The organism is Pseudomonas sp. PICF141, from assembly GCF_002286815.1.
Taxonomy (GTDB): domain Bacteria; phylum Pseudomonadota; class Gammaproteobacteria; order Pseudomonadales; family Pseudomonadaceae; genus Aquipseudomonas.
The window spans coordinates 57,064-147,226 of record NZ_MUNM01000034.1 but is presented as its reverse complement, the minus strand read 5'-3'; the positions used below and the strand labels follow the sequence as shown (position 1 = coordinate 147,226).

Here is a 90,163-nt window from a genome sequence, read left to right as displayed (position 1 = left end):
TCTGTACGGAGATCGATTTATCAGGCCGACCTGGTAAAAGCATGGCCTGCCTAACGGCAGGCCGTTACCGGCCCGCACACAAAATATCTGACAGTCCCGACTCAGAGGATGTCTTTCAGATAATCCTTAAGCGTGATGAGCGGAGCATCAAGCTCTTCCATCGCCTGAATCCCGGCAAACTCCCCCGCCAACCTCCCCAACTCCCGCCCCAACGGCTTATCCACACCCCCAACCGCCTCCAACGCCAACCCCACACACTTACTCACCTTCACCTGAATCCCCTCAACATCCCCCCGCCGCACCAGCAACTCAAACACGTCCCGCTGGTAGTCACCCATGACCAGATCGTCACGCAAAATCGGGCTTGAATCTTCCGATTCGTAAGCCAGTTTGAGGGAGAAGAGGGCGACGGTTTCCAGGTGCAATTCCATGGGGGGAATCCTTGTGAAATGTTCTTCCGGCGAGAGGGGCAGAAGAGAGCAAGATCAAAAGATCGCAGCCTTCGGCAGCTCCTACAGGTCAGCGTGTTGTCAGGGCGTTGTCGATGGGGGCGAGGTCACTTTTCTATAGGCGAAAAAAAAGGCCTTGCAAAGCAAGACCTTTCTTAATTTTGGTGCCCCGAGGGAGACTCGAACTCCCACTCCTTTCGAAAACGGATTTTGAATCCGCCGCGTCTACCAATTCCGCCATCAGGGCTCAATGGCGGCGAAGTATAGAGATGAGATAACCGTTGGTCAATCAGGTACATGGAGAATTTTTGATATTTCCGCTAGACTTCCCGGCCCTGCTAGACGAACCCCATCATGCGCGTTGCTGACTTTACCTTTGAGCTCCCTGATTCGCTGATTGCTCGCCATCCTTTGGCCGAGCGTCGCGGTAGTCGCCTGTTGACCCTGGATGGGGTCAGCGGCGCCCTGGCACACCGTCAATTCACTGATTTGCTTGAGCATTTGCGGCCGGGCGATTTGATGGTGTTCAACAATACCCGGGTGATTCCGGCGCGGCTGTTTGGCCAGAAGGCTTCCGGCGGCAAGCTGGAAATCCTGGTGGAGCGGGTGCTCGACAGTCACCGCGTGCTGGCCCATGTGCGTTCCAGCAAGTCGCCCAAGCCGGGTTCGAAGATCCTGATCGACGGTGGTGGCGAAGCCGAGATGCTGGCGCGTCACGATGCGTTGTTCGAGTTGGGGTTTGCCGAAGAAGTGTTGCCGCTGCTCGACCGTGTCGGGCACATGCCGTTGCCTCCTTATATAGACCGCCCGGATGAAGGCTCGGACCGCGAGCGTTATCAGACGGTGTACGCTGAGCGTTTGGGCGCGGTGGCGGCGCCGACGGCGGGGCTGCATTTCGACCAGCCGCTGATGGAGGCGATTGCCGCCAAGGGCATCGAGACTGCGTTCGTGACCTTGCACGTTGGCGCCGGCACCTTTCAGCCGGTGCGCGTCGAAAAGATTGAAGATCACCACATGCACAGCGAATGGCTGGAAGTCGGCCAGGACGTGGTCGATGCCGTTGCGGCCTGCCGCGCTCGCGGTGGTCGCGTGGTGGCTGTGGGGACCACTAGCGTGCGTTCTCTGGAAAGTGCCGCGCGCGATGGCGTACTCAAGCCGTTCAGTGGCGATACCGACATCTTTATCTACCCGGGGCGGCCGTTTCATGTGGTCGATGCCCTGGTTACCAACTTCCATTTGCCCGAGTCCACGCTGTTGATGCTGGTTTCGGCGTTCGCCGGTTATCCCGAGACCATGGCCGCCTATAAAGCCGCCGTCGACAACGAATACCGCTTTTTCAGCTACGGTGATGCGATGTTTATCACCCGTAATCCCGCACCACGTGGCCCAGAGGAAACAGAATGAGTCGCACCAGTCGCATGTCTTTTGAGCTCCTTGCCACAGACGGCAAGGCGCGTCGCGGTCGTTTGACCTTCCCGCGCGGTACCGTCGAGACCCCGGCCTTCATGCCGGTGGGCACGTATGGCACGGTCAAGGGCATGCTGCCACGGGATATCGAGGCGATCGGCGCTGAGATCATTCTGGGCAACACCTTCCACCTGTGGCTGCGTCCTGGCACCGAAGTGATCAAGAAGCACGGCGACCTGCATGATTTCATGCAGTGGAAAGGCCCGATTCTTACAGACTCCGGCGGTTTTCAAGTGTTCAGCCTGGGTGCGATGCGCAAGATCAAGGAGGAGGGCGTGACCTTCGCTTCTCCGGTTGACGGCGCCAAAGTATTCATGGGCCCGGAAGAGTCGATGCAGGTCCAGCGCGACCTGGGCTCGGACATCGTGATGATCTTTGACGAATGCACCCCGTACCCGGCCGATGAAGACGTCGCTCGCGTATCGATGGAGCTGTCGTTGCGCTGGGCCCAGCGTTCGAAAAACGCCCATGGTGATAACACCGCGGCATTGTTCGGCATCGTTCAGGGCGGCATGCACCAGGATTTGCGCATGCGCTCGCTGGAAGGCCTCGACAAGATCGGCTTCGACGGCCTGGCCATCGGCGGTCTGTCGGTGGGCGAGCCCAAGCACGAAATGATCAAAGTGCTGGATTACCTGCCGGGCCAAATGCCGGCTGACAAACCTCGTTACCTTATGGGCGTTGGCAAACCGGAAGATCTGGTTGAGGGTGTGCGCCGCGGTGTGGACATGTTCGATTGCGTGATGCCAACCCGTAATGCCCGCAATGGGCATCTGTTCATTGATACAGGCGTGCTGAAGATCCGTAACGCGTTCCATCGCCATGATGATTCGCCGCTGGATCCAACCTGCGATTGCTACACCTGCCAGAACTTCTCCCGCGCTTATCTGCATCACCTGGACAAATGCGGCGAAATGCTGGGTAGCATGTTGAATACCATCCACAATTTGCGCCATTACCAGGTGCTTATGGCTGGTTTGCGCGAGGCTATTCAACAGGGTACATTGGCCGCCTTTGTCGATGCCTTCTACGCCAAACGCGGTTTACCTGTTCCGCCTTTGGACTGAGTTTCCTGACCCCAAGATTCAACATTTGCAACTGGAGTGCTAAATGAGCTTTTTTATCTCTAATGCCATGGCTGACGCTGCTGCACCTGCGGCAGCCCCGATGGGTGGCGGTTTCGAGTGGATTTTCCTGGTCGGCTTCCTGGTCATCTTCTACCTGATGATCTGGCGTCCACAGGCCAAGCGCGCCAAAGAGCAGAAAACCCTGCTGAGCAGCCTGCAAAAAGGTGACGAAGTTGTGACCACCGGTGGTATCGCCGGCAAGATCACCAAAGTGTCCGACGACTTCGTTGTCCTGGAAGTCTCCGACACCGTCGAAATGAAATTCCAGAAAGGCGCCATCGCCGCCACGCTGCCAAAAGGCACGCTCAAAGCGATCTAAGTTCCAACTTCTACTCAATCGACGGGGCGCGCAAGGCGCCCCGCGTCATAAGCGGGCGGCGTGATGCTGAACAAATACCCTCTGTGGAAATACATTCTGATCCTGGCGGTGCTAGCGATCGGTCTGATTTATTCCGCTCCCAATCTATACCCTGATGACCCGGCCATTCAGGTCAGCGGTGCAAGCACTGCACTGCAGGTTACTCAGGCTGATCTGGATCGTGTGAGCACCGCGCTCAAGGATTCCGGGATCAACGTCAAGGCGGCCACCCTGGCTGAAGGCGGCAAGGGCGGTCTGATCCGTCTGACCAAGGCTGAAGATCAGCTGCCAGCCAAAGACGTCGTGCGCAAGGCATTGGGTGATGACTACGTTGTTGCCCTGAACCTGGCGCAAACCACCCCGCAATGGCTGCGCAGCCTTGGCGCGCACCCGATGAAGCTGGGTCTGGACTTGTCCGGTGGTGTGCACTTCCTGCTGGAAGTGGACATGGACAAAGCCCTCGATGCACGCCTGAAAGTCTACGAAGGCGACGTCAAGAGCCTGTTGCGCAAAGAGCGTCTGCGCTATCGCAGCCTGCCGCAACTGGGCGGTGCCATTCAGCTGGGCTTCACTGATGAAGCAGCCCGTGAAGAGGCGCGTGCGCTGATTCGCAAGAACTTCAACGATTTCGATATTGTTCCGGCCGACCTCAATGGCCAACCGGTACTGCGTCTGGCGATGACCCCGGCCAAGCTGGCGGAAATCCGCGAATACTCCATCAAGCAGAACTTGACCACGGTACGTAACCGCGTCAACGAGCTGGGTGTTGCCGAACCTATCGTTCAGCGCCAAGGCGCCAACCGCATCGTGGTTGAGCTGCCGGGCGTGCAAGACACTGCAGAAGCCAAGCGTATCCTCGGCAAGACGGCCAACCTTGAGTTCCGTCTGGCGGCTGAGCCTGGTGCTTCGAAAGCCACTTCCGAATCGTTCGAGTTCCGCGAAGGCAATCGTCCTCCGGCGCTGATCGAGCGTGGCCTGATCATCACCGGTGACCAGGTGACTGACGCCAAGGCTGGCTTCGGCGAGCAAGGCACGCCAGAAGTGAACATCCGTCTGGATGGCCATGGCGGCGAGCTGATGAATCGTGCGACCCGTAACAACGTCGGTCGCAGCATGGCGGTGATCTTCATCGAGCAACGTCCTGTCACTACTTACGTCAAGCAAGTGGTCAACGGTGTCGAGAAAGACGTACCGGTTCAGACGTTCAAAGAAGAGAAGAAGATCATCAGCCTGGCGACCATTCAGTCGCCGCTGGGTGCCCAGTTCCGCATCACCGGCCTGACCGGCCAGGGCGAGTCGTCCGAGCTGGCATTGCTGCTGCGTGCCGGTGGTCTGGCGGCACCGATGTACTTCGCTGAAGAACGTACCATCGGTCCAAGCCTGGGTGCCGACAACATCACCAAAGGTATCGATGCATCGCTGTGGGGCATGCTGTTTGTCTCGCTGTTCATCATGGCCATCTATCGCTTCTTCGGCCTCATCGCCACCGTTGCGCTGACAGTGAACATGGTGATGCTGCTGGCCCTGATGTCGCTGCTGGGTGCAACGCTGACCCTGCCGGGCATCGCCGGTATCGTGTTGACCATGGGTATGGCGGTCGACGCCAACGTACTGATCTTCTCGCGGATACGTGAAGAGATCGCGGCCGGCATGACCGTGCAGCGGGCAATCAACGAAGGCTTCGGCCGGGCATTCACCGCGATTCTCGACGCCAACCTGACAACCTTGTTGGTCGGCGGGATTCTCTTTGCCATGGGCACAGGCCCGGTCAAGGGCTTTGCAGTGACTATGTCCCTGGGGATCTTTACCTCGATGTTCACGGCCATCATGGTGACCCGCGCGATGGTCAACCTGATCTTCGGCGGTCGTGACTTCAAGAAGTTGTGGATTTAAGGGGCTGCCATGTTACGTACAATCAACTTCATGGGCGTTCGCAACATTGCGTTCGGCGTCACATTGTTCCTTACGGTTCTGGCACTGTTCAGCGTCGCCACCAAGGGCATGAACTGGGGGCTGGACTTCACCGGCGGTACGCTCATCGAGCTGACCTACGAGCGTCCGGCTGACGTCACCAAGGTGCGTGAGCAACTGGTAACGTCGGGTTATCAGGAGGCAGTCGTACAGAGCTTCGGTGCAACTACCGATTTGCTGGTGCGTATGCCGGGTGATGACCCGCAACTGGGTCACCAGGTGGCCGAGGCTTTGCAGAAGCTCGGTGGCGATAACCCTGCGGTGGTCAAGCGCGTCGAATTCGTCGGCCCTCAGGTCGGTGAAGAACTGCGCGACCAGGGCGGCCTCGGCATGCTGATGGCGCTGGGCGGCATTTTGATCTACCTGGCTTTCCGCTTTCAGTGGAAGTTTGCAGTCGGTGCGATCGTTTCGCTGATCCACGACGTGATCGTGACCATCGGTATCCTGTCGTTTTTCCAGATCACCTTCGACCTGACGGTACTGGCGGCGGTGCTGGCGATCATCGGCTACTCGCTCAACGACACCATCGTGGTATTCGACCGGGTTCGTGAGAACTTCCGGGTACTGCGCAAGGCCAGCCTGATCGAGAACATCAACATTTCGACCACGCAAACCCTGCTGCGGACCATGGCGACATCGATCTCCACGTTGCTGGCGATCGCGGCCTTGCTGTTCTTTGGTGGCGATAACCTGTTCGGCTTCTCCATCGCCCTGTTCATCGGCGTTCTGGCGGGTACTTACTCGTCGATTTACATCGCGAACGTGGTGCTGATCTGGCTGAACCTGAGCAGCGAGGACCTGATTCCTGCTGCAGTGGCCGAGACGGAAGTCGACGACCGTCCATAACGGTTATCGCTTTTCCAGCTGAAGCCCGAGAAGGCGCGAGTATTGAACTCGCGCCTTTTTTTATGCTCCAAGGCTGGGAGAAGCGCGGGTTTGTCCCGTCTGTGATGGTCAGGAGGTTCATGTGAACAAGTCGTTGCTGGTTGGTGCGGTATTGGGTGCTGTCGGTGTCACTGCCGGGGGTGCTGTTGCCACCTACAACCTGGTTAAAAGCGGCCCTGAGTATGCGCAAGTGTTGGCCGTTGAGCCGGTCAAGACACAAATCAAGACTCCACGTGAAGTGTGCAAGGACGTTACGGTTACCCGGCAAGCGCCGGTAAAAGATCAACACCAGATCACCGGTACGGTGGTCGGCGCGCTGGCCGGTGGCCTGTTGGGCAACCAGATCGGCGGCGGTACAGGCAAGAAAATCGCCACAGTGGCCGGTGCGGTCGGCGGCGGTTATGCGGGCAACAAGGTGCAGGAAGGCATGCAGGAGCGTGACACCTACACCACCACTCAAACCCGCTGTAACACCGTGAATGACATCAGCGACAAGGTTGTAGGCTACGACGTTCGTTATTCGCTGGATGGCAAGGAAGGCAAAGTGCGGATGGATCGCGATCCGGGCAACCAGATTCCGGTCGACAAGGAAGGCAAGTTGATCCTGAGCCAGAACGAACCGGCTCAACAATAAGCTGAGCGCCTCAAGCAAAAAGAAGCATCTCGAGAGGGATGCTTTTTTTGTGCCTGAATTCTATGTTCGCCGCCAACGTGCTATGAAAGACTGTTCATTTTCACGCTCTTACGCTTGCCCTGTCCGAGACCCCATGCCTGCCATCGATCATCCCCTGATAGACCAGTTCCTTGACGCCCTGTGGCTGGAAAAAGGCCTGTCCGATAACACCCGCGATGCCTATCGCAGCGATTTGGCTCTATTCAACGGTTGGTTGCAGGAAAAGGGCCTGGAGTTGATCAACGCCGGTCGCGAGTTGATCCTCGATCACCTGGCCTGGCGCCTGGAGCAAAACTACAAGCCCCGTTCCACGGCGCGATTTCTTTCCGGTGTGCGTGGCTTCTATCGCTATTTATTGCGGGAAAAGCTGATTGCGGTCGATCCGACATTGCGCGTCGATATGCCCCAGCTAGGCCGGCCGTTGCCTAAGTCCTTGTCGGAAGCCGATGTGGAATCGCTGCTGGCTGCGCCAGACCTGAGCGAGGCTATCGGCCAGCGAGACCGCGCCATGCTGGAAGTGCTTTACGCCTGTGGCTTGCGGGTCACGGAGCTGATCAGCCTGACGCTGGAACAGGTCAACCTGCGCCAAGGCGTGTTGCGGGTGATGGGCAAGGGCAGCAAGGAACGACTGGTGCCCATGGGTGAGGAGGCGATTGTCTGGGTCGAGCGCTACATGCGCGATGCCCGTGGCGAGTTGCTGGGCGGGCGTCCCAGCGATGTACTGTTCCCCAGCCTGCGCGGCGAGCAGATGACTCGCCAGACTTTCTGGCATCGCATCAAACACCAGGCCAAGGTCGCCGGGATCGGCAAGTCGCTGTCGCCGCACACGCTACGCCATGCTTTCGCCACCCACTTGCTTAATCACGGCGCCGATTTGCGCGTGGTGCAAATGTTGCTCGGCCACAGCGATCTGTCGACAACCCAGATCTATACTCACGTCGCTCGTGCACGCTTGCAGGACCTGCATGCCAGGCATCACCCGCGCGGCTGACGCAGTTCCTGAAATGGAAATACCCCTGTGGCGAGGGGGCTTGCCCCCGTTGGGTTGCGAAGCAGCCCCTTTGTGGCGATCTCTGATATATGGACCCAGACGTGAGGATTGACGACTGCTGCGCAGCCGAACGGGGGCAAGCCCCCTCGCCACGGGGGCCTTATGTGGTAGGCTTTCCCGGTTTGCACGATGGGCGTTATGACCCGGTGTTCCGGCACGGGTGTTCGATCGTCCCATTTGTCCGCCTTCAGGAGTTCTCATGCGTCTGACCCAGATTTTCGCCGCCGCAGCCATTGCGGTGGTCAGTACCTTTGCCGCCGCCGATGACACGGCCGACAAAGCCATTCGTAAAAGCCTGCAAACCCTTGAGCTGGATGTGCCGATCGAAACCATCTCCGCCAGCCCGTTGCCAGGCCTGTATGAAGTTAAACTCAAGGGCAGCCGTGTGCTTTACGCCAGCGCTGATGGCCAATACGTCGTTCAGGGCTACCTGTTCCAGCTCAAGGATGGCAAACCGGTCAACCTGACCGAGAAGACCGAGCGCCTGGGCATTTCCAAACTGATCAATAACATTCCAGTGGCTGAAACCGTGGTTTACCCGGCCATCGGCGAAACCAAGTCGCACATCACTGTCTTCACCGACACCACTTGCCCTTACTGCCACAAGCTGCACGCCGAAGTGCCGGCGCTGAACAAACTGGGTATCGAAGTGCGTTATGTTGCGTTCCCTCGCCAGGGCCTGGGCTCGGCGGGTGACGAGCAACTGCAAGCCGTGTGGTGCTCCAAGGACAAGAAAGCGGCCATGGACAAAATGGTCGATGGCAAGGAAATCAAGGCCGCCAAGTGCGAGAACCCGGTAGCCAAGCAGTTCGCCCTCGGCCAGTCGATCGGCGTGAACGGTACACCGGCCATCGTTTTGGCCGACGGACAGGTCATTCCGGGCTACCAGCCTGCGCCACAAGTCGCCAAACTGGCATTGGGCGCGAAATAGTTTCGCATCGTCATGGTCAACCTTTGACGATCATGGTTCGGCGGCAATATTGTCGGGCCATTAATCGAGAGCCGCGAGTATGCGGTTGTTTTCACGGCCGGCCTTGAGTCGGCCGTTTTATGGGGAGTTCACAGTGAAACCGGTCAAAGTAGGCATCTGTGGGTTAGGGACCGTCGGTGGCGGTACCTTCAACGTACTTCAGCGCAACGCCGAGGAAATTGCTCGTCGTGCCGGGCGTGGAATCGAAGTGGCACAAATTGCCATGCGCACGCCAAAGCCTCAGTTCCAGACGACCGGTATTGCGATTACCAACGATGTGTTCGAAGTGGCCACGAACCCTGAGATCGACATCGTTATAGAGCTGATGGGCGGCTACACCGTTGCCCGCGAGCTGGTACTCAAGGCCATCGAGAATGGCAAGCATGTGGTCACCGCGAACAAGGCACTGATCGCCGTTCACGGTAATGAAATTTTCGCCAAGGCTCGCGAGAAAGGCGTGATCGTGGCATTCGAAGCGGCTGTGGCCGGCGGCATTCCCGTGATCAAAGCGATCCGTGAAGGTCTGTCCGCCAACCGCATCAACTGGGTGGCCGGGATCATCAACGGTACTGGCAACTTCATCCTCACCGAAATGCGGGAGAAGGGTCGCACCTTCGAAGACGTACTCGCCGAAGCGCAAGCCCTGGGTTATGCCGAAGCTGACCCGACTTTCGACGTCGAAGGCATCGACGCAGCCCACAAGCTGACGATCCTGGCGTCCATTGCGTTCGGCATTCCGTTGCAATTCGACAAGGCTTACACAGAAGGCATCACCAAGTTGACCACCGCTGACGTGAATTACGCCGAAGCGCTGGGCTATCGCATCAAGCACCTGGGCGTGGCGCGCAGCACCGCGGCCGGTATCGAGCTGCGAGTGCACCCGACGCTGATCCCGGCCGATCGCTTGATCGCCAACGTCAACGGCGTGATGAACGCGGTGATGGTCAACGGCGATGCTGCCGGTTCGACCTTGTACTACGGTGCCGGCGCCGGCATGGAGCCGACCGCTTCGTCGGTGATCGCTGATCTGGTGGACGTGGTTCGCGCCATGACTTCCGATCCGGAAAACCGCGTGCCGCACCTGGCTTTCCAGCCGGATTCTCTGTCGGCCCATCCGATCCTGCCGATCGAAGCCTGCGAAAGCGCCTACTACCTGCGCATTCAGGCCAAGGACCATCCGGGCGTACTGGCTCAGGTGGCGAGCATCCTGTCGGAGCGCGGTATCAACATCGAATCGATCATGCAGAAAGAAGTCGAAGAGCATGACGGTCTGGTGCCAATGATCCTGCTGACCCATCGTGTGCAAGAACAGCACATGAACGACGCGATCAGCGCCCTGGAGGCCTTGGAAGGCGTGGTCGGTCCGGTCGTACGAATCCGCGTCGAGCACTTGAACTAACAACAGCAGCGGCAAGCTGCAAGCCTCAAGCGGCAAGTCAAAGGCAGTTCGGCTTTTACTTGCAGCTTGTAGCTCGTAGCTTGCAGCTCAAACCAAAGGTTTGCCCCTATGCGTTATATCAGTACCCGCGGCCAGGCACCGGCCCTGAATTTCGAAGATGTCCTGCTGGCCGGTCTCGCCACCGACGGCGGTCTGTACGTCCCGGAAAACCTGCCACGTTTTACTCAGGAAGAAATCGCTTCCTGGGCCGGCCTGCCATATCACGAGCTGGCCTTCCGGGTAATGCGCCCGTTCGTGACCGGCAGCATCCCCGATGCCGATTTCAAAAAGATTCTTGAACAAACGTACGGCGTGTTTTCCCACAACGCCGTGGCGCCGTTGCGTCAGCTCAATGGCAACGAATGGGTGCTGGAGCTGTTCCACGGCCCGACCCTGGCTTTCAAGGACTTCGCCCTGCAATTGCTCGGTCGCTTGCTCGACTACGTGCTGGAAAAACGCGGCGAACGCGTGGTGATTGTTGGCGCCACCTCCGGCGACACCGGTTCGGCCGCCATCGAAGGCTGCAAGCACTGCGAAAACGTCGACATCTTCATCCTGCACCCGCACAACCGTGTGTCCGAAGTGCAGCGTCGCCAGATGACCACCATCTTCGGCGAAAACATCCATAACATTGCCATCGAAGGCAACTTCGATGACTGCCAGGAAATGGTCAAGGCCAGCTTCGCCGACCAGAGCTTCCTCAAGGGTACGCGCCTGGTCGCGGTGAACTCGATCAACTGGGCGCGGATCATGGCCCAGATCGTTTACTACTTCCACGCAGCCCTGCAGCTGGGTGGTCCGGCGCGTTCGGTGTCGTTCTCGGTGCCGACCGGCAACTTCGGCGATATCTTCGCCGGTTACCTGGCGCGCAACATGGGCCTGCCGATCAATCAGTTGATCGTCGCTACCAACCGCAACGACATCCTGCACCGCTTCATGAGCGGCAATCAGTACGTCAAGGAAACCCTGCACGCCACACTGTCTCCTTCCATGGACATCATGGTGTCGTCGAACTTCGAACGCCTGCTATTCGACCTGCACGGTCGTAACGGTGCGGCAATAGCCGGCTTGATGGACACCTTCAAGCAGGGCGGCGGTTTCAGTGTCGAAGAGGAGCGCTGGACCGAGGCACGTAAACTGTTCGATTCGCTGGCCGTGGACGACGCCCAAACGTGCGAAACCATTGCCGAAGTGTTTGCGCAAACCGGCGAACTGCTGGACCCGCACACTGCCATCGGCGTGAAGGCCGCGCGCGAATGCCGTCGCAGCCTGGATATCCCGATGGTGATCCTCGGTACTGCCCATCCGGTCAAATTCCCGGACGCAGTGGAAAAAGCCGGTGTAGGAAAAGCACTCGAACTACCTGCACATCTTTCTGATTTGTTTGAGCGAGATGAACGTTGCACCGTATTGCCGAACGACCTGAAAGCCGTGCAGGCCTTTGTCAGTCAGCATGGCAACCGCGGCAAGCCGCTGTAACCGGTAAAAGCTGTCACATTTTGAAGCCCGTCTCCTGACGGGCTTTCTCATTTCTGCATGCCACACTTGCCGGGTTTCTTAAAAGAAGAGCCGCCCATGAAGGACGGGCGAGACGATTACCAAGGAAGTGGCATGCTGTTTTTCAGAGGGTTTAAACCAGCCGTGTGCTGGATGTTTTTGCTGGGCGCCCTGGGCTTTGGGTCATGGGTGAAGGGCGCACAATTGGCGACACATGAGTCCCGGGAGCCAACCACCGTCGAACGCGTTGAGCTGGATGCTCAGGAGCGGCAATGGATTGCTGAACATCCGACGGTTATCGTGGCGTCGGCGCAATACCCGCTGTATCTGTTCAAGGATGAGCATGGTCACTGGAGCGGTCTGAACAACGATATGCTCAACCGCATCAGCGCCATGACAGGGTTGCGGTTCGTTCATGAAGAGTCGTTTTCCACCGACCAATTACTGGAGCGTCTGGAAAGCGGTGCGGCGGACATGAGTACGACGCTGGCAATGAATGACGAACGCAAGGTGTTTCTGGATTTCAGTCATGCATTTGGCGGGGCGGGCTGGGTGCTCGTAGGACTGGCCAGCACCGCGGCGATACAGTCGCTGGACCAGCTTTCGACAAGAGTCCTGGTTTTGCCGACCCGTCACGCCCTGGAGGGCACGATTCGTCGAGACTACCCGGCGATTGAGCTGCGCTCGGTCAAAACCTACGCCGAAGCACGGGCACTGGTAGAAAGCGGCGAGGCCTATGCCACGATTGAGAACGAAATCGGCGCGCAGCTCTATCCCTCGGGCCGACTCAAGGTCGGGCCTGCGGTGGAGGGTAAATGGGAGGCTGATCATTTGGCCGTCCGCAAAGCGCAGCCACAGTTATTGAGCATCCTCAACAAAGCGCTCGAAGCATTTCCACCCGACGAATTACGCGCCATGCGGTTGAAATGGCTTAACGGAACTGCGTCGCTACACGCGCCCTCGACCTGGCAGCGGATAACCCGGTGGGGGTGCTGGAGCATGTTCATCGTCAGCCTGTTCGGCTTGCTCTCATTGCTTTGGAATCGCAGGCTTGCGGCACTGATCAAGCAACGTCGGGACGCCGAAAAAGACCTCAATGACCAGCTCGCATTCCAGCATGCATTGATCGACGCCATGCCCGATCCGATGTTCGTGCGTGATCTGCAAGGGCGTTTGATCATGTGCAACAAAAGCTATGAAGAGCGCTTGTCGACCCGTTTCGACCAGGTTCAGGGGCGACAGCTGATCGAACTTGATGTCTTGCCCAAAGAGACTGCCGAGCAGTTGCACGCCGAGTTTATGGCCCAGCTCGGTACGCGCAAGACCCGTTTCAGCGAACGTCAGTTGATATTCAAGGATGGCGTCAGGGACATCTACCAGTGGACGGTGCCGTTTTACAGCGCGGACGGCCAATTGCGAGGACTGCTGGGCGGGTGGAGCGACATTGGTAAGCGTACACGCCAGGTGTGAATTGCAATACGATCTGTAGCAGCTGCCGAGCCCTGGCGAGGCTGCGTTCGGCTGCGAAGCAGTCGTGAATCCAGGCAGCGCGGTACTTCAGCCAGACCTTGCAAGCAGGTTTTACGACTGCTGCGCAGCCGAACGCAGCCTCGCCAAGGCTCGACAGCTGCTACAAGTAAACATGAATCGCTGTTTTTTTACTGTCATCTTGACCGTGCATGCTCTATCTACCAGAGGCGCCGGTGCGCCTGCCGTTGGAATCCAGAACTTTCTTCTCGGGCCTGTGGTCATTTACTGTGGACTCGCCCCAGGCACTTTGTTTTCGGACTATTGAGTGGTGATCGAGATGGAAAGTATCAGTCTATTGCTCGGTGAGGCTCTGAGCCCGTATCAGGTCACGTTGACCCCGTCGGGTGCCCAGGGCGAATGTTTGGTGACACTGAAAAGTACGAGCGGCGCAACCGTGGTTGAACGGACGTTCAATCACGATCAGTTAACCGATAAACGTCTGCTGACGGATGTCGTCGACGGCCTGCACCGTGACGTGCTGATTGCTGAAGGACGCCTGGAGCCCTGTGTCATCGCAGCCTTGCGCAATGCGGCTCAGGACAAGATTCTGGCCAGCCGAAATTGAATGATTTTTTGTGGGAACCTTCCTGCGCCACGTTCAGTCAGACTTTGTAACAGCAGGATCAAGCATTGTGCTCCGGTGCTTGTAGCTTGTTGTCACTGGCCTGGTTCAGGCCACGTTTAACCCCGAGATGTCTCCCCACTTCTCGGGGTTTCTTTTTGCCTGCGATTTGTCATTGCGCGGCCTGACGCTCGAAAAAGGCTCTGGTTTCTTCCAGGTAGTCCTTGCGTCTTTGTGGGTCGAGCCAGTCGGCGTACAGCGGGGCCAGGCGCTCGCGGGGCAAGGCACGCAATAGCTGGTTGATTTCACTGATCGCCTGTCGCCCCAGGGGCGTGTTCGAGCAGCCGATGTATCCGGACAAATATTTACCCGTGCCTTTGACCGGATAAAACTCCAACTGATCATCGACAATCTGTTCCTGGTGAGCCTGATAGCGGATTTCCGGCCAGTAACCCAAGACCACTTGCAAGCGACCAAGGCGCTGCATCTGCAACAGACTGCCGAGGGCGTTGTTACCGTAGTGGGGCATCAGCGCGCCGGGCGGCGCCTGTTGCAGCAGTGTGTCGAGGAACTGACCGTAACGACGCTCGGCGACGACACCGACTTTCTCTCGACCGCTGGCCAACAGTGCTGCCAGATCGACTTCATCGCCAAAGAGAAAGGGCTCCAACACCGACCGATCTTCACGTCGAATCACCAGCCCATTGCTGACCGCCCGGAAGGCCGGAATGGAAAATGCGATCGATTGTTCACGCTCCTCGCTCCAGATCAGCGAAGGGTCGCAGGTGAAAGACTTCTCATGGAGCATTTGCATGCCACGGGCGCGATTGACCCGCATCAGGGTGTGTTCGTACTGCGGCATCCCGGCGATCAACAGCGGCATCAGCTGATCGATGACGCCTTGGCCTTTTTTCGGGCCTTCGAAGACCGTCAGTGGCGGCAGGTCGCGCAGCAGCCAGAACAAATGTTCCTTAGGTTGCGCAAGGGCCGGGGATATCAACCCCGCCAACAGCCCGAGCACCGCCAGCACACGCCCGATACCGGCGTCATCGATTGCGGATGAAAGCAGGCGCTTCAGCTTAGATGGCCCCGTCTTCACGCAACCGTGCGATCTGTGCCGGGTCATAGCCGAGGTCGTGAAGTACTTGCGCATTGTGTTCACCCAGCTGCGGCCCGACCCATTCGGAGCTGCCGGGCGTCTCAGAGAGTTTCGGCACGATGCCAGGCATCTTGAAGTCTTTGCCGTCGGGCAGCTTGGCTTGCAAGAACATTTCACGGGCCAGGTACTGCGGATCGCTGAACATGTCTTCGGCACTGAAAATCCGGCTGGCGGGAACGTCGGCCTGGTTCAGTTGCTCGATCACTGCGTCCAGCGGCAGCGAGTTGACCCAGCGATCGATCACCCCGTAAATCTCGTCGCGACGGCTGTCACGTCCGTCGTTGCTGGCCAGTACAGGATCATTGGCCAGGTCTTCACGACCGATGAGCAGCATGAAACGCTTGAAGATCGCATCGCCATTGGCCCCAATCTGCACGTGTTTGCCATCAGCGCTGGTATGGATAGAGGAGGGCGTGATGCCCGGCATGATGTTGCCGGTGCGCTCACGGATGAAGCCGAACACATCGAACTCCGGGACCATGCTTTCCATCATGGCAAAGATCGCTTCGTACAGCGCCACATCCACCACTTGGCCCAAGCCGCCGTTGACCTCGCGATGCCGCAAGGCCATCAGTGCGCCGATCACGCCCCAGAGCGCGGCAATCGAATCGCCGATGGAGATCCCGGTGCGCACCGGCGGCCGGTCCTCGAACCCGGTGATGTAGCGCAGGCCGCCCATGGATTCACCGACCGCGCCGAAGCCTGGCTGATCTTTCATCGGCCCGGTCTGGCCAAAGCCCGAAAGCCGCACCATCACCAGTTTGGGGTTCAGTGCATGCAAGACTTCCCAACCCAGGCCAAGCTTTTCCAGCACGCCGGGGCGGAAATTCTCGATCAGGATGTCTGCTTCGCTGAGCAGCTGTTTAAGAATCGCCAGGCCATCCGGGTGTTTCAGGTTCAGGGTCAAAGACTTCTTGTTACGCGCCTGAACGAACCACCACAGCGAAGTACCTTCATACAACTTGCGCCATTTGCGCAACGGATCACCGCCGTCCGGGGACTCGATCTTGATCACTTCGGCGCCGAACTCGCCGCAAATACGCGAGGCAAACGGCCCGGCAATCAACGTACCCAATTCGATGACTTTCAGACCTGAGAGCGGTTTGCTGGAGAACGGCATACTGAATCCTGTAGGACAAAGGCTGAGCGGATGCAGAGTTTTAACATAGGCCGAGGTCCATCGCCCAAAGTTGATGCCTTCAATTCGTTGATTACCTGTTGCATCGGTTAGACTTGCCGCCTTTCCTCGTATCAAGAAGCCCGTTCATGGCCCAGCCGTCCACAACCTACAAGTTTGAACTGAACCTCACCGACCTCGACCGCAGCGTCTACGAGAATGTGAAGCAGACCATTGCCCGTCACCCTTCGGAAACCGAAGAGCGCATGACCGTGCGGCTGCTGGCCTACGCCTTCTGGTACAACGAGCAGTTGTCCTTCGGTCGCGGTCTGTCAGACGTGGATGAACCGGCGTTGTGGGAAAAGAGCCTGGATGACCGTGTTCTGCACTGGATCGAAGTCGGCCAGCCAGACGCCGATCGCCTGACCTGGTGCTCGCGCCGCACCGAGCGTACCAGCCTGCTGGCCTACGGCAGCCTGCGGGTCTGGGAAACCAAAGTGATCCCGGCGATCAAAAACCTGAAGAACGTTCACATCGCCGCCGTGCCTCAGGACGTGCTGGAAACCCTGGCCAAGGACATGCCGCGCGTTATCAAGTGGGATGTGATGATCAGCGAAGGAACGATTTTCGTCACCGACGACCGTGGTCAGCACGAAGTCCAGTTGCAGTGGCTGAGCGGTGAACGCGGCTGATTATTCGCCGCTGAACTGTGTTCCCCGGTTTTATCCTACGTATTCAAGAGAAGCACCCGTCACCCCATGCGCATCGAACCTCGCCTGTTGCCCGACACCCTGCCATTTCTCGGTGATATTCCACCGCTGTTGACCCGCCTTTACGCAGCTCGCGGCGTGCAATCGGAGGCTGAACTGGACAAGAGCCTGGCGCGGTTGATTCCATATCAGCAGCTCAAAGGCATCGATGCGGCGGTGGATTTACTGGTGACGGCCCTGGAACAGCGTCAGCGGATCCTGATCGTCGGCGACTTCGACGCAGACGGTGCGACGGCCAGTACCGTGGGCATGCTGGGGTTGCGCCTGCTGGGCGCGGCGCATGTCGACTATCTGGTGCCGAACCGGTTCGAGTACGGCTACGGCCTGACGCCGGAGATCGTCGAGGTGGCGCTGACCCGCGAGCCGCACCTGCTGATCACCGTGGACAACGGCATCTCCAGCGTCGAAGGCGTGGCGGCGGCGAAAAAGGCCGGGCTCAAGGTGCTGGTCACCGATCACCACTTGCCTGGCGATGAGCTGCCGTTGGCCGATGCCATCGTTAATCCGAATCAGCCGGGTTGCGCGTTTCCGAGCAAAGCCCTGGCCGGTGTCGGGGTGATCTTCTATGTGCTGATGGCCCTGCGCGCGCGCTTGCGCAGCCTGGGTTGGTACCAGAGCAAGCCGCAGCCGAACATTGGCGAATTGCTGGACCTGGTGGCACTGGGCAGCGTCGCCGACGTGGTGCCGCTGGATGCCAACAACCGGATTCTGGTGCATCAGGGCCTGGAGCGGATTCGCGCCGGGCGTGCGCGGCCGGGCATCAAGGCGATCCTTGAAGTGGCCAAGCGCGACCATTCGCGCATTACCTCCACTGATCTTGGCTTCATCCTCGGCCCGCGTCTGAACGCGGCGGGGCGTCTGGACGACATGAGCCTGGGCATCGAATGCCTGCTCACTGAAGACGCGGCGGCTGCCCGTGAAATGGCCGCTCAGCTGGATGGCATGAACCAGGACCGCAAATCCATCGAGCAGGGCATGCAGCGTGAGGCGCTGGCCCAACTCAAGGATTTGCCGGTGGAATCGATGCCGTTCGGCCTGTGCCTGTTCGATCCCGAGTGGCACCAGGGTGTCATCGGAATCCTCGCCTCGCGTATGAAAGAGCGCTATTTCCGTCCGACCATTGCCTTTGCCGATGCCGGCGATGGCCTGCTCAAGGGCTCGGGGCGTTCGGTTCAGGGCTTTCATATTCGCGACGCCTTGAGCGTGGTCGCGGCGCAACACCCGAACCTGATCAGCAAATACGGCGGCCACGCCATGGCGGCGGGCCTGACCTTGCCGGAAGCGAATTTTCCGTTATTCGCCGAGGCCTTTGACGCTGAAGTACGTAGGCAAATGCGCGAAGAAGACCTGACCGGGCGCCTGTTGTCGGACGGTACGTTGGCGGTCGAAGAGTTTCACCTGGAACTGGCCCGCGCCCTGCGCCACGCCGGGCCTTGGGGGCAACACTTCCCGGAGCCGCTGTTTCATGGGGTGTTTCAGTTGGTCGAGCAACGCGTTGTGGGGGAGCGGCACCTCAAAGTGGTGCTGAGAAGTGAATGCGGTTCGGTGAAGCTGGACGGCATTGCCTTCGGTATCGACCGCGATATCTGGCCGAATCCGACCATCAAGTGGGTCGAACTGGCTTACAAGCTCGACCTTAACGAGTTTCGTGGGAACGAGACCGTTCAGTTGATGATTGCCCACATCGAACCGCGTTGACCCCATCGCGGGCAAGCCCACTCCCAAAGGATCTATATCGTCCTTGTGGGAGCGGGCTTGCCCGCGATAGCGATCTCCCTGACGCCAATTATCCCCGGAACCCTCCCTCATCTTCCCGATGTCGACTAGTCTCTAAGCACTGCTTGATTATCCTTGTGACGTTTTGTCGAATTTTTTGCCCGCGGGGGCGGGTGCTGCACCCTTTTTCCTGTCACTCGTCGACTATTCAAACAGAACCCTGGAGCCTGCCCACTGATTCGAGAGGTGCCCCATGAGTCTGCTGCTTGAACCCTATACCCTTCGTCAATTGACCCTGCTTAACCGCATCGCGGTGTCACCGATGTGCCAATACTCCAGCGTCGATGGGCTGGCCAATGACTGGCATTTGGTCCACCTCGGCAGCCGCGCTATCGGCGGCGCTGGTCTGGTATTCACCGAAGCCACGGCGGTCACCGCTGAGGGGCGCATTACCGCCCAGGACCTCGGTCTCTGGAATGATCGACAGATTGAACCCCTGCAGCGTATTACGCGCTTCATCACCGCGCAGGGCGCTGTTGCCGGCATTCAGTTGGCGCACGCCGGGCGCAAGGCCAGCACGCATCGGCCGTGGCTCGGCAAACATGGCAGCATTAAGACGGAGGACGGTGGCTGGATCCCCGTCGGCCCTTCGCCAATCGCTTTCGACCCTCAGCACACACCCCCCAAGCAACTCGATGAAGGCGAGATCGCGGACATCATTCAAGCGTTCGTCGATTCCGCCAAACGGGCGCTGACCGCCGGTTTCAAAGTGGTCGAGGTGCACGCCGCCCACGGTTACCTGTTGCACCAGTTTCTTTCGCCCCTGAGCAATCAGCGGCGCGATCAGTACGGCGGTTCGTTCGAAAACCGGATTCGGCTGGTGCTGCAAGTGACCGAAGCGGTGCGTGCGGTGTGGCCTGAAGAGTTACCGGTGTTTGTGCGGGTATCGGCCACCGATTGGGTGGAAGATGGCTGGAACCCCGATGAAACTGTGGAGCTGGCGCGCCGCCTCAAAGATCTGGGCGTGGACCTGATCGATGTTTCATCGGGCGGTACGGCGGTAAACGCCGAGATTCCTACAGGCCCCGGTTATCAGACCCGCTTCGCCGAGCGCGTACGCAAGGAGTCAGGCATTGCCACTGGCACGGTAGGAATGATCACCGAACCGGCCCAGGCCGAGCACATTCTGCGTACCTGCCAGGCCGACATCATCTTCCTCGCCCGGGAATTGTTGCGTGACCCGTACTGGCCGCTGCATGCCGATGACGATCTGGGTGGGCACAAAGCTATCTGGCCGGCGCAATATCATCGGGCGACCCACCGCGACCAACCAATTCATGAATCGGATTTGCGTGAGTGAATACTGCTGCAAAACCAAAAAGCCCCGGTCGAGTTGACCGGGGCTTTTTTGCGTTTCTGTGCTGAGATGTTTGTTGTCTGTCAGGCCGTCTTCGCGGGCAAGCCTCGCTCCTGCAAGGCGGAGCATTCATCACCGATCCCGTAGGAGCGGGGCTTGCCCGCGAAGGGGCCATTTCAGACCCCCGACTAACTCTCAGGTGTACTTACGCTTATCAGGCGCCGGCGGGAAATACTGATACAACCAGGTTTCACTCAACGTCCGGTCATTGGTGCGAATGAACAACCGCAGCTCCACCGGGGCAACGCTGTCGTTGGTCGGGTACCAGTCGAAGGTAATGCGATAACCCTTGATGTCATCGAGCACCAACACGTTGAAGTCCTTCACTTGGCCATTCGAGCAAGTCACCACCGGCTCGATCCCCGTGCCTTCAGGCAAGCGGTCCAGACCGCCGCCGGTAAAGTCCACGGCGAAGCGTCGTGCCCAGACCTCTGGGTAATGCTCACCCGGCGCCCAACCTTCAATGAAACCGCCCATGCCCGAACGGGTCGCATTGACCCGTGCCAGTGGCGTACTCACTGGCGGCAGAGCACTCCAGTAAAGCTTGTAGCCGTAGTTGAGGGAATCCCCGGCCGCGACCGGTTTTTTCGGCGTCCAGAACGCAACGATGTTATCCAGGGTTTCGCCGGTTGTAGGAATTTCCAGCAAATCGATAGAGCCTTCGCCCCATGCGGTTGTAGGTTCTACCCACAGACTCGGGCGCTTGCTGTACCAATCGACGGTGTCTTGATAATTGGCGAACTCGTGATCGGTCTGCACCAGGCCGAACCCTTTGGGATTGGTGTCGGCAAAGGCATTGAATTGCAGGGTGGCCGGGTTATTCAGCGGGCGGCAGATCCATTCGCCGTTGCCGCGCCACATCGCCAGGCGATCAGAATCGTGGATTTGCGGGTGAATGGTGTCGCACATACGCCGTTCGTGGGTGCCGCAGCTGAACATGCTGGTCATCGGCGCGATGCCCAGTTGCTCGATAGCGGTGCGGGCATTGACGTGAGCGTCGACTTCCATCACCACACGCTCGGCCTGGCAATCGATGTCAAAACGGTAGGCGCCGGTGGCGCTCGGCGAATCGAGCAGGGCATAAACCACGAAACGGGTGCTGTCTTTATCCGGGGTTTCGAACCAGAACTTGGTGAAGTCCGGGAATTCTTCGCGCTTCTTGGCGTACGTATCGATCGCCAGGCCGCGGGCCGACAAACCGTACTGCCCGGTGGCGTCCACCGCGCGGAAATAGCTGGCCCCCAGGAAAGACAACACGTCGTGCTTATCCAGCTCTGGAGCTTTGAACAGCTTGAACCCGGCAAAACCCAGATCGCCTTTGAGCTGTTTAGTGTCGACAGTGGTTTTTTCGTAGTTGAACAGCGACGGGCGGAAATGCACCTCGCGCGCCAGTCGAGTCTTGGGATCGACGCTGTACATGCGCACCGGTTGCTTGAAACCCATGCCGACGTGGAAAAACTGCACGTCCAGCTGACCTTTCAGGTCCTTCCACAGCGAGTGATTGGCGTCATAGCGGATTGCGTTGAAGTTCTGCGGCGTCATGGTCGCCAGCGTCGGCGGCAACACCTGTTTGGTGTCCTGATAAGGCTTGCCGGCGAGCTGTCTGGCCTGGCTCTTCAGCGCTTCGAAGTCGAACGCCACAGCGTCGCCATCAGCCGTGCTGCTGTCAGCCCAGGCGCGTGCGGCCAATAGACCGGTGGCCGAAAGACCGGTGTAAGCCGCGATGGCCATGGAGGCTTTGAGCAAATTCCTGCGGTGCATAAGTACAACCTGTCGTGAACAATCCCGCGCCGTTCCTGGCACGTGCTGGATCAGAAATAACGGTTCGGACATGCCTTGGCCAAACGCAACGGACTTTAGAGCAGATGCCAATAAGCTTAAACCGTTCAGTTGCAGAGCAAAATTGATTGATGGCACAGCGACAGCGCAGCAATGAAACAAGACATTTCAGGTAACGTTTCTCACAGCACTTTCTGATTTATAGGGCATATCTGCTTTTTTCGACTAATTACTCTAAAAACTGCTTTTCAGCGCCGATTAAATTTCTATTCTATGGGCATGACCGGTTTCGGCCCTTCAGGCCGGTGGGTTCAGCGTGCACAAGACAGCCGCTGAAAGTGATAGGGCGATGCGGTTTGCAGTTTTCTCTGACGTATAGAAGGACATCGTCCATGTCGAAAGTACAAGGCATCACTGAAATGTTAGGACTCTTTCCCTGCCTGACCACTGGTCGGCGAAGGCGTCGGCTGAGTTTGGAAGAGATGAAATTGGTGGAGCGGTATCGCGAGCTGTCGGAAAGCGACCGGATTGCGATGCGGTATCTGGTGGATGCGATGCGCAGTGTTTCGCGGTTTTGAGCGCAGGTGGTTACCGTGAGAGCCATTTCGGCTTTTATGGAGTTAAGCCACCGATGTCTGCCATGGTTGTGCGGTGAGGCATTCGCGGGCAAGCCTCGCTCCTGCAGGAGCGAGGCTTGCCCGCGAAGCTTTCAATGCTTGAACATCACATGCCGAACAACGGTGTAATCCTCCAGCCCATACATCGACATGTCTTTCCCGTAACCGGACAGTTTCTGACCGCCATGGGGCATTTCGCTGACCAGCATGAAGTGGGTGTTCACCCACGTGCAGCCGTATTGCAAGCGGGCAGACAGGCGATGGGCGCGGCCGACGTCCGTGGTCCAGACCGATGACGCCAGGCCGTAGTCTGAATCGTTGGCCCAGGCCAGCGCCTGTGCTTCATCGGTGAACCTGGTGACCGACACTACGGGGCCGAACACTTCGCGGCGCACGATTTCGTCATCCTGTTGCACGTCGGCCAGCACCGTTGGCTCAAAGAAGAAGCCATTGCCTTCCACCGCTTTGCCACCCGTGATCAAGCGAATGTGCGGTTGCGCCATGGCACGCTCAACCAAACCGGTCACGCGGTCGCGATGCTGGGCGCTGATCAACGGGCCAAGCTCCGTCGATGGATCGTCCTGCGAGCCGTACTTGATACTGCTGACGGCCGCACCGAGTTTCTCCACGAACTGGTCATAGATGCCTGCTTGCGCGTAAATGCGGCAGGCCGCGGTGCAATCCTGACCCGCGTTGTAAAAACCGAAAGTGCGAATGCCCTCCACGGCGGCATCGATGTCGGCATCGTCGAAGACGATCACCGGTGCCTTGCCGCCCAGTTCCATGTGCAGGCGTTTGACGTTGCCGGCGGTGCTGGAAATGATGTTCGAGCCGGTAGCGATGGAACCGGTCAGCGACACCATGCGCACTTTCGGGTGATTGACCAGTGCGGTACCGACCGCGGAACCACGGCCGTATACCAGATTAAGGACACCGGCCGGGAAGATGTCCAACGCCAGTTCTGCCAGGCGCAGGGCGGTCAGCGGGGTTTGCTCCGACGGCTTGAGCACCACGGTATTACCGGCGGCCAGGGCCGGGGCGATTTTCCAGGCGAGCATCATCAGCGGGTAGTTCCACGGCGCGATGGAGGCAATCACGCCCACCGGGTCGCGGCGGATCATCGAGGTGTGGCCGGGCAAATATTCACCCCCCAGCGCGCCGCTCATGCAACGACTGGCGCCAGCGAAGAAACGGAACACGTCGGCAATCGCCGGGATCTCATCGTTCAGCGCAGCGCTGTAAGGTTTGCCGCAGTTGTCCGACTCCAGTCTGGCCAACTCGTCGCCGTGGGTTTCGATGATGTCGGCGAGTTTGAGCAGCAGCAACGAACGTTCTTTCGGCGTGGTTTGCGACCAGGCCTGGAAGGCGTTGTCGGCGGCCCGCACCGCCGCATCGATCTGGGCTTCGCTGGCTTCATTGACTTCTACCAGTACACGGCCGAGGACCGGATTGAACACGGCTTGGGCAGGGCCGTCGCCGTTGACGAGTTGGCCGTTGATCAAGAGTTTGGTTTGCATGGCTATGCCCTCATCGAAGCGATTGTATTTCTGTCGGAACCGAACCCTGTAGGAGCGAGGCTTGCCCGCGAAGGCGATTTTACATTCAACATTAATGTCGACTGACACACCGCCTTCGCGGGCAAGCCTCGCTCCTACAGGGTTTGGCTTCCACCTTGGGAATGAGTTCTCTCTTATTTACCGCCACTGCCCGCAACGCTTTCCCCGCCTCGGGTCAGGTAATAAGCGCCGAGGATCGGCAACATGGTCACGATCATCACCAGCATCGCGACGACGTTGGTGACCGGCACATCCCGTGGGCGGCTGAGCTGGTTGAGCAGCCACAGCGGCAAGGTGCGTTCATGGCCGGCGGTGAAAGTGGTGACAATGATTTCATCGAACGACAACGCAAACGCCAGCATGCCACCGGCCAGCATCGCCGAGCCAAGATTCGGCAGGACGATGTAGCGGAAGGTCTGCCAGCCGTCGGCGCCGAGGTCCATCGACGCTTCGATCAAACTGTATGAAGTGCGGCGCAAACGAGCGATGACATTGTTGTAGACGATCACTACGCAGAAAGTCGCGTGCCCGACGATAATGGTGAACATTCCCGGCTCGATCCCCACCGTCTTGAACGTCGCCAGCAGTGCGATCCCGGTGATGATCCCGGGCAGGGCAATCGGCAGGATCAGCATCAGCGAGATGCTTTGCTTGCCGAAGAAATCCCGCCGGTACAACGCCGCTGACGCAAGAGTGCCCAGGACCAGCGCAATCAATGTGGCGACGGCGGCGATTTGTAATGACAACTTGATCGCTTCGAGCACGTCGGGCCGGGAGAACGCCACGCCGATCCATTTCAGGGTAAAGCCCTTGGGCGGAAAACTGAACGCCGCGTCTTCGGTGTTGAAGGCGTAGAGGAAGATGATCAGGATCGGGAAGTGCAAAAACACCAAGCCGCCCCAAGCGGCAATGCGCAGGCCCAGTGATGCCCGGTCTTGAGATGAAGCATCAGAGCGCATCGAAAGCCCCCAGGCGTTTGACGATGGACAGATAAATGGCGATCAGCACGATCGGCACCAAGGTGAAGGCCGCTGCCATCGGCATATTGCCGATCGCTCCTTGCTGGGCGTAGACCATGCTGCCGATGAAGTAACCCGGCGGGCCCACCAGTTGCGGCACGATGAAGTCGCCCAGGGTCAATGAAAACGTGAAGATCGAACCGGCGGCGATCCCCGGAATCGACAGCGGCAGAATCACTTGCATGAACGTCTGACGCGGCTTGGCACCAAGGTCCGCCGAGGCTTGCAGCAAGGACGGCGGCAGGCGTTCCAGTGAGGCCTGGATCGGCAGGATCATGAACGGCAGCCAGATGTAGACGAACACCATGAACCGCCCCAGATGCGAGGTCGACAAGGTGCTGCCGCCCACGCCCGGAATCCCCAGCACCCATTGCAAGACCGGTTCCAGTCCCAGGTGCTGAACGAACCACTGGGCCACACCGCCCTTGGCCAGCAACAAGGTCCAGGCGTAAGCCTTGACGATGTAACTGGCCCACATTGGCATCATCACCGCGATGTAAAAAAACGCCTTGGTCTTGCCGCTGGTGTAACGCGCCATGTAGTAGGCAATCGGGAATGCCACGATTGCACTGGCGATCGACACGACAATGGCCATGCTCAGGGTGCGCAGGATGATGTCGAAGTTCGACGGCTGGAACAGTGCGGTGAAATTCGCCAGGGTCAGGTCGGGGGTGACCGTCATGGTGAAGTCATCGAAGGTGTAAAAGCCTTGCCACAACAACGTCAACAGCGAACCAAGATAGATTGCGCCGAACCACAGCAACGGCGGCACCAGCAGCAGTGACAGATACAGATTCGGCCGGCGGTACAACACGTTCGAAAACCGGCGCAATGGTGAGCCGCTGGCGGTGGTTTGAGGTGCGGCCACGCTGTTCATCTCACCCCCCGCCCACAATATGGTCGTGCAGCGGGATCATCGCCTCGCGTGCCCAACGAGCGCTGATGCGTTGCCCGGTCTGATGGTGCGTGCTGACATCCAGCCACTGAACGTTGGCCTGGCTGATGTTCAACGTCTGGCCGTTTTCCAGTTTCAGTTCATAGCGGGTGGCGCTGCCCTGGTACTGGATGTCGTGCAGCAGGCCACTGACTTCGATTTCATGGCTGGCCAGCGGGCCTTCGGCAAAACGCACGTGTTCGGGGCGGATCGAAAACGGCTGTGGATTGCCGCTCAACTGCCGGGCCAGATCGCCGCGAATCACATTGGAAGTGCCAACGAATTCGGCGACAAAGGTAGTCGCCGGCTTCATGTAGAGATGGCGCGGCGTGTCGACCTGTTCGATGCGGCCCTTGTTGAACACCGCCACGCGGTCGGACATCGACAGCGCTTCGGTCTGGTCGTGGGTAACGAAGATGAAGGTGATACCGAGCTGGCGTTGCAGCTTCTTCAGCTCGCCTTGCATTTGCTCGCGCAGTTTCAGGTCGAGGGCGCCCAAGGGCTCGTCGAGCAACAACACCCGTGGGCGATTGACCAACGCACGGGCCAGGGCCACTCGCTGGCGCTGACCGCCAGAGAGTTGCACCGGTTTGCGCTCGCCGTAGCCGCCGAGGGCGACCATGTCGAGGGCTTCTTCGGCACGTTTCTGACGTTCGGACTTGCCGACACCTTTGACTTTCAAACCGTAGGCGACGTTGTCGAGCACGTTCATGTGCGGGAACAGTGCGTAGTCCTGGAACACAGTGTTCACGTCACGCTGATACGGCGGTAAGCCCGCAGCTTCGGCACCGTGAATACGGATGGAGCCCGTGCTCGGCTGCTCGAAACCGGCGATCAGGCGCAGGCAAGTGGTTTTGCCCGAGCCGGAGGGGCCCAGCATGGAAAAGAACTCGCCGTCCTGGATATCGATAGACACCCGGTCAACGGCCTTCACCTCGCCGAACAGCCGGGAAACGTTGGTGAACTGGACTGCAAGCGTCATGGTGCGGTGCTCCGAGAAGGCGCGCTTTGCGTTAAAAGATGATGATCATTCCCACGCTCCGCATGGGGATGCAGCCCGTGACGCTCTGCGTCAGCTCTGCGCGAATGGACGCGGAGCGTCCATTGATGCATTCCCACGCAGAGCGTGGGAATGATCAGTTGGTGTTAGCGACCCCCCATAATCGCAATGTAATCCTGGGTCCAGCGGCTATAAGGCACGTACTTGCCACCTTCAGCCTGCGGAGTTTTCCAGAAGGCGATTTTGTCGAACTGGTCAAAACCGTTGGTCTTGCAACCCTCGGCGCCCAGCAGTTCACTGGCCTTGCACGCCGCCGGAACCGCCGGCAATGAGCCGAACCAGGCAGACACATCGCCCTGGACCTTCGGCGTGAGCGACCAGTCCATCCACTTGTACGCGCAGTTCGGGTGCTTGGCCTCGGCATGCAGCATGGTGGTGTCGGCCCACCCGGTGGCGCCTTCTTTCGGGACGGTCGATGCGACGGGCTGCTTCTCGTTCATCAGGCCATTGACCTGATAGGGCCAGGAACTGGAGGCCACCACGCCTTCGTTCTTGAAGTCACTCATCTGCACGGTGGTGTCGTGCCAGTAGCGATGGATCAACTTTTGCTGGGCGCGCAGCAGGTCGAGAACGGCCTTGTACTGTTTTTCGTCAAGCAGGTATGGATCCGTGATGCCCAATTCCGGCTTGGCGGTTTTCAGGTACAGCGCCGCGTCGGCGATGTAGATCGGGCCGTCATACGCTTGCACGCGGCCCTTGTTGGTTTTGCCATCGGGCAGCGTCTGCTCTTCGAACAGTACCCCCCAACTGCCAGGTGGCTGCGTGAACACCTTGGTGTTGTACATCAGCACGTTCGGGCCCCATTGATAGGGAGCGCCGTAAGTCTGGTTGTCGACCACATACCACGGCGCATCCTTGAGGCGCGGATCGAGATTTTTCCAGTTGGGAATCAACGCGGTGTTGATCGGCTGCACACGTTTGCCGGCGATCAGGCGCAAGGACGCGTCGCCGGATGCCGTCACCAGGTCGTAACCGCCCTTGGCCATCAGGCTGACCATCTCATCGGACGTGCCGGCCGTCTTGACGTTGACCTTACAGCCGGTTTCTTTCTCGAAACCGGTCACCCAGTCGTAGGCCTTGTCGGTTTCGCCCCGTTCGATATAGCCAGGCCAGGCGATGATATCCAACTGACCTTCGCCGGCACCGACCGCTTTCAGCGGTTCGGCGGCCTGCAGGCTGGCGCTGGCCAGCAGTGCTGTGGTGATTGCACTGAGCAGTGCGGTCTTGTGCACAAGCATGGTGGACCCTCTTCTTTAAATTATGGTCGGGGCAGTGTTGAACGGGGTGATGGGCCGGCAGTGGCCTGTTATTAGCTTAGTGCGCTTTGTGAGAGGCAGATTGGCCAGGCCCTCTTATGGATTTATCCAGCCTAGTGCGCGGTTCCACGGTCGACAAATCTCAACGGCTGCATTCGATGAAATAGTCTGCGTGAGGGGCGCTCCAGCCGGTTCACCTAAATGTGAGCAACATCTGGAAGCACTCTCATGGAGGGATGTCGGGCACTTTCGATCTAGGCTGAGGGCCTTAAGATCCGGTTAACCCGAATTCGTGGAGGCAGCAAAATGAACACTCGTGGATTGCTCGATCAACTACTCAAATCCGGTCAGGATCTGTTGCAGAACAAGGCCGGTGGTACCCGGAACAAAGCGTCCAGCGGTGGTTTGGGCGATTTGCTGGGAGGCTCCAGTGGTTCGAGTGGCCTCGGCAGTGTGCTCTCCGGCGCCGGCGGCGGTGCGCTGGCGGCTGGCGCCATGGGCCTGTTGCTCGGCAACAAGAAGGTGCGCAAGGTCGGCGGCAAAGTGGCTATTTACGGCGGTCTTGCGGCATTGGGCGTGATTGCCTACAAGGCTTATGGCAACTGGCAGGCCCAGCAGGGCGCCGCAGCCACAACGGAGCCGCAAACGATCGACCGCTTGCCCGCGACCCAGGTCGAGCAACACAGTCAGGCGATCCTCAAGGCACTGGTGGCCGCAGCCAAGGCCGATGGTCATGTCGATGAACGTGAACGTGAATTGATCGAAGGCGAGTTCCGCAAACTCGACAACGATCAGGAACTGCAACACTGGCTGCACGCTGAACTCAACAAGCCGCTGGACCCGACCGACGTCGCCCGTGCAGCGAGTACGCCGGAAATGGCGGCTGAGATGTACATCGCCAGTGTGATGCTGGTGGACGAAGAAAACTTCATGGAGAAGTCCTACCTCGATGAACTGGCGCGGCAATTGAAGCTGGAGCCGGGGTTGAAGGCCGAGCTGGAAAAGCAGGTGCGGCAGGCTTCGGTGTAAGTCTTCAGACCGTCTTCGCGGGCAAGCCTCGCTCCTACAGTGAATGGTCGAATATGCAATTGTCATTCGACGCGGTCTCTGTAGGAGCGAGGCTTGCCCGCGAAGGCATTTTCAGCCACACCGCATCTCCCAATGACCCAACCCACAGTCCATATCTGCCGAACCCCGGCTTTTTGTCGGCGGCATGAAAAGCTGCGCTCAGCGTTTGATAAATGAAACACCAGCCTCGGCTATACTCCCCCGCAATTCGAACCGCACCGAGGACTGACTGTGAAGAACTGGACGTTGCGCCAACGCATTTTGGCGAGCTTTGCGGTGATTATCGCGATCATGCTGTTGATGGTTGTGGTGTCCTTTTCTCGGCTGATGAAGATCGACGCCAGTGCAGAAAAGGTCCGTACCGATGCGGTTCCCGGGGTGTATTTCAGTTCGATGATGCGCGGTGCCTGGGTCGACAGTTATAACCTGACCCAGCAAATTGTCGGTCTCTCCGGACGTCGCGAAATAACACCCGCCGACCACGCCATGTTCAAGAGCTTTGAAGAGCGCTTGAGCGAGCAGATGGTCAATTACCGCAAGACCATTTTCACTCCCCAGGATCAGGCCGCGTTCGATGAATTCGAAGCGCGTCATCAGCTGTTCAATCAAGAGATGACCAACGTCCTCGACCTTTATCAGCGTAAAGAGTACGAGCCCGCGCGTCTTGCCCTTGAACAGAAGCTCACGCCGGCCTGGGTCAATGGGCGCAAGCAGTTGAACACCCTTATCGAGGTGAATCACGACGCGGCTGACAGAGCCACGCTGGCCATCGGCGACGCGGTGACCGCCGCCAAAATCACCATGGGCGTCTCCCTGCTGGTGGCTGTCATCGTCGCCGGCCTCTGCGGTCTATTGCTGATGCGCGCGATCATGGCGCCGATGAGTCGCATCGTGAATATCCTCGACATCATGCGCAGCGGCGATCTCAGCAGCCGTTTGAGTCTTGATCGCAAGGACGAGTTCGGCGCGGTGGAGACCGGCTTCAACGATATGATGACCGAGCTCACTTCGCTGGTGTCCCAGGCACAACGCTCATCGGTGCAGGTCACCACGTCGGTCACGGAAATCGCCGCGACGTCCAAGCAGCAACAGGCCACCGCCACCGAAACGGCGGCCACCACCACGGAAATCGGCGCGACATCGCGGGAAATTGCCGCCACTTCGCGGGACCTGGTGCGCACCATGACCGAAGTCTCCACCGCGGCCGATCAGGCATCAGTGCTGGCCGGTTCCGGTCAGCAAGGCCTGGCCCGCATGGAGGAAACCATGCACTCGGTAATGGGCGCGGCCGATCTGGTCAACGCCAAACTGGCGATCCTCAATGAGAAGGCCGGCAACATCAATCAGGTGGTAGTGACCATCGTCAAAGTCGCCGACCAGACCAACCTGTTGTCCCTGAATGCCGCGATCGAAGCCGAGAAGGCCGGTGAATATGGTCGCGGGTTTGCCGTGGTCGCCACCGAAGTTCGGCGCCTGGCGGACCAGACCGCTGTGGCCACCTACGACATCGAGCAGATGGTGCGCGAAATTCAGTCGGCGGTGTCGGCCGGGGTCATGGGCATGGACAAGTTTTCCGAAGAAGTGCGCCGTGGCATGTCCGAGGTGCAGCAGGTGGGCGAGCAACTGTCGCAGATCATCCATCAGGTTCAGGCACTGGCGCCACGGGTGTTGATGGTCAACGAAGGCATGCAGGCCCAGGCCACCGGCGCCGAGCAGATCAACCATGCGTTGGTGCAGTTGGGCGATGCCAGCAGCCAGACGGTCGAATCGCTGCGTCAGGCCAGTTTTGCCATCGATGAACTGAGTCAGGTGGCCGTCGGGCTGCGTGGCGGCGTTTCGCGATTCAAAGTCTGATGAGCGAGCTCGCGGTCAAGCGCGGCGCGGTGCTACCGGCGAAACAATCGTTGTTTCTGGTGTTCTGCATCGGCAACGAGCGTTACGCGTTGCAGGCCATCGAGGTGGCCGAAGTGCTGCCGCAGCTGCCATTGAAAGCGATTCCCCAGGCACCGCACTGGGTGGCGGGAGTGTTTGCCTATCGCAGCGCGGTGGTGCCGGTGATCGATCTCAGCGCCCTGACGTTCGGCCAACCGGCGCAGGCGCGCACCAGCACGCGGCTGGTGCTGGTGCACTATCGTCCGGATGAGGCGATGCCTGCGCAATTGCTCGGGCTGATTCTGGAGCAGGTCACCGACACGTTGCGCTGCAACCCGGCGGATTTTCAGCCTTATGGCCTGGATAATCGCCAGGCGCCGTACCTGGGGCCGGTGCGCGAAGATGCCCAGGGTTTATTGCAATGGGTGCGGGTTGCCGATTTGCTGGACGAACAGGTCCGCGCCTTGTTGTTTCCCTCGCCGCCGCTGGAGCTGGCGCAGTTTGAGGAGCAGGGATGAGCAGCGATCAAAGGTTTTTCGATTTCCTCAAAGAACGTATCGGCCTCGATGTGGGCTCGGTCGGCCCGGCGATCATCGAACGCGCGGTGCGCCAGCGCATCACGGCGGCTCGGGCGCGGACGGCCGATGAGTATTGGCACACCTTGCTCGGCTCGCGTGACGAACAACAGGCACTGATCGAAGCGGTAATCGTCCCCGAGACCTGGTTTTTCCGTTACCCGGAATCCTTCGCCACGCTGGCGAAACTGGCGACCAAGCGACTGGCGGCGATCAACAATATGCGCGCATTGCGCATTCTCAGCCTGCCGTGTTCCACCGGCGAAGAACCGTATTCCATCGCCATGGCATTGCTCGATGCCGGGCTGGCGCCGCACCAGTTCAAGGTCGACGGCATGGACGTCAGCCCGCTGTCGGTGGAAAAGGCCAGGCTCGCGCTGTACGGCAGGAATTCTTTTCGCGGCCAGGACATCGACTTCCGCGAGCGGCACTTCATTGCCGAAAACGACAACTATCGCCTCAGCGGGCGCGTGCTTGAACAGGTGCGCTTGCAGGTCGGCAATCTGCTGGATCCGGCCTTGCTGGTCTATGAGCCACCTTATGACTTCGTGTTCTGCCGCAATTTGCTGATCTATTTCGATCAGCCAACCCAGCAGCAAGTGTTCGAAGTGCTCAAGCGCCTGACTCACATCGACGGCGTGCTGTTTATCGGCCCGGCGGAGGGCAGTCTGCTGGGCCGTTTCGGCATGCGCTCGATTGGTATCCCGCAGTCGTTTGCCTTCAGCCGTCAAAGTGCGCCCGAACCGCTCGCGACCTTCATGCCGACGCCGCTGCCGGTGCAACAACCGGTGCGTAACGTGACACCGCCGCCCGTGCGCAGTCGGCCTTTCGTGGTGCCGACGCCTCAGTTCGCCGCCAACCCTTCGAAAACCTTCCCTTCGCAAACCCCTTCGGACGCTGCCACGCTGCTGGCGAACATCGCCGCGCTGGCCAACGAGGGGAAAAGTGCCGAGGCCCGCGCCGCGTGCGACAGTTTTTTGCGCAGTCACGAGCCGGTGGCCCAAGTGTTCTATTGGTTGGGGCTGCTCAGCGATGTTGCCGGCAGCACCCTCGAGGCTCAGGGTTTTTATCGCAAGGCGTTGTACCTCGAGCCGCAACACCCCGACGCACTGATGCACCTGGCCGCTTTGCTGCAGTCCCAGGGCGATACGGCCGGTGCCAGACGATTACAGGCCCGCGCCGCCCGCAGCGAGCGCGCCGCTGACAGTGAGCGTAAACGATGAACGTCGTCGACACCTTGAGCGTCACCCATGAAGATGCCCAGGCCATCGACGACTGCTGGAACCGCATCGGTATCCACGGCGACAAGTCCTGCCCGTTGCTGAGCGAGCACATTCATTGCCGCAATTGCTCGGTGTATTCGGCTGCCGCCACAGGTTTGCTCGACCGCTATGCGTTGCAGCAGGACGATCGCGAGCAAGTCTGCACAGTGGCCGGGATCGATGTGAAAACCCGCTCGCTGCTGATGTTTCGCCTCGGCGAAGAATGGTTGGGCCTGGCCACTCGCAGCCTGGTCGAAGTGGCGCCGCTGCAAGCGATTCACTCGTTGCCGCACCAGCGCTCCGGGGCGTTGCTCGGCGTGGCGAATGTGCGCGGGGCCTTGGTGGCGTGCCTGTCGCTGGTGGAGTTGCTGGGGCTTGATGCCACCAGTGGCGTGGCGTCGGGCGCGCGGGTGATGCCGCGGATGCTGATCATCGCTGCTCACGGCGGGCCGGTGGTAGTGCCGGTGGATGAGGTGGACGGGATTCACGCCATCGACGAGCGCATTCTCGATGCGGCATCCAGGTCCGGCGCTCAGGCCAGCGCCAGATACACCCGTGGCGTCTTGCAATTCAAAGGTCGCAGCCTGCGTTGGCTGGATGAAGAACAGCTGCTGTCCGCCGTGACCCGGAGCCTCACATGACCCCCGAGCAAATGCGTGATGCCTCTTTGCTGGAACTGTTCAGCCTCGAAGCCGAGGCCCAGACCCTGGTGCTGAGCGCAGGTCTTTTGGCGCTTGAGCGCGATCCGACCCAAGCCGATTACCTGGAGTCGTGCATGCGCGCGGCCCATTCGCTCAAGGGCGCAGCGCGGATCGTCGGTGTCGATGCCGGAGTCAGCGTTGCCCATGTGATGGAAGATTACCTGGTCAGCGCCCAGGAAGGGCGCCTGTACCTGCGGCCTGAACACATTGATGCGCTGTTGCAAGGCACCGATCTGCTGATGCGGATTGCGACGCCGGGCAACGCTCCGGCACCTGCGGATATCGACGCTTACGTCCTCTTGATGGGACGTTTGCTTGATCACATGGCGGCCACTGCGTCTATCGCGCCGCCGATGGCAGAGCTGCAGATGGAGCCGCCGACGCCCAAGGTTGAGGCACCCATGCTGGCTGCCGCCCAAGCCTCGCCGGCAGCGCCCGCCGAGCCAGCGCCCACGACTAAACGCACCACCGAAAGTGGCGAGCGCGTATTGCGCGTCACGGCCGAGCGCTTGAACAGCCTGCTTGACCTGTCGAGTAAATCCCTGGTGGAAACCCAGCGGCTCAAGCCGCACCTGGCCACCATGCAGCGCCTCAAACGCATGCAGAGCAACGGCCTGCGGGCGCTGGAAAACCTCAACGTCCATCTCAAGGACCATGCCTTGAGTCTCGAAGCCCAGGAAGCCTTGGGCGATGCCCGCCGATTGTTGGCCGAGTGTCAGCAATTGCTGGTGGAAAAAAACGCCGAGCTGGACGAGTTCGCCTGGCACGCCAGCCAGCGCGCGCAGGTGTTGTACGACACCGCGCTGGCCTGTCGCATGCGGCCCTTCGCCGACGTGCTGAGCGGGCAAGTGCGCATGGTCCGCGACCTCGGCCGTAGCCTGGGCAAACAGGTGCGACTGGAGATCGAGGGCGATAAGACCCAGGTCGACCGCGACGTACTGGAAAAACTTGAAGCGCCGCTGACGCACCTGCTGCGCAATGCGGTCGATCACGGCATCGAAACCCGGGAACAACGACTATTGGCCGGTAAACCGGAGGAAGGCCTGATCCGGTTGCGAGCGTCCCATCAGGCCGGTCTGCTGGTATTGGAACTGAGCGATGATGGCAACGGCGTCGACCTGGAAAAGCTTCGGCGCAACATCGTCGAACGGCAGTTATCCCCAGCCGAGACCGCGGCTCAGTTGAGCGAAGAGGAGCTGCTGACGTTCCTGTTTCTGCCGGGGTTCAGCCTGCGCGACTCTGTCACTGAAGTTTCCGGGCGCGGCGTCGGGCTGGATGCGGTTCAGCACATGGTTCGCCAGTTGCGCGGTGCCGTGGTGCTGGAGCAGACGGCAGGCGTGGGCAGTCGTTTTCATCTGGAAGTGCCGCTGACGCTGTCGGTGGTGCGCAGCCTGGTGGTGGAAGTCGGTGACGAGGCGTATGCCTTCCCGCTGGTGCACATCGAGCGCATGTGCGACCTGGCGCCGGAAGATATCGTGCAGGTCGAAGGCCGGCAGCACTTCTGGTACGAAGGCCGGCATGTCGGGCTGGTCGCCGCCAGCCAGCTGTTGCATCGCCCGGCGAGCCAGAACAACGCACAAACCCTCAAAGTCGTGGTCATCCGCGAGCGCGAAGCGATCTACGGTGTGGCCGTCGAGCGCTTTATCGGCGAGCGCACATTGGTGGTGCTGCCGCTGGACGAGCGCCTGGGCAAGGTGCAGGACATTTCCGCCGGGGCCTTGCTCGACGACGGCTCGGTAGTGCTGATCGTCGACGTCGAGGACATGCTGCGTTCGGTGGACAAACTGCTCAATACCGGGCGTCTGGAACGCATTGCCCGGCAAGCCAATCAGGCCGTCGAAGCGGCGCGTAAACGGATTCTGGTGGTGGACGATTCGCTGACCGTTCGTGAATTGCAGCGCAAATTGCTGCTCAATCGCGGCTATGACGTCGCGGTGGCGGTGGACGGCATGGATGGCTGGAATGCCCTGCGTTCAGAGGACTTCGATCTGCTGATCACCGACATCGACATGCCGCGCATGGACGGCATCGAACTGGTGTCCTTGGTGCGTCGCGACAACCGTCTGCAATCCCTGCCAGTGATGGTGGTGTCCTACAAGGACCGCGAAGAAGACCGTCGCCGTGGACTGGACGCCGGAGCCGACTATTATCTGGCCAAAGCCAGTTTTCATGATGACGCGTTGCTGGATGCAGTGGTTGAACTTATTGGAGGTGCGCGGGCATGAAAATCGCCATCGTCAACGACATGCCTATGGCGGTGGAGGCCTTGCGCCGCGCGTTGGCGTTCGATCCGGCGCACGAGGTGGTCTGGGTCGCCGGCAATGGAGGCGAGGCGGTGCAACGTTGCGCCGAATACACCCCGGATCTGATCCTGATGGATTTGATCATGCCGTTGATGGACGGGGTGGAAGCGACCCGGCGAATCATGGCCCAGACCCCATGCGCGATTGTCATTGTTACCGTCGACCGCGAGCAAAACGTGCACCGGGTGTTCGAAGCCATGGGCTACGGCGCGCTGGATGTGGTCGATACCCCGGCTATCGGCGGCGACAATCCTCAGGAAGCCGCCGCACCGTTGCTGCGCAAGATCATGAACATTGGCTGGCTGATCGGCGACAAGAGCAATCAGGTACGATCGGCACCGAGTTCGCACCGCCACTCCTCTTCACGCCAGCATTTGGTGGCCATCGGTTCTTCCGCCGGCGGGCCGGCGGCGCTGGAAGTACTGCTCAAAGGCCTGCCGCGAGATTTTTCTGCGGCCATCGTGCTGGTCCAGCATGTGGATCAGGTATTCGCCGCCGGCATGGCCGAATGGCTTGCCAGCGCCAGTGGCCTGGACGTGCGCCTGGCCCGGGAAGGCGAACGGCCGCAAAGCGGCGTGGTCCTGCTGGCCGGCACCAATCATCACATTCGATTGTTGAAAAACGGCACGCTCGCCTATACCGCCGAACCGGTCAACGAGATCTATCGGCCGTCGATCGATGTTTTTTTCGAGAGTGTGGCCAGTTACTGGAGCGGTGACGCGGTGGGCGTTCTGCTGACCGGTATGGGACGCGACGGCGCGCAAGGACTTAAACTCATGCGCCAGCAGGGCTACCTGACCATCGCTCAGGACCAGCAAAGCAGCGCGGTGTACGGCATGCCGAAGGCGGCCGCGAACATTGAGGCGGCAGTGGAAGTTCGCTCGCTGGACAAGATAGCGCCACGATTGCTGGAAATCTTCTCAAAATGACTATCATTAGCAGCAATCGTGGCCAAAGCAGTACTCAGGTGACCGCACATGAATGATTTACAGCTCGACGACTTCAAAACCGATGAAAACGCCGCCATGGTGTTGTTGGTGGACGATCAGGCGATGATCGGCGAGGCGGTGCGGCGTGGTTTGTCGAACGAAGAAAACATCGACTTCCATTTCTGTGCCGACCCGCACCAGGCCATTGCTCAGGCGATCCGTATCAAGCCGACCGTGATCCTTCAGGATCTGGTGATGCCTGGCCTCGACGGCCTGAGCCTGGTGCGCGAATACCGTAATCACCCGGCGACCAGGGACATTCCGATCATTGTTCTGTCGACCAAGGAAGACCCACTGATCAAGAGCGCTGCGTTTGCCGCCGGCGCCAATGATTACCTGGTCAAACTGCCGGACAACATCGAGCTGGTGGCGCGCATCCGTTATCACTCGCGTTCCTACATGACTTTGCTGCAACGTGATGCGGCGTACCGCGCGCTGCGGGTCAGCCAGCAGCAATTGCTCGACACCAACCTGGTGCTGCAACGCCTGATGAACTCCGACGGCCTGACCGGACTGTCGAACCGCCGGCATTTCGACGAATACCTGGAGCTGGAATGGCGGCGCTCGCTGCGGGACCAGACTCAATTGTCGCTGCTGATGATCGACGTCGACTACTTCAAGTCCTACAACGACAGCTTTGGCCACCTCGAAGGCGATGAAGCCTTGCGCAAAGTGGCTACGGCGATTCGCGACGCCAGCTCCAGACCTTCGGACTTGCCGGCCCGTTACGGCGGCGAAGAGTTCGTGCTCGTTTTACCCAACACCTCGCCGGGCGGTGCGCGAATGGTGGCGGAAAAACTGCGCCAGACCGTGGCCGGGTTGAAGATCCCGCACATTTTCCCGACCGAGGGCTCGAGCCTGACCATCAGCATCGGCCTGTCGACCATGATTCCGCAGCCGGGCAGCGATTGCCGGCAATTGATCTCGGCGGCAGACAAGGGGCTGTACCTGGCGAAGAACAATGGGCGCAATCAGGTGGGAATCGAGTAAAGCGTTGGACACGACGCCCCGTAGGAGCTGCCGAAGGCTGCGATCTTTTGATGTTGCTTTAAAGGCGAAGATCAAAAGATCGCAGCCTTCGGCAGCTCCTACAGTTCGCAGCGCAGCGTCTGCATGGTGTTCAGCCCCAAACCATTCGCCGCTAAAGCCGCCGGGCGGGCTGCCGTGACAGCTTGATTACGTTATACTCGCCGGCTTTCAAAAGTTCGCCAACGAGTGCTGCCCGCCATGGAAATCAACCCGATCCTTAACAGTATCAAGGACCTGTCCGAGCGCTCCGAAACTATTCGGGGGTATCTTTGACTACGATCAAAAGCATGAGCGTCTGACTGAAGTCAATCGCGAGCTTGAAGATCCGAGTGTCTGGAATAACCCGTCGTACGCTCAGGAGCTGGGCCGCGAGCGGTCGCAGCTGGCTCAGATCGTCGAAACCCTCGACGAAATGCACAGCGGTCTGGCCGATGCCAAAGACCTGCTGCTGATGTCCGCCGAAGAAGAAGACCAGGCCGCCGTCGATGACGTCGCTGCCGAAGTCGAGCGCCTGCGCGAATCCCTGGAAAAACTTGAATTCCGTCGCATGTTCAGCGGTGAGATGGACGCCAACAATGCCTACCTGGACATCCAGGCCGGCTCCGGCGGTACCGAGGCTCAGGACTGGGCCAACATCCTGCTGCGCATGTACCTGCGTTGGGCGGATAAACGCGGTTTCGACGCGACCATCATGGAACTGTCGGCCGGTGAAGTCGCCGGTATCAAAGGCGCAACCGTACACATCAAGGGCGAATACGCCTTTGGCTGGTTGCGTACCGAAATCGGCGTGCACCGTCTGGTGCGCAAGAGCCCGTTCGACTCCGGTAACCGTCGTCACACCTCGTTCTCGGCCGTGTTCGTGTCGCCGGAAATCGATGACAACATCGAAATCGACATCAACCCCGCGGACCTGCGCATCGACACCTACCGCTCCTCCGGTGCCGGTGGTCAGCACGTTAACACCACCGACTCGGCCGTACGGATTACTCACGTACCGACCAACACCGTGGTCAGCTGCCAGAACGAACGCTCCCAGCATGCGAACAAAGACACCGCGATGAAAATGTTGCGGGCGCGCTTGTACGAACAGGAAGTGCAGAAGCGCAACGCCGCTTCCCAGGCCCTGGAAGACACCAAGTCGGATATCGGCTGGGGTCATCAGATCCGTTCGTACGTGCTCGATGCCTCGCGGATCAAGGATCTGCGTACCAACATCGAACGCAGCGACTGCGACAAGGTGCTCGATGGCGACATCGACGAATACCTGGTGGCCAGCTTGAAACAAGGGCTCTAAGGCCCGCGCTGCAGGGTTGTCACCACCCTGTAGGAGCGAGGCTTGCCCGCGAACCCCGGCGAATGCCGGGGGCAACGAACCTGTGATGGAATATTTAAAGACATGAGCGACCTACAACTCGACCCGCAAGCCCTGCAACAGGAAGAAAACTCCCTGATCGCCCTGCGCAAGGAAAAGCTTGCTGCCGAGCGCGCCAAGGGCAATGCCTTCCCCAACGACTTCCGCCGCGACAATTACTGCGAAGATTTGCAGAAACAGTACGCGGACAAGACCAAGGAAGAGCTGGCAGAAGCTGCAATCCCGGTCAAGGTGGCGGGTCGCATCATGCTCAACCGTGGCTCGTTCATGGTGATTCAGGACATGACCGGTCGCATCCAGGTCTACGTCAACCGTAAAACCCTGTCCGAAGACACCCTGGCCGCGGTGAAAACCTGGGACATGGGCGATATCATTGCAGCCGAAGGCACCCTGGCGCGTTCCGGCAAAGGCGACCTGTACGTGGAAATGACCAGCGTGCGCCTGCTGACCAAATCCCTGCGCCCGCTGCCGGACAAGCACCACGGCCTGACCGACACCGAACAGCGCTACCGTCAGCGTTACGTTGACCTGATCGTCAACGAAGAGGTGCGCCAGACCTTCCGCGTGCGCTCGCAAGTGATTGCGCACATCCGCAGCTTCCTGATGAAGCGTGACTTCCTGGAAGTGGAAACGCCGATGCTGCAAACCATTCCAGGCGGCGCGGCGGCCAAACCGTTCGAGACTCACCACAACGCGCTGGACATGGAAATGTTCCTGCGTATCGCGCCTGAGCTATACCTCAAGCGCCTGGTCGTCGGTGGTTTCGAAAAAGTCTTCGAGATCAACCGCAACTTCCGTAACGAAGGCGTTTCGACGCGCCATAACCCTGAATTCACCATGTTGGAGTTCTATCAGGCTTACGCCGACTACGAAGACAACATGGACCTGACCGAGGAACTGTTCCGCGAACTGGCTCAACTGGTTCTGGGAAGCACCGATGTGCCGTACGGCGACAAAGTGTTCCACTTCGGCGAGCCGTTCGTGCGTCTGTCGGTGTTCGATTCGATCCTCAAGTACAACCCTGAGCTGACCGCTGACGACCTGAATGACATCGACAAAGCCCGTACCATCGCCAAGAAGGCCGGCGCCAAGGTGCTGGGTTTCGAAGGTTTGGGCAAATTGCAGGTGATGATTTTCGAAGAACTGGTCGAGCACAAGCTGGAACAGCCGCACTTCATCACCCAGTACCCGTTCGAAGTGTCGCCGCTGGCCCGTCGTAACGACGAGAACCCGAACGTCACTGACCGTTTCGAACTGTTCATCGGCGGCCGCGAAATCGCCAACGCCTATTCCGAGTTGAACGACGCCGAAGATCAGGCCGAGCGTTTCATGGCGCAGGTGGCCGACAAGGACGCCGGCGATGACGAAGCCATGCACTATGACGCCGACTTCGTTCGCGCGCTGGAGTACGGCATGCCGCCAACCGCCGGTGAAGGGATCGGTATCGACCGTCTGGTGATGTTGCTGACCAACTCACCGTCGATTCGCGACGTGATCCTGTTCCCGCACATGCGGCCACAAGCGTAAGTGTTTCAATTAAAAAGCCGCCTATAACAGGCGGCTTTTTATTGCCTGTCTGGTACAAACGTATCAATTGGTTACTTTTGACGTTTAGAGAGGAAGACCTGTCGTGAATCGTGCAATGGCTCAAGAAGGTGCAGCGGGTATCGCCACTGCGGTCGCTGAAAGTGTTCAGTACCAGGGCCGCAAGGCCAGCCGACAGGGCAGCGAACAGCGTCGACAGGACATTCTCGACGCAGCGATGCGCATTGTCGTGCGCGATGGCGTGCGGGCCGTACGCCACCGTGCGGTGGCTGCTGAAGCGGGTGTGCCGCTGTCGGCCACCACCTACTATTTCAAAGACATCGATGACCTGCTCACCGATACCTTCGCCCAATACGTGGAACGCAGCGCGGCGTTCATGGCCCGGTTGTGGGCCAACAACGAAGGCTTGTTGCGCGAGATGGTCGTCAGCGGCGATGGCACCGCCGAGTCCCGCTCACAGCTGGCGGACGATATCGCCCGGCTGATGGCTGACTATGTGCACCGGCAATTGATCAATCGCCGCGAGCATTTGATGGCCGAGCAAGCTTTCCGCCAGGAAGCGTTGCTTAACCCGCGCCTGGCGTTGTTGGTACGCTCCCATCAGCAAATTCTCCTGCACGGCACCTGCCAGCTTTTCGAAGTATTGGGTTCCCGTGAGCCACAACAGGATGCCAAGGTGTTGACGGCGATTATCGGACGGATGGAATATCAGGGCCTGCTCAACGACGCCGAGCCTGTTGCCGAAGAGGAAATGCTCGGCATCCTCAACCGCTACATGCATCTGGTGCTGGCGTCGGTGTAAATCCCGCAGGACAACTCGACCCTGTAGGAGCGAGGCTTGCCCGCGAAGGCGGTATAACATTCAAATGTGTGTTGACTGACACAACGCCTTCGCGGGCAAGCCTCGCTCCCACAGGTTCGGTGACCATTCGGGGCCGTGTGTTCATAGGGAGTGTTGAATGAAAGCCTGGCGCGTCGTTGTGATCGCCCTGTCGATCCTGCTGCTCAGTGGCTGTCTGGTGACCTTCAAGGAGCCGCTGCCCGCCAGCGAGCCCGCGCCCAAAGGATTGCTCGGCAAATGGACCAGCACCAATGCCTGGGGCGAGCCGATGAACCTGGAACTGACGCGCATCGGCGACAATCGCTATCAGGCAGTCAGCTATTTCAAGGCCAAGCCCCATGAGCGTGAAGCCTACCCCTTCACGGTGTCGCGCCATGGCAATCGCTGGTACCTGTCGGCGAAAGTGCCGGCGCAGTTCGGCGGCAACTTCACCATCACCGGTTTCGAGCTCAACGATAAACACGAACTGGTGGTCTACAACCTCGACCTCGAGCAGATCAAGCAGGCCATGGGCCAGGAAGCCCTCAGTGGCCAAGGCTTCCAGACCGACGACGGCGACGGGGTGTTGATCAACAACAGCCTGGACCAGGTGTTTGCCTACCTTGATGACCCGGCCAATTCCGATGTTTTCGTCGAAGCAGTGCGCTACCAGCGCCTGGCCAGCACCAAATAAACCCAGCACGTAACGGTTTTACTACAGGAGTTTCGGGTGGACGAATACCAGCAGACGATACGCATTTTGTCTGATCGCATAGTGCTGGCGCAGACGCCGATTCGCGTTCTGGATGCGGTCAAATGGGACGACAGCATTCGCAAGGGGTTCTTCAAAGGCAAGGGCAAGGAAATGCCGGCCGTGGACCGCGACTACTACCTCAATCGACCGCTGGCATTCGATTCCAGCAAAGTGAAGCTGGAATTCCAGAACATCGAGCGCGACATCACCCGCCAACTCGGCCAGTTCAATCCAGTCGGCCAGATCATGCGCCGTATGTGCAAGGAATACCGGATGGTGGTGCGCATGCTTGAAGCGCGCGGCACCGAGGATTTCGGGCTGATTTCCCAGGAATTGTATGGCGCGGCGTCCGATGCATTTCACGCCGGCGACCCGACCCTGGCCGACCTGGGCCTGATGCTCTCCGATTACCTGAACAACATCGCTGGCCGTGGCGACCTCAAGGACGAACCGAAACTCCTCACGGCCAAGGAAGCCGTCAACTTGCTGCAACACCGGCTGAACCGGGTGTTTGGCGAGAACGAAGAAACCATTCGGGTGTTCGAGTCCGACGGGATCGTCGCCGATGCGGCGGCCGGTGCCGACTACATCAAGATCCGCGCCGACGCGATGTTCAACGACCGCGACGTGCGTGCGCTGGAAGTCCACGAAGGGCTGGTGCATGTGGGCACCACGCTCAACGGCCTGAATCAGCCGATCTGCACCTTCCTGTCCAAAGGCCCGCCGTCGTCCACCGTGACCCAGGAAGGCCTGGCGATCCTGATGGAAATCATCACCTTCGCCTCCTACCCCAGCCGCCTGCGCAAACTGACCAACCGCACCCGCGCCATTCATATGGTGGAGGAGGGCGCGGACTTCTTGCAGATTTACGAATTTTTCTGTGAGCAAGGCTTCGAAATGGCCGAAAGCTATGGCAACGCCAGTCGGGTTTTCCGCGGCTCGGTGCCGACCGGTCTACCGTTTACCAAAGACTTGTCCTATCTCAAGGGCTTTATCATGGTTTACAACTACATTCAGTTGGCCGTGCGTAAAGGCAAGCTGGAGCAGATACCGCTATTGTTTTGCGGCAAGACCACGCTGGAAGACATGCGGACCTTGCGCCAACTGGTGGACGAAGGCCTGATCGTGCCGCCCAAGTACCTGCCCGATCAATTTCGCGACATGAACGCGCTATCAGCCTGGATGTGCTTCTCCAACTTCCTCAACCACCTGAGCCTGGACCGGATCGAAGCGGATTATTCCAATATCCTGTGAGCACAACACACCCTGTAGGAGCGAGGCTTGCCCGCGAAGAACGATAACGCGCTTTATCAGATCTACCGCGTCATCGTTCTTCGCGGGCAAGCCTCGCTCCTACGGACCTGCTATCAATCGTTAATGCGAGGCTTCACCGGATGAGAATCCTCGGCATCTTTTACCTGCTCCTGGCGCTTGGCGGTTGCAGCTCTTTGCTGTTCTATCCCGAGCCCGGCCAGCCGTTCACTCCGGCAAAAGCCAAACTCGAATTTCGCGACGTCACCCTGGTCACCGCTGACGGCCTCAAACTGCATGGCTGGTGGCTGCCGGCGAAAAAAGATGTCGAGGTCAAAGGCACCGTGCTGCATCTGCATGGCAACGGCGGCAACCTGGCGTGGCATTTGGGTGGCAGCTGGTGGTTGCCGGAGCAGGGCTATCAAGTGTTGCTGGTGGACTATCGTGGGTACGGTTGGTCCGAAGGTAAACCAGCGTTGCCGGCGATCTATCAAGACATCGACGCCGCGTTCAAATGGCTCGACCAGGCCCCGGAGGTCAAGGGTAAACCGCTGATCCTTCTCGGTCAGAGCCTTGGCGGTTCGATGGCCGTGCATTTCCTGGCCCGGCACCCCGAGCGCCAGCGGCAACTCAAGGCTTTTGTGCTCGATGGCGTGCCTGCCAGTTACCGTGATGTCGGGCGTTTCGCCCTGAGCACCTCATGGATGACCTGGCCGTTCCAGGTGCCGTTATCCTGGTTGGTGCCGGACGGCGACAGTGCGATTCATTCCATGAAGCAGCTCAATGGTGTACCGAAACTGATCTATCACAGCATCGATGATCAGCTGGTACCCCTTTCCAACGGCATCCGACTGTATCAAGCTGCGCCGCCGCCGCGAGTGCTGCAAATGACCCGTGGCGGACATGTGCAAACCTTCGCCGACCCGGTCTGGCGAAAGGTCATGCTGCGTTACCTCGAAGACCCGCAGCATTTCGACGGCCTGCGTCGCCTGGGTGAGGTCCCGAATTACCCGGCACCCCCGAATTCTGAAGATGAACCACCAGAGAGCCCGCAATGAGTGAAGAACGTAACGCCATCCCGCTGATCATCACCGGTATCTGCAGCATCCTCGGCACTGTCGGCGCCCTGTGGTGGTACGGCTACCTGCACTTCGCCAAACCCGAAGATGCGTTGCTGCTCAGCGACTTCACCATGCTCAAGACCGTGCCGGGCGAAGACTATAAAGTCTCCCTGCAACCGGCCCCGCAAGTGGCCCAGTGCATTGATGGCGTGCTGGTGCTGTTCGACACCGAACAGAAAGGCCTGACCGGTGTGCTGGTCAACAGCAAGAAAAAAGCTGTGCGCTGCATGGGCGAGGCAACGCCGCAAAAACTCGAGCAATAAACATCCCGTAGGAGCGAGGCTTGCCCGCGAGGAACGATGATGCGGTCTAACAGATAAACCGAGTCATCGTTCTTGGCGGGCAAGCCTCGCTCCTACAGGGCTTTTGCATTACCGCAGGTTCAATCTAGTTCGAGCTGATCGCCGAACGCGGAATGACGGGCTGGTTATCATTGGAAATGGTCACTTCCACCCGACGGTTCATCGCACGGCCCGAGACGCTGGAGTTCTCCGCAACCGGGTATTCCTTGCCATAACCCTGGGCCACGATCCGCGCCGGGTCTACACCCATCTTGATCAGGGCCACTTGCACCGAGGTCGCGCGACGCTCGGACAGCGATTGGTTATACGACGCCGAGCCGGTGCTGTCGGTGTAGCCTTCGACAATCACTTTACGGTCCGGGTTTTCCTGAAGGAATTGCGCCAGTTTGTTGATATTCACCAAGCCGTTGGACTTCAGGTCCGCCTTGTTGGTGGCGAACAGCACATCACCAAACGTCACGAGCGTGCCACGATCGGTCTGTCTGGCGTTCAGACTGTCCTGCAGCTGTTTGATCTGCTGGTCGCGGGCATCCAGACGAGCCTGGGCCCGTTGTGCCGCGGCATTCTTCAGGTTGTTTTCAGCGGTGCGCAGAGCGATGGTCTGCTTGGCTACTTCAACACGCTGATTGGTCAGGTAAGCCAATTGGTCGACCGTGGCCTGGTCTTCCCTGTCCAGATAAGCCTTGTCGGCCTTGTCCAGGTATTCGCTGGCGTCTTTGGTTTCCAGCGCCGCGACTTTGCTCGCTTGCGGGTTGGCTTGCAGGCCGGTGTAGTTGGTACGGGCTTGCTCCAGGTTCGCGTTGGGCGGTGTGGAGCAGGCAGCCAGTGCAACACTTGCGGCCAGGAGGGCGGGGATTATCAATTGATTGCGCATAATAGTTCGTCCTTTCTATCGATAAGCGTTTGAGGTCTGAACATCGGAAGGGGCGCCTACTGCACGGTGCGCTGACTTTCCTGACGCAGTTCCTGAACACCTTTCTGGGAATCCTTCACAGATTGTTCGGCCTTCATCGCCTGGGCCTTGCGCTCGGCGACGCGGGCGTCCCACTCGGCTTGCTCGGCCAGCATTCTGGCTTCGTCATACTTTTTGTCGTGCATGGCGATTTCGGCTTGTTTGAGCTTGTCCTGAGCGGCCTTCATTTCCACGGCGGCGAATTCAGTCCCGCCGGCGCTGACGGCACTGTTCACAGCCGATTGGGTCACGGCGTATTGCTCGCTCGGCGGGTTACCGGCGCAACCGGCCAGAACCAGGCTGCTGCCAATGGCCAGGGTCGCCAGTTTGAGACCGCGCAGAGGGGAATACGAGGAGGATGCAGCGCTGGTCTTCATAGTCTTCAACTCCATTGGATAACTCCTGAAAAACATCTGAATCCATCCTGGGCAAGGAGCCGCAACCTACGATTTCCAGAGTGCTTTTTGAAACGGCCGTCCCAGGCGTGGTTACTGGGTGTGACCCGTGGCGTTTTTCAAAAGTTCAGAGAAGATGGCTTATCGACCGAAAAAACTGATCGAGCGGACAGGGCTCTAAATCGGGAACTTTCAGGCGGCACGGGGTATCCACGGGGCTTTAAGTGACCCGCAAGTGCACCGTTCAGCAGGAAGAATGCGATCAAATTGTGGGAGCGAGCCTGCTCGCGATGGGGCCATATCATTCAACATCAACGTTGACTGTTAAACCCTATCGCGAGCAGGCTCGCGCCCACAGGAATCAGTGTTTCTGCTTGTCGTTATCGCCCGACAAATCATGCAAATGGCGCCGGGACAAGGCGAGAAAACGCGGAGTAGGGCCGACGTCTTCGTACAGTGGATCGCCTTCCTCGTCGGTGGCCACCACCGTTGACCCTTTCACGTACGGAAAGCTGGCTTCGAGTTCTTCCAGGGCGGCGCCGATCAGCTCGCCGAGGAGTTCTTCGGGGTGCCGCTTGGGGTACATTTCGATAATTGCCGCCAGCCGTGCGGCCGCTTCCACGTCCAGACGAATCGTGTAGCCCGTGTCGGTCAGGCGACCCTTGGCGTTTTCTTCCCAGTGCTTGGCGAGCTCGCGGATTTTCATGATGACCTCATTGCGCACCTGCTCGTGGCAGGCCGGGTGAGTGTCCGGCGGTAGCCGGTGATACGCCGTTGTACGGCTCATGGTTGAGATTAGCTGCATTGCCCGGTGTTTGAAGCCCTTGGCGTGGTCTGCTTGTAAGAAGCGCTTTACGGCGGCACTCTCTGTAGCAGAGCCTCTGATAACCAAGCATAGCCGCCCGGATTTTCGCTGGAGAACTGCTGATGACCGATATTGATGCACGCTTGCGCGAGGACGTTCACCTGTTGGGTGAACTGTTGGGCAACACCATTCGTGAACAGTACGGGGATGACTTTCTCGACAAGATCGAGCAGATCCGCAAAGGCGCCAAGGCTGACCGTCGCGGTTCGATGGACGCTGAGCTTAGTGCCAGCCTCAACCAGTTGAGCGAAGACGAGCTGCTGCCGGTGGCGCGAGCGTTCAACCAGTTTCTCAACCTGGCCAATATCGCTGAGCAATATCAGCTGATTCACCGCCGCGAAGAGTCGCAACCCGAACCATTCGAGGCACGGGTGTTGCCGGAACTGCTCGCTCGCCTGCTGACTGCGGGTCATGACCCCGAGTCCCTGGCCCGGCAATTGGGGCGTCTGGAAATCGAGTTGGTATTGACCGCGCACCCCACCGAAGTGGCGCGCCGCACCCTGATCCAGAAGTACGACGCGATCGCCGCGCAACTGGCCGCACAAGACCATCGCGACCTGACCACCGCCGAGCGCGAGCAGATCAAGACGAAGTTGCAGCGCCTGATCGCCGAAGCCTGGCACACCGAAGAAATTCGCCGTACCCGTCCCACACCGGTGGATGAAGCCAAGTGGGGCTTTGCGGTGATCGAGCATTCGCTGTGGCAGGCGATTCCCAATTATTTGCGCAAGGCCGATCAGGCGCTGCATGCCGCCACCGGCCTGCACTTGCCACTGGAAGCGGCACCGATTCGCTTTGCCTCCTGGATGGGCGGCGACCGCGACGGCAACCCCAACGTCACTGCCGCCGTAACCCGCGAAGTGTTGCTGCTGGCGCGCTGGATGGCCGCCGATTTGTACCTGCGCGACGTTGATCATCTCGCCGCCGAGTTGTCGATGCAGCGGGCCAGTGACGAGCTGAAGGCCAAGGCCGGCGACAGCGCCGAACCTTACCGCGCAGTGCTCAAACAATTGCGTGAACGCCTGCGCGCGACCCGTAACTGGGCCCACGCCTCCCTGACGGCAGCCACTCCAGCGTCGGCCGATGTGCTGCAAAACAATCGTGACCTGCTGGACCCGCTGGAGCTGTGCTACCACTCGCTGCATGAATGCGGCATGGGCGTCATCGCCGATGGTCCGTTGCTCGATTGCCTGCGTCGCGCGGTGACATTCGGGTTGTTTCTGGTGCGCCTCGATGTGCGGCAGGACTCGTCACGCCACACGGCGGCCATGACCGAAATCACCGATTACCTCGGCCTGGGCCGTTATGAGGACTGGAGCGAAGAGGAACGCATCGCCTTCCTGATGCGTGAACTGAACAATCGTCGCCCGTTGCTGCCAGCGTACTTCAAGCCGTCTGCCGACACCGCCGAGGTTCTGGCGACGTGCCGGGAAATCGCCGCGGCACCAGGGGCCTCCCTTGGTTCGTATGTGATTTCCATGGCCGGTGCCGCTTCCGACGTGCTGGCTGTGCAACTGCTGCTCAAAGAATCCGGCGTATTGCGGCCGATGCGCGTGGTGCCGCTGTTCGAAACCCTCGCCGACCTCGACAACGCGGGCCCGGTGATCGAAAAACTGTTGCTGTTGCCGGGCTATCGCTCGCGCCTGCAAGGGCCGCAGGAAGTGATGATCGGTTATTCCGACTCAGCCAAGGACGCTGGCACCACTGCAGCCGCCTGGGCGCAGTATCGGGCTCAGGAGCGGCTGGTGGATATTTGCCGCGAGCAGCAAGTTGAGCTGTTGTTGTTCCACGGTCGCGGTGGCACCGTGGGCCGTGGAGGTGGTCCGGCACACGCGGCGATTCTGTCGCAGCCGCCGGGGTCGGTGGCGGGGCGTTTCCGCACCACCGAACAGGGGGAAATGATTCGTTTCAAATTCGGCCTGCCGGACATCGCCGAGCAAAACCTCAATCTGTACCTGGCGGCGGTGCTGGAAGCCACCTTGTTGCCGCCACCACCGCCTGAGCCTGCCTGGCGCCATTTGATGGACGAATTGGCCGCCGATGGCGTCAAGGCCTACCGCGCCGTGGTACGGGAGAACCCGCAGTTCGTCGAGTACTTCCGCCAATCGACCCCGGAGCAGGAGTTGGGGCGTTTGCCGTTGGGCAGCCGCCCGGCCAAACGCCGTGCTGGCGGCATTGAAAGCCTGCGTGCCATTCCGTGGATCTTCGGCTGGACCCAGACGCGTCTGATGCTGCCGGCCTGGCTCGGCTGGGAAGCGGCGCTGAGCAAGGCGCTGGAGCGCGGCGAAGGTGAGCTGTTAGGGCAGATGCGCGAGCAGTGGCCATTCTTCCGTACCCGCATCGATATGCTGGAAATGGTGCTGGCCAAGGCCGACGCCGATATCGCCCAGTCTTACGATGAGCGTCTGGTCGAGCCGGATCTGCTCCCTTTGGGCGCGCATTTACGCGACCTATTGTCGCAGGCGTGTGCAGTGGTCCTGGGGTTGACCGGTCAGTCGCAGCTACTGGCACATAGCCCAGCCACCCTTGAATTCATCCGTCTGCGCAACACTTACCTCGACCCGCTGCATCTATTGCAAGCCGAACTGTTGGCACGTTCGCGGCAACAGGATGTGGCCCAGGGCAGCCCGGTAGAACAGGCGTTACTGGTGTCTGTGGCGGGGATTGCCGCCGGTTTGCGAAATACCGGCTAAGGTTTTCGTCGTGGGGAACAGGCACCCGGCGCGAGCGTCGAGTGCCTGCTGGCGAGCGGTCAAAAAGGTCTGCCACGCGACAGTTAATGATGGGGTTGCGACTTGGGTTACCCCTTCGCAGGGTCTCGCAAGGGGCGGGTTTCTCCGACTTTCGGCGGCTTGTGTGGGCAGGGCCTGCTGTGTATCTTGATCAGCCTTTGGCCGTTTGGGCGGTCGCGATCCTATTTTTGAGATTGGCCCCAAGAGGCGAATCTGACGTTATCTATATAAAAAATTGAGGAGCACATCTAATGCGCGTCATTCTGCTGGGAGCTCCCGGGGCCGGTAAAGGTACTCAGGCTAAGTTCATCACCGAGAAATTCGGTATTCCGCAAATTTCTACCGGCGACATGCTGCGTGCTGCGGTAAAAGCCGGCACCGAGCTGGGCGTTAAAGCCAAAAGCATCATGGATGCCGGTGGCCTGGTTTCCGACGACCTGATCATCGCCCTGGTCAAGGACCGTATCGCGCAGCCTGACTGTGCCAAAGGTTTCCTGTTCGACGGTTTCCCGCGCACCATTCCGCAAGCTGAAGCGCTGGTAGAGGCTGACGTGGAGCTGGACCACGTGGTCGAAATCGCCGTCGATGACGAAGAAATCGTGCAGCGGATTGCCGGTCGTCGCGTTCACGAGGCCAGCGGCCGCGTGTACCACACCGTTTACAACCCGCCGAAAATCGCCGGCAAAGACGACATCACTGGCGAAGAACTGGTACAGCGCAAGGACGACACCGAAGAAACCGTGCGTCATCGCCTGTCGGTCTACCACTCCCAGACCAAGCCACTGATAGAGTTCTACCAGAACCTGGCCGCTGATCAGGGCAAGCCGAAGTACAGCCACATCGAAGGTGTTGGCTCGGTTGAATCGATCACCGGCAAGGTGCTTGAAGCACTGAGCTGAAAAGTCTGATCGGCTTCATCTTCTACGGCCCGCTTGCGGGCCGTAGTTGTTTATACTGGCGCACTTTTTTTGACTTCTCTTACGGAAACATCGATGAGCACCTTGCTGGCCCTGGACACCGCGACTGAAGCTTGCTCCGTTGCCTTGCTGCATGACGGCAAAGTCACGAGCCATTACGAGGTGATCCCGCGCCTGCATGCGCAAAAGCTGCTGCCGATGATTCAGCAACTGCTGGCCGATGCCGGGACTACCCTGCAAGCGGTCGATGCCATTGCGTTCGGCCGTGGGCCGGGCGCGTTCACCGGTGTGCGCATCGCCATCGGCGTGGTGCAGGGGCTGGCGTTTGCGCTGGATCGCCCGGTATTGCCGGTCTCCAATCTCGCCGTACTCGCCCAGCGGGCCTATCGCGAACACGGCGTCAGCCAGGTCGCGGCGGCCATCGATGCGCGCATGGATGAGGTGTATTGGGGTTGCTACCGCGAAACGGCGGGGGAGATGCGGCTGGTGGGCAATGAAGCGGTACTGCCACCGCAAGCCGCTGCGTTGCCAGCCGATGCCAGCGGCGAGTGGTTTGGTGCTGGCACCGGTTGGGGGTATGCCGAGCGCATTGCCGTCAACCTGAGCGGGCAGGACGCGGGCATGCTGCCCCACGCCGAAGACTTGCTGACCCTGGCTCGTTTTGCCTGGGAGCGCGGTGAAGCGATCGTGGCCGATCAGGCGCAACCGGTGTATCTGCGCGATAAAGTCGCGACCCCGAAAGCGCGTTAATCCTTGTTCTCGGGTTGATCCCTTCGCGGGCAAGCCTCGCTCCTACAAGTTTTGTAGCCAGTCGAAATATCGGCGATACCTGTATGAGCGAGGCTTGCCCGCGAAGGCAATCTTTCCGGTTATAGCCAATCATCAATTTCTACCCGCCGCTTTTAAACCTTTTCGCTTTTCTGTGTTCTAGTTATCACTCGGCGGTTTGCGAAGTGGGATATGCGCCACTAAACTGCCATCATCGATACCGAGCATGCCCTTATGCGTATAGACGGCGTTTCCTCTCAGTCCTACCCCATCAAGCGCAAGCCTCGCAAAGGCCATGTCTACGAGGGTGACTCCGTCGATATCGACGGCGAGCTGGAATTCCCTACCGAAGAGCAATTGGCCGCCCGTGCCAAAGCCTCGGCGCAACGCCTGAGCAATCTGCCCGCTCGTCAACAAGACATGATTTATCACCGCGCCATGAGCAAAAGCGTGGCAATGGCTTTGGCCAGTTACCTGAGCACCGCCACTTTTGTCGATTGGGATGCGGATGTTCTGGGTCTCGACCTTTACATCTGATGCTGCCTTACTATCTCGGTTGCCCGTCCTGGAGTGAAAACGCCCGGCGCGATTATTTGTATCCGCAAGACGCCAGGCCTGCCGAGTTTCTCAGTCTTTATGCTCAAGTGTTCAACGCCGTGGAAGGCAATACGACCTTCTACGCCAGCCCGTCTGCCGCCACGGTGCAGCGCTGGGCCCAGATCATGCCCGAACACTTTCGCTTCACCGCCAAGTTTCCTGGCGACATCAGTCACAGCGGCGATCTGCGCGAACAATTGACCGCCGCCGAAACCTTCCTGCAATTGCTCAGCCCCCTGGGTGAGCGGGTTTCTCCCCTGTGGTTGCAATTATCCAAAAGCTTCACCCCACAACGCTTGTCCGAGCTGGCCGGTTTTATCGATGCGATCGACCGGCCCCTGGCGGTTGAAGTGCGACACGATGAGTTCTTTGCCAAGGGCGATGCCGAGCGAATGCTCAATCGCCTGTTGCTCGAGCGCGGTGTCGAGCGTATCTGCCTCGATCCGCGAGCACTGTTCAGCTGCACCTCGACTGAACCTTCGGTGCTTCACGCCCAATCGAAAAAACCCCGGGTACCGCCTCGTCCTGCGGCGTTTACTCAATGCCCACAGGTGCGTTTCATCGGCCATCCTGTGCTTGAAGCCAACGATCCATTCCTGGTGCCGTGGGTCGAAAAAATCGCTGCCTGGATCGAAGAGGGCCGCGCGCCGTATATCTTCCTGCACACCGCCGATAATCTGTTGGCGGCAAAACTCGCCCAACGTTTTCACGCACAGCTGATGCTGCGTTTGCCTGGCTTGCCGCCGCTGCCTGAGCTATACAGAGAGCCCGCTGCCGAGCAATTTGGCTTGCTCTGAAGCGGATTTTTTCCCTTTTCAGGAGCCTGCCAATGGATGCGCAAATCCTTCGAGCCCAGGCGTTCAAAGCACTGCATGAACGCGAGGGCGCTTTTGTCATTCCCAACCCTTGGGACGCCGGCTCGGCGAAAATGCTCGCCAGCCTTGGTTTCGAGGCACTGGCAACCACCAGTGCCGGTTACGCCTTTTCCCGAGGCCGTCCCGATGGTGGGTTGACGCTCGATGAAACCCTGGCGAACGTTGAAGCGATTGTCGCGGCCACCGATCTGCCGGTGGCGGTGGATCTCGAAAACGGTTTTGCCGACGCCCCCGCTGATTGCGCCCAAAGTATTCTGCGGGCAGCCAAGGCCGGTGCCGTTGGCGGTTCGATCGAAGATGCCACCGGGCGTGAGGACGGTCCGATCTACTGCTTCGAACATGCGGTGGCGCGTATCGAAGCGGCTGTCGCGGCGGCTCGCAGTTTGTCTTTTCCCTTCGTGCTGACGGCGCGTGCCGAAAACTATCTGCACGGCAATCCTGACCTCGACGATACCGTTCGCCGTTTGCAGGCATTCGCCGAAGCGGGAGCTGACGTGCTTTACGCACCAGGCTTGCGCAGTGCTGAAGAGGTTTTGGCGGTGGTCCGTGCCGTTGCGCCCAAGCCGGTCAATGTATTGATGTCCGGCGGGCTCAAGCTGACAGTCAAGCAGTTGAGTGAAATGGGCGTCAGACGCATCAGCGTCGGTTCAGCCCTGGCCCTGGCGGCGTATGGCGAGTTCTTCCGCGCCGCCGAGGAAATCCAGCAACACGGGACCTTCGGCTTTACCTCCCGCTCGATGCCGTTCCAGAAGGCCAATCAATTGTTCAAAGGCTGACGATGCGGTTTCGGTGGGGGCTGTTGCTGGTGCTGTTGATCATCGGCGCTGCCGGGTTAAGTGTCTGGCGCGGCTGGGTGTCCATTCCCCCGCAATGGAACCCCTGGGCGCCGCTGGACGTGAAGGCCGAACCGAACCTGCTGACCCGCTACAAACTGATGCGTCTGCGCAATGATCCGCAGTTATGCGACCAGGTCCTGAGCGGCTCAGGTTTGCGGGTGACCCGTCAGGCCGACAGCCCGGACGCGACTTGCCCATTGACCGACGCCTTGCGTGTGCAAGGTGGCCAGGTGGCACTGAGCAGCAGTTTTCTCGCCAGTTGCCGCTTGGCAGTGGCGTTCGCCTTGTTCGAACGCCACACCTTGCAACCCGCGGCTCAGGCGGTCTACGGGCAAGCGGTGAAACGGGTCGACCATCTTGGCAGCTTCGCCTGTCGCAACGTCTACAACCGCGAAAACGGCAGACGCAGCCAGCATGCCACGGCCGATGCGCTGGATATCAGCGGATTCCGCCTGGCGGGTGGCCGATCGATCAGCGTGCTCAGGGATTGGCCGAAGGATAACCAGGACGCGCGATTTCTGCGTCAGGTGCGCGATGGTGCCTGCGATATGTTCAGTGTGGTATTGAGCCCGGATTACAACGCCGCCCATCGCAACCACTTTCATGTGGATGTCGGGCCGTGGTGGCGCTGCCGCTGAGGGTCAGGCGGCGATGCGCAGGTTCTGCAGAACGATCGGGCGTGCCCAGCCGTTATCGAAATCCAGTTGTTTCTGTTGTTCCACCAGCTCTTCGGGCGAGAACGGCGGGAACGGTTTGTCCAGCAGCTCAAGTTCGAACTCGGCGATCGGCAAGTGAAGCGGGCGCGGTTGCGGTGCGGCGCCTGGCTGTGGCAACGCTTGGCCGGCGGTGAGCACGATAGGGCGTACCCAGCCGCTGTCGAAGTCCTGCTGTTTCTGTTGCGCGACGATTTCTTCCGGCGGGAATGGCGGGAAGGGTTTGTCGGCCAGGTCCATTTCGAATTCGGCAATCGGCAGAAACAGCGGCTCTGGCGGGCGAACGGGTGTTTCGATCACATCACATTCGCGCTGGGAAATGATGTGCGCCAGCAACTCACTGCCAACGGTCGGTTCGACCGGGCTGTCGAGATCCACCGGCGGAAAGTTGAGAGACTCCGGCACGACATCGCCCGACTGATCGGCCAGCGCCTGGGCAAAAAAATCCTGCCATAGGTGACTGACGCCGCTCAGTGCTTGGGAGTTTCGCAGGCCAAAATCGCCGTGGGGCGAGATATAACCTATCGATGTGCGTTGAATGTCTGACATTTCTCTCGGTCGACGCTCAGCTCTGGCAAAATGCTCGATAGTTTGGTTATCGGCCATTTTTGCCGATCATTAATTTTTTGAGCGTGTTTTCCCATGATTGAGCAACCTGCGGCCTGCCGCATCCATGTCGAGGCCTTGGGCACGACCTTTCAGCCACAGGCCGAGCAATGGGCCGAGCGCCTGGGGTTGCCGTTGCAGGTGGATGATGGCGAGTTCGCCTTGCAGGTGGGCGAGCAGGGGTTGCAGCTGCAACAACTGGGGCCCGATGCTCCGGGACCGGTTCGGGTGGATTTTGTCGAAGGCGGCGCGGCTCATCGTCGGTTGTACGGCGGCGGCAGCGGTCAGATGATCGCCAAAGCGGTCGGCATCGCCCAAGGCGTGCGCCCGCGTGTGCTGGACGCAACGGCAGGGTTGGGCAAGGACGCGTTCGTGCTGGCCAGCTTGGGCTGTGAGATGAGCCTGATCGAGCGCCAGCCGCTGATCGGCGCATTGCTTGAAGATGGCCTGGCGCGCGGCGCGGAAGATTTCGACGTGGCGCCGATCGTGGCGCGGATGCGTTTGCTCAAGGGCAATTCGATCGAGGTGATGCGCAACTGGGAAGGCGAGCCACCGCAGGTGATCTACCTCGATCCGATGTTCCCCCATCGCGAGAAAACGGCGTTGGTGAAGAAGGAAATGCGCCTGTTCCGGCCGCTGGTCGGCGATGACCCGGATGCGCCGGCATTGCTCGAAGCGGCGTTGGCCCTGGCCAGCCACCGGGTGGTGGTCAAGCGCCCGCGCAAGGCGCCGTGCATCGAGGGGCCGAAACCGAGCCATGCGCTGGATGGCAAATCCAGCCGATACGACATTTATCCGAAGAAAGCGCTCAAACCCTGATTCGATACTGATCGTTCCCACGCTCTGCGTGGGAATGTCTCAATGGACGCTCTGCGTCCGCTTCGAAAGGGACGCGGAGCGTCCCGGGCTGCATTCCCACGCACAGCGTGGGAACGATCATCAGGCCGACTGCGGCCGATAAGCCCGCATAAACAACCCCACCACGTCCTGCACATGGGCTTCGGCCGCATCCCCGGTCACCGGCTCGCCGCAGCCATACAGCAACCGGAAATTGCCCGCGCCCTTGAGCAGGCAAAAGAAATGCTCGGCGGCATTGCGCGGTTTATCGATACTCAATGCACCGCTCTGATTGACCTTGTTCAGCAACCCCTCCATTCCGTGGAGCACGCGTTCTGGCCCGGCCTGGAAGAAAATCAGCGAGAGCTTCGGGTCCTGGCTACCCAGCGTCATCATCAGCCGATGCAGGTTCACCGATTCATCGCTGTTGATCAGCTGATGAAAGCCGCGTGCGATGTTCAGCAGCACGGTTTCCACCGCAATGCCCTCCGGCAATTCGAAGAAAAGTGGCGGCAATTGCTCTTCGCACTTGGCCATCACTGCGGCGGAGAACAGCGTTTCCTTGTCGTTGAAATGGCTGTAGACCGTCAGCTTCGACACGCCGGCCTCGGCCGCCACGGCATCCATGCTGGTGTTCGCATAGCCCTTGCTCAGAAACAGGATTTTCGCCGCATCGAGGATGGCCTGGCGCTTGGCCAGATCTTTGGGACGGCCCGGACCGCTGGAGGTTGAAAGATTGTCAGACATTCTTCGCTTTAATACTGGACTGGTGAGTTTGCTATTAATAACATACTGGTCAGTATAATTATTCAAAGCACTATTAGCGAAAGGTCCTTCACCATGTTCCGCTATGCCCTGCCCCTCGCATTGCCGGTCAGCCTGGCTTTTTTATTGTCTGCGTGTGGCCATGAAGAGACGCCTCAAGTCACTGTCCGTCCGGCCATGGTCGTTCAGCCAGAGCCTTCGGCCCAGGCCATGGAAAGTTATCCCGGTGAAGTCCGTGCGCGCTATGAGCCAGATCTGGCCTTCCGCATTGGCGGCAAAGTCAGCCGACGACTGGTCGAGGAAGGCCAGCGGGTCAAGGCCGACCAGCCTCTGGCGGAACTCGATCCTCAGGATGTGCGCCTGCAACTGGAAGCCACCCGCGCCCAGGTCGCCGCCGCCGAAGCCAATCTGAACCTGGTGCGCGCCGAGCGCGATCGCTACAAGACCCTGATGGAGCGGCAAATGGTCAGCCGTTCGCAGTACGACAATGCGGAAAACCTCTACCGCTCCGGTGAAGCACGTCTCAAGCAAATCAAAGCCGAATTCAACGTATCGACCAACCAGGCCAGTTACGCGGTGCTGCGTGCACCGCAGGATGGCGTGGTGGCCAAGCGAGCGGTTGAAGTCGGGCAAGTGGTGGCGGCCGGGCAAACGGTGTTTACCCTTGCCACCGACGGCGAACGCGAAGTGTTGATCAGCCTGCCGGAGCAGAGTTTTGGTCGCTTCAAGGTCGGCCAGCCGGTCTCGGTGGAACTCTGGACCCAACCCGATCAACGTTTCCCGGGACGCATTCGTGAGTTGTCGCCGGCCGCCGATCCGAAATCCCGCACCTTTGCCGCCCGTATCGCTTTTTCCGCCGGCAAGGTTCCCGCCGAACTGGGCCAGAGCGCCCGGGTGTTCATCCAGACCGCCGATGTGGTGTCGTTGTCAGTGCCGCTGTCGGCAGTCACGGCGGAAAACGGGGCCACTTATGTATGGGTGGTCGGCGCCAACAACACCTTGAAAAAAGCCCCGGTGCGGGTCGGTGCATTCGGCGAGAAAACCGTGCCGGTGCTTGAAGGCCTGAACGCCAGCGACTGGGTGGTGGCGGCCGGGGTTCATGTGCTTCACGACGGGCAGCAAGTACGCCCGGTGGATCGCTCCAATCGCGTGGTCAATCTGGCGCACAAGGAGTAATCCCCGATGGGTTTCAATCTTTCCGAATGGGCGCTGCGCAACCGCCAGATCGTACTGTTCCTGATGCTTTTGCTGGCCCTCGTCGGCGCGTTGTCCTACACCAAGCTGGGCCAAAGCGAAGACCCGCCGTTCACCTTCAAGGCCATGGTGATTCGCACCAACTGGCCGGGAGCTACGGCGGAGGAAGTGTCGCGCCAGGTGACCGAGCGTATTGAAAAGAAACTGATGGAAACCGGCGAGTACGACCGGATCGCTTCGTTCTCCCGCCCGGGCGAGTCCCAGGTCACGTTCATTGCTCGAGATTCGATGCACTCGGTGGAGATCCCGGAGCTCTGGTATCAGGCTCGCAAAAAGATCAGCGACATTCGCCACACGTTGCCGCCGGGCATCCAGGGGCCTTTCTTCAATGATGAGTTCGGCACCACCTTCGGCAATATCTACGCCCTGACCGGCGAAGGTTTTGATTACGCGGTGCTCAAGGACTACGCCGACCGCGTCCAGATTCAGCTGCAACGGGTCAAGGATGTGGGCAAGGTCGACTTGCTCGGGCTGCAGGACGAAAAGATCTGGATCGAGCTCTCCAACGTCAAACTGGCCACCCTCGGATTGCCGTTGGCGACGGTGCAGCAGGCGCTTGAAGAGCAGAACGCGATGTCCAACGCAGGTTTCTTCGAAACCACCAGCGAGCGTTTGCAGCTACGGGTTTCGGGGAATTTTCAGACGGTCGACGAGATCAGCAACTTCCCGATCCGCGTCGGTGATCGCACGTTCCGCATCGGCGATGTGGCGAACGTTCGTCGTGGCTTCAACGATCCACCGGCGCCGCGCATGCGCTTCATGGCTGAAGACGCCATCGGCCTGGCGGTGGCCATGAAGAGCGGTGGCGACATTCTGATTCTGGGCAAGGCGCTGGAAGCCGAATTCGCCCGGATCCAGAAGAATCTTCCGGCCGGCATGCAACTGCGCAAGGTCTCCGATCAACCGGCCGCGGTGAAAACCGGTGTCGGCGAGTTTGTTCAGGTGCTGGTGGAGGCGCTGGCGATTGTATTGCTGGTGAGCTTCTTCTCCCTCGGTGTGCGCACCGGCATGGTGGTGGCGCTGGCGATTCCGCTGGTGTTGGCGATGACCTTCGCCTGCATGTATTACCTTGGCATCGGCTTGCACAAGATTTCCCTGGGCGCGCTGGTGCTGGCGCTGGGATTGCTGGTGGACGACGCGATCATCGCCGTGGAAATGATGGCGATCAAAATGGAGCAGGGCTTCGACCGGGTCAAAGCCGCCAGCTACGCCTGGACCAGCACTGCGTTCCCGATGCTCACCGGGACGTTGATCACCGCTGCCGGTTTCCTGCCGATTGCCACTGCGCAATCGGGCACCGGTGAATACACCCGCTCGATCTTCCAGGTGGTGACCATCGCGCTGGTGGCGTCGTGGGTTGCCGCCGTGGTCTTTGTGCCTTATCTGGGGGAAAAACTCCTGCCGGACCTGGCGAAAATTCACGCCGCCAAACATGGCACCGGCGACGGTCAACCCGACCCTTATGGCACGCCGTTCTATCAGCGCGTCAGGCGGCTGGTGGAGTGGTGCGTGCGTCGGCGCAAAACGGTGATCATGCTGACGGTCTTGATGTTCGTCGCCTCACTGATGTTGTTCCGTTTCGTGCCGCAACAGTTCTTCCCGGCTTCGGGGCGGCTGGAGTTGATGGTCGATCTGAAACTGGCCGAAGGGGCGTCTTTGAGCAACACCGCCGAAGAGGTCAAACGCCTCGAAAACCTGCTCAAGGATCAGCCCGGGATCGACAATTACGTGGCTTACGTCGGCACCGGTTCGCCGCGTTTCTACCTGCCGCTGGATCAGCAACTTCCGGCGGCGAGCTTTGCGCAATTTGTCGTGCTGGCCAAAACCATCGAAGACCGCGAAACCCTGCGCACCTGGTTGATTGGAACCCTCAATGAACAATTCCCGGCCCTGCGCACGCGGGTCACGCGGCTGGAGAATGGCCCGCCTGTTGGTTATCCGGTGCAGTTCCGGGTCACCGGTGAGCACATCGAGGAAGTCCGCGCATTGGCCCGTAAAGTCGCGGCCAAGGTTCGTGAGAATCCTCACGTGGTCAACGTGCATCTGGACTGGGAAGAGCCGAGCAAAGTCGTTTACCTGAACGTCGACCAGGACCGCGCGCGAGCGCTGGGTGTGAGCACGGCGAACCTCTCGGCTTTCCTGCGCAGCTCGCTGACCGGTGCCAGCGTCAGCCAGTACCGCGAAGACAACGAGTTGATCGAGATCTTGCTGCGCGGCACGGTACATGAGCGCACCGAACTGGCGTTGCTGCCAAGCCTGGCCGTGCCGACCGACAATGGTCGCAGCGTGGCGCTGTCGCAGATCGCGACGCTGGAATACGGCTTCGAGGAAGGCATCATCTGGCACCGTAACCGCCTGCCCAACGTGACGGTTCGCGCCGACATCTACGGCAAGGAACAACCGGTGACACTGGTGCAGCAAATCATGCCGACCCTGGATCCGATTCGCGCCGAACTGCCGGACGGCTATTTGCTGGACGTCGGCGGTACGGTGGAAGACTCGGCCCGTGGGCAGAGCTCGGTGAATGCTGGGGTGCCGTTGTTCATTGTGGTGGTGCTGACGTTGCTGATGCTGCAACTGCGCAGTTTCTCACGCACGGTGATGGTGTTTCTGACGGCGCCACTGGGGCTGATCGGTGTGACCCTTTTTCTGCTGGTGTTCCGTCAACCGTTTGGTTTTGTGGCAATGCTCGGGACCATCGCCTTGTCAGGGATGATCATGCGTAACTCAGTGATTCTGGTGGATCAGATCGAGCAGGACATCGCTGCCGGGCTTAAGCCTTGGCAAGCGATTATCGAGGCGACAGTGCGGCGGTTCCGACCGATTGTGCTGACGGCGTTGGCGGCGGTGCTGGCGATGATTCCATTGTCACGCAGTGTGTTTTTCGGGCCGATGGCGGTGGCGATCATGGGCGGGCTGATTGTGGCGACGGCGTTGACGTTGCTGTTTTTGCCGGCGTTGTATGCGGCTTGGTTCAGGGTCCGTAAAGAGTCTGTGTGATTGTTTGGTCTTGGCGGCCTTCGGGCCGACCATGCTCTTGGTTGGTGGGGTACATATACGTTGCTGCGGTAACGGCGGCCAGATGAACACCAGCGCTCAGCCTCCCGAAAGGGCGGGTGGATCAAGATCAAAAGCCAGATCAAAAGCTGCAGGCGAGCTAACGCTCGGCCTGTTGAGTGGTGAGGGGCGGGTGTACGCCGATGGCTTTTTGTAGGAGCGAGGCTTGCCCGCGAAGGCGGCCTGACAGCCAACCAATCTCTCGCGGGTGTACACAACCCCACGTAGGAGCTGCCGAAGGCTGCGATCTTTTGATCTTGGCGGCCTGACAACCAACCAATACTTCGCAGATCCACACGGTTCAATTGTGGGAGCGAGCCTGCTCGCGATGTGGCGTCCTGAAAGTCGACGATGTTTATTGGGCAATCAAATCATCAGAACCTTCCCACCTGATTTTCAGGTTGTCCGTCGGAAGTGCGCCCTCTAGCCTTTGTCGCTGCAAAAAGCAGCGACCGGGTTTCGCAGCCCGGTAAATCGCGTGCTGGATAATCTGGATCCGCAACAGTAGCGCAAAAAAAGCCCGCTGAACCTTCAAAGGTCAGCGGGCTTTTCGTGATGAGTTGCACTTGGAAAATTACAACGTACCAAACACCTTCTTCGCCAAACTGGTCGCCGCCGCCGCAGGGTTTTGGCGAATGGTTTCTTCCTGCTTGCCAATCATCTCGAACAAACCGTTCAACGCCTGCTCGGTGACGTAGCCTTCGATATTGGCGTTTTTCGCATCCAGCACGCCCAGAGTCGCCGCTTGCCCGGCGAACGAGTTGTATTGCTGGGCCAGGCCGACCTGGTCGGTAGCCTGTTTGACGATTGGCAGGAATTTGATGCGGATCTGCTCGCGGCTGGTTTTGCTCAGGTATTGAGTCGCCGAGTCCTTGCCGCCGCCGAGAATCCCCTTGGCATCCTCCACGGTCATCTTCTTCACCGCATCCACCAGAATCGGTTGAGCCTGTGTCACGGCCGCTTCAGCCGCTTTGTTCATGCTGATTTCCAGTTGATCGACCTGATCGCCCATGCCGAACTGTTTCATTTTCTTGGCGACCTTGCCCAGCTTGCCCGGCAGCTCGATTTTCACCTCCGGGTTGTTGCTGAAGCCACCAGGTGCGCCAAGTTGTTTAACGGCCAGTTGCGCGCCTTGAGTCAGGGCGTCCTTGAGGCCGCCGGTGGCGTCTTGTTGCGACAGGTCATTGAGCGACAGGGCCAGGGCGTTGGCGCAGATCATCAAACCTGCGCACAGGCTGGTGAAGCGAAGAGTAGGGCGGAGCATGGCGGCTTCCTTGTTCGGATTTTCAGTGGCTGCGGCGCCAGAAGAAGCCTGGCGCCTGTAGGAATTTAGACGGTCTGCACTGGAGCGGCGACTTGATCGGCTGCATCTTCATTGCGATGCAGCGCCACCTGACGGATCGACAAGCGAATCTCCGCCGGCAATACCCGTTTGGCCGCGCCTTCAGCCAGTTCGCCGAGCAGTTTGTGATAGCTCAGCTTGCCGGCTTCGTCGCGGCGCAGCACGTCCAGGTCCAGCATTGTCTGGATGAAGTGACGGAACAGGCTCTTGTCGAAGAATTCCGGGGCGTTCAGGCCATGGAGGATCGACAGGCGCTGGGCCATGACCGTGCACAGGTCTTCGAGTTCTTCGGCGCTGATGCTGTTCTGACCGCTGTTGAGCAGCAAGGAAACGGTCATGTAGAAGCGCTGCAAGGTCTGGGCGATGCTTTTTGATAACAGAGTCAGCAGCACGAAATGCCGTGAGCTCGGTGCCGGACGCAGGTACACGTCGTTCTCGAAACGCAGCACGCCTTGCTCGACGAAGGCTTCGAGCCATTGATCGACCACGCCATCGAGTTCGTCCAGCGACCAGCGAATGAACAGCTCCGATTGCAGGTACGGATACAGCGCGCGGGTGTAGCGCAGGATCTGCTCGCGGCTCATGCGCGAGGTGCTCTGGAAGAAACTTGCCAGCAACGACGGCAACGCGAAGATGTGCAAAACGTTGTTGCGGTAGTAGGTCATCAGGACGGCGTTCTGTTCGTCCAGGTACAGAATCTTGCCCAGCGCATCGCTCTGCTCGGACAGCAGGTCCATGTCCTTCACGTGCTCGATCAACGCCCGGCCGTCACCGTCCGGCAGGGTGGTGTGCGAGGAATAAGGCACCTTGCGCAACAGCGCCAGATACAGATCGAGTACCCGCGCCATGGCGCGATCGTCCAGGGCCAGACGGCTGGTGGACAGCAACGCCAGTGCCACCAGATTCACCGGGTTGATCGCCGCCGCTTCATTCAAATGCTGGGCGACTTTCTCGCCGAGGCGGTTGGTGGTTTCGTTGAGCCAGGCCGGTTTGAACTGCGGACCGAGTTCCTGTTGGCGCCAGTCTGGCTGTTCGCTGTCGAGGAATTCCGCCAGTTTGATCGGCTCGCCGAAGTTGACTGCGACCTGACCGAAGCGTTGTTTGAGCGCGCCGATGACTTTGAAAATGTCGAAGATCGATTCTTTCTTTTTGCTCGCGCCACGCAATTCGCCGAGGTAGGTGCGGCCTTCCAGCACGCGCTCATAGCCGATGTACACCGGCACGAAGACGATCGGCATGCGTGACGAACGCAGGAAGCTGCGCAGAGTGATCGCGAGCATTCCGGTTTTCGGTTGCAGCATGCGCCCGGTGCGCGAACGGCCGCCCTCGACGAAGTACTCGACCGGGAAACCCTTGGTGAACAAGGTATGCAGGTACTCGTTGAATACCGAGGTGTAGAGCGGGTTGCCCTTGAAGGTGCGGCGCATGAAGAACGCGCCGCCACGCCGTAGCAGGCTACCGATCACCGGCATATTGAGGTTGATCCCGGCAGCAATGTGCGGCGGGGTCAGGCCGTTGCGAAATAGAAGATAAGAGAGCAGCAAATAGTCGATGTGGCTGCGGTGGCACGGCACGTAGATCACTTCGTGACCTTGGGCGACCTTTTGCACACCTTCGAGGTGGTTGACCTTGATGCCGTCGTAGATCTTGTTCCAGAACCAGCTCAGCACCACTTCCAGAAAACGGATCGCGGTGTAGGTATAGTCCGAGGCGATCTCGTTGCCATAACGCAAGGCCTGGGCCTTGGCTTTTTCCGGCGAGATGTTTTCGCGCTCGGCTTCGTCGAGGATCGCCTGTTTGACCGAGGGCTGATTGAGCAGGCCCTTGACCAGGTTACGGCGATGGGAAATGTCCGGGCCGATCACCGCGGCTTTCAGGTTGCGAAAATGCACCCGCAGAATCCGCTGGGCCATGCGCACGGTGCGCTCGTAGCCTTTGTTGTGCTCGATCAATTCGCGCAAATGAATCGGCGCCGAGAACTGCACCCGGGTCTTGCGCCCCAGCACGATGATGCTCAGCAGTCGACGCAAACGCCCGGTGACCGCCCAGCTGTCGGCGAACAACAGTTTCCACGGGCTCGATTCGCTGTCCGGCGACTGGCCCCAGAACACGCTGACCGGAATGATCTGCGCGTCTTCGGCGGCGTTCTGGCTCAGGGCGCTGACCAGGCGGGTCAGGGTCGGTGGCGCGCCGCGTTTGTCCTGGCGGCCAAGCCAGTCCGGGTCCGGCGTCAGGTAAAAGAATGCAGCGGGTTCTATCAACGCGCCCACCGATACTGGCAACACCGGGCGGGGCAGGCCGGCCTTGCTGCATTCGGTATCGACCACGGCGAGGTCGGTCAGTGAAGGATTTTGCAGGACATAGAACACCGGCCGGCTGCGGTCGAGGTTAAGGGTGAACGACGACTGGTTGATCGTCTCCGAGCGAACCCAGAGGTACAGCAATCGGCGCAGGGTACCAAACACAAGACGGCGGAGCGGGGAACGGGTCATACGGCTTCTGCGTGAGTGGACAAAACCAAGCAATTGCTTGGGCGACCGATAGTGTGCCGTATTCGTCGAAAATCGGCAAAAAAGCAGCTAAGTAAAGTTGAGTTGAGAGTTTTGACGACTGTCATATACTCGGCCGTTCAAAATAAAAACAAGGGGTACTGAAATGGCTACGCGCGAAACCGGCAATGTGAAGTGGTTCAACGACGCCAAGGGTTATGGCTTCATTCAGCGCGAGGACGGGGTGGACGTGTTCGTGCACTACCGCGCGATCCGCGGCGAAGGGCATCGCTCGCTGACTGAAGGTCAGCAGGTTGAGTATGCGGTGGTGACCGGGGAGAAGGGCTTGCAGGCTGAAGACGTTGTAGGCCTCTGAAGATCGTTCCCACGCTCTGCGTGGGAATGCAGCCCGGGACGCTCCGCGTCCCATCAAAAGCCGAACGCGGAGCGTCCGTTGAGGCATTCCCACGCAGAGCGCGGGAACGATCAATGTCAGGCGGTTTTCCAGGTGATCTCTTCTTCACCATCGGCGCTGATGCGTATCCAGCGATCGGCCGTTTCTTCGCCTTCTTCCTCGACCCAGCTGCCCGGTGCGCAACGCACTTCGACGTTCAGCGCGGCAAAGGCTGCGCGGGCGCAGGCGATGTCGTCTTCCCATGGGGTCTGGTCGCTTTCCAGGTACAGGCTATTCCATTTGCCGACGGCTTTGGGCAGCCAGGTGACCGGCACGTTGCCGGCCTTGCACTTGTAGGTCTGACCTTTCTGAACCCAGTCGGTGCACGGCCCTAAAGCGGCGCCGAGCCAGGCGGCGATGGCCTTGTGGTCGACGTCGGCGTCTTTCAGGTAAATCTCGATATCGGGTTGGCGCATGGATGTCCTCATTGCGGTCTTGAAAAATCCATTCGCGGATTTAGCCGGCCTCAAGCTGTTGCTCGGGACCAAAAATTATTGAAGTACGAAGTAATCGTAGCGCATCGAAACAGTGACCTCGAACGGCTCGGCCTGTTCGATAACCGCCGCCCGGCGTTCGGCGCTGGCGCGCCAGCCGTGGGGTGTCATGGCCAACAGGTTCGCCCGATCCTGACCACTGATCAACGTCAGTTTGAATTCCAGGATTTCGCTGTGCTGCAGCGCCATGCCTTGCGGCACCAACGCTAAATGCTTGTCATCGGTGTACTCGCGCACTTCGTCGTACAGCCGTTCGCGCAGTTCCATCAGATGGCCGCTGGTCGGCCCGACTTTCATCAGCCCGCCACCGGGGCTGAGCAGGCGTTTGGCTTCTTGCCAGTCCAGCGGGCTGAACACGCTGGCGAGAAACTGGCAGCTGCGTGAGGCCAGCGGCACCCGCGCCATGCTGGCGATCAACCAGGTCAGGGCAGGGTTGCGTTTGCAGGCGCGTTTGACCGCTTCCCGGGAAATGTCCAGCGCATAGCCGTCGGCATTGGGCAACGCTTCGGCGATTTGCGCGGTGTAGTAACCCTCGCCACAACCGATGTCCAGCCAGCGCTGGGGCGCGTATTGCGCGGCCAGTTCGGCCAGACGCTTGGCCACTGGCGCGTAATGGCCGGCGTTCAAGAAGTCGCGACGGGCTTCGACCATCGCCAGGTTATCCCCAGGGTCGCGGCTGTTTTTATGCTGCACCGGCAACAGGTTCAGGTACCCCTGCCGCGCACGGTCGAAACGATGCCCGGCGGGGCAAGCCACGCCGTTGTCCACCGCGTTCAGCGGTTCGCTGCAGATCGGACACGCAAGCATCAGGCGAGCAACTTGATCAGGGTCTGGTAGTAGATTTCGGTCAGTACATCGAGATCGGCCGCCAGCACGCGCTCATTGACCTGGTGGATCGTCGCGTTGACCGGGCCCAGTTCGACAACCTGTGTGCCCATGGTCGCGATGAAGCGCCCGTCGGAAGTGCCGCCGCTGGTGGACGCCTCGGTCTCGCGACCGGTGATGTCTTTGATGCTCGCCGATACCGCGTCGAGCAGGGCGCCCGGTTCGGTGAGGAACGGCAGGCCGGACAGCGCCCAGTCGATGTGCCAGTCCAGGCCATGCTTGTCGAGAATATCGGCGACGCGCTTTTGAAGGCCTTCGACAGTGGATTCGGTAGAGAAGCGGAAGTTGAACACCGCCACCAGATCACCCGGGATCACGTTGGTCGCGCCGGTGCCGGAATTGACGTTGGAAATCTGGAAACTGGTCGGCGGGAAGAAATCGTTACCGTGGTCCCAGTGCTCGGCGGCCAGTTCGGCCAGCGCCGGGGCGGCGAGGTGGATCGGGTTCTTCGCCAGGTGCGGATACGCCACGTGACCCTGCACACCGCGCACGGTCAATTTGGCGCCGAGGGAGCCGCGACGGCCATTCTTGACCACGTCACCCACCAGGGTCGTGCTCGACGGTTCGCCGACGATGCACCAGTCCAGACGTTCCTTACGGGCGGCGAGGCGTTCGATCACAGCTTTGGTGCCGTGATGCGCCGGGCCTTCTTCATCGCTGGTGATCAGGAACGCGACCTTGCCTTTGTGGTCCGGGTAATCGGCGACGAAACGCTCGGCTGCCACGGTCATGGAAGCCAGGCTGCCTTTCATGTCCGCCGCGCCACGGCCACAGAGCATGCCGTGTTCGTCGATCACCGCGTTGAACGGATCGATCTGCCAGGCGGTGACCGGACCGGTCGGAACCACGTCGGTGTGGCCGGCGAAGCACAGCACCGGGCCTTCGTGTTTACCGTGAGTGGCCCAGAAGTTATCCACCTCTTCGATGCGCATCGGTTCGAGTTTGAAGCCGGCATCGCCCAGGCGCTGCATCATCTGCTTCTGGCAATCGGCGTCGACCGGCGTCACGGACGGACGGCGGATCAGATCGATTGCGAGTTGGAGGGTCGGCGAAAGGTCGGCGTGGGCCGTCATGGAAAACTCCGGAGCTTTTATTTGCAGGAGCGAGGCTTGCCCGCGAAGAACGCGACTCGGTACAACAGATACACATCATCATCGTTCTTCGCGGGCAAGCCTCGCTCCTACAGGGATTGGGGCAAGGCCTGCAAAATGGCGGTTATCTTAAAGCAAAACGGCGGCCATTGGCCGCCGTTTAGTGCATCTGTACTGATTTAGACAGCCGGTGCGGTCGCGGCTTGGGCCGAAGGTTTTGGCAGCGACGACAGGAACGCCATGATCAGCGCCGCCAGGTACGGCAGCGACTGCACCAGCAACATGGTTACCCAGAAGCGCATGTCGTTGCTCGGCAGGCCCTGCACCAGGAAGATCCCCAGCGCCGCGCCCCACAGCAGCAGCATGATGAACACCTCTTCGCGAGCCTCCGAAATCGCTACCCAAAAGCCGTGGTTATCGGCGTTTTTCGGCGTGCGGAAAAACGGAATGCTGCTGGTGAAGAAACCGTACAGCACCGCTTTGGCGATGGTGTGCGACAACGCAAGGCCTGCCAATGCCGCACAGAATGCATCCTTGAGGTTGACCCCAACGGCACGGCGATACAGGAAGATGATCTTGCCGACCTTGAACACGAACAGCGCCAACGGCGGGATCGCGAAAATCAACAACGGCGGATCGACCCGTTGCGGCACGATGATCATCGCCGCCGACCACAACAATGCGCCGACGGTGAAGAAGATGTTCATGCCGTCCGCCACCCACGGCAACCAGCCCGCGAGGAAGTGGTAACGCTGGCCACGGGTCAGTTCGGTGTCTTTGCCGCGCAGCAGGCTGGCGGTGTGACGCTTGATGATCTGAATCGCGCCGTAGGCCCAGCGGAAACGCTGTTTTTTGAAGTCGATGAAGGTATCGGGCATCAGGCCTTTGCCGTAGCTGTCGTGGTAATACGCCGCCGACAGACCTTTTTCGAACACGCGCAGACCCAACTCGGCGTCTTCACAGATGCACCAGTCGGCCCAGCCCAGTTCCTCGAGCACCGAGCGCCGGGTCATGGTCATGGTGCCGTGCTGGATGATCGCGTCACGGTCGTTGCGTGTGACCATGCCAATGTGGAAGAAGCCTTTGTATTCGGCGTAGCAGAGCTTCTTGAAAGTGCTTTCGTTCTGGTCGCGATAATCCTGTGGCGACTGCACCACGGCGATTTTCGGGTCGGCGAAGTGCGGCACCATGTGCTTGAGCCAGTACGGGTCGACGCAGTAGTCCGAGTCGATCACCGCAATCACTTCGGCATCTTTGGCGGTGTGCGGAATCAAGTAGTTCAGCGCGCCGCCCTTGAAACCGGCCAATGGCGCCACGTGGAAGAACTTGAAGCGCGGGCCGAGGGTTTCGCAATAATCGCGCACCGGTTCCCAGACCGCCGGGTCTTTGGTGTTGTTATCGATGATCAGGACTTCGAAGTCCGGATAGTCGAGGTTGGCCAGGGCGTTGAGGGTCTGTTTGACCATCTCCGGCGGCTCGTTGTAGCACGGTACGTGAATCGACACTTTTGGCCGATAGCCTGAATCGCCCACCACCGGCAGGAATTCACGCCGACGTTTGTGGGTCCAGACCGCTTCGGCCAGTTCATGGGCCTCGGTCAACAGAACGATAAACACCCCGAGTGCGCCGAGAGCGAGCAGGAACCCCACCGTCAGACTGAACCAGGTGCTGTATTGCTGACTGTAGTCATAGCCGATCCATACCAGCACCGAACCGCACAGGAACGCGATAAAGGTCAGAAAGGTGCGGCCACGTTGACGCAGAGCCGAGCCATCGATCATCAGCAGGGTCAACGACAGCAACGCCAACACTACCGAGCCGATAGCCAGCACGCGCCATTGCGGGATCGCAACGACCGGGCCTTCGAAGTTGAATTTCTGCTGGCGTGCGGCGTTGAACACGCCCCAGTACGCGCCCACCGAACCTTCGTCACTGGCTTTCCACGGTTGGTCAAACGCTTCGATCACGAAGTAGTTGAAACCTTGGCGGTTGAGCTTGTTGACCAGCGTGCGCAGGTAAATCGCCTGATCCGCCGGCGACGCATCGGCGCCACCGCGCATGCGGCCGTTGCTCGGCCAGCCAACCTCAGAGAGCAGCAGCGGTTTTTTCGGGAACATTTTTTTCAGGTCACGGGCGCGGTCGAGAACGAATTGACCGGCCTTGTCCACCGGAACGAATTCCCAGTAGGGCAGGACGTGAGCCGCGATCAGGTCGACGTGCTTGGCCAGGCTCGGGTTTTCTTCCCATATGTGCCACTGTTCGGAGGTGGTGACCGGAACCTTTACGGCCGCGCGGACGCGATCCAGGATCAGGCTCAGCTCTGCTGCAGTGATTTCCTTACGGAAGATCGCCTCGTTACCGACAATCACGCGAACCACGCTGCGCGAGGTGTTGGCGATTTCGATGGCGCGGGTGATCTCGCGCTCATTGCGCTCTTCATCCGGGCTGATCCAGATCCCCAGGGTCACCCGCAGGCCGAATTCTTCCGCCAGTTTGGGAATGTTCTCCAGCGTGCCGTCGACCGAGTAAGTCCGGATGTTGTCCGTCAGCTTGCTCATGATCTCCAGGTCACGACGCATTTCATCGTCGGTCGGGTACTGGGCTTTTTGCGGGTACTGGCCTTGTTGAAACGGCGAGTACGAAAAGCCGGAGATCTGTTCAGGCCAGTTGGGGGCGGTGACGGGGCGATTGACCAGCGCCCAGAAACCGGTGAACAAGGCGGCGATTGCAAGAACCACGACCAGGTTGAGTCCAAATTTACGCGATGACATAGCTATTTCAGGTTCCAGGGGCTACTGAACGAAGGAACGGTCGGCGGCCGGCTGCCAAGGGGCGGGGGCGCGCATCCTACACCGGGCGTTCACTGACCGTACAGCGGACAGGGAAATGCCGGACGTTGGGCAATCCAAGTTGACTTAAGTTCTTTGACCGGGGCGCTATAGCCCAATTCCAATAAATTTGTAGGCAATTCAGGCAATCAAGACCGCCGTTTATAGGCCCGAAGATGTTCTTGGCCGCCGACGGCCCTATAATGCGCGCCGGTTTTTGGGGTAATGGTCATGAGTACAGAAGATCCGCGGTTTGCTGGCATCGCCCGCTTGTATGGCATCGAAGGCCTGGAGCGTCTGCGCGCGGCCCATGTGGCGATCGTCGGCGTCGGTGGCGTCGGCTCCTGGGCGGCGGAAGCTGTTGCCCGCTGTGGCGTGGGCGAGATTTCGCTGTTCGACCTGGACGACGTTTGCGTCAGCAACGTCAACCGTCAACTGCATGCGCTGGACAGCACCGTCGGCAAACCCAAGGTCGAGGTGATGGCCGAGCGCTTGCGCGGGATCAACCCGGACTGCACGGTGCATACGGTGGCGGACTTCGTCACCCGCGAAACCATGGCCGAATACATCACGCCGAACATCGACTGCGTGATTGACTGCATCGACAGCGTCAACGCCAAAGCGGCACTGATCGCCTGGTGCAAGCGACGCAAGATCCAGATCATCACCACCGGCGGCGCGGGCGGGCAGATCGACCCGACGCTGATCCAGGTCTGCGACTTGAACCGCACGTTCAACGATCCGCTGGCGTCGAAAGTGCGCTCGACGCTGCGCCGCGATTACGGCTTTTCCCGCACCGTAACCCGTCATTACAGCGTGCCGTGCGTGTTTTCCACCGAGCAACTGCGCTACCCGAAACCGGACGGCAGCATTTGCTTGCAGAAGAGTTTTGTCGGTGATGGCGTGAAGCTCGACTGCGCCGGGGGCTTTGGCGCGGTGATGATGGTGACGGCGACATTCGGCATGGTCGCGGCGACCAAGGCTGTGGATAAGATTGTGGCGGGTGTACGGCGCCCCGCCGATCGCATCAAGCCTGCCTGATACTGATCGTTCCCACGCAGAGCGTGGGAATGATCGGTCAGGCGGCCAGTTCACGCATCCGCTGTAACACGGCATTCAAGCCATTACTGCGGGACTGGGACAACTGGCGACCCAGCCCTAACTGATTAAACCAGTCCGCCAAATCCACCTGCTGCAACTCAACGGCGGACAACCCGTTGACCCGCGCCAGCAGCAATGCCACCAACCCGCGAATCAACCGCGCATCGCTGCTCGCGGCAAACTGCCAGTGCCCGTCATCCAGCGCACCGACCAGCCACACCTGACTTTCACAGCCATGCACGCGGTTGGCCTCGACTTTATCCGCATCGCTCAACGGCGGCAGGCGGTCGCCCCATTGCATCAGCAAGCGCGCCCGCTGTTCCCAACCTGCAGCCTGCTGAAAAGTATCCAGTGCGAGGACGGCATCGGCGGGCAAGGTCATCGCAACAACTCCAGGGCCTGATCCAGCGCTGCAAAAAAGCGCTCAAGGTCTTCGGAGTCGTTGTACAACGCCAACGACACCCGAATCGCTCCGGCCAGTTCAAAGCTTTTGAGCAGCGGCATGGCGCAATGATGACCGGCGCGTACGGCGATTCCCTGTTCGGTCAGCAAATGCGCCAGATCGGAGTTATGCACACCCTCGACGACAAAACTGGCCAGTGCCAGTTGTGGCTTGCCCAGCAGACGAATGCCGTTGCGCGCCTCAAGGCCTTTGAGCAAATAGTCATGCAGCGCCGCTTCATGGGCAGAGACGGCGTCCTGATCCAGGCCGGCCAGATAATCCAGGGTTGCCCCCAGGCCTATTACGCTGGAAATCGGCGGCGTACCGGCCTCGAACCCCAGCGGTGCGGGACGAAAACGGGCATCGTGGTAGTTGGCATCCAGCACCATTTCGCCGCCGAACTGCCAGGGGCGCAGTTGCTCGAGCGCTGCATGACGACCGAACAGCGCACCCAGCCCATCCGGGCCGTAGAGCTTGTGGCTGGAAAACACATAGAAGTCGCAACCCAGCGCCTGCACGTCATGCCGGCCATGCACCACGCCTTGGGCGCCGTCGACCACGGTCATTGCGCTATGGGCCTTGGCCAGCTCCAGTAACGCGGGCAACGGCTGCCAGGCGCCGAGCACGTTGGACAACTGACTGACCGCCAGTAAACGGGTACGCGGGCCGATCAGGCGAGCGGCGGCTTGAAGGTCAATCAAACCGTCGGCATCCAGTGGCAGAATCACCAGTTTTAAATCGCGACGGTGGGCCAGTTGCTGCCATGGCAACAGGTTGGCGTGATGCTCCACAGCACTGATGACAATTTCATCGCCCGGATTGAATACGTGCTCCAGGCCATAGGCCAGCAGGTTCAGCGCGGACGTCGCGCCGTGGGTAAAAATGATCTGCCCGCAATCGCCGGCATTGAGCCATTGCGCGACTTTGCTGCGGCTGTCTTCGAAGGCCTGGGTGGCGTGGGCGCCGGGCAAGTGTTGCGCCCGGTGCACGTTGGCCGCGCCGTTGGCGTAGTAATGCGCCAGGGCATCCAGCAGGGCTTGAGGTTTCTGCGTAGTGGCGGCGTTGTCCAGATAAGTCTGGTCTTGCCGTTGCAGGGCAGCGATGGCCGGGAAATCACCGCGCCAGGGAGAGGGAATCAGCATGTTATCGGGCCCTGGTGAACATGGGCGGATGGAACGCCTGACCTGATGGTCGGGTCTACGCCAGACCTGTGTAGGAGCGAAGCTTGCTCGCGAAGGCGTCATTACTGGCGCCAAAAGCTTCGCGGGCAAGCCTCGCTCTACAAGTTCAGGTGGTTATTTGACGCTCTGTTTAGTTGTGAGCGTGCAGCGCTTCGTTCAGTTCGATAGCCGATTTGTGGGTTTTGCACTCCACCGCGCCGGTCTCCGAGTTGCGGCGGAACAGCAGGTCAGGCTGACCGGCCAATTCGCGGGCCTTAACGACTTTGACCAGTTTGTTGTGCTCATCCAGCAATGCCACTTTAGTACCGGCGGTCACGTACAGGCCCGATTCAACGGTGTTGCGGTCGCCCAACGGGATACCGATACCGGCGTTGGCGCCAATCAGGCAACCTTCGCCAACCTTGATCACGATGTTGCCGCCACCCGACAGGGTGCCCATGGTCGAGCAACCGCCGCCCAGATCCGAACCCTTGCCGACAAACACGCCCGCCGATACACGACCTTCGATCATGCCCGGGCCTTCGGTGCCGGCGTTGAAGTTGACGAAACCTTCGTGCATCACTGTGGTGCCTTCGCCCACGTAAGCGCCCAGACGAATACGTGCCGCATCAGCGATACGCACACCGGCCGGTACCACGTAGTCGGTCATTTTCGGGAACTTGTCCACCGAGAACACTTCCAGCAACTCGCCGCGCAGACGGGCTTCCAGTTGATGCTCGGCCAGTTCGGCCAGGTCGATCGCGCCCTGGCTGGTCCAGGCCACGTTCGGCAGCAGCGGGAAGATCCCGGCCAGGTTCAGGCCGTGCGGCTTGACCAGGCGATGGGACAGCAAGTGCAGCTTGAGGTAAGCCTCAGGCGTGGAAGTCAGCTGAGCGTCTTCGGCCAAAATAGTGGCGACCAGCGGCTTGTGGCTCTCGGCCAGACGGGTCAGCAGTGCCGCTTGTGCAGCGTCGATGCTTTTCAGCGCTTCGGCCAGTTGGGACGCCTGAGCGGTGCTGAAGGCGATGGCCTGATTGCCGTCGGTGTAGCCCAGGACCGGCGCAATGGCAGCGACCAGTTCGGCCGACGGGTTGAGCAGTGGCTGTGCGTAAAACACTTCCAGCCATGCGCCTTGACGGTTTTGAGTGCCGACACCAAAGGCCAGGCTGAACAGGGTAGTAGACATGTTGATACCTCTAACAAAATGGAACGGGCTGCTTTACTTGAGTGCGGCCGCGTAGATATCTGGCTTGAAGCCAATCAGGGTTCGGTCACCGAGATCAAGCACCGGGCGCTTGATCATCGAGGGTTGCGCGAGCATCAGTTCGATGGCCTTGCGCTGGTCGAGATCGGCTTTGCGTTCGTCGTCGAGCTTGCGAAAGGTCGTGCCTGCACGGTTCAACACGACTTGCCAGCCGTGCTCGTCGCACCATTGGCTCAGGTGTTCACGATCGATTCCGGCCGTTTTGTAATCATGAAAGTCATAGCTGACTGCGTGTTCATCGAGCCAGGTGCGCGCCTTTTTCATGGTGTCGCAGGCTTTGATGCCGAAAAGGTGCAACGTTTTGCTTGAAACGGTCAAGGAATTGCCCCCTTTGCAGGTGCTGAAAATTAAGGTGACGGATTATGCCATGACCGGACGGTTTCGCGTCGGCTGTGGTCGGGTTTGTCTGTAGCTCATGGCGATCAGCGATTGCAGGCGGCATCGGTGGTCTGGGTAAAGGCCGAGGCGCTGGCATTTCAGATGGACTGGCTGGAGCGGCGCCTGCGGTTGAAGGCGCTGCGGGCGCAGCGCCAGGAGTGGTATGACCTCAGCCGTCATCACAGATTGGGTGATGACGGCTTGCGAAAACAGGATTTGAATGAGGCCTTTCGGGTGAATGGCGACGGCACCAGGCAGTGTTCAGCCTGTGCGTTCGCCGGAGTCAGCGTCGTTCGGTCATTATTTTGGGTAGGCTTTGCGCATGACTCGCCTGTCCAGCATGCTGATTCTGGTGTTGATGCCCACTTCCCAATCCTCTGTCGTCAGCTCGTTCGGGATTGGGTAGTGCATGATCGAATCCTTGTCATAACGGCCCCAAAGATGGTCGCTGCCACCAAGCGGCGTCAGGACGTTAAGGTCCGTGTCTTCCTCGGTCCACCCATAGTGGGTGTTATAAAATTCGTAAACCTTGGGTTTGTCCCAGGGAATGTTGGCTTTTGGATGCTGTTGCTCGTGCAGCAGACCCAACGCATGACCGAACTCATGCAGTACGGTTGCTTCGAATTCCGGGTGGTCCATTTCAATATTCAAATTCAGCGTCGGTTGATGTTGTTCATATAACAACGCATCAGTCCCTACTGCGGAATTGTTTGTTGCGCTGGATGTTGAAATCCTGATCTCGCTTTCGCCTTGGTCAATGAATTCGAACTGCAAATTCACGGAAGGTAGCCATTGCTTGATCAAACTTTCGATGGCAAGCCTTTTCGTTGGAGTTGGCGAATCCACGAACGCGATTCTTAACGTGCGGCCATTACCCCAGAATTTGCTCCAGGTGCCAATGGCACGTTTGGAACGTCGGCCTGTGGAAGAACGTTGGGCGTTGTTGGGGTTTTCCAGGATGGCTGCGTCATAAGAGGCGAGTTCATCAATTGGGCGGATCATTTTACATGGAGTATAAATAGTCATCATTGGTTTGCTTAAATGTGTTTTTCAATTGTTTGGCAACGACAGTGCTCGTCGATTCAACTTGAATGACGATGCCGCTGTCAGGGTTGTTACAACGAATAAGGTTTAGCGCTTGGGATAGAGCAGTTTCATCTGTTGCTTGTCTTTTTTACTGATCTTGCGATTGATTGGGATTTCCCAATCGCCCAATGTGAGGCTGTTCGCCACTGGATGATGCATGATCGACTTTCTGTCGTATGGCGTATAAATCGCTTCGATCGTATCGAAGGGCTGAAACAGGTTCATATCGACTTGTTCTTTGGTCAGCGGATTGAATGCTCGATTCTGATAGAACGCATACACTTTCGGTTTATCCCAAGGGATATTGGCTTCAGGGTGTTGGTGTTCATGCATGGCGCCCAAGGCATGTCCAAACTCATGAATCACAATCACGTCGAAGTCTGCATCTTCAGGTTTGACACCCAGATCCATGGTTTGCCAATCGGGATGAATTAACAGCGCATCGGTGCCAAGCATTGAGCTGTTGACGTTGTTTTTTGTCGCGATCCGGATATCACCTTCAAGCCCGTCGACAAATTCGAAGTGCAGATTGATATAGGGCAGCCATTGACTGGCGGCGTCGATGATTTTCTGTTTGTGTTCATCATCGGGGCCATCGATAAAGGCGATTTTGAGTGTTCGCCCGTTAGCCCACAGCTTTGAGTAATTGATCAGAGAACGCTTGCGACGGGTACGGCTGGACGAATTTGCGTTTGCGGGGTTTTCGTTGACTGCAGCAGTGTAGGATTGCTGGTCATCAGGCCATTGGATAAGAGAACAGTTTTCAAGGCAGCTCATTGATTACTTCTTCCATGAAGTGAATGTAAAGGTTTATTAGTGCGCACCGTTATGTGCTGGCTGAGAGTAAGTTGAACTCTGCAAGGTAGTGAAATTTAATTGTGGACGAAATGTAACTTGCTAATAAGCGGGCCCGCACTGCGTTGCACAGTGCAGGCAGGTATATTTTATTTGTTGCGGATAATGAACTCGCGAATTCTCGTTGCCGCTTCTACGCATTCGGCCAGCGGTGCGACCAACGCCATGCGCACACGTCCAGCGCCCGGGTTGACGCCATCGACGTCCCGCGACAAGTAGGAGCCCGGTACCACGGTCACGTGTTCCTGTTCGAACAGGTCACGGCAGAATGCTGCGTCATCGCCAGCGACGTTCGGCCAGAGGTAGAAACCGCCGTCCGGGCGCTGCACGTCCATCACCGGGCCGAGAATTTCCAGCACAGCATCATATTTCTCGCGGTATAGCGCACGGTTGGCGCGCACGTGCACTTCGTCATTCCATGCGGCAACGCTGGCCAACTGTGTTTGAACCGGCATCGCACAGCCGTGGTAAGTGCGGTACAGCAGGAAGCCTTTGAGAATGTCCGCATCACCGGCCACGAAGCCAGAACGCAGGCCAGGCAAGTTGGAGCGCTTGGACAGGCTGTGAAATACCACGCAACGCTTGAAGTCCTTGCGTCCCAGCTCCACGCATGCGCTGAGCAGGCCGGCCGGTGGGGTTTGCTCGTCGAAATACAGTTCGCTGTAGCATTCGTCTGCGGCGATCACGAAATCGTATTCGTCCGCCAGGGCGATCAGCTTCTTCAGCGTGTCGACCGGAATCAGCGCGCCGGTCGGGTTGCCGGGCGAGCACAGGAACAGAATCTGGCAGCGTTTCCAGATGTCTGGTGAAACGGCGTCGAAATCCGGGTTGAAGCCGTTTTCATCCAGGCACGGCAGGTAATGCGGCTTGGCACCGGCGAGAAATGCCGCGCCTTCGTAGATTTGATAGAACGGGTTCGGGCTGACCACCAACGCGTCGTCACCACGGTTGACCACGGTCTGGGTGAACGCGAACAACGCTTCGCGCGTGCCGTTGACCGGCAGCACATTGCGCGCCGGGTCGAGCCAGCCGTTCGGGACGCTGAAGCGACGTTCGCACCAGGCGGCAATGGCTTCACGCAGGGCAGGAATGCCGAGGGTGGTCGGGTACACGGCCATCTGATCCAGATTGCTTGCCAACGCTTCAGCGACAAAGCTTGGCGAACGGTGTTTCGGTTCGCCGATGGACAGTGCGATGGCGCGCTTTTGCGGGTTGGGCGTAACGCTGCCGAGCAGGGCGCGGAGCTTTTCGAACGGGTAGGGCTGCAACTGGTTCAGAGCGTTATTCATGGGGGCCTCGTTCAATGTGGGTGGGCCAGTGTGGATGGGGGGGGGTTGTGGTGAGGAGGCAGCCCCCTCACCACAACAACCCCCCCCCCATCCACAGGAAGTCCATTCCCACAGGGGAAAATTGTTGGTTCAGATACTGATGCGCGACAGTTTGATATCGGGTTCCTGGCTGACGCTCAGCTGTTTGACGATGGCATCCTGCAAACGGCTGCACAGCAACGGGTCGGACAGCGGCTGATTGTTTGCGTCGGTAATGAAAAACACGTCTTCCACGCGCTCGCCCAGGGTGGCGATCTTGGCGTTCTGCAGCGACAGGTCGAATTCGAGGAAAATCGTGCCGATCCGCGCCAGTAACCCAGGACGGTCGGGCGCGCTGAGCTCCAGCACAGTCACCGGGCGCTGGGCATCGTTGTGGATCGTCACCTGTGGCGCAAACGCGAAATGCTTGAGCTGGCGCGGTACCCGACGCTGGATGATGGTCGGGTAGTTGTCCGGGTTGCGCAGGGCTTCGGTCAGGCCTTCGCGGATCTGCTTGACCCGCGCCGGATTATCGCCAATCGAGTCGCCATCGGTGTCGAGCACGATATAGGTGTCGAGGGTGAACTGGCTGCTGGAGGTGATGACCCGGGCGTCGTGAATGTTCAGGTTGAGCTGGTCCATCGCCGCTACGGTCACGGCGAAGAAGTCGTGCTGGTCCGGTGCATAGATGAAAATCTGCGTGCCGCCCTCGAACTCGCGCTGGGTGGTTTCCTTGATCAGCACCAGCGGGCCGCCGTCGGCCGGCTGCTGCAGAATCGCGTCAGTGTGCCAGGCCACATCGCCGGCGGTATGCCGCAGGAAATAGTCATCGCCCAATTGCGCCCAGAGCTGTTCGACATCGTCCGGATCGTTGCCGCCGCGTACGAGAATGTCCAGCGCCGCGCTCTGGGTCTGGCGGATCTGCTCTTCGCGATCCACCGGGTTTTCCAGGCCACGACGCAAGGCGCGCTTGGTCTCGGTGTAGAGCTGGCGCAACAGGCTTGCGCGCCAGGAGTTCCACAGCGTCGGGTTGGTGGCGTTGATGTCGGCAACGGTCAACACATACAGATAATCGAGACGGGTTTCATCGCCGACGGTTTGCGCGAAATCGTGGATCACGTGCGGGTCGGACAGGTCCTTGCGCTGGGCCGTGGTCGACATCATCAGATGGTTCTGCACCAGCCAAACGATCAGGCGGCTGTCCCAGATCGGCAACTGGTGGCGCTGGCAAAAAGCTTCGGCATCCACCGCGCCGATTTCCGAATGATCACCATGCCGGCCCTTGCCGATGTCGTGATAAAGACCGGCCAGGTAAATCAGTTCGGGTTTGGGCAGTTTGGCCATGAGTTTGCTGGCCAACGGGAATTTTTCCGACACCTGGGTGTACTGCAACTTACGCAAGTGCTTGATCAGGTTCAGGGTGTGCGCATCGACCGTATAAATGTGAAACAGGTCATGCTGCATCTGCCCGACAATGAAGCCGAACTCCGGCAGATAGCGCCCGAGGATGCCGTAACGGTTCATCCGCCGCAGATTGCGGTGGATGCCGATCTTGCATTTGAACAGCTCGATGAACAGGCTGGTATTGCGAATATCGTTGCGGAAGTCGTCATCGATCAGATGACGATTCTCGCGCAGCAGGCGGATGGTGTCGGCACGTACACCTTTGATTTCCGGTTGCTGGGCCATCAGCACAAAGATCTCGAGCATGGCGAATGGCGTACGGCGGAACACGTTGTCGCTACGCGCCTCGATATAGCCGTCATGCAGCTGGAACCGCGAGTTGATCGGCTGCGGTGGTGCTTCGTCTTCGGGGGCCAGGATCACTTCTTCAAAGTGCTGGATGATCAAGTCGCTGAGCTGGGCAATGCTCATGACCACCCGGTAATACTGCTGCATGAAGTTTTCGATGGCTTGCTTGGCGTCGTTGCCTTCGAACCCCAATAGCCCGGCGATGGAGCGCTGGTGGTCGAATAGCAGGCGGTCTTCGGAACGGCCGGCGAGCATGTGCAGCGCGTACCGTACCTTCCACAAAAACTCCTGGGAGGAGGCCAGCAGGGCGTTTTCGCTCTCCACCAGGAAGCCTTCGCCCGCCAGGGCCCGCAGGTTCAGGGTGCCGTATTGACGCCGGGCGACCCAGAGAATCGTCTGAATATCCCGCAGTCCGCCTGGCGAGCCTTTGACGTTGGGTTCCAGGTTGTATTCGGTGTCGTTGTACTTGTGGTGGCGGGCTTTCTGCTCGGCGCGCTTGGCCAGGAAGAACTCCTTGCTGGGCCACATGTGCTCGGTGCTGGTGACGTCCAGCATGCGCTGGCGCAGGCGTTCGGGGCCGCAAATGGTGCGGCTTTCCATCAGGTTGGTGACGACCGTCAGGTCGGCACGGGCCTCGACGGCGCATTCCTCCACCGAACGAACGCTCTGGCCGACTTCCAGGCCAATGTCCCATAGCAACGTCAGAAAGCGTTCGATGGAATCCCGAAAAATTTCGTGGTCGGCGCTGTCCAGCAAGATCAGCAGATCGATGTCGGAATAGGGGTGCAACTCGCCGCGACCGTAGCCGCCGACTGCCACCAGGGCGATATCGGCGTCTTCGCTCCAGTTAAACTGTTCCCAGGCTTGTTGCAGGATGTTGTCGACAAACCAGGCGCGATCCTCGATCAACCGACGAATGTCACGGCCACTGCGGAACCGCTCGTCGAGCACCTCGCGGGCCTGACGGATCGCCTTCTTGAAAGCAGCAATGGGGCTTGCCTTCAGGGCCAGTTCAGCCTGGAACTGGCCACGGTCGAAGAGTTCGGGGTCCACCTGCGGCATCGATTGGCTTTCCTTTCTATAAGGCTGGGAGCGGAGCGGGCGGGATCAGGCCGAAACGCGCGCGATGGTATCGTCGCTGCGCAGGGTGAAGATCTCGTAACCGGTTTCGGTCACCAGCAAAGTGTGTTCCCACTGCGCCGACAGCTTGCGATCCTTGGTGATAGCGGTCCAGCCGTCGCCCAACACTTTGGTGTCGGCCTTGCCCTGGTTGATCATCGGCTCGATGGTGAAGGTCATGCCGGCCTTCAGTTCCATGCCGGTGCCGGCGCGGCCGTAGTGCAGGATTTGTGGTTCTTCGTGGAACACCTTGCCGATACCATGGCCGCAGAACTCGCGAACCACCGAGAAACCATTCTTTTCGGCGTGCTTCTGGATCACTTCACCGATATCGCCCAGGCGGCAGCCCGGTTTGACCAGTTCGATGGCCTTGTACATGCATTCCTGAGTCACTTGGGACAGGCGCTCGGCCCAGACCGGCACGGTACCGACGTGGAACATGCGGCTGGTGTCGCCGTGGTAACCGTCCTTGATCACAGTGACGTCGATGTTCAGCGTGTCGCCATCCTTCAACGGTTTCTCGTTCGGGATGCCATGGCAGACCACATGGTTGATCGAGGTGCAGATTGACTTCGGGAAGCCCTTGTAGTTGAGCGGGGCAGGAATGGCTTTCTGCTCATTGACGATATAGTCGTGGCAGATGCGGTCCAGTTCTTCGGTGGTGACACCCGGCTTGACATAATCGGCAATCATTTCCAGCACATCGGCGGCCAATTTGCCGGCGATCCGCATTTTTGCGATGTCCTCTGGGGTTTTGAGGGTGACGGTCATACAGGCTCTCTCTGCGCTCAATGGCGCCTTCTAAAACGAAATGGGCATTGCGCGAGTGATCTTCGCAGCCCTGAAAAACGCGATTCTACCAGACGATCAGTGCAAATCTGAGCCTCTGTGCATCGCTTCTCTCTACAGGATGGCGCATTCTGGGGAGATTCCAAGGCAGGGGCCAAAAGCATTCCTCTGGTTTTTGGAATCCGGGTTCCGTTTTTTTCTGCCTTGTGATATAAAATGCGCCGCTTTCCGGGGATGCCCTGAAAAGCTTAAATCCACACACGTGTCGACACGATGACCTGGGTGCCTTCAGCTGATGCTGCTGGTTGGTCATTGGGATACGTGGAGGCCAAACCCGACTTATTAAGGAACTATCATGTCCCAAGTCAACATGCGCGATATGCTGAAGGCCGGTGTGCACTTCGGTCACCAGACCCGTTACTGGAACCCGAAAATGGGCAAGTACATTTTCGGCGCGCGTAACAAGATCCACATTATCAACCTTGAAAAAACCCTGCCAATGTTCAACGAAGCTCTGACTTTCGTAGAGCGTCTGGCCCAGGGCAAAAACAAGATCCTGTTCGTTGGCACCAAGCGTTCCGCTGGCAAGATCGTTGCTGAAGAAGCAGCACGTTGCGGTTCGCCGTACGTCGATCACCGCTGGTTGGGCGGCATGCTGACCAACTTCAAAACCATCCGTGCTTCCATCAAGCGTCTGCGTGACCTTGAAGTACAAGCTGAAGACGGTACTTTCGCCAAGCTGACCAAGAAAGAAGCGCTGATGCGCACTCGCGATCTTGAGAAGCTGGATCGTTCCCTGGGTGGTATCAAGGACATGGGCGGTCTGCCAGACGCTCTGTTCGTTATCGACGTTGATCACGAGCGCATCGCGATCACCGAAGCCAACAAGCTGGGCATCCCGGTTATCGGCGTAGTCGATACCAACAGCAGCCCGGAAGGCGTTGACTACATCATCCCAGGCAACGATGACGCAATCCGCGCTATCCAGCTGTACATGGGTTCGATGGCTGACGCTGTAATCCGTGGTCGCAACCACGTTGCTGGCGGTACCGAGCAGTTCGTTGAAGAAGCTCCGGCAGCTGCAGCTGAGTAATTGACGCCCTGGCGTTGACTCAGTAAGCAAAAAGGGGGCTTGGCCCCCTTTTTGCCACCTCGAAAACCATTTGTGAGCAGCGCAGCTACAGCATCTGTAACGTGCAGCGGCTAACAAAGGTGGTTCGGGAAGAATTGAACGCCCGTTCGATCGGGTGGAATGGTTGAAAACCTATCCAAGAGGAATTTGAAAATGGCAGAGATTACTGCAGCGTTGGTCAAAGAACTGCGCGAGCGTACCGGCGAAGGCATGATGGACTGCAAAAAGGCCTTGACCAAGGCTGGCGGCGACATCGAAAAAGCCATTGATGACATGCGTGCTTCGGGCGCCATCAAGGCTGCCAAGAAAGCTGGCAACGTCGCAGCTGAAGGTGCTATCGCTCTGAAGGAAGACGGCAAATCCGCCGTTCTGCTGGAAGTGAACTCGCAGACCGACTTCCTGGCTCTGCAGGACGACTTCAAGGCATTTGTTACTGCAAGCGTTGAAAAAGCGTTCGCTGACAAGCTGACTGACGTCGCTCCGCTGATCGAAGCTCAAGAAGCCGATCGCCTGGTACTGGTCGGCAAAGTTGGCGAAAACGTCAACATCCGTCGTCTGGCGCGCGTTGAAGGTGACGTTGTTGGTGGTTACCTGCACGGCAACAAGATCGGTGTTGCGGTTGTTCTCAAGGGCGGCACCGTTGAGCTGGCCAAGGACATCGCTATGCACGTAGCGGCGACCAACCCTGAATTCCTGCTGCCGTCGGAAGTTTCCGCCGAAGCGATTGAGCGTGAGAAAGGCGTGTTCCTGACTCTCAACGCCGACAAGATCGCCGGCAAGCCGGAAAACATCGTTGAAAACATGGTCAAAGGCCGTATCAGCAAGTTCCTGGCCGAAGCTAGCCTGGTTGAGCAGGCGTTCGTCAAGAACCCTGAAATCAAGGTCGGCGAACTGGCCAAGAAAGCCGGTGCTGAAATCGTTTCCTTCACTTACTTCAAAGTAGGCGAAGGCATCGAGAAGCCGGTCGACAACTTCGCTGAAGAAGTGGCTGCCCAACTGGCTGCTGCCAAGCAATAAGACGGTTTTTAACTGTCGCCCTGAAGAGGCTGCCCGCTCACGCGCGCAGCCTCTTTTCAGATGGGGATGCCAATTTATTTGGCTTCTCGTCGGAACTGGCTTACAAAGCCGTGTTCCGATGGCGCTGTGATAGCGTCAAGCTAGAGTGGATGCAGGCTGCAAACAGCCCGCAAAGAATTTTTTAAAATACGCCGCAGGAGAGATTCGCAATGGCTCAGCAGGGCAGTGGTTATCAGGCTCGCTATAAACGCATTCTACTCAAGCTTAGCGGCGAGGCCCTGATGGGCTCGGAAGAGTTCGGGATCGATCCGAAAGTTCTGGATCGCATGGCGCTGGAAGTTGGCCAACTGGTCGGCATCGGTGTTCAGGTCGGTCTGGTGATCGGTGGCGGCAACCTGTTCCGCGGCGCGGCGCTCAGCGCGGCGGGCATGGATCGGGTGACTGGCGACCACATGGGCATGCTGGCCACTGTGATGAACGCCCTGGCGATGCGCGATGCGCTGGAACGTGCCAATATCTCGGCCATCGTGATGTCGGCCATTTCCATGGTTGGCGTGACCGATCACTACGATCGCCGCAAAGCCATGCGTCACCTGAACGCCAAGGAAGTGGTGATTTTCGCCGCCGGTACCGGTAATCCGTTTTTCACCACGGATTCGGCAGCCTGCTTGCGTGCAATCGAAATCGACGCTGACGTCGTGCTCAAGGCAACCAAGGTCGATGGCGTTTACACGGCTGATCCATTCAAAGACCCGCATGCCGAGAAGTTCGATCATCTGACTTATGATGAAGTACTGGATCGCAAGCTGGGCGTGATGGATCTGACCGCCATTTGTCTGTGCCGCGACCACAAGATGCCGTTGCGCGTATTTAACATGAACAAGCCCGGCGCCCTGCTGAACATCGTACATGGCGGCGCTGAAGGGACCCTGATCGAGGAAGGCCAACAATGATCAACGAAATCAAGAAAGACGCTCAAGAGCGCATGAAAAAATCCGTCGAATCGCTGATGCACAACTTCGGTCGTATTCGTACGGGCCAGGCGCACCCGAGCATTCTGGAAGGTGTGATGGTTCCGTACTACGGCGCCGACACGCCGATCAAGCAAGTGGCGAACATCACCGTAAAAGACGCCCGTACCCTGCAAGTGGTCGCCTTTGAGCGCAACATGCTGGGTGCCGTCGACAAGGCCATCGGTAGCGCGGGTCTGAACCTCAACCCGACCAACCTCGGCGAGTTGCTGCTGATCTCCATGCCGGCCCTGACCGAAGAAACCCGCAAGGGCTTCACCAAGCAGGCTCGCGATGTCGCTGAAGACGCCCGTGTTGCCGTGCGCAACATCCGTCGTGATGCGAACAGCCAGCTCAAGGATCTGGTCAAGGAAAAGGAAATCAGCGAAGACGAAGAGCGTCGCGCTGCTGGCGAAATTGATGATCTGACCAAAAAATACGTGGCTGAAATCGACGCGAATTTGGCGCAGAAAGAAAAAGACCTGATGGCCGTATAAGGGTCACGTTTTAATGGATAAGACAAAGCAGACTGCGCCGTCCGCGGTGCCGCGCCATGTCGCGATCATCATGGATGGTAATAATCGCTGGGCGAAAAAACGCTTTATGCCCGGTGTCGCCGGGCATAAAGCGGGCGTGGATGCGGTGCGCGCGGTGATCGAGGTGTGTGCCGAGGCCGGGGTCGAAGTATTGACCCTGTTCGCGTTCTCCAGCGAGAACTGGCAGCGTCCAGCCGATGAAGTCAGTGCCTTGATGGATCTGTTCTTCAAGGCATTGCGTCGCGAGGCCAAGCGCCTCAACGACAACAACATCAGTTTGCGCATCATTGGCGATCGCTCGCGTTTTCACCCGGAGCTTCAGGCCGCCATGCGCGAAGCCGAGGCGATGACTGTCGGCGCCAATCGCTTTATCCTGCAGATCGCTGCCAATTACGGCGGTCAGTGGGATATCGCGCAAGCCGCGCAGCGTCTGGCCCGCGAAGTTCAGGCCGGGCATCTGCGTCCGGAAGACATTACCCCCGAGCTGTTGCAAACCTGCCTGGCGACCGGTGATCTGCCGTTGCCAGACTTGTGCATCCGAACCGGTGGCGAGCATCGCATCAGCAATTTCCTGCTGTGGCAGCTGGCTTACGCCGAGTTGTACTTCTCCGACCTGTTCTGGCCGGACTTCAAACACGACGCCATGCGCAATGCGCTAGCCGATTTCGCTTCTCGCCAGCGTCGCTTCGGTAAAACGAGCGAGCAGGTTGAGGCTGGAGCCCGGGTTTAATGCTTAAACAACGAATCATCACGGCACTGATTCTGCTGCCGATTGCCCTGGGCGGGTTTTTCCTGCTCGAAGGGTCCGGTTTTGCGCTGTTCATCGGGCTGGTGGTGACGCTTGGGGCATGGGAGTGGGCGCGGTTGGCGGGTTTCGCTGTCCAGTCGATTCGCCTGGCCTATGCCGCTGTGGTCGCGTTGATGCTGTTTTTCATGCACATCCTGCCGGGGCTCGCGCCTTGGGTATTGGGGGCTGCGGTGCTCTGGTGGGGCGTGGCCACCTACCTGGTATTGACCTTTCCACAGTCCAGTCAACATTGGGCCAGTGCTGCCTGCAAACTGGTGATCGGTTTGTTGATTCTGTTGCCGGCGTGGCAAGGCCTGGTGCTGATCAAGCAGCAGCCTTTGGGTAACTGGCTGATCATGGCGGTAATGGTGCTGGTGTGGGGGGCCGATATCGGTGCGTACTTTTCCGGTCGGGCCTTCGGCAAACGCAAGCTGGCGCCACAGGTCAGCCCTGGCAAGAGCTGGGAAGGTGTGTACGGCGGCTTGATCGTGAGTCTGGTGATTACCGCAGTCGTCGGCTTTGTGCGGGACTGGAGTTTCGCCCAGATGCTGATGGGGTTGTTCGGCGCCGCAATTATCGTGTTCATTTCGGTGGTGGGCGATCTCACCGAAAGCATGTTCAAGCGCCAGTCGGGGATCAAGGACAGCAGTAATCTGCTGCCCGGCCACGGTGGCGTGCTGGATCGCATCGATAGCCTGACGGCGGCGATTCCGGTATTCGCCGTGCTGCTGTGGATGGCCGCACCGTGAGCCGCCCACAACAGATTACCGTGCTGGGGGCGACCGGTTCGATTGGTCTGAGTACCCTCGACGTCATCGCCCGTCATCCCGAGCGTTATCAGGTTTTCGCCTTGAGTGGTTTCACGCGTTTGAGTGAGCTGCTGGCGCTGTGTGTGCGGCATGTGCCGCGCTTTGCCGTCGTGCCGGAATCTGGCGCTGCCCGACGCTTGCAGGACGATTTGCGCGCGGCCGGTCTGTCGACCCGGGTGCTGGTCGGGGAGGAGGGCTTGTGTCAGATCGCCTCCGATCCGCAGGTCGATGCGGTCATGGCGGCCATTGTCGGTGCGGCGGGCTTGCGTCCGACGCTGGCGGCGGTCGAAGCTGGCAAGAAGATTCTTCTGGCCAATAAAGAAGCGCTGGTGATGTCCGGTGCGCTGTTCATGCAGGCCGTGCGCAACAGCGGTTCAGTGCTGTTGCCGATCGACAGCGAACACAACGCGATTTTCCAGTGCATGCCACAGGATTTTGCTCGTGGGCTCGGCCCGGTCGGGGTGCGTCGCATTTTACTGACCGCTTCTGGCGGTCCGTTCCGGCAGACGCCCCTGGCCGAACTGGAGCATGTGTCCCCCGAGCAAGCGTGTGCCCATCCGAATTGGTCCATGGGGCGCAAGATTTCAGTGGATTCGGCCAGCATGATGAACAAAGGGCTCGAGCTGATCGAGGCCTGTTGGCTGTTCAATGCCACGCCGTCCCAGGTTGAAGTGGTTATTCACCCGCAGAGCGTGATTCATTCGCTGGTCGATTACGTCGATGGTTCGGTATTGGCGCAATTGGGTAATCCGGACATGCGTACGCCGATCGCCAATGCCCTGGCCTGGCCGGAACGAATCGACTCGGGTGTTGCGCCGCTGGACCTGTTTGCCATCGCTCGCCTGGATTTCCAGGCGCCCGATGAGGAACGTTTTCCGTGCCTGCGCCTTGCGCGTCAAGCCGCCGAAGCCGGCAATAGCGCGCCGGCCATGCTCAATGCCGCGAATGAAGTGGCGGTGGCGGCCTTTCTCGACGGGCGGGTTCGCTATCTGGAAATCGCGAGTATTATCGAGGAAGTGTTGAACCTCGAGCCTGTGGTTGCAGTGGATGATCTCGAGGCAGTGTTTACGGCTGATGCGAAAGCACGAGTACTGGCCGGGCAATGGTTGAGCCGTCACGGGCGATAAGTGCTGCAAAACGTTGCCCCATGCAGCACTGATAGGATTGCGGAGAAAGTACATGAGCGCGCTCTATATGATTGTCGGCACCCTGGTAGCGCTGGGTGTGCTGGTCACCTTCCACGAATTCGGCCATTTCTGGGTCGCGCGTCGCTGTGGGGTCAAAGTGCTGCGTTTCTCCGTGGGCTTTGGCACGCCGTTACTGCGCTGGCACGACAGCAAAGGCACTGAGTTCGTCATCGCCGCCATCCCGTTGGGTGGCTACGTGAAGATGCTCGACGAGCGCGAAGGCGAGGTCCCGGCCAACCAGGTCAATCAATCTTTCAATCGCAAATCTGTCCGTCAGCGCATCGCCATTGTCGCGGCCGGCCCGATCGCCAACTTTCTATTGGCATTGGTGTTTTTCTGGGCATTGGCAATGCTGGGCAGCGAGCAAGTGCGGCCAGTTATCGGCGCGGTCGAGTCTGGCAGTATTGCCTCCAGGGCAGGTTTGAGCCCGGGCCAGGAAATCATGGCCATCGATGGCGAGCCAACCTCTGGCTGGGCTGCGGTGAACCTGCAACTGATCCGTCGTCTGGGTGAGAGCGGTGCCGTTCAATTGATGGTCCGTGAACAGGGCTCCACGGTGGACTCGCCCCGTGAGCTGGTGCTGGACAAGTGGCTCAAGGGGGTTGAGGAACCAGATCCGATTCACTCGTTGGGCATTCGCCCTTGGCGTCCGGCGTTACCGCCCGTGCTGGCCGAATTTGATCCGAAAGGGCCGGCGAAGGCCGCCGGCCTGAAACCGGGTGACCGCTTGTTGGCCCTTGATGGCAAGGCGCTGGACGACTGGCAGCAGGTAGTCGACATCGTCCGTAAGCATCCGGATACCAAAATCATGCTGCGCGTGGAGCGTGATGGTGCTCAAATCGACGTCCCTGTGACGTTGGCCGCTCGTGGCGAGAGCAAGTCGCCCAGTGGTTATCTGGGGGCCGGGGTGAAAGCGGTCGATTGGCCGCCAGAGATGATTCGCGAAATCAGTTACGGTCCGGTGGCTGCGATTGGCGAAGGTGCCCGACGCACCTGGACCATGAGCGTATTGACGCTCGATTCGCTCAAGAAAATGTTGTTCGGTGAGCTCTCGGTAAAAAACTTGAGTGGACCGATAACCATTGCTAAAGTGGCGGGCGCTTCCGCCCAGTCGGGCGTCGCTGATTTCCTGAATTTCCTTGCTTATCTGAGTATTAGCCTGGGGGTTCTGAATTTGTTGCCCATTCCTGTACTGGATGGGGGGCATTTGTTGTTTTATCTGATCGAGTGGGCGCGTGGTCGCCCCTTGTCGGATCGGGTGCAAAGTTGGGGGATACAGATCGGTATCAGTTTGGTGGTCGGGGTGATGTTGCTTGCTCTGGTCAATGATCTGGGTCG

80 protein-coding genes and 1 tRNA gene (1 of these 81 cut by a window edge) are annotated in these 90,163 nt (G+C 59.3%); 51 read left to right on the top strand and 30 right to left on the bottom strand.

Annotated elements, in window-relative coordinates; translation table 11 throughout:
• Positions 1-101: 101 nt before the first annotated feature.
• Positions 102-431: a hypothetical protein gene (locus tag BZL43_RS07640; protein ID WP_095631739.1), complete on the bottom strand. Its 330-nt coding sequence runs from the start codon at positions 429-431 to the stop codon at positions 102-104.
• Between the two features lie 180 nt (positions 432-611).
• A tRNA-Leu gene (locus tag BZL43_RS07635) sits at positions 612-696 on the bottom strand.
• A 107-nt stretch (positions 697-803) separates the two neighbouring features.
• Between BZL43_RS07635 and queA the strand changes: the two genes are divergently transcribed.
• The 12 genes from queA to BZL43_RS07575 all read left to right on the top strand — a co-directional run bounded on the left by queA (position 804) and on the right by BZL43_RS07575 (position 13,981).
• Positions 804-1,853 (top strand): tRNA preQ1(34) S-adenosylmethionine ribosyltransferase-isomerase QueA, encoded by a 1,050-nt coding sequence (queA, locus tag BZL43_RS07630; RefSeq protein WP_007903547.1) that lies wholly within the window; start codon positions 804-806, stop codon positions 1,851-1,853.
• A gap of 14 nt (positions 1,854-1,867) precedes the next feature.
• Entirely contained in the window at positions 1,868-2,983 is a 1,116-nt protein-coding gene (gene tgt / locus BZL43_RS07625; RefSeq protein ID WP_168185069.1) for a tRNA guanosine(34) transglycosylase Tgt, read from the top strand.
• A 43-nt stretch (positions 2,984-3,026) separates the two neighbouring features.
• Entirely contained in the window at positions 3,027-3,362 is a 336-nt protein-coding gene (gene yajC, locus BZL43_RS07620; protein WP_095631737.1) for a preprotein translocase subunit YajC, read from the top strand.
• Positions 3,363-3,425: 63 nt separating this feature from the next.
• Entirely contained in the window at positions 3,426-5,294 is a 1,869-nt protein-coding gene (gene secD / locus BZL43_RS07615; protein WP_095631736.1) for a protein translocase subunit SecD, read from the top strand.
• A 9-nt stretch (positions 5,295-5,303) separates the two neighbouring features.
• Complete coding sequence (gene secF, locus BZL43_RS07610) at positions 5,304-6,218, top strand: protein translocase subunit SecF (protein ID WP_095631735.1); 915 nt, start codon at positions 5,304-5,306, stop codon at positions 6,216-6,218.
• Positions 6,219-6,339: 121 nt separating this feature from the next.
• Positions 6,340-6,891, top strand: coding sequence for a glycine zipper 2TM domain-containing protein (locus BZL43_RS07605; protein ID WP_095631734.1), 552 nt, complete (start codon positions 6,340-6,342; stop codon positions 6,889-6,891).
• A gap of 133 nt (positions 6,892-7,024) precedes the next feature.
• A complete protein-coding gene (gene xerD, locus BZL43_RS07600; RefSeq protein ID WP_095631733.1) occupies positions 7,025-7,921 on the top strand; it encodes a site-specific tyrosine recombinase XerD in 897 nt (298 codons plus the stop codon).
• A 259-nt stretch (positions 7,922-8,180) separates the two neighbouring features.
• On the top strand, positions 8,181-8,912 hold the full coding sequence (gene dsbC, locus BZL43_RS07595) for a bifunctional protein-disulfide isomerase/oxidoreductase DsbC (RefSeq protein ID WP_095631732.1): 732 nt from the start codon (positions 8,181-8,183) through the stop codon (positions 8,910-8,912).
• A gap of 133 nt (positions 8,913-9,045) precedes the next feature.
• Entirely contained in the window at positions 9,046-10,350 is a 1,305-nt protein-coding gene (locus tag BZL43_RS07590; protein WP_095631744.1) for a homoserine dehydrogenase, read from the top strand.
• A gap of 108 nt (positions 10,351-10,458) precedes the next feature.
• Positions 10,459-11,868 (top strand): threonine synthase, encoded by a 1,410-nt coding sequence (gene thrC / locus BZL43_RS07585; RefSeq protein WP_095631731.1) that lies wholly within the window; start codon positions 10,459-10,461, stop codon positions 11,866-11,868.
• Positions 11,869-12,000: 132 nt separating this feature from the next.
• Complete coding sequence (locus BZL43_RS07580; protein WP_095631730.1) at positions 12,001-13,356, top strand: transporter substrate-binding domain-containing protein; 1,356 nt, start codon at positions 12,001-12,003, stop codon at positions 13,354-13,356.
• Positions 13,357-13,693: 337 nt separating this feature from the next.
• Positions 13,694-13,981 (top strand): DUF3509 domain-containing protein, encoded by a 288-nt coding sequence (locus BZL43_RS07575; protein WP_095631729.1) that lies wholly within the window; start codon positions 13,694-13,696, stop codon positions 13,979-13,981.
• Positions 13,982-14,150: 169 nt separating this feature from the next.
• On the opposite strand, the gene BZL43_RS07570 is transcribed toward BZL43_RS07575, so the two are convergent.
• Positions 14,151-15,077 carry a TIGR02285 family protein gene (locus BZL43_RS07570; protein WP_095631728.1) on the bottom strand — a complete coding sequence of 309 codons (927 nt, stop codon included), beginning with the start codon at positions 15,075-15,077 and terminating at the stop codon, positions 14,151-14,153.
• On the bottom strand, positions 15,058-16,257 hold the full coding sequence (locus tag BZL43_RS07565) for a CaiB/BaiF CoA-transferase family protein (RefSeq protein ID WP_095631727.1): 1,200 nt from the start codon (positions 16,255-16,257) through the stop codon (positions 15,058-15,060). Before BZL43_RS07565 ends, BZL43_RS07570 begins: the two co-directional genes overlap by 20 nt.
• Before the next feature lie 146 nt (positions 16,258-16,403).
• On the opposite strand from BZL43_RS07565, the gene BZL43_RS07560 reads away from it, so the two are divergent.
• The 3 genes from BZL43_RS07560 to BZL43_RS07550 all read left to right on the top strand — a co-directional run bounded on the left by BZL43_RS07560 (position 16,404) and on the right by BZL43_RS07550 (position 20,100).
• Positions 16,404-16,946 carry a YaeQ family protein gene (locus BZL43_RS07560; protein WP_095631726.1) on the top strand — a complete coding sequence of 181 codons (543 nt, stop codon included), beginning with the start codon at positions 16,404-16,406 and terminating at the stop codon, positions 16,944-16,946.
• 66 nt (positions 16,947-17,012) lie between these two features.
• A complete protein-coding gene (gene recJ / locus BZL43_RS07555) occupies positions 17,013-18,722 on the top strand; it encodes a single-stranded-DNA-specific exonuclease RecJ (RefSeq protein ID WP_095631725.1) in 1,710 nt (569 codons plus the stop codon).
• Between the two features lie 271 nt (positions 18,723-18,993).
• On the top strand, positions 18,994-20,100 hold the full coding sequence (locus BZL43_RS07550; protein WP_095631724.1) for an NADH:flavin oxidoreductase/NADH oxidase: 1,107 nt from the start codon (positions 18,994-18,996) through the stop codon (positions 20,098-20,100).
• A 192-nt stretch (positions 20,101-20,292) separates the two neighbouring features.
• Here BZL43_RS07550 and BZL43_RS07545 read toward each other — a convergent pair whose 3' ends face one another.
• Positions 20,293-21,918 carry a glucan biosynthesis protein D gene (locus BZL43_RS07545; RefSeq protein WP_095631723.1) on the bottom strand — a complete coding sequence of 542 codons (1,626 nt, stop codon included), beginning with the start codon at positions 21,916-21,918 and terminating at the stop codon, positions 20,293-20,295.
• 410 nt (positions 21,919-22,328) lie between these two features.
• On the opposite strand from BZL43_RS07545, the gene BZL43_RS07540 reads away from it, so the two are divergent.
• The gene (locus BZL43_RS07540; protein ID WP_095631722.1) at positions 22,329-22,514 is read left to right on the top strand and encodes a hypothetical protein; all 186 of its coding nucleotides are present in this window, start codon (positions 22,329-22,331) and stop codon (positions 22,512-22,514) included.
• A gap of 131 nt (positions 22,515-22,645) precedes the next feature.
• Here BZL43_RS07540 and BZL43_RS07535 read toward each other — a convergent pair whose 3' ends face one another.
• The 5 genes from BZL43_RS07535 to ydcS form a co-directional block, all read right to left on the bottom strand.
• Entirely contained in the window at positions 22,646-24,070 is a 1,425-nt protein-coding gene (locus tag BZL43_RS07535; RefSeq protein WP_095631721.1) for a gamma-aminobutyraldehyde dehydrogenase, read from the bottom strand.
• Between the two features lie 173 nt (positions 24,071-24,243).
• Positions 24,244-25,068: an ABC transporter permease gene (locus BZL43_RS07530; protein ID WP_095631720.1), complete on the bottom strand. Its 825-nt coding sequence runs from the start codon at positions 25,066-25,068 to the stop codon at positions 24,244-24,246.
• Positions 25,058-26,005 (bottom strand): ABC transporter permease, encoded by a 948-nt coding sequence (locus BZL43_RS07525; protein ID WP_095631719.1) that lies wholly within the window; start codon positions 26,003-26,005, stop codon positions 25,058-25,060. The genes BZL43_RS07530 and BZL43_RS07525 overlap by 11 nt, the downstream gene beginning before the upstream one ends.
• A gap of 1 nt (position 26,006) precedes the next feature.
• Positions 26,007-27,044 carry an ABC transporter ATP-binding protein gene (locus BZL43_RS07520; protein WP_095631718.1) on the bottom strand — a complete coding sequence of 346 codons (1,038 nt, stop codon included), beginning with the start codon at positions 27,042-27,044 and terminating at the stop codon, positions 26,007-26,009.
• A 164-nt stretch (positions 27,045-27,208) separates the two neighbouring features.
• Complete coding sequence (ydcS, locus tag BZL43_RS07515) at positions 27,209-28,360, bottom strand: putative ABC transporter substrate-binding protein YdcS (RefSeq protein WP_095631717.1); 1,152 nt, start codon at positions 28,358-28,360, stop codon at positions 27,209-27,211.
• 324 nt (positions 28,361-28,684) lie between these two features.
• Here ydcS and BZL43_RS07510 point away from each other — a divergent pair, with 324 nt between their 5' ends.
• The 15 genes from BZL43_RS07510 (at position 28,685) to BZL43_RS07440 (ending at position 45,303) form a co-directional block, all read left to right on the top strand.
• Complete coding sequence (locus BZL43_RS07510; RefSeq protein WP_095631716.1) at positions 28,685-29,407, top strand: tellurite resistance TerB family protein; 723 nt, start codon at positions 28,685-28,687, stop codon at positions 29,405-29,407.
• A gap of 270 nt (positions 29,408-29,677) precedes the next feature.
• The gene (locus tag BZL43_RS07505) at positions 29,678-31,300 is read left to right on the top strand and encodes a methyl-accepting chemotaxis protein (protein ID WP_095631715.1); all 1,623 of its coding nucleotides are present in this window, start codon (positions 29,678-29,680) and stop codon (positions 31,298-31,300) included.
• Positions 31,300-31,836, top strand: a complete 537-nt coding sequence (locus BZL43_RS07500) for a chemotaxis protein CheW (protein WP_095631714.1) — start codon at positions 31,300-31,302, stop codon at positions 31,834-31,836. Before BZL43_RS07505 ends, BZL43_RS07500 begins: the two co-directional genes overlap by 1 nt.
• Positions 31,833-33,116 (top strand): protein-glutamate O-methyltransferase CheR, encoded by a 1,284-nt coding sequence (locus BZL43_RS07495; RefSeq protein ID WP_095631713.1) that lies wholly within the window; start codon positions 31,833-31,835, stop codon positions 33,114-33,116. Before BZL43_RS07500 ends, BZL43_RS07495 begins: the two co-directional genes overlap by 4 nt.
• Positions 33,113-33,796 carry a chemotaxis protein CheW gene (locus BZL43_RS07490; RefSeq protein WP_095631712.1) on the top strand — a complete coding sequence of 228 codons (684 nt, stop codon included), beginning with the start codon at positions 33,113-33,115 and terminating at the stop codon, positions 33,794-33,796. The genes BZL43_RS07495 and BZL43_RS07490 overlap by 4 nt, the downstream gene beginning before the upstream one ends.
• A complete protein-coding gene (locus BZL43_RS07485; protein WP_095631711.1) occupies positions 33,793-36,081 on the top strand; it encodes a hybrid sensor histidine kinase/response regulator in 2,289 nt (762 codons plus the stop codon). Before BZL43_RS07490 ends, BZL43_RS07485 begins: the two co-directional genes overlap by 4 nt.
• Positions 36,078-37,088, top strand: a complete 1,011-nt coding sequence (locus tag BZL43_RS07480; protein ID WP_095631710.1) for a chemotaxis response regulator protein-glutamate methylesterase — start codon at positions 36,078-36,080, stop codon at positions 37,086-37,088. Before BZL43_RS07485 ends, BZL43_RS07480 begins: the two co-directional genes overlap by 4 nt.
• Before the next feature lie 48 nt (positions 37,089-37,136).
• Complete coding sequence (locus BZL43_RS07475) at positions 37,137-38,138, top strand: PleD family two-component system response regulator (RefSeq protein ID WP_095631709.1); 1,002 nt, start codon at positions 37,137-37,139, stop codon at positions 38,136-38,138.
• A 237-nt stretch (positions 38,139-38,375) separates the two neighbouring features.
• Positions 38,376-39,471, top strand: a protein-coding gene (gene prfB, locus BZL43_RS07470) for a peptide chain release factor 2 (protein ID WP_143517837.1) whose coding sequence is annotated in 2 segments (ribosomal slippage) — positions 38,376-38,447 and positions 38,449-39,471 — 1,095 coding nt in all. Because the reading frame shifts where the segments join, the coding sequence is not laid out codon by codon here.
• Between the two features lie 102 nt (positions 39,472-39,573).
• Positions 39,574-41,076 (top strand): lysine--tRNA ligase, encoded by a 1,503-nt coding sequence (gene lysS / locus BZL43_RS07465; RefSeq protein ID WP_007897652.1) that lies wholly within the window; start codon positions 39,574-39,576, stop codon positions 41,074-41,076.
• Positions 41,077-41,179: 103 nt separating this feature from the next.
• Complete coding sequence (locus BZL43_RS07460; RefSeq protein WP_168185068.1) at positions 41,180-41,896, top strand: TetR/AcrR family transcriptional regulator; 717 nt, start codon at positions 41,180-41,182, stop codon at positions 41,894-41,896.
• A 157-nt stretch (positions 41,897-42,053) separates the two neighbouring features.
• Positions 42,054-42,608 carry a hypothetical protein gene (locus BZL43_RS07455; RefSeq protein ID WP_095631707.1) on the top strand — a complete coding sequence of 185 codons (555 nt, stop codon included), beginning with the start codon at positions 42,054-42,056 and terminating at the stop codon, positions 42,606-42,608.
• 36 nt (positions 42,609-42,644) lie between these two features.
• Positions 42,645-43,922, top strand: coding sequence for a flavohemoglobin expression-modulating QEGLA motif protein (locus tag BZL43_RS07450; RefSeq protein WP_095631706.1), 1,278 nt, complete (start codon positions 42,645-42,647; stop codon positions 43,920-43,922).
• A gap of 140 nt (positions 43,923-44,062) precedes the next feature.
• Positions 44,063-44,977, top strand: coding sequence for an alpha/beta hydrolase (locus BZL43_RS07445; protein WP_095631705.1), 915 nt, complete (start codon positions 44,063-44,065; stop codon positions 44,975-44,977).
• On the top strand, positions 44,974-45,303 hold the full coding sequence (locus tag BZL43_RS07440) for a hypothetical protein (protein WP_095631704.1): 330 nt from the start codon (positions 44,974-44,976) through the stop codon (positions 45,301-45,303). The genes BZL43_RS07445 and BZL43_RS07440 overlap by 4 nt, the downstream gene beginning before the upstream one ends.
• Positions 45,304-45,427: 124 nt before the next feature.
• On the opposite strand, the gene BZL43_RS07435 is transcribed toward BZL43_RS07440, so the two are convergent.
• The 3 genes from BZL43_RS07435 to BZL43_RS07425 form a co-directional block, all read right to left on the bottom strand.
• Positions 45,428-46,216: an OmpA family protein gene (locus BZL43_RS07435; protein WP_095631703.1), complete on the bottom strand. Its 789-nt coding sequence runs from the start codon at positions 46,214-46,216 to the stop codon at positions 45,428-45,430.
• Between the two features lie 56 nt (positions 46,217-46,272).
• The gene (locus BZL43_RS07430; protein WP_095631702.1) at positions 46,273-46,686 is read right to left on the bottom strand and encodes a DUF4398 domain-containing protein; all 414 of its coding nucleotides are present in this window, start codon (positions 46,684-46,686) and stop codon (positions 46,273-46,275) included.
• Positions 46,687-47,050: 364 nt separating this feature from the next.
• Positions 47,051-47,395 carry a pilin assembly protein gene (locus tag BZL43_RS07425; RefSeq protein WP_095631701.1) on the bottom strand — a complete coding sequence of 115 codons (345 nt, stop codon included), beginning with the start codon at positions 47,393-47,395 and terminating at the stop codon, positions 47,051-47,053.
• A gap of 221 nt (positions 47,396-47,616) precedes the next feature.
• Between BZL43_RS07425 and ppc the strand changes: the two genes are divergently transcribed.
• From ppc to BZL43_RS07390, 7 genes are all read left to right on the top strand, one after another.
• Positions 47,617-50,247 (top strand): phosphoenolpyruvate carboxylase, encoded by a 2,631-nt coding sequence (gene ppc / locus BZL43_RS07420; protein ID WP_095631700.1) that lies wholly within the window; start codon positions 47,617-47,619, stop codon positions 50,245-50,247.
• Between the two features lie 290 nt (positions 50,248-50,537).
• Complete coding sequence (gene adk, locus BZL43_RS07415) at positions 50,538-51,185, top strand: adenylate kinase (protein ID WP_095631699.1); 648 nt, start codon at positions 50,538-50,540, stop codon at positions 51,183-51,185.
• 93 nt (positions 51,186-51,278) lie between these two features.
• A complete protein-coding gene (tsaB, locus tag BZL43_RS07410) occupies positions 51,279-51,953 on the top strand; it encodes a tRNA (adenosine(37)-N6)-threonylcarbamoyltransferase complex dimerization subunit type 1 TsaB (protein WP_095631698.1) in 675 nt (224 codons plus the stop codon).
• A 252-nt stretch (positions 51,954-52,205) separates the two neighbouring features.
• Entirely contained in the window at positions 52,206-52,508 is a 303-nt protein-coding gene (locus BZL43_RS07405) for a hypothetical protein (protein WP_095631697.1), read from the top strand.
• Positions 52,505-53,365, top strand: a complete 861-nt coding sequence (locus BZL43_RS07400) for a DUF72 domain-containing protein (protein WP_095631743.1) — start codon at positions 52,505-52,507, stop codon at positions 53,363-53,365. The genes BZL43_RS07405 and BZL43_RS07400 overlap by 4 nt, the downstream gene beginning before the upstream one ends.
• Positions 53,366-53,397: 32 nt before the next feature.
• On the top strand, positions 53,398-54,219 hold the full coding sequence (locus BZL43_RS07395) for an oxaloacetate decarboxylase (protein WP_095631696.1): 822 nt from the start codon (positions 53,398-53,400) through the stop codon (positions 54,217-54,219).
• Between the two features lie 2 nt (positions 54,220-54,221).
• Positions 54,222-54,917 (top strand): extensin family protein, encoded by a 696-nt coding sequence (locus BZL43_RS07390; protein ID WP_095631695.1) that lies wholly within the window; start codon positions 54,222-54,224, stop codon positions 54,915-54,917.
• Positions 54,918-54,920: 3 nt separating this feature from the next.
• Here BZL43_RS07390 and BZL43_RS07385 read toward each other — a convergent pair whose 3' ends face one another.
• Entirely contained in the window at positions 54,921-55,541 is a 621-nt protein-coding gene (locus BZL43_RS07385; protein WP_095631694.1) for an energy transducer TonB, read from the bottom strand.
• Positions 55,542-55,634: 93 nt separating this feature from the next.
• On the opposite strand from BZL43_RS07385, the gene BZL43_RS07380 reads away from it, so the two are divergent.
• On the top strand, positions 55,635-56,417 hold the full coding sequence (locus tag BZL43_RS07380) for a class I SAM-dependent methyltransferase (RefSeq protein WP_095631693.1): 783 nt from the start codon (positions 55,635-55,637) through the stop codon (positions 56,415-56,417).
• A gap of 120 nt (positions 56,418-56,537) precedes the next feature.
• Here BZL43_RS07380 and BZL43_RS07370 read toward each other — a convergent pair whose 3' ends face one another.
• The gene (locus BZL43_RS07370) at positions 56,538-57,182 is read right to left on the bottom strand and encodes a TetR/AcrR family transcriptional regulator (RefSeq protein ID WP_095631691.1); all 645 of its coding nucleotides are present in this window, start codon (positions 57,180-57,182) and stop codon (positions 56,538-56,540) included.
• A 93-nt stretch (positions 57,183-57,275) separates the two neighbouring features.
• Here BZL43_RS07370 and BZL43_RS07365 point away from each other — a divergent pair, with 93 nt between their 5' ends.
• Positions 57,276-58,376: an efflux RND transporter periplasmic adaptor subunit gene (locus BZL43_RS07365; protein ID WP_095631690.1), complete on the top strand. Its 1,101-nt coding sequence runs from the start codon at positions 57,276-57,278 to the stop codon at positions 58,374-58,376.
• A 6-nt stretch (positions 58,377-58,382) separates the two neighbouring features.
• Positions 58,383-61,454, top strand: a complete 3,072-nt coding sequence (locus BZL43_RS07360; RefSeq protein WP_095631689.1) for an efflux RND transporter permease subunit — start codon at positions 58,383-58,385, stop codon at positions 61,452-61,454.
• Positions 61,455-62,085: 631 nt separating this feature from the next.
• On the opposite strand, the gene BZL43_RS07355 is transcribed toward BZL43_RS07360, so the two are convergent.
• Together BZL43_RS07355 and plsB are read right to left on the bottom strand one after the other, a co-directional pair.
• Positions 62,086-62,775, bottom strand: a complete 690-nt coding sequence (locus BZL43_RS07355; RefSeq protein ID WP_095631688.1) for a DUF4197 domain-containing protein — start codon at positions 62,773-62,775, stop codon at positions 62,086-62,088.
• Between the two features lie 65 nt (positions 62,776-62,840).
• Positions 62,841-65,345, bottom strand: coding sequence for a glycerol-3-phosphate 1-O-acyltransferase PlsB (plsB, locus tag BZL43_RS07350; protein WP_095631687.1), 2,505 nt, complete (start codon positions 65,343-65,345; stop codon positions 62,841-62,843).
• A gap of 163 nt (positions 65,346-65,508) precedes the next feature.
• Here plsB and BZL43_RS07345 point away from each other — a divergent pair, with 163 nt between their 5' ends.
• Entirely contained in the window at positions 65,509-65,718 is a 210-nt protein-coding gene (locus tag BZL43_RS07345; RefSeq protein ID WP_007964248.1) for a cold-shock protein, read from the top strand.
• A 116-nt stretch (positions 65,719-65,834) separates the two neighbouring features.
• Here the strand turns inward: BZL43_RS07345 and BZL43_RS07340 are convergent, their stop codons facing one another.
• The 4 genes from BZL43_RS07340 to BZL43_RS07325 all read right to left on the bottom strand — a co-directional run bounded on the left by BZL43_RS07340 (position 65,835) and on the right by BZL43_RS07325 (position 71,037).
• Complete coding sequence (locus BZL43_RS07340) at positions 65,835-66,212, bottom strand: hypothetical protein (RefSeq protein WP_095631686.1); 378 nt, start codon at positions 66,210-66,212, stop codon at positions 65,835-65,837.
• Between the two features lie 75 nt (positions 66,213-66,287).
• A complete protein-coding gene (locus tag BZL43_RS07335; RefSeq protein WP_095631685.1) occupies positions 66,288-67,097 on the bottom strand; it encodes a putative RNA methyltransferase in 810 nt (269 codons plus the stop codon).
• Positions 67,097-68,248: a succinyl-diaminopimelate desuccinylase gene (dapE, locus tag BZL43_RS07330; protein WP_095631684.1), complete on the bottom strand. Its 1,152-nt coding sequence runs from the start codon at positions 68,246-68,248 to the stop codon at positions 67,097-67,099. Before dapE ends, BZL43_RS07335 begins: the two co-directional genes overlap by 1 nt.
• A gap of 197 nt (positions 68,249-68,445) precedes the next feature.
• The gene (locus BZL43_RS07325) at positions 68,446-71,037 is read right to left on the bottom strand and encodes a glycosyltransferase (RefSeq protein ID WP_095631683.1); all 2,592 of its coding nucleotides are present in this window, start codon (positions 71,035-71,037) and stop codon (positions 68,446-68,448) included.
• A gap of 288 nt (positions 71,038-71,325) precedes the next feature.
• On the opposite strand from BZL43_RS07325, the gene tcdA reads away from it, so the two are divergent.
• Positions 71,326-72,135, top strand: coding sequence for a tRNA cyclic N6-threonylcarbamoyladenosine(37) synthase TcdA (gene tcdA / locus BZL43_RS07320; RefSeq protein ID WP_371916203.1), 810 nt, complete (start codon positions 71,326-71,328; stop codon positions 72,133-72,135).
• A 37-nt stretch (positions 72,136-72,172) separates the two neighbouring features.
• On the opposite strand, the gene BZL43_RS07315 is transcribed toward tcdA, so the two are convergent.
• The 9 genes from BZL43_RS07315 to map form a co-directional block, all read right to left on the bottom strand.
• Positions 72,173-72,577 carry a SufE family protein gene (locus BZL43_RS07315; RefSeq protein ID WP_095631681.1) on the bottom strand — a complete coding sequence of 135 codons (405 nt, stop codon included), beginning with the start codon at positions 72,575-72,577 and terminating at the stop codon, positions 72,173-72,175.
• Positions 72,574-73,779, bottom strand: a complete 1,206-nt coding sequence (locus BZL43_RS07310) for an aminotransferase class V-fold PLP-dependent enzyme (RefSeq protein WP_095631680.1) — start codon at positions 73,777-73,779, stop codon at positions 72,574-72,576. The genes BZL43_RS07315 and BZL43_RS07310 overlap by 4 nt, the downstream gene beginning before the upstream one ends.
• A gap of 169 nt (positions 73,780-73,948) precedes the next feature.
• Complete coding sequence (gene dapD, locus BZL43_RS07305) at positions 73,949-74,983, bottom strand: 2,3,4,5-tetrahydropyridine-2,6-dicarboxylate N-succinyltransferase (RefSeq protein ID WP_095631679.1); 1,035 nt, start codon at positions 74,981-74,983, stop codon at positions 73,949-73,951.
• Positions 74,984-75,016: 33 nt separating this feature from the next.
• The gene (locus BZL43_RS07300) at positions 75,017-75,325 is read right to left on the bottom strand and encodes an arsenate reductase (protein ID WP_240056381.1); all 309 of its coding nucleotides are present in this window, start codon (positions 75,323-75,325) and stop codon (positions 75,017-75,019) included.
• Positions 75,326-75,739: 414 nt separating this feature from the next.
• Complete coding sequence (locus tag BZL43_RS07295; protein ID WP_095631742.1) at positions 75,740-76,465, bottom strand: M12 family metallopeptidase; 726 nt, start codon at positions 76,463-76,465, stop codon at positions 75,740-75,742.
• A gap of 105 nt (positions 76,466-76,570) precedes the next feature.
• Positions 76,571-77,302 (bottom strand): M12 family metallopeptidase, encoded by a 732-nt coding sequence (locus BZL43_RS07290; RefSeq protein ID WP_095631677.1) that lies wholly within the window; start codon positions 77,300-77,302, stop codon positions 76,571-76,573.
• Between the two features lie 167 nt (positions 77,303-77,469).
• Positions 77,470-78,669 (bottom strand): succinyldiaminopimelate transaminase, encoded by a 1,200-nt coding sequence (gene dapC / locus BZL43_RS07285; RefSeq protein WP_095631676.1) that lies wholly within the window; start codon positions 78,667-78,669, stop codon positions 77,470-77,472.
• 129 nt (positions 78,670-78,798) lie between these two features.
• A complete protein-coding gene (locus BZL43_RS07280) occupies positions 78,799-81,501 on the bottom strand; it encodes a [protein-PII] uridylyltransferase (RefSeq protein WP_095631675.1) in 2,703 nt (900 codons plus the stop codon).
• Positions 81,502-81,546: 45 nt separating this feature from the next.
• Positions 81,547-82,329, bottom strand: a complete 783-nt coding sequence (gene map, locus BZL43_RS07275; protein WP_095631674.1) for a type I methionyl aminopeptidase — start codon at positions 82,327-82,329, stop codon at positions 81,547-81,549.
• A 373-nt stretch (positions 82,330-82,702) separates the two neighbouring features.
• On the opposite strand from map, the gene rpsB reads away from it, so the two are divergent.
• From rpsB to rseP, 8 genes are all read left to right on the top strand, one after another.
• On the top strand, positions 82,703-83,440 hold the full coding sequence (rpsB, locus tag BZL43_RS07270) for a 30S ribosomal protein S2 (protein WP_007907989.1): 738 nt from the start codon (positions 82,703-82,705) through the stop codon (positions 83,438-83,440).
• A gap of 192 nt (positions 83,441-83,632) precedes the next feature.
• Positions 83,633-84,496: a translation elongation factor Ts gene (gene tsf, locus BZL43_RS07265; protein WP_095631673.1), complete on the top strand. Its 864-nt coding sequence runs from the start codon at positions 83,633-83,635 to the stop codon at positions 84,494-84,496.
• A 209-nt stretch (positions 84,497-84,705) separates the two neighbouring features.
• A complete protein-coding gene (pyrH, locus tag BZL43_RS07260; protein WP_003172271.1) occupies positions 84,706-85,449 on the top strand; it encodes a UMP kinase in 744 nt (247 codons plus the stop codon).
• Positions 85,446-86,003, top strand: coding sequence for a ribosome recycling factor (gene frr / locus BZL43_RS07255; RefSeq protein WP_095631672.1), 558 nt, complete (start codon positions 85,446-85,448; stop codon positions 86,001-86,003). The genes pyrH and frr overlap by 4 nt, the downstream gene beginning before the upstream one ends.
• 13 nt (positions 86,004-86,016) lie before the next feature.
• The gene (gene uppS, locus BZL43_RS07250; protein ID WP_095631671.1) at positions 86,017-86,772 is read left to right on the top strand and encodes a polyprenyl diphosphate synthase; all 756 of its coding nucleotides are present in this window, start codon (positions 86,017-86,019) and stop codon (positions 86,770-86,772) included.
• A complete protein-coding gene (locus BZL43_RS07245) occupies positions 86,772-87,578 on the top strand; it encodes a phosphatidate cytidylyltransferase (RefSeq protein WP_095631670.1) in 807 nt (268 codons plus the stop codon). Before uppS ends, BZL43_RS07245 begins: the two co-directional genes overlap by 1 nt.
• Complete coding sequence (gene ispC / locus BZL43_RS07240) at positions 87,575-88,765, top strand: 1-deoxy-D-xylulose-5-phosphate reductoisomerase (protein WP_095631669.1); 1,191 nt, start codon at positions 87,575-87,577, stop codon at positions 88,763-88,765. Before BZL43_RS07245 ends, ispC begins: the two co-directional genes overlap by 4 nt.
• 52 nt (positions 88,766-88,817) lie before the next feature.
• Positions 88,818-90,163: the 5' portion of a sigma E protease regulator RseP gene (rseP, locus tag BZL43_RS07235; protein WP_095631668.1), read on the top strand. 7 nt of this gene lie beyond the right edge of the window; 1,346 of the gene's 1,353 nt are visible here — the first part of the coding sequence; its start codon is at positions 88,818-88,820; the stop codon falls past the right edge of the window.

Coding starts and splice junctions, on each gene's coding strand:
- BZL43_RS07640 (WP_095631739.1), bottom strand. CDS start 431: ATGGAATTGCACCTGGAAACCGTCGCCCTCTTCTCCCTCAAACTGGCT.
- queA (WP_007903547.1), top strand. CDS start 804: ATGCGCGTTGCTGACTTTACCTTTGAGCTCCCTGATTCGCTGATTGCT.
- tgt (WP_168185069.1), top strand. CDS start 1,868: ATGTCTTTTGAGCTCCTTGCCACAGACGGCAAGGCGCGTCGCGGTCGT.
- yajC (WP_095631737.1), top strand. CDS start 3,027: ATGAGCTTTTTTATCTCTAATGCCATGGCTGACGCTGCTGCACCTGCG.
- secD (WP_095631736.1), top strand. CDS start 3,426: ATGCTGAACAAATACCCTCTGTGGAAATACATTCTGATCCTGGCGGTG.
- secF (WP_095631735.1), top strand. CDS start 5,304: ATGTTACGTACAATCAACTTCATGGGCGTTCGCAACATTGCGTTCGGC.
- xerD (WP_095631733.1), top strand. CDS start 7,025: ATGCCTGCCATCGATCATCCCCTGATAGACCAGTTCCTTGACGCCCTG.
- dsbC (WP_095631732.1), top strand. CDS start 8,181: ATGCGTCTGACCCAGATTTTCGCCGCCGCAGCCATTGCGGTGGTCAGT.
- thrC (WP_095631731.1), top strand. CDS start 10,459: ATGCGTTATATCAGTACCCGCGGCCAGGCACCGGCCCTGAATTTCGAA.
- BZL43_RS07580 (WP_095631730.1), top strand. CDS start 12,001: ATGCTGTTTTTCAGAGGGTTTAAACCAGCCGTGTGCTGGATGTTTTTG.
- BZL43_RS07575 (WP_095631729.1), top strand. CDS start 13,694: ATGGAAAGTATCAGTCTATTGCTCGGTGAGGCTCTGAGCCCGTATCAG.
- BZL43_RS07565 (WP_095631727.1), bottom strand. CDS start 16,257: ATGCCGTTCTCCAGCAAACCGCTCTCAGGTCTGAAAGTCATCGAATTG.
- BZL43_RS07560 (WP_095631726.1), top strand. CDS start 16,404: ATGGCCCAGCCGTCCACAACCTACAAGTTTGAACTGAACCTCACCGAC.
- recJ (WP_095631725.1), top strand. CDS start 17,013: ATGCGCATCGAACCTCGCCTGTTGCCCGACACCCTGCCATTTCTCGGT.
- BZL43_RS07550 (WP_095631724.1), top strand. CDS start 18,994: ATGAGTCTGCTGCTTGAACCCTATACCCTTCGTCAATTGACCCTGCTT.
- BZL43_RS07545 (WP_095631723.1), bottom strand. CDS start 21,918: ATGCACCGCAGGAATTTGCTCAAAGCCTCCATGGCCATCGCGGCTTAC.
- BZL43_RS07540 (WP_095631722.1), top strand. CDS start 22,329: ATGTCGAAAGTACAAGGCATCACTGAAATGTTAGGACTCTTTCCCTGC.
- BZL43_RS07535 (WP_095631721.1), bottom strand. CDS start 24,070: ATGCAAACCAAACTCTTGATCAACGGCCAACTCGTCAACGGCGACGGC.
- BZL43_RS07530 (WP_095631720.1), bottom strand. CDS start 25,068: ATGCGCTCTGATGCTTCATCTCAAGACCGGGCATCACTGGGCCTGCGC.
- BZL43_RS07525 (WP_095631719.1), bottom strand. CDS start 26,005: ATGAACAGCGTGGCCGCACCTCAAACCACCGCCAGCGGCTCACCATTG.
- BZL43_RS07520 (WP_095631718.1), bottom strand. CDS start 27,044: ATGACGCTTGCAGTCCAGTTCACCAACGTTTCCCGGCTGTTCGGCGAG.
- ydcS (WP_095631717.1), bottom strand. CDS start 28,360: ATGCTTGTGCACAAGACCGCACTGCTCAGTGCAATCACCACAGCACTG.
- BZL43_RS07510 (WP_095631716.1), top strand. CDS start 28,685: ATGAACACTCGTGGATTGCTCGATCAACTACTCAAATCCGGTCAGGAT.
- BZL43_RS07500 (WP_095631714.1), top strand. CDS start 31,300: ATGAGCGAGCTCGCGGTCAAGCGCGGCGCGGTGCTACCGGCGAAACAA.
- BZL43_RS07495 (WP_095631713.1), top strand. CDS start 31,833: ATGAGCAGCGATCAAAGGTTTTTCGATTTCCTCAAAGAACGTATCGGC.
- BZL43_RS07490 (WP_095631712.1), top strand. CDS start 33,113: ATGAACGTCGTCGACACCTTGAGCGTCACCCATGAAGATGCCCAGGCC.
- BZL43_RS07485 (WP_095631711.1), top strand. CDS start 33,793: ATGACCCCCGAGCAAATGCGTGATGCCTCTTTGCTGGAACTGTTCAGC.
- BZL43_RS07480 (WP_095631710.1), top strand. CDS start 36,078: ATGAAAATCGCCATCGTCAACGACATGCCTATGGCGGTGGAGGCCTTG.
- BZL43_RS07475 (WP_095631709.1), top strand. CDS start 37,137: ATGAATGATTTACAGCTCGACGACTTCAAAACCGATGAAAACGCCGCC.
- lysS (WP_007897652.1), top strand. CDS start 39,574: ATGAGCGACCTACAACTCGACCCGCAAGCCCTGCAACAGGAAGAAAAC.
- BZL43_RS07455 (WP_095631707.1), top strand. CDS start 42,054: ATGAAAGCCTGGCGCGTCGTTGTGATCGCCCTGTCGATCCTGCTGCTC.
- BZL43_RS07445 (WP_095631705.1), top strand. CDS start 44,063: ATGAGAATCCTCGGCATCTTTTACCTGCTCCTGGCGCTTGGCGGTTGC.
- BZL43_RS07440 (WP_095631704.1), top strand. CDS start 44,974: ATGAGTGAAGAACGTAACGCCATCCCGCTGATCATCACCGGTATCTGC.
- BZL43_RS07435 (WP_095631703.1), bottom strand. CDS start 46,216: ATGCGCAATCAATTGATAATCCCCGCCCTCCTGGCCGCAAGTGTTGCA.
- BZL43_RS07430 (WP_095631702.1), bottom strand. CDS start 46,686: ATGGAGTTGAAGACTATGAAGACCAGCGCTGCATCCTCCTCGTATTCC.
- BZL43_RS07425 (WP_095631701.1), bottom strand. CDS start 47,395: ATGAAAATCCGCGAGCTCGCCAAGCACTGGGAAGAAAACGCCAAGGGT.
- ppc (WP_095631700.1), top strand. CDS start 47,617: ATGACCGATATTGATGCACGCTTGCGCGAGGACGTTCACCTGTTGGGT.
- adk (WP_095631699.1), top strand. CDS start 50,538: ATGCGCGTCATTCTGCTGGGAGCTCCCGGGGCCGGTAAAGGTACTCAG.
- tsaB (WP_095631698.1), top strand. CDS start 51,279: ATGAGCACCTTGCTGGCCCTGGACACCGCGACTGAAGCTTGCTCCGTT.
- BZL43_RS07405 (WP_095631697.1), top strand. CDS start 52,206: ATGCGTATAGACGGCGTTTCCTCTCAGTCCTACCCCATCAAGCGCAAG.
- BZL43_RS07395 (WP_095631696.1), top strand. CDS start 53,398: ATGGATGCGCAAATCCTTCGAGCCCAGGCGTTCAAAGCACTGCATGAA.
- BZL43_RS07390 (WP_095631695.1), top strand. CDS start 54,222: ATGCGGTTTCGGTGGGGGCTGTTGCTGGTGCTGTTGATCATCGGCGCT.
- BZL43_RS07385 (WP_095631694.1), bottom strand. CDS start 55,541: ATGTCAGACATTCAACGCACATCGATAGGTTATATCTCGCCCCACGGC.
- BZL43_RS07380 (WP_095631693.1), top strand. CDS start 55,635: ATGATTGAGCAACCTGCGGCCTGCCGCATCCATGTCGAGGCCTTGGGC.
- BZL43_RS07370 (WP_095631691.1), bottom strand. CDS start 57,182: ATGTCTGACAATCTTTCAACCTCCAGCGGTCCGGGCCGTCCCAAAGAT.
- BZL43_RS07365 (WP_095631690.1), top strand. CDS start 57,276: ATGTTCCGCTATGCCCTGCCCCTCGCATTGCCGGTCAGCCTGGCTTTT.
- BZL43_RS07360 (WP_095631689.1), top strand. CDS start 58,383: ATGGGTTTCAATCTTTCCGAATGGGCGCTGCGCAACCGCCAGATCGTA.
- BZL43_RS07355 (WP_095631688.1), bottom strand. CDS start 62,775: ATGCTCCGCCCTACTCTTCGCTTCACCAGCCTGTGCGCAGGTTTGATG.
- plsB (WP_095631687.1), bottom strand. CDS start 65,345: ATGACCCGTTCCCCGCTCCGCCGTCTTGTGTTTGGTACCCTGCGCCGA.
- BZL43_RS07345 (WP_007964248.1), top strand. CDS start 65,509: ATGGCTACGCGCGAAACCGGCAATGTGAAGTGGTTCAACGACGCCAAG.
- BZL43_RS07340 (WP_095631686.1), bottom strand. CDS start 66,212: ATGCGCCAACCCGATATCGAGATTTACCTGAAAGACGCCGACGTCGAC.
- BZL43_RS07335 (WP_095631685.1), bottom strand. CDS start 67,097: ATGCTTGCGTGTCCGATCTGCAGCGAACCGCTGAACGCGGTGGACAAC.
- dapE (WP_095631684.1), bottom strand. CDS start 68,248: ATGACGGCCCACGCCGACCTTTCGCCGACCCTCCAACTCGCAATCGAT.
- BZL43_RS07325 (WP_095631683.1), bottom strand. CDS start 71,037: ATGTCATCGCGTAAATTTGGACTCAACCTGGTCGTGGTTCTTGCAATC.
- tcdA (WP_371916203.1), top strand. CDS start 71,326: ATGAGTACAGAAGATCCGCGGTTTGCTGGCATCGCCCGCTTGTATGGC.
- BZL43_RS07315 (WP_095631681.1), bottom strand. CDS start 72,577: ATGACCTTGCCCGCCGATGCCGTCCTCGCACTGGATACTTTTCAGCAG.
- BZL43_RS07310 (WP_095631680.1), bottom strand. CDS start 73,779: ATGCTGATTCCCTCTCCCTGGCGCGGTGATTTCCCGGCCATCGCTGCC.
- dapD (WP_095631679.1), bottom strand. CDS start 74,983: ATGTCTACTACCCTGTTCAGCCTGGCCTTTGGTGTCGGCACTCAAAAC.
- BZL43_RS07300 (WP_240056381.1), bottom strand. CDS start 75,325: ATGAAAAAGGCGCGCACCTGGCTCGATGAACACGCAGTCAGCTATGAC.
- BZL43_RS07295 (WP_095631742.1), bottom strand. CDS start 76,465: ATGACTATTTATACTCCATGTAAAATGATCCGCCCAATTGATGAACTC.
- BZL43_RS07290 (WP_095631677.1), bottom strand. CDS start 77,302: ATGAGCTGCCTTGAAAACTGTTCTCTTATCCAATGGCCTGATGACCAG.
- dapC (WP_095631676.1), bottom strand. CDS start 78,669: ATGAATAACGCTCTGAACCAGTTGCAGCCCTACCCGTTCGAAAAGCTC.
- BZL43_RS07280 (WP_095631675.1), bottom strand. CDS start 81,501: ATGCCGCAGGTGGACCCCGAACTCTTCGACCGTGGCCAGTTCCAGGCT.
- map (WP_095631674.1), bottom strand. CDS start 82,329: ATGACCGTCACCCTCAAAACCCCAGAGGACATCGCAAAAATGCGGATC.
- rpsB (WP_007907989.1), top strand. CDS start 82,703: ATGTCCCAAGTCAACATGCGCGATATGCTGAAGGCCGGTGTGCACTTC.
- tsf (WP_095631673.1), top strand. CDS start 83,633: ATGGCAGAGATTACTGCAGCGTTGGTCAAAGAACTGCGCGAGCGTACC.
- pyrH (WP_003172271.1), top strand. CDS start 84,706: ATGGCTCAGCAGGGCAGTGGTTATCAGGCTCGCTATAAACGCATTCTA.
- frr (WP_095631672.1), top strand. CDS start 85,446: ATGATCAACGAAATCAAGAAAGACGCTCAAGAGCGCATGAAAAAATCC.
- uppS (WP_095631671.1), top strand. CDS start 86,017: ATGGATAAGACAAAGCAGACTGCGCCGTCCGCGGTGCCGCGCCATGTC.
- BZL43_RS07245 (WP_095631670.1), top strand. CDS start 86,772: ATGCTTAAACAACGAATCATCACGGCACTGATTCTGCTGCCGATTGCC.